Below are 112,112 nucleotides of genomic sequence, written 5' to 3'. Positions count from 1 at the left end.
GTCCGGAGCGAACGCTCCGGACCGCAATCGTAGCCCCGCGCACCCCAGGCCGCCGCCGCGCCGCGCGTCTAAAGAACCCGCAACGCAGCCCGAATCCCGCCAGTGCTCAAAAGCTCAAGAACTCAAATTCCCAAAACCCAAAAGCTCAAAAACCAAACCCCCAATAAACCATCACCCCTCGGCAGCAGAAGCCACCACCCACTTCTCCCACCCGATCTTCCTGAGCTTGCAAGCCGGACACTCCCCGCACCCATACCCCCAATCATGCCGAGCCCCCCGCTCGCCCAGATAGCAGGTATGGCTCTCTTCGACGATCGTCTCCACCAGCGCATCCCCGCCAAGCTCATAAGCCAGCGCCCACGTCTCGGATTTGTCGATCCACATCAGCGGCGTCTCGATCGTCACCCGCGACCCCAGCCCCAACCCCAGCGCCACCTGCTGCGCCTTGATCGTGTCGTCGCGGCAATCCGGATAGCCGGAAAAATCCGTCTCGCACATCCCGCCCACCAGCACATCCAGCTGGCGCCGGTACCCCAGCGCCGCCGCCAGCGTCAGGAACAGCAGATTGCGCCCCGGCACAAACGTATTCGGCAGCCCATTGGCCTGCATCTCGATCGCCCGGTCGCTGGTCATGGCGGTATCGCCCACCTGCCCCAGCACCTTCAGGTCCAGCAGATGGTCCTCGCCCAGGCGCGGCGCCCAGTCCGGGAAATTGGCGCGGATCTCGCGCAGCACATTCAGCCGCGCCGACAGTTCAATGTGATGGCGCTGACCGTAATCGAACGCCACCGTTTCCACATGGGCATAGCGGTCCAGCGCCCAGGCCAGGCAAGTGGTGGAATCCTGGCCGCCCGAAAACAGCACGAGCGCGCGACGTTGATGATTTTGCATAAAGGGGGCTTCTGGAATGACGAAGGGACAACTGGAACTTTAACCGAGCAAACGGGCTTGCCCGTAAGGAACGCTGCGTAAAATCGACCGGGTCATTTTCTAGGTTCACCCGCAACGCCCGCTTCGACTTCCCCCTTTCCTACAACCATCAGACGGATCCCCGCACGATGAATGCCAAGCGCACGCAGTCCGATTCCGCAGAACCCTTGCGTCACGATATCCGGCTCCTGGGCCGACTGTTAGGAGAGGTCATCGAAGAATGCGAAGGCAAGCGCGTCTTCGACACCATCGAGACCCTGCGCCGCACCGCCGTCAAATTCCGCCGCGAGGGCGACGACGCCGACAGCAAACTGCTGGAACAGCGCGTCAAGCGCCTGCAGGGCAGCGACCCCAACTCCGTCGCACGCGCCTTCAGCTACTTCCTGCACCTGGCCAACATCGCCGAAGACCGCGACCAGAACCGCCGCCAGCGCGCCCGCGCCCTGGCCGACAGCACGCCTGCCCGCGGCAGCCTGCGCGAAGCCATCCAGATCCTGGGCGGACAAGGCGTCGGCGTGGCCCGCATCCGCCGGCTGCTGGCCGAGGCCTGCGTCATGCCCGTGCTCACCGCCCACCCCACCGAAGTGCAGCGCAAGAGCACCCTGGACGTCCACCGCGAAATCTCCACCGCACTTGCCCAGCGCGAAGCCCAGCTCACCCCCGAAGAACTGGCCGAACTCGACACCGCCCTGCTCGGCCGCGTCGCCACGCTGTGGCAGACCCGCATGCTGCGCTACACCCGCCTCACGGTGGCCGACGAAATCGAAAACGCGCTCTCGTACTACCGCAGCACCTTCCTGCAGGTCATCCCGCGACTGTACGGCGACTTGTCCAAGCTGCTGAACCGAGAATCCGCCAAGCCCTTCGCCGCCCCGCCCCCGCCGCTCGAACCCTTCCTGCGCATGGGCAGCTGGATCGGCGGCGACCGCGACGGCAATCCCAACGTCGACGCCGCCACCCTCGAACGCGCCCTGCTGCGCCAGGCCACCGTCCTGTTCGAGCACTACCTGCAGGAAGTCCACGCGCTGGGCGCCGAACTGTCCATCACCACCCTGCTCATCGCCGCCGACCCGCAACTGCTGGCGCTGGCCGACAGCAGCGGCGACGACTCCCCGCACCGCCGCGACGAACCGTACCGCCGCGCCCTCGTCGGCGTCTATGCCCGCCTGGCCGCCACCGCGCTGCGCCTCACCGGCCAGGACCTCGCCCGCCGCAGCACCGTCGCCGCCCCTGCCTACGACGCGCCCGAAGAACTGTCCGCCGACCTCGCCGTCATCGCCGCGTCGCTCGCCGCCCACCACGGCGCGCCCGTCGCCAAACTGCGCCTGGCCGGGCTGCAGCAGGCCGTCGAAGTCTTCGGCTTCCACTTGGCCACCGTCGACCTGCGCCAAAGCTCCGACGTCCACGAAAGCGCCCTGGCCGAACTGTTCTCCCGCGCCGGCGCCACGCGCAACGGCAAGCCCCTGGACTACCTGGCGCTCAACGAAGAAGAACGCGTCGAACTGCTGCGCGCCGAAATGGCGCAGGCGCGTCCGCTCGCCTCGCCCTGGATCGCCTACAGCGAAGACACCACCCGCGAACTCGCCGTCCTGCGCGCCGCCGCCGCCGGCCGCGCCCGCTACGGCAAGCAGGCCGTGCGCCAGACCATCGTGTCCCACACCGAAACCCTGAGCGACCTGCTCGAAGTCATGGTGCTGCAGAAAGAGGCCGGCCTCATCGCCCCCGCCGGCCAGGACATCCCGCCCGAAGACGGCCTCATGGTCGTGCCCCTCTTCGAAACCATTCCCGACCTGCAACGCGGCGCCGACATCATGGCCGCCTGGCTCGACCTGCCCGAAATCCGCCAGCGCGTGAAACGGGCACAGAACGGCGCGCAGGAAGTCATGCTGGGCTACTCCGACAGCAACAAGGACGGCGGCTTCCTCACCTCCAACTGGTCGCTCTACCAGGCCGAACGCGCGCTCGTCGACGTCTTCTCCGCCCGCAACGTCCGCCTGCGCCTCTTCCATGGCCGCGGCGGCTCCGTCGGCCGCGGCGGCGGTTCCAGCTTCGACGCCATCCTCGCCCAGCCGCCCGGCACCGTCGCCGGGCAGATCCGCCTGACCGAACAGGGCGAAGTCATCCAGAGCAAATACAAGGACGCCGAAGTCGGCCGCTGGCACCTCGAACTGCTGGTCGCCGCCACCCTCGAATCCAGCCTCGCCCCGCGCGCCGAAGCCACCAGCGCCGAAGACGCGCACATGGCCCACCACGGCCCCGCCATGTCCTTCATGTCCGAAACCGCGCAGCGCACCTACCGCGGCCTGGTCTACGACACGCCCCATTTCGCCGAATACTTCTTCGCCGCCACCCCCATCAGCGAAATCGCCGGCCTGAACATCGGCTCGCGCCCCGCGTCCCGCAAAAAAGGCCAGCGCATCGAAGACCTGCGCGCCATCCCCTGGGGCTTCTCCTGGGCCCAATGCCGCCTCATGCTCACCGGCTGGTACGGCATGGGCTCCGCCATCGAGGCCTACCTGGAAACCGGCGCCCCCGACGCCCCCCGCTCGCGCCGCGGCCGCCTGGTCCAGCTGCGCGAAATGGCCCGCGACTGGCCCGCCTTCCGCACCTTGCTCTCCAACATGGAAATGGTGCTGGCCAAATCCGACCTGGCCATCGCCGCCCGCTACGCCCAGCTCGTCCCGCAGCGCGCCCTGCGCGAACGCATCTTCGGCGCCATCAGCGCCGAACACGGCCGCACGCTCGCCATGCTCAAGCTCCTGACCCAGCGCGAACTGCTGGCCGACAATCCCACCCTGCAAATCTCCCTGCGCGAGCGCTTCGCCTACATCGACCCGCTGAACTACCTGCAGATCGACCTGATCCGCCGCCACCGCGCCGCGCAAAAGCATCCCACCGCCGACGTCGACAAGCGCGTGCAGCGCGCGATCCACCTGACGATCAACGGGATTGCGGCGGGGCTGAGGAATTCGGGGTAAGCCGCCGCCACAGGAACGCCCACATGTTCTCGCACGTTTTTGTCAGCGTCAGCGACTTTGAACACGCGCTGCGCTTCTACAGCGCCGTGTTCGAGATCCTTGGGGTCGAATCGCGCTTCTGCGACAGAGACCGGCCGTGGGCAGGTTGGCAAAGCCATGGGCAGCAACGCCCGTATTTTGTTATTTGCAGGCCCTACAACGGCTTGCCCCATGCACCCGGCAACGGCCAGATGGTCGCGTTCATGGCCGAATCCAGAGAAGCCGTGCGCCGGGCGCATCGCACGGCACTGGAGAACGGCGGCGCCTGCGAGGGCCCTCCCGGCCTTCGGCCTGAATATCACGCGCACTATTACGGCGCCTACTTTCGAGATCCGGACGGGAACAAGCTTTGCGTGGCTTGTCATTCCGCAACCGACGCATAGGGTGTCAGACACCCGGCGAAGCAATCCGCAAACCGCGGCGGCGGCGCTTGAGGGTGTCTGACACCTGGCAGGCGTTCGAAGCGCCCTCCCGACGCAAGGCACCGCGTAAGCCTCATGCCAGCCGCCCGCGCGGCCGGCATGAGGCGGGCCCCGCAAGACGCTCCACCCACACCCGACGGCGACAAGAACCTCAAGAACCCCAACCGCCCCGCGCACCCGGCAAGATTCCATCACCAGAGCCCGGCGTGGCGGCGGCCTGGGGTGCGCGGGGCGTGTAGATGCGCCCGAGGGAAACCGTAGGGAGCCGAAGGCGGACGAGGTTGACGTCGGGGCAGTCCGGAGCGAAGGCTCCGGACCGCAATCGTAGCCCCGCGCACCCCAGGCCGCCGACGCGCCGGGCGTCCCAGGCACGCCGCCCTCGGCCAGCAACACCTCGGCAACGCGATCGGTGTCAGACACCCACGCAGACAATCCGCAGACCGTGGCGACAGCGCCTGGGGTGTCAGACACCTGGCCAGCACTTTCAACACCGGCCGGACACCTTGGTCAGCACTCCCCACCCCGTCCACTCCGCGAACACCCCCAATCCCCCAGTTGTCCACCCCCCGCGACTTTTAGTACTATCTTCAACAGAAATTCTATATACGCACAAATGTTCGCATATAGAACGCAAAGATTTTTCTGGCCAAGCATGCACAGAAAGGCGCCCTGGAAGAGACAGAGTTCACCCTGATCCCCCGCGTGCCCGCCTGCCAGCAGCAGCCGCAAGCACCAAGCGAGCCATCATGGATACTCCCCTCAAGAACGTCGCCATCATCGGCGCAGGCGCCATGGGCAGCGGCATCGCCGCACTGTTCGCCTCGAAGGGACTCAACGTCGTCCTGATCGACCCGATGGAAGGCGCCCTTGAGCGTGCCTTGAAGACCATCGACCGCCAGCTGAACGTCTACGCCCCCGGCCAGGTCCAGGAAGCCATCCAGCGCATCCGCCTGGAACCCGGCCTCGAAGCCGCCGCCACCAGCGACCTGGTCATCGAAGCCGTCCCGGAAAACCTGGATCTCAAGCGCGGCATCTTCGCCAAGCTCGACTCCCTGTGCCCCGCGCACACCGTCTTCGCCACCAACACCTCGGGCCTGTCCATCAACGCCATCGCCAGCGCCGTCCTGCGCCGCGATCGTTTCGTCGGCACCCACTTCTTCACCCCCGCCGACGTCATCCCGCTGGTCGAGGTCGTCCGCAACGACGCCACCTCCGAAGACACCGTCGCCAAAGTCATGGCCACCCTGCGCTTCGCCGGCAAGCGCCCCGTGCTCGTGCGCCAGGACATCCCCGGCTTCATCGCCAACCGCATCCAGCATGCCCTGGCCCGCGAAGCCATCTCGCTGCTGGAAAAAGGCGTCGCCAGCGCCGAAGACATCGACGAAGTCGTCAAGTGGAGCCTCGGCATCCGACTTGCCCTGTCCGGCCCGCTCGAACAGCGCGACATGAACGGCATCGACGTCCACTACGCCATCGCCAGCTACCTCTACAAAGACCTCGAAAACCGCACCGAACCGTCCGACCTGCTGAAAAGCAAAGTCGAAAGCGGCCAGATCGGCGCCAAAAGCGGCCAGGGCTTCTACACCTGGAGCCCCGAACGCCGCGAACGCGTGCTGCGCGAAAAAAGCGCCGCCCTCGGCGAACTGGCCGCCTGGCTGACCGGCAAGACAAGCGGCTCCTGAGCAGGTTCTCCAGAATCCACAAAACAAGGCGCGGCGGCCAAGACCGACCGCGCCATCGGGCCACGAGCCCAACCACACAAAGAAAAGCAATCGTCCCAACCTGGCGCATCGCCACCCGATGCGCGGCGGCGCGGGACATCAGAGAACCGCCTTACGGAGTTTGTTGGAGGCATCATGAATAAATTGGCTTCATTCTTTACCGAGCTGATGCGCAAGTATCTGCCCGATCCCTTCGTCTTTGCGATCGCGCTGACCTTACTCACCGTGCTGCTGGCCATGGGCATCGAAGGCCAGGGCATCGGCGACATCACCCGCGCCTGGGGCAAAGGCTTCTGGAGCCTGCTGGCCTTCACCACCCAGATGGCCGTCATCCTGGCCATGGGCTACGTGCTGGCCACCGCGCCGCTGACCGACCGCCTGCTCAACCGCATCGTCAGCCACGTGCACAAGCCGCACACCGCCATCATCGTCGCCACCCTGGTCGGCGGCGTGGGCAGCTACCTGAACTGGGGCTTTGGCCTCGTCATCGGCGGCATCGTCGCCAAGAAGCTGGCCCTGAAGGTCAAGGGCGTGCACTATCCGCTCATCATCGCGGCGGCCTATAGCGGCTTCACCATGTACGGCCTGGGCCTGTCGGCCAGCATCCCCGTCCTGGTCGCCACCCCCGGCCACCCCACCGCCAAGCAGATGGGCACCATCCCGCTGTCGGAAACCATCTTCTCCGTGCCCATGCTGATCACCAGCCTGGTCATCATCGTCACGCTGCCCCTGCTCAACGCCTGGCTGCACCCCAAGAAGGGCGAGAAGATCGTCGAGGTCAACCCCGACATCGACCGCGACGCCAACGCGTCCAACGCCGGCGAAGACATGCTGGAAAAGGGCACCATCGCCTCCAAGCTCAACAACAGCCGCATCCTCAGCCTGCTGATCGGCGCCCTGGGCGTGGCCTACGTGGTCTTCCACTTCATGGACGGCGGCTCGCTGGACCTGAACCTGATCAACTTCATCATCCTGTTCCTGGGCATCATCCTGCTGGGCACGCCGGCCGCTTACGTCGCCAAGCTGACCGAAGGCATCAAGACCATCTCCGGGATCATCCTGCAGTACCCGTTCTACGCCGGCATCATGGCCATCATGGCCGCCTCGGGCCTGGTCACCACGATCTCCGCCGTCTTCGTCGACGTCGCCACGCCCGAAACGCTGCCGTTCTGGGGCCTGATCAGCTCGTTCGTCATCAACTTCTTCGCACCGTCCGCCGGCGGCCACTGGGTCATCCAGGGTCCGTTCATGATCGACGCCGCCAAGGAAATCGGCAGCGCCCTGAACCAGACCACCATGGCCGTCATGCTGGGCAACGCCTGGAACGACCTCGTGCAGCCCTTCTGGATCCTGCCGGCGCTGGCGCTTTCCAAGCTGAAGCTGCGCGACGTGATGGGCTATACCGTCATCATGATGCTGTGGGTCGGCGTGATCCACATCACCGCCGTCCTCGCCTGGGGCTACCTGACGCATTGATAGGGCCCCCCCAGCGCGCTCCGCGCGCCCCCCCAGGGGCGACACCTGCAGACCGGCGGAGCCGGATCTGGCGGTGTCCCCGCTCGGGGGGGGGGGGGGGTGAGGATTATTGTCGTAGCTGTGTTTTTTTGAACCGAACGGAATCGATATGAGCAAACCCACCGCATATCTCGTCACCGGCGGCAGCGCCGGGATCGGCGCCGCCATCATCCGCATGCTGCTGGATGCCGGCCACACCGTGGTCAACATCGACTACAAGCTGCCCGAGAATCCGCCGGCGGGTCTGGTTTCGTATCAGGCCGATCTGACCGATGAAGCGCGCACCCAGGAAGTCGCCCGCGAAGTCACCAGCGCCTACAACATCGTCGGCCTGGTCAACAACGCGGGCGCCACCCGTCCCGGCACGGCCGACACGGCCACGCTGGCGGATCTGGACTATGTGGTGAACCTGCATCTGCGCACCGCGCTCATCCTGGTGCAGGCGGCGCTGCCCGCCATGCGCGAAGCGGGCTTTGGCCGCATCGTGAACATGTCGTCCCGCGCCGCGCTGGGCAAGCCGGACCGCGTCGTGTATTCGGCCACCAAGGCCGGCCTGGTGGGCCTGACCCGCACCCTGGCCATGGAACTGGGCGGCGACGGCATCACCGTCAACGCCATCGGCCCCGGCCCCATCGCCACCGACCTCTTCACCAAGAGCAATCCGGCCGGCGCGCCGCAGACCGAACGCATCATCAACAGCATCGTCGTCAAGCGCCTGGGCACGCCCGAAGACGTGGCGCGCGCCGCAATGTTCTTCCTGTCGCCCGACAACGGCTTCGTCACCGGCCAGATGCTGTACGTCTGCGGCGGCACGACGCTGGGCGTCGCCCCCATCTGAGCGTAGCCGCCATGTCCGTCCGGCCCACCCTCGCGCCTGCCTGCTGGCCTTGCCTAGCGGCGCAGCAGCGCGTGGTTGATCTGGTCGGCGGCGTGGCGCAGCGGCGGCAGGAACGCCGCCAGCATGGCCTCGCGCGAAAACCGGTTGGCGTGGCCGCTGACGTTCATCGCGGCAATCACGCGGCCGCTGCGGTCGACAATGGGCACGGCCACCGACTGCAGCCCCGGCTCCAGTTCCTGCGCCACGCACGCGTAGCCGTCGGCGCGCACGCCGGCCAGCACGCGCTTGAGCTCGGCGATGTCGGTGACGGTGTCCGCGGTATAGCCCTGGATCTGGCTCATCGCCAGCACCCGGTCCAGTTCCGCTTCCGGCAGGCCGGCCAGCAGCACGCGGCCCATCGACGTCACCCATGCCGGCAGGCGGCTGCCCACGGCCAGATTGATCGTCATCACCTTGTGGGTGGACAGGCGCAGGATGTAGACGATGTCCGCGCCTTCCAGCACCGACACGGAACAGGACTCGCGCGTCTGCTCGGCCACTTCTTCCATGTAGGGCAGCGCCAGGTTCCACAGCGGCGTGCCCGACAGATAGGCGTAGCCCAGTTCCAGGATGCGCGGCGTCAGCGAGAACTTGCGGTCGTCCACCGTGACGTAGCCCAGGTGCTCCAGCGTCAGCAGGATGCGGCGCGCGCCGGCGCGGGTCAGCCCCGTCACCGCCGCGACCTCGGACAGCGTCATCTGCGAACGGTCGGGGCCAAACGCCCGGATCACCGACAGGCCGCGCGCGAAGGATTGCACGTAGCTGTCGCTGGGTTGCTGGGGATCTTGCTCGGCCATCCGTCTGGTCCCAAGAGTAAAAGGCCCGCCGCTGGCGAGCCCTGCGTTGCCCCTGTTGGGCGACTCCGAACGATGGAGATTGCGGCGTCCGGGCATGCCTTGACGCCCCGCATTCCCCATGAAACGATGTTCTTCAGAAGAACGAAAGTTCTAATGAAGAACAAATTATGACACGCCACCTATGAGCGAACATCATGATCTCTAAGCTTGTTGCAAGCGCGGCGGCCGCCCTGGCGGACGTACCCGACGGCGCCACCGTCATGATCGGCGGCTTCGGCACCGCCGGCCAGCCCATGGAACTGATCGACGCCCTGCTGGAGCAGGGCGCCAAGGACCTGGTCATCATCAACAACAACGCCGGCAACGGCACCACCGGCCTGGCCGCGCTGCTGGGCGCCAACCGCGTGCGCAAGATCATCTGCTCGTTCCCGCGCCAGGCGGACTCGCAGATCTTCGACGGCCTGTACCGCAGCGGCAAGCTGGAACTGGAACTGGTGCCCCAGGGCAACCTGGCCGAGCGCATCCGCGCCGCCGGCGCCGGCATCGGCGCGTTCTTCACGCCCACCGGCTACGGCACCCCGCTGGCCGACGGCAAGGAAACCCGCGAAATCAACGGCCGCCAGTACGTGCTGGAATATCCGCTGCACGCCGACTACGCGCTCATCAAGGCCGAGCGCGGCGACCGCTGGGGCAACCTGGTCTACCGCAAGACCGCGCGCAACTTCGGCCCCATCATGGCCAGCGCCGCGCGCGTCGCCGTGGCGCAGGTCCGTGAAGTCGTCGAACTGGGCGAGCTGGACCCCGAAACCGTCGTCACCCCCGGCATCTTCGTCAAGCGCGTCGTGCAGATCGCAGCCCAGCCGGCCGCCAAGGAGCAGCAATGAGCACCAAACTGACCCGCGACCAGATCGCCGCCCGCGTCGCGCAGGACATCCCCGAAGGCGCCTACGTCAACCTGGGCATCGGCCTGCCCACGCTCGTGGCCAACCACCTGCCGGCCGGCCGCGAAGTCATCCTGCACACCGAGAACGGCATGCTGGGCATGGGCCCCGCGCCCGCCAAGGGCGAAGAGGACTATGACCTCATCAACGCCGGCAAGCAGCCCGTGACCGAACTGCCCGGCTGCTCGTTCTTCCATCACGCCGATTCGTTCGCCATGATGCGCGGCGGCCACCTGGACATCTGCGTGCTGGGCGCCTTCCAGGTGTCGCAGCACGGCGACCTGGCCAACTGGCACACCGGCGCGCCCGACGCCATCCCCGCCGTCGGCGGCGCGATGGACCTGGCCATCGGCGCGAAAGACGTCTTCGTGATGATGGAACTGCAGACCCGCGAAGGCCAGAGCAAGCTGGTCGAGACCTGCACCTACCCGCTGACCGGCGTGCGCTGCGTGTCGCGCGTGTACACGGACGTCGCGGTGTTCGACATCCGCGCCGACGGCGTGACGGTCACCGACATGTTCGGCGACGTCACGGCCGACGACCTGCTGCGCCTGACCGGCCTGCCGCTGAAGTTTTCCCGCTGAGTTTTTGCCGATACGCCGTCCCGGCTGGCCGGGACGGCATCATGGAGAGTCCATCATGTTGTTCATGGTTCAAATGCAAGTCAATCTGCCCGTCGACATGCCCGCCGACCGCGCGGACAAACTGAAGGCCGACGAAAAGGCCCTGGCGCAGCAACTGCAGCGCGACGGCAAATGGAAGAGCCTGTGGCGCGTCGTCGGCCGCTACGCCAACGTCAGCATCTTCGACGTCGAAAACAACGACGAGCTGCACACGCTGCTGTCGTCCCTGCCGCTGTTCCCGTACATGGATATCGAAGTCACCGCGCTTGCGCGCCACCCCTCGGCGATCTGACAGGAGCATCGCATGCCCTACATCATCGAAACCTTCGACAAACCCAACCACCAGGAAGTGCGCCAGCAGCATCGCGCCGCGCACCTGGAATACCTGGACGCCAACAAGCAGCTGCTGCTGGCCTGCGGCGCCAAGCTGCAGGACGACGGCAAGGACGCCGGCGGCGGCCTGTACATCGTCGACCTGGACACGCGCGAAGCCGCGCAGCAGTTCATCGACGCAGACCCGTTCGCCCAGGCCGATCTGTTCGACCGCGTGACCATCACGCGCTGGCGCAAGGCCTACGTCGACGGCGTCTGCCACCTGTAATGCCCCCGCGGCCGCCGATCGCGCGGCCGCTGCTTTCCCCAAGGAATCCCACATGTCTTATGCCGATCTCAGCCAGGCACGGCTGTTCTACGTCATCGATGGCCCCGCCGACGCGCCGGTGCTCGTGCTCTCCAATTCGCTGGGCACCTGCTCCGACATGTGGGCCCGCCAGATCCCCGAACTCACCAAGCACTTCCGCGTCCTGCGCTACGACACCCGCGGGCACGGCAAGTCCTCGATCCCCGAAGGCGAGTACAGCTTCGAGCAGCTGGGCAACGACGTCGCGGAACTGCTGGCGCACCTGGACATCAAGCGCGCGCACTTCTGCGGCCTGTCCATGGGCGGCCCCACCGGCCTGTGGCTGGCGCTGGCGCGCCCCGAACTCGTCGGCAAGCTGATCCTGTGCAACACCGCCGCACGCATCGGCTCGGCCGAAGGCTGGAGCGCCCGCATCGCCGCCGTGGCCGAGCAGACCCTGGAAAAGATGGCCCCCACGCTGGTCGAGCGCTGGCTCACCGACGGCTACCGCGCGGCCGAACCGGGCCTGACGCAGGTGCTGATCGACATGCTGCGCCGCACGCCGGACGCCGGCTACTCCGGCAACTGCGCCGCGCTGCGCGACGCCGACTTCCGCGAACAGGTCTCGTCCATCAAGGCCCCCACGCTGGTCATCGCCAGCACGCACGACCTGGCCGCCACGCCCGTGCAAGGCCAGGAACTGGCCGCCGCCATTCCCGGCGCGCGCTATGTAGAACTGAACACCTCCCACATCTCGAACTGGGAGCAACCGGAAGCCTTCACCCGCGCGGTCGTCGACTTCCTGACGGAGTAAGCCGCATGCAACGCTGGAAGCACCGGCCCGAAGGCTCCAACTGGGGCGACTTCGGGCCCGACGACCAACTCGGCCGCCTGAACCTCATCACCGAAGAACAGGTCCTGAAGGGCGCGCGCGAAATCCGCGCCGGCAAGACCTTCTGCCTGTCCCTGCCGCTGGACCTGCCCGGCGGCAATGTCCTGAATCCGCGCCGACATCCGCCGCAGTTGAGCCCCACCAAGCTCAAGGACACGCCCTACCTGAATTTCCCGCTGCGCAACGTCAACCCGGATGCGCTGGACGTGCTGAGCGACGACCAGGTGCTGCTGTCCATGCAGTATTCGACGCAGTGGGACGCGCTGGCGCACGTGGGCGCCCTGTTCGACGCCGACGGCGACGGCAAGCCCGAGCTGCGCTACTACAACGGCTTCCAGGCCGGCGTGGACGTCGTGGGCCCGGCCGATGGCGACCACACCGGCTGCGGCTGCAACAGCGGCGGCCCGTCGGCCGCGCTGAAGCTGGGCATCGAAAACCTGGCGCAGAAAGGCATGCAGGGCCGCGGCGTGCTGGTGGACCTGTTCCGCCACTACGGCCCGGGCCGCACGCTGATCGGCCACGCCGAACTGATGCACGTGCTGGCCACGGACCAGATCCAGGTCGAACCCGGCGACATGCTGGTGCTGCGCACCGGCTATGCCGAAGCCGTGGTCGCCATGAACGGCACGCCGGACCCCGAGGTGCTGCACACCTACGGCGCCGCGCTGGACGGCACCGACCAGGCTCTGCTGCAATGGATCACGGACAGCGGCATCGCCGCCATCTGCGCCGACAACTACGCCGTCGAAGCCTACCCCGCCCGCGAAAAATCCGGCGCGCGCGCCATGCTGCCGCTGCACCACCATTGCCTCTTCAAGCTGGGCCTGCCGCTGGCCGAACTCTGGTACCTGAAGGAGCTGGCCGAGTTCCTGCACGCCAACGGCCGCCACCACTTCATGCTGACAGCGCCGCCGCTGCGGCTGCCGCACGCGATCGGTTCGCCGGTCACGCCGATCGCGACCGCTTGAGCGCACGGACTTGCCGGTGTCCAGATATGGTTCAGGTGTCTGACACCCGCAAGAGACAGCCTTCATCCTGCCCCGGCGCATCATGGGTGTCAGACACCCCCGCACAAGCCACCCACCCCAAAGAAAAACGCCAGACAAACCGTCTGGCGTTTTTTCTCCCCGGGGCCAATCAGCCCTTCAGGCAAGTGCTCATGAACGTCTTGCGCGCGTCGCCGGCCAGCTTCTGTTCCGCGGCCTTGGCGTTGCAGTCCTTCATCTTCTGCTGCTGCGGCGTCAGCTGCTTGGCGGGTTCCTCGCCCTTCAGGCAACTGCTCATGTAGGCCTTGCGGTCGTCGCCCTTCTTGCCTTCCGCCGACTTGTTGCAGTCCGCCATGCGCTGCTGCTGCGCCGTGGGCGTCTTGGTGGTCGAGGGCGTGGCGGGGGTCTGCGCCTGGGCGCCGGCAAAACACGCGGACAACAGGATGGCCGAAGCCAACTGGCTGGTACGGGAAAGCATGAGTTCCTCCCTTGAGCGCCCGTGGGCGTGATGACACGCGCATGACGGACGGCACGGTCCGCCGGCCAAGGCGCCGGCCCGGTCATCATCGGACAATCCGCGCGGCCGCGCAACGGCAGGCGCAACCTGTTACCCATTCATCCGTCTGGCCCGTTGTATCGCGCCGCGGAATGGAGTGATATAAGCATGGCCCGCGTGCTGCGGGCAGAAGCAGGCCAGCCCCTTACGCGCCAGGCGCTGCCGGTTCCAGGAGACTCCGATGAAAGTATTTGTCCTTGCCGCGATCGCCGCGCTGGCCGCCCTGTCCGGGGCCGCGGGCGCACAAAGCCTGGCCTACGGCGTCACGCTGGGCAACGTCCAGGCCGTGCGCGACGTCAACCAGAACCTGTCCACCATCACCGGCTTCCTGGCCAACCAGTCCGCGCGCCCCGTCAACAGCATCCTGCTCACCTACGTCCTGTACGACGCGCAGAACCGCGAAGTCGGCCGGGTGAGCGAAGACGTCGTCGGCACCCTGCGCCCGGGCCAGATCAAGGTCGTCAAGGCCGTGACGCCGCTGGAATTCGCCCGCGTCGCCCCGCTGGATGTGTCCGCCCGGTAACGCCGCCCGCCTGCGCCCGCGCAAAAAAACCCTTTTCGAATCAGGGTCTAGACAGGGGGTTATCAGGCCAGTTATGGGAAAATCCAGGCTGCCGGCTCGATAAAAGGGGCTTCCACACGAAGCCCCTTCTTGCGTCTGCCGGCGCGCCAGCAAGCCTGGCCTCGATACTAGGAAGTGAAGATCATGTTTCCCAAAAGACTCTCCGAAGGCTACCAATCTTTCCTGGACGGGCGCTTCCAGACGGAAAGCAGCCGCTATCAAAAGCTGGCCGAAATCGGCCAAAGCCCGGAAATCCTGATCATCGGCTGTTGCGACTCGCGCGTGTCGCCCGAAGTCATCTTCGACGCCGGCCCCGGCGAAATGTTCGTGGTGCGCAACGTGGCCAACCTGGTGCCGCCCTGTGACCCCGACTCCGAATCGTCTTACCACGGCACCAGCGCCGCCATCGAATTCGCGGTCAACGGCCTGAACGTCAAGCACATCGTCGTGCTGGGCCACGCCTCCTGCGGCGGCATCCGCTTCTTCTTCGACGACGCCAAGCCGCTGGCCAAGGCCGACTTCATCGGCAAGTGGATGTCCCAGATCGAATCCGTGGCCGAGGGCCTGGACACCGGCACCGGCGATCGCCAGGCCAACCTGAAGCGCCTGGAACTGGCGACGGTCGAGCACAGCCTGAACAACCTGATGACCTTCCCGTCCATCCGCCGCCGCGTCGAAAGGGGCGAACTGGAACTGCACGGCACCTACTTCGGCGTCGCCACGGGCGTCCTGTTCCTGCGCGATCCCGAAACCGGCGAGTTCAAGCCCTGCCTGGAAACCGGCATCACCGAATAAGCCAGGCGGCGCCCGGCGCCGCCTGCGCGTTCTGCCCCGGCGCCAGGCTCCCGCACCACGCCGGCTGGACCTTCCCGCCGGGCCTCACCCGAAGCACCCGCTGCCCACACCGCCCCGCCGGCGCGAACGCTCCGGACCGCAATCGTTGACCCGCCTCCCCCGCGCCGCCTCCGCGCCACGCGGCTAAAGAACCAACGAATTCCCGGACAACAAAACCGCGCGGGAAAAGTCCATATGGACAGCCCCCACCCCATGCGCAACACTGTCGCCTCTCCCCCGACAGAGACCCCCATGAAAATCTTCTTCTCGCCCGCCTCGCCCTTCGTCCGCAAGTGCATGGTCATCGCGCATGAACTCGGCCTGGCCGACCGCATCGAAAAGCTGCCCAGCGCCGCCGGTCCCGTCGCGCGCGACCAGTCCATCATCCCCAGCAACCCGCTGGGCCAGGTGCCCACCTTCATCACCGACGATGGCCAGATCCTGTTCGACAGCCCGGTGGTCTGCGAGTACCTGAACGATCTGGGCGGCGGCGCGTTCTTTCCCACCGGCAAGACCCGCTGGCAGGTCCTGACGGAGCAGTCCATGGCCGACGGCATGCTGGGCGCCGCCCTGCTCGCGCGCTACGAAACCGCGCTGCGTCCCGAAGCGCTGCGCTGGGATGGCTGGGTCGAGGGCCAACTGGGCAAGGTTCGCGACGGCCTCGCGCTCATCGAAAAGAACGCCGCCGGGCTCGACGGCCGGCTCGATATCGGCACCATCACCATCGGTTGCGCGCTGGGCTACCTGGATTTCCGTTTTCCGGACCTGGACTGGCGCGCCTCGCACCCGGCCACCGCGGCCTGGTACGAAACCTTCAGCCAGCGCCCCTCGATGCAGGCCACCAAGCCCTGACGGAACCATCCGACCGAACCGGCCGTCCGAACCGGCCGTCCGGACCGGCCCTCCGCCGCTTCAGTGCGACGACACGTAGGCCGCATTCGCAAACGCCGGAATGGCGAAGCCCTCGCGCATGCGCCGGGCCTCCGCCGCCGGCGTCAGGCCGAACAGGCGCTTGAACTCCCGGCTGAACTGGGACGGACTGGTGTAGCCCACGGCCTGGCTCGCGGTCTCCGCGGTCAGGTCCTGGCGCACCATCAGCAGGCGCGCCTGGTGCAGACGGGTCGATTTCACGTACTGCATGGGAGAGACCTGCGTCACCGCCTTGAAATGGCTGTGGAAGCTGGGAACGCTCATGCCCGCTTCCTCCGCCAGTTGCGTCACATCCAGCGGCTGCGCGTATCCGGCATGGATGAGACGCAAGGACTTGCCGATCCGGCCAAACTGGCCTCGCAGCGACAGCGCTTCCCGCATCGCGCTTCCCTGCGGACCGGTCAGCACCCGGAAGTACAGCTCGCGCAACAGGCCCGGACCCAGCACCGCGGCCTCCAGCGGCCGGGTCAAGGCCTCGATGAAGCGCAGCACGGACGCGCGCATCGCGTCATCCATCGGCGTCGACAACATGCTTTGAGGCGCCTGGACGGGCGCTTCCAGGCCGGCGCTGTCGATCTGCGCCGCCAGTTCCGCCGCCAGCACGAAATCCAGGTGCAGGTACAGCGCCAGCAGCGGGCGCTGCGGCGAGGCGTCGGTCTCCATGCTGAACGGAACCGGCACGGACACGGCCAGGTAATGGTGCTCGTCGTACAGATACAGCCGGTCGCCGAAATAGCCGCGCTTGCGGCCTTGGCACACGATCACGATGCCGGGGTCGTACAGCACGGGCGTGCGGGCCAGCGGCCGGTTGGCGCGCAGCACGCGCACGCTGGGCAGGGCCGTCAGGTTGTAGCCCTCGTTGGGGGCCAGGCCGCGCAGCAGCGCGGCCATGGGGGATTCAGCGCTGGCGGGGCCATCCGCAACAGGAAGCGCAGCAGGCGTGGAGCTCATAGTTTTATGCAATAAAGACAGCCGAATTCGGCTTATCTGGCATGATCGTGAAGACTACCATGCACTCTCCCATCGACAATGGAGAGTCGCTTCATGACATCCCCCAAGACTTTGCTCATCACTGGCGTCAGCAGCGGCTTCGGCCGCGCGCTCGCCGAAGAAGCCCTGGCCGCCGGTCACCGCGTCGTCGGCACGGTGCGCGGCGACCCGGCCAGGATCGCATTCGAAGCCCTGTCGCCCGGCGCCGCCATTGGCCGCGTGCTGGACGTGACCGACTTCGACGCCATCGACGGCGTGGTGGCGGACATCGAGGCCAGCGTCGGCGCCATCGATGTCCTGGTCAACAACGCGGGCTACGGGCACGAAGGCGTCATGGAAGAATCGCCGCTGTCGGAGATGCGGCGCCAGTTCGACGTGAACGTGTTCGGCGCTGTGGCGATGATGAAGGCGGTCCTGCCCTACATGCGCCGGCGCCGGCGCGGCCACATCCTGAACATCACGTCCATGGGCGGCCACATCACCATGCCGGGCATCGCCTACTACTGCGGCAGCAAGTTCGCGCTGGAGGGCATTTCCGAAGCCTTGGGCAAAGAGGTGCGGCCCCTGGGCATTGCCGTGACAGCCGTGGCGCCGGGGTCGTTCCGAACCGACTGGGCCGGCCGGTCCATGACGCGCACGCCCCGCGCCATCGCGGACTATGACGCCATCTTCGATCCCATCCGCCAGGCCCGCGAAGAGAAAAGCGGCCGGCAACCGGGCGATCCTCGCAAGGCGGCGCGCGCCATGCTCGCGGCCATGGCTGCGGATCACCCGCCCGCGCACCTGCTGCTGGGCAGCGATGCGCTGGCGCTGGTCAGGGGCAAGCTATCCGCTCTGGACCAGGAAATGCGAGCGTGGGAGGCGATCACGGTCTCCACGGACGGCTGATCCCTCACGCGGGCGGCGCGCCGCTTCCTCTGTTACAGTGAACTTGTAACGCGAAGGACGGACCAACCTGTAGGTCAACCACGACAGGGAGCCCCGCATGAGCATTGCAGCGATCTCCGCCATTCCCCGCGTCGCGTCGCCCTACCCGGCGCGCGTGCCGATGCTGGATGACACCCGCCCCAACTGGGAAACTGAACGTGCGGCGCAGAACCAGGCCGCCCGGCAGGCTCAGCGCACCGCGCAGGCACAGGCCGCCAGATCGGCCAGGACCGATTACCAGGCATCGCGCGTCCCAGGCCAGGATGCGGCCTCCGCAGAGCCCCTGCTGATCGCCGCCCCGGCGGCCAACCTCGACGAACTGCGCGACCTGTACGCCGAATCCCGGATGCGGCGCGCGGTAGAGGAATTCTCCGCCCGCCCCGATCCGGTGGCGCAGCGCGCCGACGCCGCCAACGACTGGGGCACCATCGAAGGGCTGGCTCCGCTGCAGCCCTACCGCGTCGCGATGGGCAATCCCCAGGTGGAATTGCAGGCCGCCAACGTGCTGAAAGCCGCCGGCATCGGCATTCCCAAGGTCGCCAACATCGGGGCCACCGAAAACGTGACCGACAACGCGCGCTACCGGCCCGGCGCTGCGCCCTGACCTGGACGCGCCCGCGCCTTCGGCTTGCTGCCCCCCAAGGGGGCGTTTTCATCTTGAGACGGCTCGACGATGAAAAAGGCCGCCTGATTGCAGGCGGCCTTCTCGTCTGGCGCAGTCGGATCAGTGGAAGAATTCCGCGATCATTGTGGCGCCCAGGAAGGTGCCGGCGTTGGCGGCCAGCGACACCACCACGATCTTCCAGCCCAGCTTGCGGAAGGCGGGCAGGTCCTTGAGGATCGACAGGCCGGCCATGGCCAGGATCACGGTCGTGAACGGCAGGAAGTTCACCTTGCCGACCAGCGCGATGATCTGGTCCGAGTACGGCAGCACGCCGGGGCAGCCCGCCGTCATGGCGATCAGCGACAGCACGAACACGGCCGGCAGCTTGGGAATCACGCGCAGGATCAGATCGGTCAGGACGACCAGCAGGACGATGATGCCCATGCCGGGCAGCGCGTCCGCGAACGGCACGTTGTAGCCCAGGCGGTTGCCCACCAGCGCGAACAGGCCGCAGATCACGTAGGCGGTCAGGCGGTCGCCGAAGCCCATCTTGGCGTTGTGCGCGGGCACGTCTTCCGACACGCTGCTGTCCACGACGGCCTCGTCGGCCTTGCCGCGCGAGAAGCGGCCCAGCACGGGTTCCAGCTTGCCGTACAGGAAGATGGTCGTGGGCAGCGAGATGAACAGCGTGAAGTACACGCCCACCACGGTCGTCAGCAGATTGGCCGCAGCGGCCAGCGCGGCCACCTGATGCGCCATTTCCGGCGTCTGCTGCGAAGCGATCGCGCCCACGCCGGCGGCCATCATGCTGCCCGAGCCCACGCCGGCGCCCATGGCGAGCGAACGCGGATCGAAGATGTTCAGGCTGGTGATGAAGCCGGCCATCAGCGCGACGAACAGCGCGCCGATCACGGTGCCCGTGATGTACTCGGCCATCACGCCGCGGCCTTCCGGCGAATTCATGCCATAGCGCTCGCCGATGATCGCCAGGCTGGGCTCGCGGCCCACCGAGAACGTGGCGCCGATGGCCTCGCGCTTGATGCCCAGCAGCAGCGCCAGCGGCAGGCCGATGGCCATGGTGCCGAAGAAGTGGCCGAATTCCTGGAACACCAGCGCCCAGCCGGCCTCGCGCACCTGCGGCAAGGCGCCGCCCACCATCAGGCCCAGCTTGGCCAGGAACGGCAGCAGCGCGTATTGCAGATAGCCGCTGATGCGGGTCTGCATGGCCTTGTCGATCCCGACGCTCGCGGGCAGACGCTGGCCGAAGGCCGCGACGACGGCGCCAATGAAGATGGCCCAAAGCATCGGCTGCAGAATGATCTTGCCGGGGCCCACCGCGAAGGTGACGCTACCGATCGCTTCGGCAATGACCACCACCAGCAAAATGGCGGCAAGCATGCGGACGCGGTCCGATAGCGGCATGGTGGGCAGGGCCAGGCTGGCGCTGGCATGAGACATCGGATTCCCCTGAAACGTGAGTAGTAGTCGTGGCGGCGGACCGCAAGCCGGGGCGGCGATGGCGCCCCTCCTCCCGGGCAGGCCGGACAGGCGGCGCAGGGCGCGCCGGCCGCTCGGGCGGAACTGGGAATTTTCGCCCGTGGGCCTGGCGGGCAACCATGACACCACAGGGGCATTAACGTTGCGTAAAATGCAACGGAACGCCTATTCCTGGGAAAATTTTGCACGGAAACGACAGGAGCTAGGGTAAACCCTAGCCAAATTCCGTGGATATTCCGCCGCACTTGCGCCACGGAGCACGCGCCATGGATGAAAAACTCGATTCCCGCCGCACCCATTACTTCATGCAGGTCATGAGCCGGGGGTCGGTGCGCGGCGCGGCCGAAGCGCTGGACATGGACCCTTCCGCCGTCAGCCGGGCCATTGCGGCACTCGAACGCGACTGCGGCATGGCGCTGTTCGAACGCCGCGGGCGCGGCGTGGTGCCCACCGACGCCGGCCACATCCTGGCCCGCTACGTCACGCGTCAGCAGAACATCCAGGAAAGCTTCTTTTCCGAGATCGACAGCCTGCGCAAGGCAGAACGAGGCCACATCGACCTGGTGCTGGGCGAGGGCTTCGTCGAACTCATGTTCGACCGCGTCCTGCCCGGCTACTGGCGCAGCCATCCGGAAGTCACGCTGGACATCGATGTCGCCCGCACGTCCGAGATCGTCCAGCGCATCGTGGACGACCGCGCCTATATAGGATTGGTGTTCCAGCCGCCCACCGACGCCCGCCTGCGCACGCACTACTCGCGGCCCGAACCCATCCGCGCCATCGTGCGCCAGGACCATCCCCTGACGCGGCTGGGGCGTCCCCTGCTGCTGACCGACCTGGCCGACTACCCCGGCGCCTCCATGCAGGAAGGCTTCGGCGTGCGCCAGCATATCCAGGCCGCCGAAATCAGCGAGCAGGTGCGCCTGCACAACGTGCTGACCACCTCGTCCTTCAAGGCGCTGTGGCAGTTCGCCGCAGCCGGCATCGGCTACGCCCTCACCCCGCCGATCGCCGTCACGGCCGACATGGGCGCGCAGCGGCTGGCCAGCCTGCCGCTGGCCAATCCCATCCTGAACCAGGGCAGCCTGCACGTGCTCAGCCGCGCCGGCCGCCACATCTCTCCGGCCGCACGCGAACTGCTGGAACACATCGTGCGCGGCATCGGCGCCGCGCCGCCATCTGATACGGCCGTCTGAAGCGGATCTGCATCTGCCGGCCCGCGGCCGCCGCGTCTACAGTGGCCCTGTCCGCCCATCCAGGAGCCGAATATGCTTAGTATCCTGCGCACGGTCCGCTCCGTGCTCTGGGCCTTTTTCGGCGTGCGCCGCGGCCGCGGCTACGACGCCGACATCGCCCACAACAAACCCGGCCCGCTCATCGCCACCGGCCTGCTGCTGGCCGCCTGCCTGGTGACCATCCTGGTTTTGGTGGCGCGCTGGGCAGTCAACGCGGCGCTGTAGGCGACAAACGCAGCCTTGCGCAAGAACAATGTGACTGCCCATACAAGTAAGTAGGCTTCAACAGCCGCCTTGCGCTCGCACCGGCCTGGCTGGCCAATGCCACAAACTCGCTTTTTTGATCGTTCACGGTAACAGGACTCCAAGGCATGGAACTCTCCCGGGCACCTAACCGGAAAAGTGTCACCCATGTCCCTGTACACCTGTCACCTATCTCCTCAGTCCATACAGGCAGCCCCCTCGGGGGGCAGCAAGCGCGCAACGCGCGCGCGGCGTGGGGGCCTTATTTCCTTATTACCAGAATGACTTAGACGCTCGCGGCGGCTGGCTGTTACGGTTATGAACCCCCCCATGCCGGCGCCGTGCGCCTGCCGCCTCCAGGGGCTCAGACCGAGAAGACTTCAAGGGCAGTAGACATGTACGTGTATGACCCCGTCGACCAACAGCTAGTCGAACAGCGTGTCGCGCAATTCGCCGATCAGACGCGCCGCTTCCTCGACGGCCAGCTGACCGAAGATGATTTCCGCGTTCTGCGCCTGCAGAACGGCCTGTACATCCAGCGACACGCGCCCATGCTGCGCGTCGCCATCCCCTACGGCATGCTGGCGTCCCGCCAGCTGCGCACCCTGGCGCACATCGCGCGCAAGTGGGACCGCGGCTACGGACACTTCAGCACCCGCCAGAACATCCAGTTCAACTGGCCCAAGCTCGAAGACGTGCCGGACATCCTGGCCGAGCTGGCCACCGTGCAGATGCACGCCATCCAGACCAGCGGCAACTGCATCCGCAACACCACCACCGACCACTTCGCGGGCGTCGCGCCGGACGAACTCGTCGATCCGCTGGTCTGGTGCGAGATCATCCGCCAGTGGTCCACGCTGCATCCGGAATTCGCCTTCCTGCCGCGCAAGTTCAAGATCGCGGTCAGCGGCGCCGTACAGGATCGCGCCGCCGTCGGCGTGCACGACATCGGCCTGCAGGCGGTCGAGCGCGACGGCAAGCTGGGCTTCCGCGTGTGGATCGGCGGCGGCATGGGCCGCACGCCCATCGTCGGCAAGCTGATCAACCCCTTCGTGGAATGGCAGGACCTGCTGACCTACATGCAGGCCGCGCTGCGCGTCTACAACCTGCACGGCCGGCGCGACAACAAGTACAAGGCGCGCATCAAGATCCTGGTCAAGGACCTGACGCCCGAAGTCTATGCGCAGCAGGTCGATGAAGAGTGGCAGCGCATCAAGGGCGGCCCCGACACCATCACGCAGGAATTCGTCGACACCATCAAGGCCCGCTTCGTCTGGCCGCAGTACGACGCATCCGCCGCCGCCGACACCGACGACACCGCCGCGCTGGCCGCCGCCGACAAGCGCTACGCGCGCTGGCTGCGCACCAACGTGCATGCGCACAAGGTGGCCGGCTATGCCGCCGTCACCGTGTCGCTCAAGCCCACGGGCGTGCCGCCAGGCGACATCACGGCCGACCAGATGGACGCCGTGGCCGACCTGGCCGACGACTTCGGCTTTGGCGAACTGCGCGTGTCGCACGAACAGAACCTGATCCTGGCCGACGTGCGCCGCGCGCGCCTGCACGAACTCTGGCAAAAGCTGGAAGCGCTGAACCTGGCCACACCGAATGTCGGCCTGCTCACCAACATCATCGCCTGTCCGGGCGGAGACTTCTGCGCGCTGGCCAATGCCGTCTCCATTCCCGTGGCCGAAGCCATCCAGCGCCAGTTCGACGACCTGGACTACCTGTTCGAAATCGGCGAACTGGACCTGAACATCTCGGGCTGCATCAACTCCTGCGGCCACCATCACGTGGGGCACATCGGCATCCTCGGCGTCGACAAGGCCGGCGAGGAGTGGTACCAGGTCACGCTGGGCGGCCGCCAGAACGGCGCCGCCAAGCCGCTGCCGGATCTCGAATCCACGCGCGGCGGCGGCGCGGCCGTCGGCCGCATCATCGGACCGTCCTTCGCCCGCCATCAGGTGCCCGGCGTGGTCGACCGCCTGATCCGCACCTACCTGGGCCTGCGCGACAGCGAAGAAGAACGCTTCATCGACGTGGTCGACCGCGTCGGCATCGATCCCTTCAAGCAGGATGTCTACGCCGACCCTGCCTTCGCCAAACCCACCCAGATCGCGGAGGCCGCCCATGTCTGATGTTTACGCCCACGACGCCCCCGGCCCGCACCTGATCCGCAACGGCAAGCTGGAAGCCGACGCCTCGCGCCCCTTCGTGCCCGAACCCGAGGTGCCCGCGGAAGGCCAGGTGCCCGGCGACGAGCCCGGCTGGATCGTTCCGCTGTCCGTCTGGAAGACCTCGCGCGCCACGCTGCGCCGCCACAAGCATCCGGTTGCCGTGCTGCTGAACCCCGACGCCGACCTGGCCGAACTGGCCGATGCCGACGGCACGCTGAACCCCGCCGGCATCGACTTCATCGCCGTGGATTTCCCCGTCTACACCGACGGCCGCGGCTATTCGCTGGCGCAGTTGCTGCGCACCCGCTACCAGTGGCAGGGCGAACTGCGCGCGGTCGGCGACGTGATGATCGACACCATCCACTACCAGGCGCGCGTCGGCTTCGACAGCTTCCTGGTCAAGCCCGGACATGATCCCCACAAAGCGCTGGACGCCTTCAAGACGTTCACGGTGCACTACCAGAAGACGTACCGCGCGCCGACGCCGGCAGCCGCCTGAACGGCGAAAAAATGCGGCCCCCGGAAACGGGGGCCGCTTGCATTGGGCGCACGCCTACTCCGCCTTGATGCCGCCGCGCTGGATCACGGCCGTCCATTTCGCCACGTCGTCCCGGATGCGCTGCGCGAACTGCGCCGGCGTGCTGCCCACCGGCTGAAAACCCAGCCCGGCCAGCTTGTCGCGCAGTTCACCGTTGCGCACGGACTCCCCCAGCGTTGCCGACAGGCGTTCGATGATGGGATCGGGCACGCCGGCCGGCGCAACCAACCCGAACAGAGGCGAGATGTCCACGCCCGGCAGGCCGGCCTCCGTGAACGTGGGCACGTCGGGCAGCTGGCTTGCGCGCTGCGGGCTGGTGACCGCCAGCGCGCGCAGGCGTCCGCCCTTGATGTGCTCGAGCAGCGTGGGCACGGTGGCAAAGGCAAACTGCACCTGGCCGCCCAGGAGGTCGGTGATGACCGTGCCGCCGCCGCGATACGGCACGTGCAGCACATCCACGCCCGCCTGCTGGCGCAGTTGCTCGCCCGCCAGATGCGGCCCGCTGCCGACGCCCGCCGATCCGTACGACAGCGTGCCGGGCTGCGCCTTGGCCAGCGCCAGGAAGGACGCCAGATCGGTCGCCTTGACGGACGGGTGCACAACCATGACGAAGGGCGCCGTCGCCATGAGCGAGATCGGCGCGAAATCCTTGATCGCGTCGTACGGCTGGCGATCGCCCAGCAGCGCGGGATTGATGGTGAACGTGGAATCGACCATGCCGATCGTGTAGCCGTCCGGCGCCGACACGGCCAGCGCGCGCGTGCCGATGGTGGTGCCGCCCCCGCCGCGGTTCTCCACGACGAAGGGCTGGCCCAGGGCCTGCGCATACACCTGGCCCGCCATGCGTCCCAGGGTGTCGGTCGCCGCGCCCGGCGGATACGGGATGAACAGGCGGACCGCCTTGTCCGGGTACTGCGCGGCGCGCGCCGCGGGAGTCCAGGGCAGGACGGCCGCGCCCAGGGCCAGGGCCGTGCCGTTGATCAGGAACGATCTGCGCGATTGATGCATGGGTTTGTCTCCAGGTTTATGTTCTTTGCGGCCTCTTTGGACCTGTGCCGCCTTGGGGGTCAGGCGCTGTAGCGGCCCTCGGCAAGCGCCGTTTCCGGATCCGCGCCCAGCCCGGGGCCGTCCGGCACGTTGACCCAGCCGTCCGCGATCGGCACGCTGCGGCCGTAAGGCACGTGCGCGAGTTCGACGTAAAGGCGTTCCAGCGATACCTCGGCCTGCTGCGCCGCGATCAGATGCAGGCTGGCGAGATAGCCGGGGCCAAAGAACGCCACCTGCGGCGCGCAGACGACGCTCGTACCCGCGCACTTTTGCGCGATACGCCACGCGGCAGTCAGGCCCAGTTTGATGACGCTGGGCTGCACGTACTGCGCCGCTTCGGTATCCACCACGCGCTCCAGATCGGTGGCGCTGCCGGCGTTCTCGCCCACCGCCAAGGGAATGCCGCAGGCGCGCTTCAGGCGCGCCAGGGCGCGGTCGTCCTCGGGCGGCCACAGCGGCTCCTCGATCCAGAACGGATCATGCGGGCGCATGGCGTCGATGGCGGCCTCGGCCTCGCCAGGCAGCCAGGCGCAGTTCGTGTCCACCATGATGGGAACGCCCGGCCCCGTGCTGCGGCGCACGGCGGCCAGCGCATCGGCGGTGCGCTCGTGCAGCTTGATCTCGGTATAGCCCTCGTCCAGCGCCCGCGTGGTCACGGCGTCCAGGCGTTCGGCGTTGCCGTAGTACTGCAGCAGCGACGCATAGACGCGCACGCGTTCGCGGCGCCTGCCGCCCAGCAGTTCGTACAGGGGCACGCCCGCGCGCTTGGCGCGCAGGTCCCACAGCGCAATGTCCAGTCCCGCCAGCGCATGCACCACGGGCCCGGACCGCCCCAGATTGTGCAGCGTGCGCTGCATGCCGGGCAGCAGCGTGTCGTCGTCCGCCTCGCGGCCGCAGGCCAGCGGCGCGATCAGGGTTTCGAAGATGGCCTGCAGGGCGCGCGGCTCCACGCAGTACGACTCGCCCCACGCCACCGTGCCGTCCTCGGTCTGCAGGCGGACCAGCGCGCTGTCCAGCTTGTCGCGCGGACGGCCCGCAAAGAGCGGCGACGGGCTCCAGTGGTGGAACGGCAGGCGCAGGGGAATGCAGGCGACGGAGACGATGGTATTGGCGGGCATGTGGCGGCTGTGCGGCGTGATGATTCGGGATTCGATGCGGCTATTCTGGCGGGCTGCCGCTCATATGGTCAAATAGATGAATTGACTATTTCCATATGAATTTCATATGTTCAACCGTCGAGAACTCCTGCTGCTGCGCGCGATGTACCGGCACGACACCGTCACCGCCGCGGCCGCGTCGGTCAACATGACGCAGCCCGCCGCCAGCGCCCTGCTGCGCGACATGGAGACACGGCTGGGCTTTGCGCTGTTCAGCCGCGAGAACCGCCGCCTGCACCTCACCAGCCAGGGCCGGGCGCTGATACCCGAAGTGCTCAACGCGCTGGCCGGCATCGAGGCCGTGGACCGCCTGGCCGTCGACATCCGGCAAGGCGCGCTGGCGCGGCTGGATGTCGGCGCCGTCGCGATCGCGGCGTCCAGCCTGCTGCCCCCCGCCATGGCCGGCATGCGCCGGGCGCATCCGGCGGTGGCGGTGACCGTCCGCGCCGGCACCGCGCTGGAAATCATCGAAATGGCGGTGGACCACCGCATCGACCTGGGCATCATCATCGGCTCGCCGCCGGACATCGACCGTGTCTCCAGCCTGCGACTCGCGCCTTTGGGGCTGCATGCGGTCATGCCGCAGGACCATCCCTGGGCGAGGCAGCCCGCGTTGACGCTTGAAGAGGTGGCCGCCGCCGGGCCGATCGTGCTGGCGCCCGCCCTGCCCGCGGGCCGCGCGACGCGCCAGGCGCTGGAAGCGCGCGGACTGCCCTATCGCCCCATCATCGAGGCCGCGCAGTCGTCAGCCGCCTGCGCGCTGGCGGCGCAGGGCCTGGGCGTGGCCATCGTCGAAAGCCTGGGCGCGCATTATGCCGAGCGCCAGGGCCTGGCCACGCGCCACCTGCTGGCGCTGGAGGATCCGGTGCTGGCGGTGGTGTGGTCGCGCGACCGCGCCATGAGCGCGCCGGCGCAATTGCTGCAGGAAGGATTGGCGCAACAGGCGCGGATGTGGCTGTCCCGGACGGAGCCTGCGCCGGGCGCAAGCAAGCCCGCGCGCGTGCCGCGCAAGCAGCGTTAGGGCAGGACCGGAAAGCGCGTGGCGATATCGTCGCCCGTGAACTGCGCGACCCAGCCGGCAGGATCGTTGAACAGCCGGATGCAGGTGAAGGCCGGCGACGATCCCATGTCGAACCAATGCGCAATGCCCGCCGGCACCGAAATGAGGTCGTCCTTTTCGCACAGCGCCGCATAGACGCGGCCCTCGGCGTGCAGCACGAACAGGCCGCTACCCGCCACGAAGAAGCGCACTTCGTCGTCCGCGTGCGTGTGCTCGGCCAGGAACTTGCGGCGCAGGGCCTCGCGGTCCGGATGCGTGGCGTCCAGGCTGACGACATCCACGGCCTGGTAGCCGCGTTCCGCCATCAGGCGATCGATCTGCGGACGGTAGGCCGCCAGCACCGCTTCCTGCGGCGCGCCGGGATCCAGCGGCGCCTGCGCGGTCCAGCGCTCGAAACGCACGCCGATGGCGGCCAGTTCGCGCTGGACCTCGGCCGCGTCGTCCAGCACCCGCCCCGCTGCGGGCGCGTCCTCGGGATAGATCGTCAGCGTGGACATCGCGCCGTCGCCTTACCAGGACGTCGTGTAGGCGCCGGGGAACTGCTTGGCGACGAAGGCCTTCACCTCGTCGGATTGGTAGGCCTTGATGAAGCGGGCGATGCGCGGATCATTCTTGTTGTCTTCGCGCGCGGCGATCACCACGGCCGCGAACGGCGCTTCCTTGCTTTCCAGCGTCAGCGCGTCCTTGGCGGGCGACAGGCCGGCCGGGATGGCGTAGGCGGAATTCACCGCGGCCGCGTCCACGTCCTTAAGCGAATGCGGCAGCTGCGCGGCTTCGATCTCGACAAACTTCAGGTTCTTGGGATTCTCGACGATGTCGAACAGCGACGCCGTCACCGTCACGCCGTCCTTCAGCTTGATCAGCTTGGCGGCCTGCAGCACCAGCAGCGCGCGCGCGCCGTTGGTCGGATCGTTCGGAATGGCCACCTTGCCGCCTTGCGGCAGGTCGTCCAGCGACTTCACGCGCTTGGAATAGATGCCCATCTGCTGCACCACGGCGGTCGCCACCGGCACCAGCTTGTAGCCGCGCGCCTTGTTCTGCGATTCCAGGAAAGGCTTGTGCTGGTAGATGTTCAGGTCCAGTTCCTTTGCGTCCAGCGCGGCGTTCGGCTGGATGAAGTCGCTGAATTCGATCAGCTTGACCTTCAGGCCGTCCTTCGCGGCGACCTGCTGCACGACCTCGCCGATCTGCGCGTGCGGACCGACAGTCACGCCCACTTTGAGTTCGGCGTCCTGCGCCATCGCCTGCGTGCTGGCGAAACCGATCAAGGTGGCAAGGACAGCCAGGGAATGGCGAAGGCGCATGGGAAGTCTCTACAGGTAAGTAAGAATGACCCCGGATTCTAGTGACCGCGCTTCAAAACCGGAAGCGATGAATATTCATATTGATATGCGGATTTCCGTATTAAGCAGCGCGATGACAGCACAGCCGCATCCGGACACAATAGAGCCTGCCTTCAATCACACACCCCCTTGCACGCCATGTCCACCACCCCTGAACTGCATCCGCACGCGCGCGCGCTGCTGGCCGACCACTACGCCGCCGTGGACCCCGACCTGCCCGTCCTGCTGGACCTGCTGTTCGCGCGCAGCGCCGGCGAAGACTGGCACAAGGCCGGCACGTTCAAGCATCACCTTTTGGGCGTCTACCGCACGCTCGCGCTCTGGAACCAGCCGCGCGAAGTGCGCCTGCTGGGCCTGTTCCACAGCGTCTACGGCAATGAATACGTCGACCTCACCCTGTTCGACCGCGAACGCGAGCGCAGCACGCTGCGCGAAGCACTGGGCGAAGAAGCCGAGGAATGGGTCAGCCTGTTCTGCGCCATGCCGCGCACGAAGTTCGTACAGGCCATCCTGCAAGGCCAGGGCATGGGATCGGAAGGCCTGACGCTGGAAGGCGCCGACGGGCAGGCCTTCACCTTCACCCCGCGCCAGATCGCGGCGTTCACGGTCGTGTCCGCCGCCGACATCGGTGAACAATGGCACAACTGGCAGGACGAGATCTTCGCGGGCTACCCGCAGCAGCAGCGCCGCGACCTGAAGACGAACTGGGCGTCGTCGCTGTGGCCCGGCCCGCTCAAGCCGCCGTCCAACATCCTGTCGATGCTGTCGCACCTGCTGGCCCCGCTGTCGCGCATGCCGCAGGACACCGGCATCCCGATCCCGCCCGCGTTCGACGCCTGCCGCGCCACGCTCAGCCCGCGCGACGAGGCCGCCGCCAGCGCGCTGTACTGGCAGGTCATCACCCGCATGCATCCGCTGACCGAAATGGACAGCGCCCGCCACATGCTGGAAGCGGCGGTGGAACACAATCCTTGGGTGGGTGAACCGCGCCTGCTGCTGGCGCAGCTTGCGCTGACAGCAGGGGATTTCGAGGCCGCCGAACGGCACGCCGCCGCCGGCCTGGCCGCGCTGCAGGCCTGGGGCACGGCGTGGGACAAGCGCATCGAATGGGCCGGCTGGATGGCCTGGGCGCGCATCGAACTGCAGAACGCGCGCGCCCGCAAATGGCCGGAAAACCTGGCTGCGCTGAACGGCCTGGGCCTGGTGGAGTAAGGGCAGCCGCAGTCGGCAAAGTCCCGCACGCGGGGCCGCTTCCCGAGCTGCCAGCGCGGGCTTGTCCGAGCGCAACGTAACGCCCGCACCTGCCCGCACTTCTCCTACGTGCCTTCCCAGTGCGGGCCGGGCACGACGATGTCGAAAAGCTCCAGCACCCGCGCCACGGTATGGTCCACCATTTCTTCGATGGACGTCGGCCGGTGATAGAACGCAGGCAGCGGCGGAAAGACGATGCCGCCCATTTCCGTCACTGCCGTCATGTTGCGCAGGTGGGCCAGATTGAAGGGCGTCTCGCGCACCATCAGCACCAGGCGCCGGCGTTCCTTGAGCGTGACGTCGGCCGCGCGCGTGATGAGGTTATCGGACAGGCCGTGAGCCACCGCCGCCAGCGTGCGCATCGAGCACGGCACGATCACCATGCCCGCGGTCTGGAACGCGCCGCTGGCCAGCGTGGCGCCCACGTCGCGCACACTGTGGACGTGGTCCGCCAGCGCGTAGACGTCCTGGCGGCTGACATCAAGTTCGTGCTTGATGTTCAGCACGCCCGACGCGGACACCACCAGATGGGTTTCGACATCGTCCACGCCGCGCAGCGCCTGCAGCATGCGCACCGCGTAGAGGGCGCCCGTGGCGCCCGTGATGCCGATGACCAGCCGCCGCATGGAAGCGTTACGCCGTTGCGCCGGATTGCTCCAGCAGCGTTTTCAGTTCGCCGGACTCGTTCATTTCGTTCATGATGTCCGAACCGCCGATGAACTCGCCGGACACGTACAGCTGCGGAATGGTGGGCCAGTTGGAGAACTCTTTGATGCCCTGGCGGACTTCGTCGTCCTCCAGCACATTGACGGTAACCAGCTTCTTCACGCCACAGCCCTTCAGGATCTGGATGGCCTTGCCGGAAAAGCCGCATTGCGGAAACTGGGCGGTGCCCTTCATGAACAGCACGACGGGGTGCTGGGTCACGGTTTCGCGGATGAATTCTTGAACGTCGCTCATGGTGGTCTCTTGGACAGGCAAAACGGAATACGCCAATTATAGGTACAGCCGGGAAAACGCCCCCGATTACCCCGGCCCGGCGCCGGTATATCCAGGAAATTCAAGCGCTGTCGGCCTGTAACGGACACCGCCCCAAGCGAGATACCCCGCCCCTGCCCAAGTGTCTGACACCAAAGCGAGATGCGCTACCCCTTAAACAGGTGCATCGCGGGTGTCAGACACCCCTCGCCGGCAACCGTCCCCCCGAGACCCGCTCGATGCCCGCCAGATCCCGCCGGCTGTGCACATCCTCGAACCCGGCCTGGACCAGCATATCCCGCACCGCCTGAGCCTGATCCCAGCCATGCTCCATCCACAGCGCCCCCCCCGGCTTCAAATGGCCGCCGGCGCCCTGGACGATGCGCCGCAGGTCGTCCAGCCCGCCCGCGCCATCGGTCAGCGCGCCGCGCGGCTCGAATCGCAGATCGCCCTCATCCAGGTGCGGATCGTCGCTGGCCACATAGGGCGGATTGGACACGATCAGGTCGAAGCCTTCGCCCTTGGGCACGGCCTCGTACCAGCTGCCTTCCACGAAACGCACCGCCGCCGTCAGGTCCCAGGCATTGGCGGCCGCCACCGCCAGCGCGGCCGCGCTGACGTCGGACGCCATCACGCGCGCATCGCGGCGCGCCAGCGCGATCGATATCGCGATCGCCCCGCTGCCCGTCCCCAGGTCCAGCACGGCCGGCCCCGCCACCGCGGCCACGCATTCCAGCGCGGTCTCGACCAGCACCTCGGTGTCAGGGCGCGGAATCAGCACGTCGGGCGTCACCCGGAACATGTGCCCCATGAACTCGCGGCTGCCCAGCAGATACGCCATGGGCTCGCCGGCCAGGCGCCGCTGCGCCAGGGCTTCGTAGGCCGCCGCGACTTCGGGCGCCAGCGGATCGGTGTCGTGCGCCAGCAGCCACGCGCGCGGCTTGGCCAGCACATGCTCCAGCAGCATGCGCACTTCCAGGCGCGGCAGGCGGACGTCGAGCAGCAGGCTGCCGAGCTGGGGCGCGGTCATCGCCAACGCCTCAGATGTCGTCGCCCAGGGCCGCGAGCTGCTCGGCCTGGTGCTCGGCGATCAGCGCGCCGGTCAGTTCCTCGAGGTCGCCTTCCATGATCTGCTGCAGCTTGTACAGCGTCAGGTTGATGCGGTGGTCGGTCACGCGGCCCTGCGGATAGTTGTAGGTGCGGATGCGCTCGGAACGGTCGCCCGTGCCGATCAGGCTCTTGCGCTCGGCGGCTTCCTTGCTCTGGCGTTCGCGCTCTTCCTTGTCCTTCAGGCGCGCGGCCAGCACCTGCATGGCCTTGTCCTTGTTGCGATGCTGCGAGCGGTCGTCCTGGCACTCCACCACCAGTCCGGTCGGCAGGTGGGTGATGCGCACCGCCGAATCCGTCTTGTTGATGTGCTGGCCGCCCGCGCCGCTGGCGCGGAAGGTGTCGATGCGCAGGTCGCTGGGGTTGATCACGATCTCGGACATTGCATCGGCCTCGGCCATGATGGCCACGGTGCAGGCCGACGTGTGAATGCGGCCCTGCGCCTCGGTCGCGGGCACGCGCTGCACGCGGTGCGCCCCCGACTCGAACTTCAGGCGGCCATAGGCGCCGTCGCCGTCGATGCGCGCGATCACTTCCTTGTAGCCGCCCAGCTCCGACGCGCTCTCCGACATCAACTCCACGCGCCAGCCGCGCTGTTCCGCGTAGCGCGTGTACATGCGCAGCAAGTCGCCGGAAAACAGCGCGCTTTCGTCGCCGCCCGTGCCCGCGCGGATTTCCAGGAACACGCTGCGGCCGTCATTGGGGTCGCGCGGCAGCAGCAGGAGCTGCAGCGCGGATTCCAGCGATTCGAGCTTGCCGCGGCCCGCCTTGATCTCGTCCTCGGCCATGGCCTTCAATTCGGGATCGGACAGCATCTCCTGCGCGGCTGCCAGGTCTTCCTCGGTGCGAGCGAAGGCGGTAAACGCTTCGACCACCGGTTCCAGTTCGGCGCGTTCGCGGGAAAGCTTGCGGAAGCGGTCCATGTCGGACGCGGTTTCCGGTTCGGCGAGCAGCGCGTCAACCTCGATCAGGCGATGGCACAAATGCTCCAGCCGGCTGCGCATGGAAGATTTCATGAGGGGAGGACCAAAGAGAAGACAGGAACAGCGGGCGCCCAAAAAACGAACGCCCGCCAGGAGGCGGGACGTGGGGCAGAGCCGCTAACGGCGGGAATCGCGGCCGGGAAAGAGGCGCGGCATCCAGGCAAGCAGCTGCTTGCGGTCGTCGCCTTCGCTGCGGTTCAGCGCCGCCAGCGGGCCGTGCAGGTACTTCTGGGTCAGGCCGTGGGCCAGCTGTTCAAGCACGGCTTCGGGCGATTCGCCCCGCGCCAGGAGGCGGCGCGCGCGTTCCAGTTCGGCGGCGCGGACGTCTTCGGCGGCCTGGTGCAGGTCGCGGATGACGGGCACCACTTCGCGGGACTGCATCCAGTGCATGAAGCCCTGGACGCGGGTTTCGATGATGGCCTCGGCCTGCACCACCGCGGCGCGGCGGGCATCGGTGCCGGTCTGCACCAGGCGGCCCAGGTCATCCACCGAATACAGGTAGACGTCGTCCAGGCGGCCGACTTCGGGTTCGATGTCGCGCGGCACGGCCAGGTCGATCATGACCATCGGGCGGTGGCGACGCAGGCGCGTAGCCCGTTCCACCATCCCCAGGCCGAGGATGGGCAGGGAGCTTGCCGTACAGGAAACGATGACGTCGAACTCGGACAGGCGGTCGGTCAGGTCGGACAGCTTCATCGTGCTGGCCGAGAAGCGGTTGGCCAGGAGTTCGGCGCGTTCGGCCGTGCGGTTGGCCACCACCATACTGCGCGGACGCTGCGCGGCAAAGTGCGTGGCGCACAATTCGATCATTTCGCCCGCGCCGATGAACAGCGTGCGGGCCTGGTCCAGATTGCCGAACACGCGTTCGGCCAGGCGCACGGCCGCGGCAGCCATGGACACCGACTGCGCGCCGATGGCGGTCTGCGACCGCACCTCCTTGGCCACCGAGAAGGTGCGCTGGAACATCTGGTGCAGCAGCGTACCCAGCGAACCGGCTTCGCCGGCGGCGCGCACGGCGTCCTTCATCTGGCCCACGATCTGGGTTTCGCCCAGCACCATGGAATCCAGGCCGCTGGCCACGCGGAACGCGTGGCGGACGGCGTCGTCCTGGTGATGGCGATAAAGGTGCGGGCGCAGCGTGCCGGCATCCAGGCGGTTGTGTTCGGCCAGCCAGGCGGGCAACTGATCCGCCACGTGGCCGTCGGCCGCGCAGTAGATCTCGGTGCGATTACAGGTGGACAGGATGGCGGCTTCGCGGACCGAGCCGCCGAATGCCGAACGCAGGCCTTCCAGGGCGGGCTTGACCAGATCGACGGGCATGGACACGCGTTCGCGGACCGAAACCGGCGCGGACGTGTGATTCAGACCGAAGGCAAGGACAGCTACCGACATGTGAGAGAGATGGCCGACGCCACCCGCGGCTAAGCGTTAAGTACTGCCACTATAAGAACAATGCGTCACAGCCGGCTTGTCGCGCATCAAGCGCGCGCGGCCATCCACCTGTAACAACAAACCGCTAACGATTATACCCCTGCGGGTTATCCCCAGGCCATCCCCGTCCCCCAACCGCGACCTTAAGCCGCAGCTTTCGTGCCTTGCACCCAACACTCCGGTTTTCCGTCCGCCTGGAACACCCGCAATCCGGCCTGTCCGCAAAAAAAGTGGCCGCATCCCGCCCAACTGGCACAAGTCGGAAAAATTGTGTATAGTTGCGGACTTCGTTGGCCTGGTAGCTCAGTCGGTAGAGCAGAGGATTGAAAATCCTTGTGTCGGTGGTTCGATTCCGCCCCAGGCCACCAAAAGAATTATCGGGAGCTTCGGTTCCACAAAAAAACCCAGCCGCTGCGCTGGGTTTTTTTGTGTCCGCGTGGATTGCGGCGGGAAGCGCTGCCCAGGCGCCGATTGCCTGATTGCCTGTCCGCCCCGCCCCCACGACGCCGCCAATTTGTGTATAGTTGCGGGCTTCGTTGGCCTGGTAGCTCAGTCGGTAGAGCAGAGGATTGAAAATCCTTGTGTCGGTGGTTCGATTCCGCCCCAGGCCACCAGAATCTGGAAAGCCCAGCCCGCACCCAAATGCGGCTGGGCTTTCTGCTTTTGCGGCGCGCGCGCGCCCGCGCATGCCCTGTCTCCCCTTCTAGCGCACGGCATTTCGCGATATCGTGAGAGGCCGCCATTCCCGCATCAGATTCCCGCCTCAGATTCCCCCGTCGCGGCAAGTCCGTAGCCCGCAGTCCGTATCCGTAGCCCATAACGGAGTCGCGATATGCGCCCCCGCGCACGAATCCTTTTCTGCCTCTTTGGACTGGCCCTGGGATGGGCGCGCGCGGCGCCGGGCGCGGACGCGCCGGATGCTGCGGCGCAGGCGCCGGCCGTCATCCAGATGGCAGACATCCCCCTGCGGGCGGACACCGACCTGCGCTACGCCGAAGGCGTGCTGCAGCGCGCCGCCACGGCCGACCCCGTTGCCGCCTTCATGCCCGCGCTGGACGTGATCGCGCGGTCCGCCGACGAGAAACTCTTCGAATTCCAGCCCGCCCAACTTCGCGACTTTCCCATCATGCGGCTGGAGAGCCTGGAGCGGCATTGGCTGTTCGACGCCCGGCGGCTGTCGCGCTGGCGCGCCGACATGCGGCAGGCGATTGCCTGGTATGCCAGCGACGCGGCGGAGCTGCTGCGGCGGCGCACGGCGTGGCAGGCGATCAAGGACGGGCCCGGGGCCGCGAGCCTGCCGGCTGCGCTGGCTGACCGAGTCGACGCGGTGATCACGCAGCTGACCGCGGCAGGCGAGGCGCTCTCCGGCCCGCTGTCCCGACAGGTCGAACTTGAGCAGCGCGCCAGCGCCATCGAAGAGCAGATCAAGGCCGGGCAGCGCCAGGTGACTGATGCGATCGATTACGTCGACGCACGCCTGCTGCGCGTGGACTCGCCACCGCTGTGGGCGTTGGCGCGCACGACCGACCCCCACGAACACACGCTGGCGCTTCTGCGGGAAGGGCTGGACATCGAACTGCGCTTTGCCCGCGAGTACAACGCGGCCGGCACCGGCAATCAGCGCGCGCTGTATGCCCTGCAGCTGCTGCTGCTGCCCCTGCTGCTCTGGCTGGCCAGAAAGAGCCGCAGCGCGATCCGCACGGGTGTGATGAGCGAGACGGCAGCCGGCGTGCTGGGCCGGCCCTTGTCCACCTGGGTGCTGCTGTCCATGCTGGGCGTCCTGGCGCTGGAGCCGGACGCGCCACTGATGGTGCAGCAGATCGCGCTGGTGCTGGCGGCCCTGCCCGTGATGCGCCTGCTGCCGCCCTCCAGCCGCCGCCACCTGGATTACTGGCCGCGCGTCATCACCCTGCTTTTCCTGGCGGAACGGCTGGGCTTCCTGTTCCTGGCCAACACCCTGTTCTACCGCATCTCCACCGTCGTGATGGCGGCGCTGGCGCTGGCGGCCATCCTGTGGCTGCTGGCGCGCGGCAGGCGCCAGGCGTATCCGCCCGGCTCCGAACGCCTGGTGCGCGCCCTGCGCGCCGTGGCCTGGGGCGCCGCCGCCCTGCTGTGCGTGTCGCTGGGGGCCAACCTGATCGGCAACGTGTCGCTGTCGGAAATGCTGACCAGCGGCATCATCGGCAGCGGCTACTTCGGCCTGGTGCTCTACGCCGGCGTAACCGTCATCATCACGCTGCTGCAGCTGCTGCTGGCGCGACAGGGCATCTCGCGGTTCAGGCTGGCGCGCGACCATGCGCCGCCGCTGGTGCAATTGCTCATCCGCCTGCTGACGGCGGCCGCCGTCGTGGGCTGGGCGGTGTACACGATGGACCGCTTCCGCGTGCTGCGCGCGACCTACGCGGCCGTCACGCAGGTGCTGTCCTACACGGTGGCGTTCGGCCAGATCTCGATCAGCCTGGGCAACATCCTGATCTTCGTGATCTCGGTGCTGATCGCGTTCTGGGCCGCGCGCACGATACGGCTGGTCCTGCACGACGAGCTGCTGACCCGCATGTCGCTGCCGCGCGGCGTGGGCAACAGCATCGCCTCGCTTACGTACTACCTGGTGCTGCTGCTGGGCCTGGGCATCGCCCTGTCCGCGGCGGGCTTCCAGACCAGCCAGCTGACCATCGTGTTCGGCGCCCTGGGCGTGGGCATCGGCTTCGGGCTGCAAAGCGTGGTCAACAATTTCGTGTCGGGCCTGATCCTGATGTTCGAACGTCCCATCCAGCCGGGCGACGTGGTGGAAATCGGCGGCACGTCGGGCCAGGTGCGGGACATCGGCATGCGCGCCACGCGGATCAAGACGTTCGAAGGCGCCGACGTGATCGTGCCCAACGGCACCCTGCTCTCCGACAAACTCACCAACTGGACCATGCTGGACCGCAGCCGCCGCATCGAAGCCACCATCGGCCTGGCCTACGGCACGGACCCCAGGCAGGTGATCGCGCTGCTGGACGGCGTGGCGCGGCAGACGCAAGGCGTGGTGACCGACCCCGCGCCGGTGGTGCTGTTCATGGGATTTGGCGCCAGCACGCTGGATTTCAGCGTCCGCGCATGGACCTACGACTTCGACCGCTGGATCGACATTCGCAGCGACCTGCTGACGCGGATGTATGACGCGCTGCGAGAGGCCGGCATAGAGATTCCCTTTCCGCAACAGGTGCTGCATCTGCGCAGCGTTTCGGACGAGGCGGGCCAGGCCCTGGCCGCCAGGCCGCCCGCCGCGCCGCCTGCCGAATCCGGCTGAACCGCCTGCCGGCGGGCGCCTCAGGCGCCAGCCGCCACCGGCACCGTCAGCCCGTTCTTCACGCGGCTCATCACCACCAGCGTGGAAAACCGCTTCACGTTGGGATTGCCCCAGAAATGCCGCTGCGCGAAGACCTCGTACTCGGCCATGTCGCGCATGGTCAGGGTCAGGACGAAATCCACTTCACCCGTGACGGACAGGCACTGCATGATTTCCGGCGCGCCCTGCATCGCGCGTTTGAAGTGGTCCAGCTTGTCCGCCCGCTCGCTCTCCAGCGACACCAGCACGACCATGGTGATCCCGCGCCCGACGGCGGCGGGATCGACCACCGACACGTCCGCAGTCACCACTTTGGCCTCGCGCAGGCGCTTCATGCGGCGCAGGCAGGACACGGGGGACAGGTTCACGCGCTGCGCCACGTCCTGGCTGGTCCGCTGGTTGTCTTCCTGCATGCTTTGCAGGATCTGCAGGTCGAAGTCGTCGAGTTCCATGGCAATCCGGAGACGGTAGGTGCGGGGCGGAAAGGGGCTATCGGGCGGATTCTAATCCCGACCACGACGGAATCCGGCGCCAATAAGACGGGAAACTTCATTTCGAGCGCGCCGGACGCAGGAAATATTCAAGAGGCTTGCTTACACTGGGAACCCTCCGCCCGCCACGCGGGAATTTTCAGCCGCACCCCGCAATGCCCTCACTCCAGTTGTTCCTGCTCTTTCTCGCCGCCGATGCGGCGCTCAAGCTCACGCCCGGCCCGGACATGGCGCTGACGCTGTCGCGGGGGATGACGCAGGGGTTCCGGCCCGCCTTCCACAGTGTGCTGGGCAACGTGGCGGCCGGCTTCATCCAGGTGCCGGCCGTGGTGCTGGGCCTGGCGTCCGTGCTGCGCGCCTTCCCCACGCTGTTCGTCGGCATCAAGGCCGCGGGCGGGCTGTACCTGGGCTATCTGGGCATTAAGGCGATGGTGCGCTGCATGCGCGCCGCCGAGGTATCGCTGGCGGCGCGCCCGGGCGACGCGCGCGACGCCTTCTGGCAAGGCTTCATCACCAACCTGCTGAACCCGAAGGTGCTGCTGTTCATGATCGCCTTCCTGCCGCAGTTCACCAGCCCGGACAACGGCCCGGTCTGGGTGCAGATGCTGGTGCTGGGCGTCACGATGAAGGCGCTCAGCCTGCCCTATGGCAGCTTTTTCGCCTACGGCGCGTCGCGCATCCGCGGCTGGGTCGGGCGCAATCCGTGGTTCCTGCGGATGCAACAGGGACTGCTGGGCGCCATCATGCTGGCGCTGGCCCTGTATGTGCTCTACTCCACCGTCTTCAACCCGGCGCCCTGAACCGCCGGCTCGACACCGCCCCCACGCATTGCGCAAGACTTCATCATGACCGCCGCGACCTTGAACAACGGACACGACGCCTCCGCGTCCACCCTGCTTCCCACCCTGTCGCTGATCGGCGCGATGGCATCGCTGTGCGTCGGCACCTCGTTCGCGAAGTCGCTGTTTCCGGAAGTCGGCGCGCAGGGCACCACGGCCTATCGCATCGTGATCGGCGCAATCATCCTGCTGGCGTTCTGGCGGCCCTGGCGCTTTCCGCTGACGCGCCGCAACGCCGCCAAGATCGCGCTGTACGGCGTGACCCTGGCCTGCATGAACCTGCTGTTCTACATGGCCCTGCGCACGCTGCCCCTGGGCGTGGCCATCGCCATCGAATTCACCGGGCCGCTGACGCTGGCCGTGGTGCTGTCGCGGCGCGCGATCGACTTTGTCTGGATCGCCTGCGCGCTGGCCGGCCTGATCCTGCTGATTCCGACCGGGCAGTCCGTCCACGACCTCGATCCCGAAGGCATCGCCTACGCGCTGGGCGCCGCCGTCTGCTGGGCGCTGTACATCATTTTCGGCAAGATGGCCGGCAATGTGCACGGCGGCCAGGCAACATCGCTGGGGCTGCTGGCGGCCGCCATGGTCGCCCTGCCGGTGGGCGCGGCGCACGCAGGCATGGCGCTGCTCGATCCCAAGCTGGTGCTGGCCGGCATCGGCGTCGGCATCCTGTCGAGCGCGCTGCCCTATTCGCTGGAAATGGTGGCGCTGCGCCGCCTGCCGCAAAAGACCTTCGGCGTGCTGCTCAGCATGGAACCCGCCATGGGCGCGCTGGCCGGCGTGATCGTGCTGAACGAACACCTGTCCCGGACCCAGTGGCTGGCCATCTGCGGCATCATCGTCGCTTCCGCGGGCTGCGCGGCGACGGCGCAGCGCAGCCGCAAGAAGCGGCCGGCGCCCAAAGCCGCCGCCTGATCCCCGCGCGCTCAGCCGAAGCCCGGCTCACGCTGGGGCGTCGACAGCGGGTCGAAGTCTTCCCAATGGTTGTTGCGCCAGCGGCCATTGGCATGCTCCACGTCGGCGCCGCCGGCATCGCGCAGGATGCGGCAGGCCAGCATTTCGCGCTGCGGGCGCGTGCGCACGGCGACCATCACGCCGGCCTGGCGGATCTCGGCATGCGCGTCGGGATTGAAATGCCCGTGCTGGGTGGTGCCGTGCCCGGTCACCCACAGCGCGCCGAACAGCGACCCCAGATAGGCGCCCACCCCCGCAGCGGCCAGGATCGCCGCGATGGAGTCGCTGAGTTCCGACGCCACGAAGCCGCCGAACACCGCGAACACCGCGCCTACGCCCCCCGCGCCCAGATAGGCGCCCATGTCGGCGCGACCGGAATCCGGATCGGAACGCCGGTCGCCGCCCAGGGGAAAGCGGCCATGCTCGCCGGCCGGATTCACATAGAAGGTGTGGACGTCCCAGTCTGGAAAGCCGCTGGACGTCAGCCGGCTGGCGGCGGCTTTCGCCGCCTCGAAGCCCTCGAATCGGGCTGCTACGATCAGAGACATGGCAATCTCCTCGCCCGGATGCCGGGCAGGATGCTCATCGTTTCATCGTACGCCCGCGCCGGCCGCACCGGCTGCGGCGGTTACACCTTGCGGCGGCTGTTACGCGGCCCGCTCACTCGACCGAAATGGCCTTGCTGCGGATGACCGCACCCCAGCGCGCGTGCTCCGCGCGCGCATAGTCGGCAAATGCCTGCGGCGTGCTGCCGGCCGGTTCCATGCCTTGCCCGGAGAGCTGTTTCACGACGTCCGGCGACCGCAGCGCCAGCATGATCGCGTGGCTGAGCTTGTCCAGCACGGGCGCCGGCGTGCCGGCGGGCGCCACCACGCCCTGCCAGGCCGCGGCTTCGAACGCCGGGCCGCCCGCCTGGGCGAATGTCGGCACGTCGGGCAGCTGCGCGGCGCGTTGCGCGGCGGGAACGGCAATCGCGCGCAGCCTGCCCGCGTCGATCAGCGGCCGCGCGGCGGCCAGGTCCGCCATCATGACCGGCACCACGCCGGCGGCCACATCCTGCAAGGCGGGCGGCGACCCCTTGTAGGGCACCGCGGTCGCCCTGCCCTTGATGGTTTCCATGAACAGCTCCATCGCCAGATGGTGCGGGCTGCCGACGCCCAGGGACGCATAGCTTCCCGGCTGTTCGCGTCTCAGGTAGGCCGTCACGTCCGCCAGCGTGTGCAGGCCGGAATCCGGCGAGACCACCAGCACGATGGGCAGCGCCACCAGCGTCGACACCGGTGTCAGGTCCTTTTGCGGGTCGTAAGGCAGCCTGGCGTACAGCCAGGGATTGAGCGCCAGCGTGCTCATTCCCGCCGTCAGCACCGTGTAGCCGTCCGGCTCGGCGCGGGCGGCTTCCTGGGCCGCGACGATGGTGGCGGCTCCCGGCCGGTTCTCGACCACCACCGGCTGTCCCAGTGTTTCGCTGACATGCCTGGCGACGATGCGGGTGGCGATGTCGCTGCCGCCGCCCGCGCTGAACGGCACCAGCCAGCGGATGGGTTGGTCCGGATAGCCGGCGGCCAGCGACGCCGGCGCGGCCGCGGTCAGCGCCGCGGACAACAGCACGCGCAGCATGCCTTGGAACATGGGGGGACTCCTGTGATGCGGGTTAAGGCTGGGTGGGCGCCATTCAGGCCCGGGCGGCGCTCAGCCACCGCAAGCCGGCGGAGGTGGCCCCCACCGGCCGGTATTCGCAGCCGATCCAGCCGGCGTATTGCAATTCGCGCAGCACGCTGAAAATCCAGCCGTAATCGAGTTCGCCGCGGTCCGGCTCCTGGCGCAACGGGACGCCCGCGATCTGCAGGTGGCCCACCCTGCCGGTGGGCAGATACTGGCGCAGCTTCATGGTGACGTCGCCCTCGACGATCTGGCAGTGGTACAGATCCATCTGCACTTTCAGGTTGGGCGCGTTGACCGCCTGCACGACGGCATGCGCTTCGTCCTGGCGGTTCAGGAAATAGCCGGGGATGTCGCGCGTATTGATCGGTTCAATGAGCAGGGTGACCCCGGCCGAGCGGGCCTGGCGGGCCGCCCAGTCCAGGTTGTCGTGGTAGCAGTCCAGCATGGCCTGGCGCGGGGTATCGGGCGGCGCCACGCCCGCCATCACGTGCACGTTGGAGCACGACAGCGCCGTGGCGTAGGACAGCGCCTGCTCGATGCCCGCCTGGAACTCGGCCTGCCGGCCGGGCAAGGCGGCCAGGCCCCGGTCGCCCTGGGCGGTGATGCCGGGCGGCGCGTTGAAAAGCACCTGCGCGACGCCGGCCGCATCCATGCGTTCGCGCACGAAGGCGGCGGGCGCCTCGTAGGGAAACATGCATTCCACGCCCGCGTAGCCATCCGCCGCGGCGGCCGCATAGCGGTCCAGGAACGCATGTTCCGTGTACATCATCGACAGATTGGCGGCGAACTTCAGCATGGCGGGCTCCTGGCGCATTCTCAGCCGCCGCCGGCGGCGGCATCCGGGGAAAATATCACAGCCCGGCGCCGCCCCCAAACAGGATCAATACAGAGATCAATACGTCATGCGCACACCCAGCATCACGCTGCGCCCGGGCAGCGGCGCCACCGACGAGATGAACGACGCGTGGTTGTACGCCAGCTTGTTCAGCAGGTTGGTGCCGCGCAGGAAGACCTCGTAGCCGGTCGCGCCATATTGCCCGCGATAGGCCACCACGGCGTTGACCATGTTGTAGCCGGGCGTGGTGTCCTCATAGGCGGCGATGTCCTTCTGCGCGAACACGCGCGCGTACTCGATGCCGCCCGACCACTGCTGCCACTTCACATTGCCCCGCACGCCCGCGCGGGCGGCCGGAATGCGCGGCAGGTTGCCGTCGCCGCCGGTCAGCTTGCCGCGCACGTAGTCCCCGAACACCGCCGCCGAGAAAATCGGCGTGAACTGGTGGCGCAGTTCGCCTTCCACGCCGGTGAACTCCGCATCCTGCTGCGTGTACTCGATCAGGCGGAAATCCTCGTAGCGGTCCAGCGTATTGGCGTAGATGTAGTTCTTCACGCGGTTGTGGAACACGCTGGCCGAGAACGTGGTGTCGCCGGAGTGCTTGCGCAGCGTCAGGTCGATGTTGTGCGACGTTTCCCGGGTGAGGTCCGGGTTGCCCAGTTCATACGTGTTGGTGGCCAGGTGGATGCCGTCCGCGTACAGTTCCTGGGCGTTCGGCAGCCGCTGCGAACGCGACAGCGACAGCGCCACCGAATACTGGGGCGCGAAGTCCCAGATAGCCGCGGCCGACAGCGACGTGCCCGACAGGCTGTTGCGCGGCGCGCCGTCCGACGGCGAGATGCGCTGCCAGTCCTGGCGCGCGCCCAGCTCGAAGCGCCAGTCGTTCAGCTGGTATTCCTCCAGCACGAACAGCCCGTAAGAACGCGTTTTGCTGCGCGGCAGGAAGGCCTCTTCGCCATCGGCGCGGAAGTCGCTGTAGGCGTTCTGCATGCCGATCACGCCGCGCCAGCCCGCAATGGGCTTGTGCTGCAGTTCCAGCCGCAGGTCGTAGCCCTTGTTCTTGAATCGGGTGCCGACCTCGCCGCCTTCGATCTCGTCGTGCTGGTAGTCCGTCAGTCCGCCGCGCAGGCGGATCTTCTCGAATCCGGCGAACGGATCCTGGTATTCGGCGCGCAGGTCCATGCGATTGCTGCGCAGCTTCACGTAGGGCACGCCGCCATGCTCGTGGTCGTGGTCGTGGCCCTCTTCCTCGCCTTCGTGGTCATGGTCGTGGCCGCCGCAGTGCAGGTGGGTGCCGTGAGGATGGCACCCCTCGTATTCGTGGTTGTGCCCCGGCAGGCCGTATTCGCTTTGCAGGTGCGTGAAGGCCAGGCCGACGTAGCCCCGCGGCGTGATCCACGACATGCCGACCGACCCTTGCGTCGACTCGCTGTACGAGCCCTCCAGCTTACCGCCCGGCCAGTCCGGCACGTCGTAGTCGCTGGTGCGCCGCTTCATGCCTTCGACGCGCACCGCGAACTGGCCCTCGCCCGCGGTAATGCCCACTGCCCCGGCGCGCTCTTTCGTGCCCGTCGCGCCGCGCAGTTCCGCTTCCGCCGCAATGCCCTTTTCCGGCACCTCGGTCGGAATCTTCTTGTCCACCACGTTGACCACGCCGCCGATCGCGCCGCCGCCGTATAGCAGGGTGGCCGGTCCGCGCAGCACCTCGATGCGCTCGGCCAGCAGCGGCTCCACGGTCACCGCGTGGTCGGGGGAGATGTTCGACGCGTCCATCACTTCGGAGCCGTCCGACAGCACCTTCACGCGCGGCGCCGTCTGGCCCCGGATCACCGGCCGGCTGGCGCCGCCGCCGAAGGTGTCGCTGTTGACGCCGGGCAGGTTCTTGAGCGTGTCGCCCAGCGTGCCGTTGCGTTGCTCGATCAGCGCGTCGCCCTCCAGCACCGAAGCCGGCATCGTGGTGCTGTTCAGGTCCAGACCCAGGGGATTGGCGGACACCGTGATCGGCGCCACGGTCTTGACCTGCCTGCCATCGGCTTCGGTCTGGGCCTGGGCGACGGGCGCCATCAGCATCAGGGAGCACACCAGCGGTTTCAGGGGAGTCCGGCGACTTGCGCGACGGGGAATTGCCGTGCCGCCGGCGCTGTGGATCCCCTGCTTCTTACGTTTCATCTTTGCCCTCTCGGATGTTATATCATTACAAATAGCTTGCGGATGATATAACATTTCAGAAATGACGCAAGGGGCTGCCGGAATGCGATCGGGCCAAAACGGACCCGGACGGACCGGGTTGCGGCCCGCGCCATTTCAGCGGAACGAGCCCGCCAACAGACCGCCGCTGCCTCAACTCGTGATAAACAATCCGACCCCTCTGTCAGAGCAAGGCCGCACGGATCATGAGTTACGAATACCGATTGATGCTTTCTGGTTCCGGCTCGGCGCAACGCGTCCTGGAACGATTGAAAGCGAGCGAGGCTTGCAGCGAGGCTGGCCGCGATGAGGTCTGCCTGAAGGACCGGCGCCTTAATACCCTGGCCGCCTACGATATGCGGCTGATGAACGAGGACGGACGCTCGCTCTGGCTGGAGGTGAACTTCAGGTCCGCCGAATTGTTTCGCCTGGTGGAGGCGGCGTTGGACGGCCTGCCCTGCCGGTGCCTCGAGGACGGCGACCCCGATGACGAAGTGGCCCTCGTCACGGCGCTGGCATAAGCGCCCGCGCGGCGCGGCAGTCTGTTCAAGGGCAGTGGCGGCGCAAGGCGCTGGCGAGCCCCGACCGGGGCTCGCGCGCTGTCACCCGGCCGATCACCCCGCCTTGAATTCCTTGTTCCAGAACTCCAGCATTTCCGCCTTCTTCTCGGTCAACCCCTTCAGGTCATACGCATGCAGCAGCTTGACCTCGGCGTCCGAGAAGCCGACACGTTTCAAGGCCTCCGGCAGCGACGCATTGGTGACGGTGGGCGCATAGCCCATTTTCTCGGCGAAGCCGATCTGGCCTTGCGGGTCCAGCATGGCGTTCAGGTAGGCCCAGGCCGCGTCCTTGTTGCGGCTGTTCTTGGCCACGGCGGCTTCGAACGACACAGGCACGGAGCCTTCCTTGGGAATCACGAAGCCCAGCGGCAGGCCGCTGTCCTTCCATTGCAGCGCGCGCGCCTTCCACATGACTGCAATCGCGATCTCGCCCGACTTGAAGGCGGCGGCCACCGCTTCGTTGGACGGATAGATGCGCGGCGCGTTGGGCTTGAGCTTGGCCAGGAACCGCTTTCCGCCCTCGAAGTCCTTCGTGTTGCCGCCCGCGCCCAGGCCGACGAAGACGGAGTTGTAAAGATAAAGAATGTCCGAGAAGCCCACCTGTCCCTTCCACTTCGGATCCAGCAGCACTTGCAGCGAATCCGGCGGCGTGGGGAATTTCTCGGTGTTGTAGACCAGGGTCATGGCGCTGAAGATGTGCGGAATCGAGTACGGCGTCTTCAGCGTGTCGATGGCATGCGCCAGGTTGGGCAGCTTCTTGGCATCGACGGGTTCCAGCGTGCCGGAGCGCTCCGCGTCGTACATGTCGACCTCGCCCAGCAGCGCCACGTCCATGCTGCCGCGGCGCGAGTTCTTTTCCGCGCGCAGCTTGGTGACGCGGCCCACGGCATTGCCCGTGTCGTACACCACCTTCACGTCCTGCTTGGCGACGATGGGATTGATGATCTGCTGCAGCAGGTTCTGGTAATCGCCGCCCCAGGTGCCCACCACGATTTCCTTTTCGGCGGCATGCGCCATGCCGGGCACCCAGCCCAGGGCGGGCGCCAGGGCCAGGCCGGAGGCCGTCTTGATGAAGCCACGGCGAGTCAGGTTTTTCTCTTGCATAACAACCTCGTATCGAAGGGGACTAGCTACGATGCGCCGCGCGGCGGGCCATGCCCGGCCGAGCGGCCTTGGGTTCAACGACGTTCAGGCCAGCATCTCCACCGGCGCGTCCGGCGCCGACGCGCGGACTTCTTCCGCCTCGATGTCGCGGGCAATGACGATGATTGCGTCGCGCGCATCGGGCTGGCGGGTCAGGCGCTGCGGCGCGCTGAAGGTCGAGCCGACCGACTGGATCAGGATGGGTTCCTCGCAATCGCTGACGCGCACCACTGCCTTGACGCGCAACAGGCGTTCGCCGCAAAGGCCGGCCAGGTTGTCCAGCCATTCGGAAAATTCGGTCCAGCTGATGCCGGCGCGCGCGCGGGCGGCCATCACGCGGATGCGGGGATGCGCCGCGCCCTGCCCGCCCGCCGACAGCATCCGCGCCGCCAGGCCGGCCAGGTCCGCGACGCCCTGCGACGGAGCGAACGCCGCCTGCACCGCGCGCCGGCGGTCGGGGTCGGCGACGACGGCCGCCAGCGGATTCAAGGCTGCCGCCCGCCGGGCGCGCGCGTCCAGTTCCGATGGCGGCAGCAGGTCCGTCTTGGTCAGCACGATGCGATGCGCCGCGCCGAACTGCGCCATGGCCTCGTCCATTTCCGCCAGCGCATCGGGATCGCGCGCGCAGTCGTCGGTGCAGACCACGGTCAGGCGCAAGCCCCGGCCGGCCAGTTCCGGATCCGCCAGCGACGCGATGATCGGACCCGGGCGCGACAAACCGCTGCATTCCAGGACGACGCGGGCCAGCGGGCCGGCTCCCTCGGGCCGCGGCGCATCCAGCAGCGCGCTCAGCGTGTACACCAGGTCGCTGCGCAGCGAGCAGCACACGCAGCCGTTGGCCATCAGGGTCATGGGCACGTTGTCGCTGTCGTTGGCGACGATGGCGCCGTCCACGCCGACCTCGCCCGCCTCATTGACGATCACGCCCGTGTCCCTGGACTCCGGATCGCGCAGATAGTCCACCAGCAGCGTGGTCTTGCCGCTGCCGAGAAACCCGCAAAGCAGGAACAGGTCGACGGCCATCAGGACGCGTCCTCGCCGCTGTCGCAGGGCGATCCCGCCGGCGCTCCGCCCGTCGGCGGCCGTTCGCCGTCCGGGTCGTCCGCCCAGCTGTCCCTGACCATGGCGCGCACGTCCGCCAGCAGTTCGGCGGTGTCGTACACCACGCCCGACTTGATGGTGGTCTGCAGGCAGCGCTTCCACTCGACCTTGGCGGTGTCGTCGTTCAGGCGCATGGCGCCGGTGCCGAACAGCAGCTTGAAGTCGGTCAGGGGATTCTGGTCGTGGATCAGCAGGTCGGCGCGTTTCTGCACGTCGATGGAGCCGGTGTCCTCGTCGATACCCAGCAGCGCGGCGCTGTGGGAGGTTGCCGCACGTAGCACTTCGATGGGGTGGAAACCCGCCTCCTGCAGCAGTTCAAGCTCGCGGATGAAGCCGAAGCCGTAGATCTGGTAGATGAAGCCCGAATCGCTGCCCGCGCAGACGCGTCCGCCCAGGTTCTTGTATTCGTTGATGAACTGCATCCACAGCCGGTAGTTCTGCTTCCATTCGATCTCGTTGGTGGTGCTCCAGCGATACCAGTACGCCCCATGGCCGCCGCGCTGCGGCTGGAAGTAGCGCCACACGGCCTTCCAGGTGTATTCGTCGTGCCAGTCCGCGCGGCGCGCGCGCATCAGGTCGCGGTTGGCGTCGTAGATGTTGAAGGTGGGCACGAAGGTGTGGCCGATTTCCAGAAATTCGTCCATGACCTGGCGCCACTTGGCCGATCCCGGCTGCGCGGCCTGCATGAAGGTCTGGCCCGCGACCGCGAAGCGGTAGTACTCATCGCTGTAGTTGTAGTCGGTGGGAAACGACTGCACCACGCGGTCTTCGAACAGCGCCTCGGGCAGTCCGTAGTAGTGCTCCGAACTGGTAAGTCCCCAACGCGCGGACTTCAGCGCGTTCACGCGCGTCACCGCCATCTGCGCATGGTGGCAGCCCGAACGCAGGCCCTGTTTGGCCGCTTCGTCCAGCGCCGCTTCCATGATGGCGGGCGGGGCGCCAAAGAATTTGATGCCGTCCGCGCCGCGCGCGGCCAGCTTGCGCACCCATTCCCGGCCCTGTTCGGGCGTATGGATGGTCTTGACGCGATCATTCACCGCCGGGAACACCGAATGCACGATCATGCGCGGCGCCGCGATCTTGTTGGCGGCGGACAGCTCGCGCTGCTCCATTGTCCATCCCAGTCCGCCCATCGCGCCCATCTCGCGCACGGTGGTGACGCCATGCGCCAGCCACAGCTTGTAGATGTAGTCGGCGGGCGGCACGATGCCGCTCATCGCGTGATACGGCGTGCCGATGTGCGCGTGCGCGTCCACGAAGCCCGGCGTCACGAACTTGCCGTGGCAGTCGATCTCGTGGTCGCCCGGACCCGGCCGACGCTTGGGGTCGATGGCCTTGTGCGGTGTGCCCACGTTGACCAGCGCCGTGATGCGGTCGTTCTCGATCACGATGTCCACCGGCCCCCAGGGCGGCGCCCCGGTGCCGTCGATGATCGTGGCGCCGCGCAGGATCAGCCGCGGAAACGGCCCCAGCCCGCGGTCGCGGGCCGCGGGCGCGGAAGGCGGATGCCAGCCCTTGGCGGCGTTGACGTCGCGCGACTCTTCGCCGACTTCCGATTGCGAAAACGTGGGATCGCTCATGGCGCCTACACCCCCAGTCCGTTGTGTTCGATTTCGCCGCCCTTCATGATGAGGGCGATATGTTCGCCCTGCCCCAGCAGGCAGGAGAGGTCGCGGTACGGGTTGCCGTCCACCAGCAGCACATCCGCCAGCGCGCCCGGCTGGATGCGGCCAAGCTGGCCCACTTGGTTCAGCACTTCGGCGGCGGTGGTGGTGGCGCACTGGATGACCTCCTGCGCGGACAGCACCTCGCGACGGATGCGGAACTCGTCGCTTTGCAGGCGCTGCGACGGGCCCAGCAGATCGGAGCCGTAGCCGATCTTCACGCCGGCCTTCTTGTAGATTTCCAGCGAGTGCAGCCCGGCGGTGCGCACGGTGGCGATCTTTGCGACGGAATCCGGTGGCAGGCCGTAGTCGGCGCCTTCATTGGCCAGGGCCTCGTAGGTCACCAGCGTCGGCACGACGAAAGCGCCCTTCTCCGCCATGAAGCGCGCCACGCGCTCATCCACCAGGTTGCCGTGCTCGATGGTGCGCACGCCGTTGCGGATGGCGCGCTCGATCGCGTCCGCCGTGTAGGAATGCGCCATGACATAGGTCTGGCGGCTGGCGGCCTCGTCGACGATGACGCGGATCTCTTCTTCCGAGTAGCCATAGGAGGCGATGGGGTCGGTGGGCGACGCCACGCCGCCGGACGCCATCATCTTGATCTGGTCCGCGCCCATCTGCAGTTCCTGGCGCACCGCCTTGCGCACGTCGTCGATGCCGTCGGCCACCCGGCCGATGTCGCCGGCCCGGAAGCAGCAGCCGCAGAAGCTCATGGGACGCAGGTGATCCGAGCGCGGGCGCGGATCGCCATGGCCGCCCGTCTGGCTGATGGCGCGGCCCGAGATGAACAGGCGCGGCCCCTTGACCGTGCCCTCGTTGACCGCGCATTTCAGGCCCCAGCCCGCGCCGCCCGCGTCGCGCACGGTGGTGAAGCCGCGGCGCAGCATCGCCGCCATGATGGGCACCGCCCGCATCATGACCAGCGCATCCGGCAGCACGCCCTGCGTGCTGAGGTTCAATTGCGTGGCCAGCACGTGCACGTGCAGATCGATCAGGCCGGGCATCAGCGTGCGGCCCGCGGCGTCGATCACACGGGCGCTGGCCGCGCTGATCGGCTTGTCCGACACTTCCTTGATGACGCCGTCCTCCACCAGCACATGGTGTCCTTCCAGCAGATCCGCCTGCAGGGGATCAAGCAGGTTCGCGTTCTTGAACAGTACAGCAGCCATGAAGATTTCCTTGTGGTGGGATCGTGATCAGGACGCCATGGTCTTGATATAGCGGCGGTGGATCAGCCAGTTCGAGAGCAGGGCGATGATGAGCGTGCCGCAGACCAGGATGACGGCCAGCGCGGCGCCGAACGGCCAGTTGGAGGCCTTGGTGATCTGGTCGTACAGCGCGGGCGCCATCATGGTCAGGCCCGAACCGCCCAGCAGCACCGGCGTGGCGTATGCGTTCATGCAGAGAATGAACACCAGCATGGTGCCCGCCGCCACCCCCGGCGCGGCGATGGGCAGCACGATGCGGCGGAAGGTGGTGAAGAAGCTGGCGCCCACGTTGCGCGCGGCCTCTTCCACCGACAGGTCCATCCCTTCCAGCACGCTCTGCAGCGTCAGGATCAGATAGGGCATCACCACCGCGGTGGTGCCGATCACCACTGCCGTGGGCGTGTACATCAGGGTCAGCGGCTTGTCGATGATGCCCAGCCCCTGCAGCACGGCGTTGACGACGCCGGCGTTGCCCAGCGCCACCATCCACCCGGCCGCGCGCACCACGTTGCCGATCATCAGCGGAAACACCAGCAGGATCACGAAGAGGCTCTTGTACCGGCTCTGCGTGCGCGCCAGGAAATACGCCACCGGAAACCCCAGCACCAGCGCCAGCACCGTGCACAGGGCGGCAATTCCCAGCGTGGTGAAGAAGATGTCGCGGTAGTAGGGATCACCGAAGAACTTGGCGTAGTTCTCGAAGGTGAAGGCGGTCTGCATCATCTCGACCGGATCGAAATGATTGAAGCTGTAGCGCGCCAGCTGGAGGATGGGAATCATGATGATCACCAGCACCACCAGCGAGGCCGGAAAGGCCAGCCCCGGTCCCAGCCAGCGGCTGGGGCGTCCGTCCTGCGTTGCGGTCGTCATCGCGCCTCCTATTGCGTGAACGCAACGCAATCGTCGGGCTCGAAGCACGCATAGACGCGCGCGCCCGGCGCCGGCGGCGCGCCGCGCACGCCGCCGTTGACGATCTGGCTGATCATGCGGTCGCCGCCGTCGAGCTGCACCCGCACCTCCAGCACCGACCCCAGATACAGCGACGACTCGACCACGCCCGCCAGCGCATTGCCGCCCGACGGCTGGTCCTGCAGGCGGACCCGTTCGGGCCGCACGCCCACGTGCGTGGCGCCGCCGCCCCCGGGCGCCGCGATCTGCTGACCCGCCTTGGTCTGGAACAGGTTGTCGGCCTGGCCGCGGCCGGTGAAGACGTTCATCTTGCCCAGGAAGTCCGCCACGAAGAGATTGGCGGGTCGCTCGTACAGCGTATCGGGCGCGCCCACCTGCTGCACGATGCCGTCATGCATGATGGCCATCCGGTCCGCGATCGCCAGCGCCTCTTCCTGATCATGCGTGACGAAGACGGTGGTCAGGCCCAGGCGCTGCTGCAGGGCGCGGATTTCCTCGCGGACTTCCAGGCGCAGCTTCGCATCCAGGTTGGACAGCGGTTCGTCCAGCAGGAACACCTTGGGCTCGATCGCCAGCGCGCGGGCAATCGCCACCCGCTGCTGCTGCCCGCCGGACAGCTGGCGCGGATAGCGCTCGCGCAGTTCGGTCATGCGCACCATGTCCAGCACGCGCCGGATGCGCGATTCGCGGTCGGCCTTGGGAACCTTGTGCATCTCCAGCCCGAACGCCACGTTCTCGGCCACCGTCATGTGCGGAAACAGCGCATAGCGCTGGAACACCATGCCGGTGTCGCGCTTGTGCACCGGCAGGCGCGTGACGTCGGTTTCGCCGATGCGGATGCGCCCTGCCGTGGGCGTGATGAAGCCGGCGATCATCCGCAGCGTCGTGGTCTTGCCGCAGCCGCTGGGCCCCAGGAACGTGACCAGTTCGCCTTCCGCGATCTCCAGTGAGAAATCCGACACCGCCACCGCCGCGCCAAACTGCTTGCGGATGTTTTCGATCGAGACCTTCGCCATTTCTTACACCACCTGACTCAGTTTCACATAGCGGTCGGTCACAAGCATGATGATGCCCAACAGCAGGATTTGCACGGAAGCCACCGACGCGATGGTCGGGTCCAGATTGAATTCGAGGTACTGCATGATCGCGATGGGCAGCGTGGTCCGGCCCGGTCCCACCAGCGACAGTGACAGCTCCAGGTTTTCGAACGACACGACGAAGCTGAACAGCGCCGCGGCGACGATGGAAGGCCGCAACATGGGCAGCGTCACGCGCATGAACGCGACCGGGGCGCTGGCGCCGAGGTTGCGCGCGGCCTCCTCGATGGAGCCGTCCAGGCCCGCCATGCCCGCCGTGACCAGCCGCACGGTCCACGGAATCGTCAGGCACACGTGCGCGATGACCAGCCCGCCGAAGGTGCCGACCAGGTCCTGGTCCAGCACCTCTTCGGCGCGCAGGTAGAACAGGTAGATGCCGACGCCCGCGACAATGCCGGGGATCAGCAGCGGCGACAGCAGCAGCGTATTGATGCCCTTGCTGCCCTGGAAGCGGTAGCGCGCGATGGCGACCGCCGCGAGCACGCCCATGACCACGCCGATGAATGCGGCCACCAGCGAGACCTGCAGGCTGAACAGGAATCCATTGGCGAACGCGGGGTTCTCCCAGGCTTTCACGTACCAGGACAGCGTGTAGCCGGACGGCGGGAAATAGAGGATGGCGTCCTTGAAGAAGCTCAGCCAGACCACCAGCACGATGGGGCTGAGCATGAACGCATACATGAGGACAACGAAGACACGGTGCAGCCACGTGGCCCAGGGGATCACGCGCAATGGCTTTTCCCGCGAGGCCGCGACGGCTGAGTTCAAAGGAGGCGCGTTATGCAAATCCGGTTCCTTTCAGCAGCTTGCCGGCTCTGTTTGAAACTCCTCCGGAGACTCTATGGCTCCTCTGGTTAACCAAAGGATATAGAGGGGTTGCTGCGCGGCTCAACTAGGGATAACCCACGACATGCTGAAAGTCGCGGGTTATCCCTGCGAGTGCGCCACAAGCGGTGCAACCCGCCTAGGCGCGGGCGCGGCGCAGGTGCAACCGCCGGGTTCACGCAGACGGCTAGCGCTCGTTTTCCAGGCCGCAAAGCGCCTGCAGCACGGCGACGCGGCTCTGGCCCAGCACCATGCCGTGCCAGTCGTCCTGGCCGCAATAGAAGGCATCCAGCGTGGCCTGCAGGATGTCGCGGCGCAGCGCGTCGCCGGCCTCGGGATGCGCCCGCAGCCAGTTGCGGCCCCGCAGCGCCTGCACGACGTCGCTCCAGGGCTGGGTGCCAAACTCCAGGGCCATCGACGTCGACGTGGATGCCGGGCAGGCCTGGTAGACCAGGCCTGCCAGATGGCCGGTAATGTCCACCGACGCCGAGCTGCCCTGATACGGCACGGCGATGTCGCTGCCCCACCATAGCCGCGCGCGCGCCACTTCCGTGTCGTCGCGCCTGCCGGCGTAGATTTTCTCGCCGTGCCCGCGCGGACCCAGGCCGGTATGCACGTCGATCCAGCCGATGCGCGCATGGCGGCTGGCGTGATCCTGCAGGATGCGGCGCAGGTTCAAGAGGGATGCCGCATGGCGGTCGCCGCCATAGAACAGGCCATCGGCATGCGTGTACTGGCCGCGCGAAACAGCCTGCGTCGTCGCGGGCAAGCCATGCAGCTCCACGTGGCGGGCGATGGCCTGGCGATTCTGCTCGGTGGGCGGCCATTCAGGCGGCAACAGCAGGCCGTGCAGCTCGGCATATCCCGGATTGGCCGGCAACGGCCCGCCATCAAAGGGCTGCGCGTTGCGGTTCAGGTCCACGTTGCCTTCGTCGGTGCGCGAAATCCACGAGAACCCGTACGGATTCACCGCGTGCACCAGCAGCAGCGCCACGCCCGCGCGGCGTGCGCGTTCCAGCATGGGCGCGTCATCCAGCAGCGCAAGCTGGCAACCCGACCCGCAGAAGCCTTCGACGCCGTGCGTGGCCGACGTCATGATCAGCACCCGCGGCGCGTCGGCGTCGCCGATCAGCGCCACGTCGGTGGCCAGCGCCTCGCCCTGGCTGCCCGCTGCCTCGATAGGATAGGACTGGACGCGCGCCGCAAGCTTCCCGGCCGCGGCCAGGAAGCGCTCGCGCGCCTGCGCATAGCTGCTGGAGAAAAAACTGGTCGATGCTTGCATGTCAGGGCTCCTGGCTGTCGATGTCGTGGCCGGTGCGGTCGCGGATCCAGAACAGCACCACCGTGGAAAGCGTCACGGTCGCCATCAGGTACCAGGCAGGCGCCATCGGATTGCCTGTCACGTGCAGCAGCCAGGTGACGAAGAACTGCGCGAAACCGCCAAAGACCGAAATGCCCAGGCCGTACACCACCGACATGCCCGTCGTGCGCACGGCCTTGGGAAAGAGTTCGGGCAGCATGGTGATCACCGGCGCGGTCTGCATGGCCAGCAGCACCGCCAGCAGGGCGATCACCGCCATCAGCCGGCCCGTGCTGGGCGCGGAAACCAGCCAATGGAAGCACGGCAGCAAGGCGCACACGGTGGCCGCGCGCGACCAGAAAATCACCTTCTTGCGGCCGACCTTGTCGGCCAGCATGCCGACGAAGGGCGCGAGCACAAAGCCGATGGCCCCCAGCACCACGCTGGCGAACAGCGTGGACGTGGCGGGCAGCCCGAGTTCCTTGGTGGCGTAGGCCGGCATGTAGAAACCGATGATCTGCGCGCACACCATGCCGCCGATCACCAGCAGGATGCCCTTGACCACCAGGCTCTTGTGCTCGGCGAACACGCGGCGCAGCGGCTGGTGGCTGGACGCGGCCGCCCGCGCGGCGCCCGCCTGGGGCGCGGGCTCCAGCGTTTCCTCCAGATTGCGGCGGATGTAGGCGCCCACCGGCACCGTCAGGATGCCGATCACGAACGGCACGCGCCAGCCCCAGGCCTGCATCTGCGCTTTGGTCAGCGCCGCGGTCAGGATCGCCACCGTCAGCGCGCCCAGCATCACGCCCAGCGACTGGCTGCCGAACTGCCAGCTGGAATAGAAGCCGCGCTGGCCGGGCGGCGCATGCTCGACCAGCAGGGTGGTGGACGCACCCACCTCGCCGCCCGCCGCGAAGCCCTGGATCAGGCGCGCGATGACCATCAGCACCGGCCCCGCAACGCCCATCTGGGCATGCGTCGGCGCGGCGGCGATCAGCGCGCAGCCCAGTCCCATCAGCCACAGGGTCAGCGTCATGGCCGCGCGCCGGCCGTGGCGGTCCGCGTACGAACCGATCAGCATGCCGCCCACGGGGCGCATCAGGAAGCCAACGCCGAAGGTAGCCGTGGTGAGCAGCAGCTGGCCGTAGCCGGAGGCGGCGGGAAAGAACAGCGGTCCGATCACCAGCATCAAAAAGGTGAAAACGGTGAAGTCGAAGAATTCCAGCGCGTTGCCGATGGTGGTGCCCGCGATGACGCGGCGGCGCATGGACGGCGTGTACAACCCTGAGCCGCCTGGCGCGGCGGCGATGGCGATAGACATGTTTTCCCCTTGATGTCCGATCCGGGGGCAGCCGGCCCGTGATTCCGGACGCTGTGCCTGCCCCATCGCCGTGAATATACGGATGGCGCACGATAAGGAAAAGACAGTATTTTCGTTCTTGTGAACACTTTTCCTTATATGCCTGTCGTTCCCCGCCGCCATGCTCGGGGACAACCGGACGGACCCATTCCATGAATCTGCGCCAACTACGCGCCTTTGTACTGATCGCCGAACACCGCAGCATCCGCGCCGCCGCCCGCGCCCTGTTTGTCACGCAGCCGGCCGCCACGCGCAGCCTTCGCGAACTGGAACAAAGCGTGGGCGCCGAACTGGTGCGACGCAGCGCCAAGGGCGTGGAACTCACGGCCTATGGCGAGGCGCTGTACAAGCGGGCCGTGCTGATCCTGCAGGAAGCCCGCAAGGCCCAGGAGGAAATCGGGCAGATGCGCGACGGCGAAGGGGGCACCCTGAACCTGGCCATCAGTTCCGCGGCGCTGACCGTGCTGCCGGCCGCGCTGGCGGCGTTCCGCGCGCGCATGCCCCGGGTCGCCGTGGCCTTCAATGAGGTCGCGCCGCCCTACAGCCACGAGCAGCTGGATTCCGGCCACTACGATTTCCTGGTGCAGACGGAGTACGACGGCGACATCGACGACGGCTACGCCCGCATCCCCCTGTTCACCCTGCCCCTGGCGGTGGGCGCCCGCGCGGGCCATCCGTTGCGCGCCGCGCGCACCCTGGCCGACCTGCACGAGGCGCTCTGGCTGCTGCCCGGCAATGTGCAGGCGCCCGCCAACCTGCTGCGCCTGGCGTTCGCGGCGCACGCGCTGCCGCCGCCGCGCGACGTCATCCCCTGCCAGTCCATCGCGGTGGCGCTGGCGATCATCGCGGACAGCGACGCGCTGGGCATTTTCGTGCGCAATCTGTTCGACCACCAGCTGCTGCCGCGCAGCCTGCGCATGGTGCCGCTGGCCCACGCGCTTCCCGCGGCGCGCGTGTCCATCCTGACCCGGGCGGACTCGCCGCCCACGCCCGCGGCGCAGTGCTTCATCGATTGCCTGCTTCAGGCCCAGGCGGCGCCGGCGATATCGCCGCGCACCGGGCAAGGCTGATTGCCCACGGAGCGCGGGCTTGCGCGGACGCGCCCGGCGCGGTCGGCTAGGCCCGCGCGTCGCCGACCGCGCCGGACGGCGCGGCGGCCTTCATCCAGGCGGTAAGGGACGCCGCCATCAGAACCAGGAGCGAGGGATACAGCATGCTGAGATTGCGCGCTTCGCCCTCGGCCGCGAACAGCAGGAACAGCGGCACATTGACGGCAAGGGCCGCCAGCACGTGCAGGCGGAATGCCGCGGGCAGTCGGCTCCAGCCCGTGACGGCGACGCCCGCGATCATCAGCACCATCACCGCGCTCAGGCCCTTGGGCAGCGTGATGCCGTAGGTGCTTTCCGTGCGGAACCAATTGCCCGGGTCCAGGAAGTAAAACAGATTGGCGCCCGGCTGAAAGCTCACCGAACCGCCCGGGTTGCCCGCGTACCGCATGCGCAGCGCCAGATAGACGCATCCGCAGATAAACACCAGCGCAGCCACGACGCCTGCCGCCTTGATTCGTGTCAGGCTCAGCCGCAGGAACGGGTACAGCGTCGCCACGAAAAAGAAGAACGCCTCTTTGTTCCAGGTGGCGACGGCGGCCACCACGGCCAGCAGCCCCAGGCGTGTCGCCGCGCGAGCCGGCGCGTGAACGGGAATGCGGCAGGCCAGCAGGATGGCGCAGGCCATGAACAGCACTTCAAAGAAGTCGTAGAAGAAGCCGCCCTCGGTCAGGAAAAACGGCAGCAGCAGGGCGACGACCAGGGGCGCCACCGTTGCCGCCGGCGCGCTCGCCCCCGCCTTCAGGCATAGCGACCGCATCGCGAAGAGCGACCCGAGCAGGGCCAGGAAGGTCAGGTAGTAAACGATGTGATAGCGCAACGTGACCGGCGCCAGCATGGCCTCGGAGGCCGGATAGCGCATCGCCAGCCCGGACCGGCTGTTCACGCGCCGCGGGTCCGCCAGGCGCTCGGAGATGCGCTCGACCGTGGCCGCGGGCAGCAAGTCCTGGATGCCATTGGCGATGGCCGGCGCAAACTGCCGGTACACGTAGGGCCGATAGGCCGTGCCGTCCACCATCGACGCCAGCGAATGCGGGCCGTGGCCGTCGTTCAGTCGCCATTTCGTATAGAAGCCATTGAACGCCGCGGCGGCCACCATCACGTAGAGCAGGGCCATCAGGAAGCGGCGGTAGCCCGCGCAATTGAAAAAACGGGTCATCGGACTTCCAGGGTAACGGCGGGATTCGCGTCGGCCTGCGGGGCCATCCATTTCGCCAGCGAGAGCGTCAGGAGGCACAACAGCGCCGGATACAGCATGCTCAGGTTGCGCATTTCACCCGGCGAGCAGAACAGCACGAACAAGGGCAGATTGATGGCCAGCGCCAGCTGCGCGTGCCGCCGCAAGGCCGGCGGCAGACGCGCCCAGCCGTTCACGGCGATACCGACAAACGCCAGTGCGCCAACCAGGCCAAATCCGCGCGGCAACAGGATGCCGTACGTGCTTTCCGTGCGCAGCCAATTGCCGGGATCGACGTAGAAACGCAGGTTGTCCCACAGCTGGTAATCCACCGTCGAGCCCGGGTTGCCCGCAAAGCGCATGCGCAGCGCCAGATACACGCAGCCGCAGACGAACAGCAGCAGCGCCACCAGCCCGGCCGCCTGCACGCGCGGCAGATTGCGCCGCAGCAAGGGATACAGGGCCGGCGTGAAAAAGAAGAACGCTTCCTTGTTCCAGGTGGCCAGGCCCGCCAGCGCCAGCAGGGCCGCCACCCGCAGCGGCGTTTCGCGCGATGCGCCCATCGCCAGCAGGACCGCGCCCATCATGAACAGCAATTCGACGAAATCGTAGAAGTAGCCGCCCTCCGTCAGGAAAAAGGGCAGCATCAGCGCGAGCGCGGCAGGCGCCACCGCCGAGGCCGCCGCGTCCGCGCCCGCTTGCCGGCACACGCGCCGCATGACGAACAGCGCCGCCAGCAAGGCCAGGAACGTCAGGTAATAGACTAGGTGATAGCGCAGCGTGACGGCAGGCGACAGCGCTTCGGATGCGGGGTAGCGCATCGCCAGCCCCGACCGGCTGTTCACGCGCCGCGGCTCGGACAGGCGTTCGGACAGCCGCTGCACGGTCGCCTGCGGCAGCAGCGCCTGGATGCCGTTGGCCAGCGCCGGCACGAACTGTCGATAGACATAGGGCCGATGGGCTGTGCCGTCGACCATCTGCGCCAGCCCGAGCGCGGGATGGCCGTCATTGAGCCGCCATTTCGTGTAGAAGCCATTCATGACGGCAGCCGCGACCACGATATAGGCGCAGAGCAACAAAAACCAGCGATAGCCGGCGCTGCTGAAGAAACGTTTCATGGATTGCCCCTGCGCCTACCTGGACATCAGGAAAACGCCGACCGCGATGAAGGCCGCCCCCGCCATGCGCATGGCGGAGATGGATTCCGCGCCGGACACCAGGCCATAAATAAAGACGCCCGCGATCGCGCACGCAACCATGAGCGGATAGGCCAGGGTCAGGTCAAGCTGGCGCAGCGCAAGCGCGTAAAAGCCGAAGCCCAGCCCATACGCGCCGACCGCGGCCAGGTAGGGCAGCGCCTGCGCCGTCAGCGTCGCCTGCGCCGGGCCGGTCCCCGCGGCCTTGAGCGCCACGCTGGCCGCGACGCTGCAGGCCCCGCTGAGTATCAGCCACAGATATGCCATGTTCACGTCCTTACAAGTAATACGACCACCGCCACCCACGCCAGCACCGCGATGCGGATCTGGTTGTCGCCGAGCAGATCCCGGCCAGGCTCTTCGCCCGACCCGCCTCGGTAGAGCAGATAGATGTAGCGAAAGACGCCGAACGTCACGATGGGCAAGGTGATGATCAGGTGCTGCGTGCCGTGCAGGGCGGCCGTCTCGGCATCCACCGTGTACAGGCCGTAGGCAAGCAGCGTCGCGCTGGCGGTGATGGCCACCAGGATGTCCAGCAATTGCGGTGAATAGTGGCGCAGCACCATGCGCGTGCTGCCCTGCTCGGACGCAGCCCCGCCGGGCGCCGCGACGATCTCGGCTCGCCGCTTCGCAAAGCCCAGGAACAGCGTCAGCATGAAGCTGCACAGCAGCATCCAGCGCGAGGGAATGATGCCGACGGCATAGGTGCCGCAGGCCAGCCGGATCATGAAGCCGGTTGCGATGCAGAACACGTCCACAAGCACCTTGTGCTTGAGGCGCAGCGTGTAGGCGATATTCAGGACAAGATAGCCGGCCACGGCCAGCGCCACCGGCCATAAGCCGCACGCGAGCGGCAGGCCCAGCGCCGACACGAACAGGACGGCAATGAGCGCGCGGGCCGCCGGCAGGCCGATCCGGCCGCTGGCGATGGCGCGATGCCGCTTCTTGGGATGGATCGCGTCGGCGGCGCGGTCGTGGTAATCGTTCAGCACATAGACCGCGCTGGACGCCAGGCAGAACGCCACGAAGCCCACGCCCACGGCGAACACCAGCTGTGGGTCGGACCATCCGTGGCTGAATATCAGGCCGATCAGCACGAAGCCGTTCTTGAGCCATTGCTGCGGACGCAGCAGCGAAAACAGCGCGTTCATGGCTTGACCACCTGGCCGCGATACCACGCGTGCTGGGCCGCGTCGATCAGCCATTGATCGCCCCGGCTGTCGCCATAGGCATGAAGCTCGTATTGGTCCCGCGGACCGAAGCGTTCGACCAGCCGGCGGATTTTTTCGGGGCCCCAGCAATTGGAACCGTCGAAGTCGCCGGTCAGCCTGCCCTGCCCGTCGACCGCCATGCGTGTACAGATCAGGTCGTCAAAGCCCAGGTAGCGCGCCACCTCTTCCAGGTAGATGTCCGGCGAAGCGCTCACCAGCACGCAGCGGTCGCCGCGCTGCTGGTGCCACCGCAGCCGCTTGACGAGCGCGGGGCGCAGGGGAATCGTGTGGACCCACGCGCGCGCCACGTGCGCCAGGTCGGTGCGCGAGCGGCCCCGCAGCGCACCCCGGCAAAGCGCCATCTTGGCGTATTCGTTGCTGCGCATGCGCAGGGCAAAGGCGGCCAGGGCGGGCGCCGCCTTGAACAGCGCGCCAAACAGCCCGATCCATGAAAGATGGGCCAGGAAGGGGACAAATGTGTCGCGCTGGGTCAGCGTGCCGTCGAAATCGAAGGCCGCGATCACGCGAGTAGGATCGGGAAACTGCGGTTGTGTAGCCATGCTGCTTTCGCGACTGAACCCGACCGGACCGGGCCGCCGCAAACTATGCCGGAAAAAAAGCCAGCGCCGTGGACGCGTATGCGTTTCTCAGACGCTGGCCTGTCTGGACGATGGGGCAAAGCCGCTCACCCATCGCGCGATGTCAATTGTTTGTATTTGTAACACACCTGACAACCCTTGATGTTACTTCAGACGCGTGCGCCCCAGTCCGTGGAAGTGGCACAGTCGTTGCCGCGTCATTGACGGATCTCAGTTTGCTTCAAGCGCGGTTCCGCGTCGGCACGCGCGGCGCGGTTGGAATGCCTCGGCCGCCCTCGCGGCTACAGCGAATACTTGTAGTCGCAGTTCAGCGTCGCCTGCAGCGGCGTGGTGTAGCCGCTGGCTTGCTTGCCGCCGGGGCGCGGCGCCAGCAGCCTGGCCTGGAAGGCGCCAGCCATATCGCCGTCCGCATTCTTTTTCACCGCCACCGTGGACGGCAGCGCGTACAGGGTCAGCGCCTGGCCGTCGGTCGGCGCGATCAGCGTGAAGACAGACTGCGGAAAGTTCGCCACCACGTACCCCGGCGAGTCGTCGGAGTTGAACTTCAGGGTGGACGTGACATAGGTCAGCGTCAGGGCCAGCTCATCCGACGACGGCGAGGGAATGACGCCCTGCAGCGCCACCTTGCCGCTTTCCGAGACGCAGGACAGCGAGGCCGGCGCGGAGCCGGCATGGACAGCGCCGGCCACGAGCAACAGGGAAAGGAGGCAGGCAGCGCGAGCGGTCATTGTTGTTTCCATGATGGTTGAACGGGCCGGGGGACAAGTGTAGGCGCAAAGGCGCCCGTCCAGGCCCCGTGGCGGCTGGATCAATCCGCCGCTTGCGCGCCAGCCTGCTTGAGCTCGATCGCTTCCTTGAGCAGTTCGCCCGCGCTGTGGCGAATGGCGGCAACGCAGCGCGCGATGATGCCGCGCAGCAGGTCTTCGGCGGGCAGCTGGTCCGCTGCGGCGACGAAGCCCTCTATCGCCGCGGACACCCGACCGGCCGCGCCGTCACGTCCCTGCTGGATGACCAGCTTGACCGCCTTGCAGCGGTGATTGACGGCATTGAGGACGGCCAGCAGCACGTCCTGGCTCATCCCGAGATCTTCGGCGGAGACGAAGTTCGGATAGAGCAGGCGCAAGAACTCCGGATCGTTCTCGGTCAGGCTGAAGAACATCGTGCCCAGGTCGGGATGGCGAAACAGCACGTCGCCGTCGTCATCGACCTTCGCAACCAGGCCCAGTTCCTCCTGGACGACGCGTTGATAAAGGGCAGCGAGCGGGGTGGTCGTGGACATGTGTTGATTCTCCGTGAGGTTGGGAGGCGACGGGAAAATCCGCGCCTTTGCCTATCGCTACGTTCAGGCCTGAAAAAGGTTCGAAAAAAATTCGCGAGAAATATATCAAACCTTTTTCGGCGCCACGCGTAGCCCTTCATGCAGGCACTTGTCTTCCCAACCCGAAAAGGAATCACCATGCAAGGAAAAGAATTGCGCGACGCACTGACGCTGGCAGGATCCCACGGCGGCCGCTGGGCCCGCGCCGCCGCCGCCCGCGTCAATCGCGGCGACGCCCTGGCCGCACTGCTGTTTCTGCTGGCCACCACGGTGTTCTCGGTCATCACCGTGCGCATGATGGGCTCGCAGGCCGGCCTCAGCTTCTACGACCTGCTGCGTTTGCTGAACGGCGGCAACATGCAGGGCGCGCTGGCCGGCCAGGGCTCGGGCGCGGGCTTCTACGCGCCGCTGTGGCTGCTGGCGGTGGCCGGCCCGCTGCTGCCCTCGCTGCTGCCGCAGCGCGCGGCCAGGCTGGGCTACTTCGCGCCCCTGGCGCTGTGGGGCATCGCGCTGGCCGGCGTCATTTCCGAGGTGCGCGAATTCATGGGCGCCAGCCAGCAACTGGCCGGCTTCATGGGCAGCTCGCGCGCCGGCCGCAACGTGGCGCAAGACATGGCCTCGACCCTCTGGAACAGCCTGAGCTTCGGCTTCGGCTTCTATCTGTCGCTGGCGATCGCCCTGGGATTCACTGTCCGCGGCATTGCCGTCCTGCGCCGCCGCGCTTGATTTTCGGCGGATGCACGGCTAAGGTGCCGCTGCGCTCGCCCCCGAGCGCGGCGGCGCCTGTCCGTCGAAGGGCCGACGTGCCGCGTCCGGCCCGGCAACAAGAATCCGAATCATGAACACGCTCGAACCCAAGCGCTACGTCATCAACAACGTCGACGCGCTCCTGCGCATCATGCATGCCGATCCCCGCTATGCCCTGGAGTTCCGCAACAAGGCCGAGCAGCACATCACGCTCAAGCTGCGCAAGAAGTTCTTCACCACGTCGCCCGACGGCGTCATCGACGCCTTCAACAACGCGCTGATGAAGTTCCTGCAGACCCGCTCGTTCCGTGACGAAGGCTTTCTGCATGGACAGCCTGCCGGCGGCTGGGCGGCGCACGAATTGGCGCTGAGCAAGCTGGGGGGCTACCTGTATCGCGGTTCCCTGCACGAGCTGATCCAGGCGCACCGCCGCACCCGCCACGAAGTGCAGTGGAAGCATCCCGACAAAGACGACGAGCAGGCGGAGAACGCCTTCGGCGACGCCGAGGATCCTGGCGACCCCTCGCCATTCGCCGATCCGGCGCGTGCCTATGAACACCTGTCCGTCGTCAAGCGCATGCGCGATTGCCTCAACAGGCTCAGCGACACCCTGCGCGCGACCATGTTCCTGTATCTGGACGAGACCCCGATGGAGCAGATCGCCCGGTTGCAGGACCTGCACGTGCCGACCGTCAAAAGCCGCCTGCATGCCGCGCGCAAGCTCGTGGCCGACTGCACGCGCAAAGGAATGGAATGACCATGCCTGAAGACCGCATCCTTTCCTACCTGTCCGGAGAACTGGACGACGCCGCCCGCCGCGCCTTCGAGGCCGACATGGCGAACGACCCCGCGCTGCGGACCGAGGTGGCCGAATGGCTCGCGCTGGCCCAGGCGCGCCAACTGGCCCACAACGAAACCGGACAGGCCGACCGCGACAGCGCGTTCCTGCGTGCGCTGGCCCAGTCCACGCAATCCGCGGCCGCCGGGCAGGCCGCCCGCCGCCGCCCCTGGCAATGGACGTGGCCAAGCGTTTCCAGCCTGCTGATGCCCATGGGCTGGGCGCTGGCCATCATGTTGTCCGTCGCGCTGGTGCTGCAGGCGCCTCCCGAAGAACTGGCCGCCGACGGCACGCTCACGCGCGGCGGCGGCGCCTGCGCGACCCTGACGGTGGACCTGCCCGATGGCGTCACCGCCCGGCAATTGCGCAACACGCTTTCCCAGTACGCCGTTTCCATCGTCGCCGGCCCCGATGAGGACGGCCGCTTCGTGCTGGCCGCGACGCGCGAATCGTCGCTGCGCGATGCGGCCGCGGCGCTGGGCGCGCTGTCGGCGACGCCCGGCCCGGCCGGCGGATGCCCCCGGCCATGAACGCGATCATGGACTCCAAGCAAGCCCGCGCGAAGTTCGCGGCGCGCCGGCGCCTGCTGACCGCGTCCCTGGCCGCCGCCCTGGGGGCCGGGGCGTTGGGCCCGCGCGCGGCTTGCGCCTTGACGCCCGAGCCCCTGCCGGCAAAGCGCAGGTTCGCGCTGGTCATCGGCAACGCGCGCTATGCCGTCGCGGCCAACGTGCTGGCCAACCCCGTCAACGACGCCCGCCTCATCGCGGAGTCCTTGCGCAAGCGCGGCTTCGACGTCGCCATGCTGACCGACATCACCACCGCGCAGATGGAAGCCGCGGTGGACGAATTCGCCGAACGCGCCACGGGCGCGGACCTGGCCTTGCTCTACTTCGCCGGCCACGCCGTCGCGCTGGACGATGTGAACTATCTGTTCGGCGTCGATCTTCCCTTGCCGCTGGCCGAGGTGCGCATCCGCACCGCACAGCAGAACTCCCTGAGCATGCGCCGCGTGTCGCAGGCCTTGCGCCGCGCCGACGTGCGCGCGCGTCTGCTGGTGCTGGACGCCTGCCGCACCAATCTCACGCGTGGCGCTCCGGCCGCCGGCCTGGTGCACACCGTGCCGGCAGGCGGCGAACTGATCGCGTTTTCGACGCAGCCCGGCGCAACGGCCGAGGACGGCTTCGGCCGCGATGGTCCCCGCCACAGTCCCTATGCGTTCTATTTTGCGCAGGGGCTGGACGCGCTGCCGGCGTCGACGCCCGTCGAGAGCTTCTTCAAGCAGCTGACGGGCGACGTGCAGGTGGCCACCGCCTACCGGCAGGTCCCGCATTACGCCAGCAGCCTCGTCGGCACGATCACCTTCGCCAGCCTGGCCGACGGCCAGACGCCGGCGGTGCCCGGCGGCCAGCCCGCGCAACCAGGCCGCGGGCCCTCGCCCGCCTTGGGACGCGACCTGATCAAGGCCCGCCTGAGCGCGTGGGAATACGAGATCGAACGCGGCGCGCAATACCTGGACGAGCCGCGGCTCGAGGCGCTGGTTGCGCGCGCCAGGGCGGGCGACGTCGTGGCCATGACCACCTTGGGGCTGGTCGCCGAGAACGGCCAGCATGTGGCGCAAAGCTACCAGACCGCCGCCCTCTGGTACCAGCGCGCGGCCGACCAGGGCTTCGCGCCCGCGCAGACGTACCTGGGCGAGCTTGCCGGCATGGGCCGGGGCGTTCCCAAGAACTACAACGTGGCCGAACGCCTGTTCCGCGCCGCCGCCGAGGCCGGCCATCGCCGCGCCGCGCTGGACCTGCTGGACCTGAAGGTGCGCATGGGCGAGCCCGTGGACCCGCGCGAATGGACAGCGGTGCTGCAGGACGCGGCGCGCAATCCGCCGGGGTTTCCCCAGCCCGGCATGCCGCCCATCCAGGGGCTGCCGGACACGCCGTGGATGCGGGCGCTGGGCATCCGGCCGTCGGGACAGCCCTGATTCGCAAGGCGGCGCAACGTCGCCCCGGACCGCGCAACCGGTGAACCGCCTTAAACCGATTTGCCCCACGTTCGTCTAGTAATAGGACACGGATCGCCATGCAGGCGCTGGCGATCCGCTATGCCGCAAGGCCCCTACTACTCGACAGAACCATGAAGACTCCCGACGTATTGCCGCGCACGCACGCGCTTCGTGCGCTGCGCTATCCCATGCTCTTCGGCATTGCGCTGGCCGCACCGGCGCTGGCGCAGCAGGCCGCTCCGGATGCCGCCGCCGTGTCCACGCTGCCCGCGATCAACGTCCGTGGCGACACGCTGGACAACGCGGCCACCGGTCCCGTCCAGGGCTTGGTGGCGCGCGAGACCACCACGGGCAGCAAGACCGCGACGCCGCTCCTGGAGATACCGCAATCGGTGTCTGTCGTCGGCGCGCAGGAAATGCGTGACCGCGGCGTGCAGACCGTTACGCAGGCCATCCAGTATGTGCCCGGCGTGCAGATCACGAATTTCGGCGGCGCCGAGGTCCGCAACGACTGGATCGTCCTGCGCGGCTTTGACGCCAAGCTGACGGGCGATTTCCGCGACGGGCTCAGCCAGCTTCCGTACGACCAGATCCGCGCGCGCACCGACCCTTACGCGCTCGAGCGCGTTGAGGTCATCCGCGGGCCGTCCTCCGTGCTGTACGGTCAGGTGGCGCCCGGCGGCCTGGTGAACCGCATCACGAAGCGGCCCACCGCTGAAGCATTCGGCGAAATCGTCCTGCAGGCCGGCAACTTCGACCGCCGCCAGGCCGCATTCGACGTCGGCGGCCCGATGGATGAGGAAGGCAAGTATCTGTACCGCATGACCGGCATCCTGCGCGACGCCGGCACCCAGGTCGAGTACGACTCCAGCCACCGCTATCCCGACGACCTGGGCTACATCGCCCCCGCCTTCACCTGGCGCCCGAACGCGGACACGTCGTTCACGCTGCTGACGAGCTTCCAGCGCGACCGCACCGACGGAGAATCGCGGCCCGTGTATCCCACCCATGTCCCGGTGGGCGACTATGACTTCAACCGGTACGACCGCAGGCAGTACGCCATCGGCTACCTGCTCGAGCATCGCTACAACAATGCCCTGACACTGCGCCAGAACGCCCGCTATCAATACGGAAAGCTGGACCAGCGCGACCTCTACAACCTGCGCCTGCGGCCCGACGGCCACACCATCCAGCGCTATGCGCTGGTCTCCAAGGAAAACGCCGACGGTGTCGTGGTCGACAACCAGGCGGAATACCGGTTCAACCTGGGCCGCGTGTCGCACACGCTGCTGGCCGGCCTGGACTACAAGTTCCAGGATGGCCAGCAGTGGTACCGCCAGGGCATGGCGCCCGACCTGGACCTGAACAACCCGGTCTACGGTCAGAACATCCCCTATCCCTCCGCCGCCAACACCATCATCGACCAGAAGGACGTGAACCGGCAGCTGGGCGTGTATGTGCAGGACCAGATCCGGGTCGACAAGGTCGTCGTGACGCTGGGCGGCCGGCAGGACTGGGCGCGCGGATCCAGCCGCAACCGCCTGACCGACACCACCGTCGAACAGCGCGACACCGCCTTCACTGGCCGGCTCGGCCTGGCCTATCTGTTCGACTCCGGCATCACCCCGTATGTCAGCTATTCGACGTCGTTCCTGCCGCAAAGCGGCGTAAGCATGGACAGCACGCCCTTCAAGCCGACACGGGGCGAGCAGTACGAATTCGGCGTGAAGTACCAGCCGCCCGGATCCGACAGCCTGGTGGCCTTGTCGGTCTTCGATCTGACGCAGCGCAATGCGCTGACGCCGGATCCGCGCAACACGAACTTCAGCGTGCAGACCGGCGAAATCGGCTCGCGCGGGATCGAGCTGGAGGGCAAGGCCAGCCTGATGCGCGGCCTGGAAATGATCGCTTCCTACACCTTGAACGACGTCAAGGTGAACAAGAGCAACAACCCGGCGGAAGTGGGCAACACCCCCATCGTCACGCCGCGCCACATGGCCTCCGCCTGGATGAACTACACCCTGCCCGACACCGTCTTCAAGGGACTGGGGATGGGCGCGGGCGTGCGTTATGTCGGCAAGACGTACGTCAACGTCGCCAACACCATCGAGAACGGATCATCGTTCATGGTCGATGCCAGCGTGCATTACCAGATCGACGGATGGCGCTTCGCGGTCGATGCGACGAACCTCTTCAACAAAGAGACGATCGTGTGTCGCAACAACACGCTGAACTGCCGCTACGGCCTGGAGCGGACCGTCATCGCATCGGTGGCCTATCGCTGGTAGCCGGCGATGCCTTGGGGCCGCGCACGCGGCGGCCCCAAGGCATGAAGCCCCCTAGCCGGGCAGCAGATATTCCCTGCAAGGGGTCAACGCGGCGTCGGCATCGCGGATCATGAAGTTGACCAGCGTGGCCGACACGCCCAGCTCGCGCGCAACGTCACGCTGCGTGCAGCCTTCGAAACGGTGCAGTTCAAAGGCCCGGCGCGTGCGCGCGGACATCCTGGCCAGGGCGTCGGCCGCCAGCGCCAGCGCCTGGTGGCTGACTGCCGCATCCTCCGCCACGTCGTCGGACACCGCATGCTGCCCGTCCTCGTGTCCGGCGAACAGGCGCGCCTCGAGCGCGCGCCGCCGGTGATAGTCGATGGAAAGATGGCGCACGGTCTGGAACAGATACGCCACGGGCTCGCGCAGGTCCTGCGGCGCGGGACGTTCCAGCAGCTTCAGATACGTATCCTGCACCACGTCGTCGGCCAGGTCGCGCGAGCCGAGTATCCGCGTGGCCGTATGCAGCAACTGGCGACGGTGCGTCTGATACAGCGCGGCCAGGACATCCCTGGCGGTTGCCGGATGCGGCATGATGCAACTCCTTTCTTGCGCTCCCGCGGCCGGGCCGGCTGCGGCGATCCCTTCGGAATGCGGAATGTGCCCTGCGGCAGGCTCAATAGCGGTACGCCACGGCGGCAAGCACCGTTCGTTCGACGCCATAGCGGCAGTTGAAGCGGTCGTTGCGGCAGACCACGGCTTCTTGATTGAAGAGGTTCATGGCGTCGACGGAGAAGCGCCAAGGACCGGTGTCGTACGCGAGCGAAGCATCGAACACCGTGGCCGGCCGGTTCTTGAACCGGTTCGCCACATCCACGTAAGTGGTGCCGATGTATCGCGCGCCCAGGCCCGCCTGCCAGCCCGACAGCGCGCCGTGCGAAAACCGGCGGCCCACCCATAGCGCGGCCATGTGGCGCGGCGTGACGATGGGTGTCTTGCCCTGTCCGCCGTCGTTGCTGGACACATTGGTGACCAAGTTGTACGTATAGGCCGCGACCAGGTCCCAGCCGCCAGCGCCGCTGATCTTGGCTTCCAGTTCGATGCCCCGTGACCGCAGGCGCCCCGACTGCACGCTGAAGCCCGGGTGCGCCGGGTCGGGGTCCGAGGTCAGGGCATTGCGCTGGTCCAGATCGAAGGCGGCAAGCGTGTACAGGTCCTGCGAATCCGCGGGCTGATACTTGATGCCGGCCTCGACCTGATCCGCCTTGGCCGGCGAGAACGGCGTCCCGCCGAAATCCATGCCGGGCTGCGGCGTGAAGGACGTGGCATAACTGGCGTAGGGCGCGACGCCCGAAGGAAACTCATAGGACAGGCCGGCGCGCCACGTCACGGCGTTGTCGCGCGCGCGCGAACGTTCCGCCGCCAGGCGGTCGTCCGTTTCATCGGCGTATCGGTCATGGCGCAGGCCGAGCGTCACCGTCCAGGCGCCGGCCTGGATCTGGTCTTGCAGGTACAGGCCCCATTGCGTGCTGACCTGGCGCACGTCCAGCACCGCCTGGCCGGCGCCGAGCGGCGCTATCGGCCGGCCGTAGACGGGATTCCGGATATCCAGCGAAGGCGCCATGGCCTGCCGGTAATCCTGTTCACCCGCCAGCCGGCGGAAATCCAGTCCCGCCAGCACGGTATGCCGCATCCCCCCAGCTTCGATCACGCCTTCGGCCTGCGTGTCCACCGCCACGCCCGTCGCGTTTTCGCGCGCCTCGAGCTGCGCGCGGGAGAGCGTGCGTCCATCGGCCGCCAGCGCCAGCGGATACAGGTTGCGCAGCGTCATGTCGCCGGCCTGGTAGCGCGCGTTCTGCCGCAGTGTCCAGGCGCCGTCCAGGCGATGCTCGAACAGATACCCCACGCTGTAGAAGTCGCGTTCATTCAGGTCATAGGCGTAATCGCCCACCAGCGTACGGGTCGGAAAATACGCGCGCGACTCCCCGTCATTGCGGTCGCGCTGGTAATGCGCCAACAGCGTTATCGACGTATCGGCGTCGCGCCACCGCCAGGCGGGCGCGACGTACGCGAGGTCGTCGCGATAGCGATGGCTGTCGTCATACTTGTCCTGCGTGCCCGCGTCGCGCGCCACGGCGGTCAACCGGTAGCTGGCGCTCGCGCGCTCGCCAACGGCCCCGCCCAGGTCCAGAAAGGCCTGCCGGGTGTCGAAGGACCCGGCCTGCACGATGAATTCCCGCAGCTCCCCAACCGGGGGACGCTTGGTCACGCGATTGACGATGCCGCCGGGCGCCACCTGTCCGTAGAGCGACGAAGACGGGCCGCGCACGGCCTCGACCCGCTCAAGCGCATAGGCGGGCATGCGCGCGCGGATCTGGTCGTAGGGCATCTGGCTCAGGCCGTCGCGGTAATCGCCCGTCAGCTTCGCATCGAATCCGCGCAGCACCAGCCAGTCGTTGCGCACCTCGTTGCTGCCGTAGTTGTTGATCTGCACGCCGGGCGTGTACTGCAGGGCCTGCGTGACGGTGCGCGCGGCCCGCGCCTGCATCTCGGCCTGTGTCACCACGGACACGGACTGGGGAATGCGATTGAGCGGCGTGGCGGTCTTGGTGGCGGCCATGGCGGTGCGCGCAACGAATCCGTCGTCGCCGACGGCCGCCCCCTCCACCCGGGTCAGGGGCAACAGGGCGGCTGCGGGCGTCCATGCGGGCAGAACCTGATAGCTGCCCGGCACGTCCTGGCGCGCCTCGAGGCCATGCCGGGTCAGCACCTGCGCGAAGGCCTGTTCGACGGTATAGCGGCCTTGCAGGCCATCGCTGTCCAGGTCGCGAGCCAGCGCGGGATCGAAGTACACCAGCACGCCCGATTCGCTGGCGATCCGCTGCAGCACCGTCACCAGGGGGCCGGCCGGCACCTCATAGCGCAGGCTGACGCCGGCCCGCGCCGCGGGTCCGTCCAGCGATGCGGCGGCCTGGCCTGCCTGGACGGCAAGCGCCAGCATGATCGCGGCGACGCAGGCGCGTGCGCCCTTCCCCCTGCGGGAAAGGGCGGCGTGCACGCCGTCGCCTGTCATTCTGGCCATGATGTCCGATGTCGATACGTTGGATTTCGGTCCTGTTCAACTAGGAGGACACGCGAAATTCCAAAACCGGAAAGGCGCGGGAAATTTTTTTTTATGGTGGGCAGGCGACGGCCTCGTGCCGCTCAGGCCGGCGCCGACACCACGACCCAGTAGGACGTCCGGCGCGTGATGGTCACCTTGAGCAGGCGGCCCACGGCGTCCAGCACCCTGTCCGTGTCGGCCAGGGGGAACAGGCCGGAAATCCTGAGCTGGCCCGCCCGTTCGTCGCACGAGATGACGCCGCGGCGGTAGCGGCTCAGTGCTTCCAGGAACTGCGCCAGCGGCATGTTGTCGGCAGCCAGTTCGCCGCGCAGCCAGGCCATGTCGCCGGCCCCGATCGGGCCCGCCAGATCGGCCCGCTGCGGCGAACAGCGCGCGGTCTGTCCCGGCGCCAGCACGAGACTGCTTGCCCCCTGCCCGGCTGGCTTGATTTCCACCGCGCCCTCAAGCAACGCCACATGCGCGGAATCGGACTCCAGGCGCACCGCGAAACGCGTGCCCAGCGCCTTGATGCGGCCATAGGCGGTATCGACGCTGAAAGGCATGGCGGCGTAGCCGCCGGCATGGCCGGTGGCCACCAGGATCTCGCCTTGCCGCAGGCGCAGGATCCGCTCGCCGGCCTCGAACCGCACATCGATGCGCGTGTCGGTGTTGAGCGTGACCCGGGTTTCGTCAGCCAGTTCCACGTCGCGCCGGTCGCCTACGCCTGTGGCGTAGTCCGGAGAAATGCGCAGCCACCGATTCCTGTCCGCGGCCCAGAGCGCCGGCCCCATGCAGGTGGCGAAGAACGCGGCGGCAAGCAGCACTTTGCGCCTGCCCTTCTGATGGCGCCCGGCTGACAAGGCTTCGTACGCCGCCTTGGCCGGCAGGTCGCGGAGCCGCGCATCGGCAAGCGCCAGATGGGTCCACGCCCGCTCGTGGTCGGGGTCCGCGGCCCGCCAGTCGCGCCATGCGCGCTCCTCATCCTGGGTCTGCGCGCCGGACAGGAACAGCACGTACCAGCGCGACGCCTCCTCGGCGACGCGGGGAGACAGCGGCAGGCCGCCCGCATACATCGTGGCGGACTGGCGGCTCACGCCGAATGCTCCTGCGCGAAAAAGCACGCCTGGACCGCGCGCACCATGTAGTTGCCCACGGTGCGGGGCGTAACACCCAGCCGGACGGCGATGTCTTCGTATTTCATGCCCTCGAGCTGCGCCAGCAGGAACGCCTCGCGCGCCTTTTGGGGCAACGCGTCCAGCGCCCGGTCGATCGCGCACAGCGTTTCCAGGATCAGCTTGCGGTCCTCCGGCCCGGGCGATTGCGCCTCGGGCAAACCCGCCAGGGTGTCCAGGTAGGCCCGCTCGATGGCTTCCCGCCGGTAATGATTGGCCAACAGCCGCCGCGCGATCGTTGCCAGGAACGCCTTGGGTTCCAGAAGCGCCGGCGCCTCGCGGGCCGTCAGCACGCGCAGGAAGGTGTCCTGCGCCAGGTCGGCCGCCGCTTCCTCTCCACCCATGCGGCGGCGCAGCCATCCCGCCAGCCAGGAGTGATGTTCCGCGTAGAGCGTCTCCGCCCGGCGGTGCAGGCTTGCATCGCTGCTGGACATGGAATGGATCCCCAAGGTTTCTACGGCCAGGCGCAGCCGTCCAAAATGGCAATGATAACCATTATCTATTGGGAGCAACACCTCCCGCCCCGCCTCCCCGGGGAGGTCAAGCGCGGGCGCGACATCGGCTAGGATGGGAGGGCCTATCAGAAGGAGTCCTCCATGCCCACATTGAGACATGCTGCCTGGACGGCGATGGTTGCCGTCATCCTGCCCTTCGCCGCCCATGCCGAGACGGTTGCCCTGAAGGTCGAGCAGGCCACGGCAGGCGCCGACCCGCACACCAACGCCCGCATTGTCGACATCAAGCTCGCACCCGACAGCGGCAAAGCGCTGGCGGACTTCACCCGCGATCGCGTCGGCAAGCGCATCCAGCTGCGCTCGAACGGCATCCTGTTGTCCTCGGCCACCTTGATGAGTCCGCTCGAAGGAGACAGCCTGCGCATCACCGCCGGCGAACACGGCTTTGCCGGCAAGTCGGCCGAAGAGATCGCGCAAGGCATCATGAAGGAAGGCGGACTGACCATGGACGACGAGAACAGGTAGCCGCGCATCCCGATGCGCGCCGCCTCGCAGACAGGGCTGACGCCGCGCACGCGGCCTCAGCCCTTTGTTTTTGACATCGCCACGGCAAGCCACAGAGTTTCAGTCATCTGTCATTAACCTTTCACTTCGGACTTCTAGTATTGCTCGTCCCCATCAGGCACAGACCAACGCCAGGAGTCCAAATGAGCAAGTCCATCTCCGACAAGACCGTCCGCAATCCCAGCCAGAGCACGCCCTTCAGCGAGATCATGGAAAAGAACATGTCCCGCCGCATGGTCATGCGCGGCGGCCTCGCCGCCGCCTTCGCCACGGTGACCAGCCTGGGCCTCGCCGGCTGTAACAGCAGCGACGACGATGACGACGCCGTGGATGGCGGCAACCCGAACCCTACCCCGGAAGTGCCCGGCGGCGAACAGCCCCCGGCCCCGGTCAAGCTGGGCTTCGAATCCCTGTCCACCTCGATGACCGACGCCTGTGTCGTCCCGGCCGGCTACGTCGCCCACGTGTTCGCGCCGTGGGGCACGCCGTTCAACGACAACGCCAGCCCCTGGGACCGCAACGGCAACAACACCTCGGCCGACCTGCTCAATTCCACCGGCATGCACCACGACGGCATGCACTTCTTCCCGATCAACGGCAGCTCCACGGAAGGCCTGCTGGCGGTCAACCACGAATACATAGACCAGAAGGCCCTGCACCCCAGCGGTGCAACCCTGGTCGCTGGCAAGCGCCCCGTCGAGGAAATCCGCAAGGAAGTCAACGCGCATGGCGTGGCGATCCTGCACGTGCGCCGCGAGAACGGCCGCTGGAACATCGTCCACAACTCCCGCTACAACCGCCGCTTCACGTCGGCCACGCCGATGAAGCTGGCCGGCCCGGTGGGCGGCACGGACTGGGTCAAGACCCCGTACTCCCCCAACGGCACGACGGTGCGCGGCACCAACAACAACTGCGGCAACGGCTATACCCCCTGGGGCACCTACATCACGGCCGAGGAAAACTGGGCCGCATGCTTCGTGAACACCGGGACGCAGCCGGCGCACCAGCTCCGCGTGGGCGTGGCCGCCGACAAGGGTCGCTACCAATGGGAAACGGCCGCCACCGACCCGCTGGAAGTCCAGGGCGAGTTCGCGCGCTTCAATGTCACCGAAACCGGCGCCGACTTCACGCAGGACTGGCGCAATGAGGTCAACGGCTTCGGCTACCTGGTCGAAATCGATCCGTTCGACGAGAACAGCATCGCCACCAAGCGCACCGCGATGGGCCGCTTCGCCCACGAAGGCTGCGCCTATGGCACGCCGGAAGCCGGCAAGCCCCTGGCCTTCTACAGCGGCGACGATTCGCGCTTCGAGTACATCTACCGCTTCGTGTCCGAAGCCGTGTGGGATCCGAAGGACGCCGAGCGCACCGACCGCCTCGCCGTCGGCGCCAAGTACCTCGACAAGGGCACGCTGTACGTCGCGCGCTTCGACGCCGACGGCACGGGTCAATGGATCGCGCTGACCGGTTCCACCGTGGGCGCGGGCGGCCGCACGCTGGCCGATGAATTCGGCAGCCTCGAGAACATCATCATCAACACGCGCGGCGCGGCCGACTTCGTGGGCGCCACGCCCATGGACCGCCCGGAATGGACGGCCACGCACCCGACCAACGGCGACATCTACCTGACGCTGACGAACAACACCAGCCGCAACGCCAGCAAGGGCACCAACGCCCCCAACCCGCGCCTTAACAACGTCAACGGACACATCGTGCGCTGGCACGACGAGCCGGGCTCGACCAAGTTCAAGTGGGACATCTTCGTGTTCGGCTCCGATGCCGGCGCCGACGCCGACACCAACCGTTCCGGCCTGACCACGCTGAACCAGCTGGCCAGCCCCGACGGCCTGGGCTTCGACCCGCGCGGCATCCTGTGGATCCAGACCGACAATGGCATCGATGGCGGCCGCAACAACAACGTGGCCAAGGCGACCAACGACCAGATGCTGGCCGTGATTCCCGGCGCGCTGGCCGACAGCACCGGCACGGGCCCCGCGATCAACGCGTCCAACCAGGCCGACCTGCGCCGCTTCTTCATCGGCCCGAACGAAGCCGAAGTCACCGGCTTCGCCTTCACGCCGGACTACACCAGCATCTTCCTGAACATCCAGCACCCGGTGAACTGGCCGGCCTACGATACGGACGATGCGACGACCGCGACGACGGGCACCGTGCGCCCGCGCTCGTCGACGGTCGTGATCCAGCGCGCCGACGGCGGACCGCTCGGGGTCTGACGCCCGGACGGTGCGGCGCGGCCTTCCCGCCCCGCCGCACAGCGCAACGAAAGCCACCTTCGTCGGGTGGCTTTTTTTGGCGCTCACCGGCAAGCGCGCACCGCGCGGCGCGCTCAGGTTCCCGTGAACACGGGCGCGCGCTTTTCCAGGAAAGCCCGGCGCGCTTCCTGCGCGTCGTTGGTCTTGGCGACCTGGGCCGTCATGTCCTGCTCGTAGCGGTAGCCGTCGCGCAGGCTCATGTCCTCGATCGCGTTGGCGGTCTGGATCATCAGCCGCACCGAGGCCGGGCTCTTGCCGGCAATCTGGCGGGCGATCGCGCGGGCCTCTTCCAGCAGCTTGTCCGCGGGCACGCACGCCTCCACGACGCCCAGCCGGTAGAGTTCCTCGGCCGTCACGCGCATGCCGGTCAGCATCATGCGGCGCAGGCGCGAATGGCCGAACAGGCGCTGCGCATGCTTGACGCCGCCAAGCAGGCCGACGTCGACTTCCGGCAGCGCCAGGCATGCGCCTTCCGCAGCGATCAGGATGTCGCAGGAGGCCGCGATGCCCAGGCCCGCGCCCAGCGCCGGGCCGTTCAGCGCCGCGATGACGGGCTTGGGGCACTCGCGGATGGCGTGGAACAGTTCCCGCGTGCGGCGCGAATGCTGGGGCAGCCCGCCGGGCTGTTCCAGCATCTGCGCGCGGCTCTTCAGGTCGGCTCCGGCGCAGAAGACGCGGCCTTCGCCCGTCAGCACCACGCAGCGCACGTCGGGATCGTCACCGAAGGCGTCCATGGCCAGCGTCAGGTCCAGCAGCAGCTGGGTGTTGACGGCGTTGACGGGCGGATGCGCCAGCCACACGGTGGCGACGTGATCCTGCAGTTCAACGCGGAGAGTCTCAAAGCGGTAATCGGGCATGATGTTCCTGGGGTTTCAGAGGGTTTGTTCGGCGCGCAGTCCGGCGATCTCGTCCGCGGTCAGGCCCAGTTCGGCCAGCACTTCGTCCGTATGCTGGCCCAGCGTCGGCGGACCGTCGCCCAGGCGCAGCGACGCGTTGCGGAATCGAAAGGGGCTGCGAATCTGCGGCATGTCCATGCCTGCGGGATGCGGCGTGGAAAAGAGCATTTCGCGGTGCACGACCTGCGGCTCCTTCAAGGCCTCGCCGATGTTGTTGATGGGCGCGCACGGCACGCCTTCGCGGTCAAGCGCCGCCAGCAGCGCCGCCTTGTCGTGTTTGACGACCTGCTCGTCCAGCCAGGGATCCAGGATGGACAGGTTGACGACCCGCGCGGCGTTCGTGCGGAAGCGCTCGTCCTGCGCCATCTCCGGGTGGCCCAGCACACGGCACAGCTTGGCGAACTGCGCATCGGACCCGACCGCCATGATGATGTGGCCGTCGCGGCACGGATAGACGCGCTGCGGCTGGATGTTGGGATGGCGGTTGCCGCGGCGCGGCGGCACGGCGTCGGTCAGCAGGTAGTTCATGGCCTGGTTGGCCAGCAGGGTCACGCCGACATCCAGCATCGCCATGTCGATATGATCGCCCTTCCCGGTCACTTCGCGCCGCGCCAGCGCGGCCAGGATGGCGTTGCTGGCGTACAGCCCGGTGATCAGGTCCACCATGGGGACGCCGATCTTCATCGGGCCTCCGCCGGGACGGTCGTCCGACTCCCCGGTGATGCTCATCAGCCCGCTCATGGCCTGGATCATGAAGTCATAGGCCGGCTGTTGCGCGCGCGGCCCGGATTGCCCGAAGCCGGTGATGGAGCAATACACCAGGCGCGGATTCTCCTTGCTGAGTTGCTCGTAGCCCAGGCCCAGGCGGTCCAGCGTGCCGACCTTGAAGTTCTCCAGCACCACGTCGGCCTCGCGCGCCATCTTGCGGATCAGCGCCTGCCCGCGCGGCGATTTCAGGTTGACCGTGACGGACCGCTTTCCCCGATTGCAGATCAGGTAATAGCCCGATTCGTTGGAGCGGGATCCGTCTTCATGCTCCAGAAAGGGTGGACCCCAGGCGCGGGTGTCGTCGCCCGCCCCCGGCTGCTCGATCTTGATGACCGAGGCGCCCAGGTCGGCCAGCGTCTGGCTGGCCCAGGGGCCGGCCAGGACGCGGCTCAGGTCCAGCACGCGGATATGGGAAAGGGGATGAGACTGCTGCGATGACATGATGCTGATGACTCCAACCGGCTATTTCTCGGCAATGCCCGCTTTGTTGATGACGTCGCGCCAACGGGCCTGTTCTTTCTTGAGCAGCTGCGCCATCTCGTCGGGCGTGTTCGAGATGGCCAGAATGCCTTGCTCAAGCATCTTTTCCTTGACGGCCGGCTCCGCGATCGTCTCGCGCAGGGCCTCGGCCAATTGCTGCACGATGGCTTCGGGCGTGGCCTTGGGCACGGAGATGTAGTTCACCGGCGACGCGTCATAGCCGGGCAGCGTCTTGGAGATCGGCGGCACGCCGGGCAGCAGCGGCACTTCGAACGGCGTCGTCACGCCCAGCGGAACGAGGCGCTTGTCCTTGATGAAGGACGTGTAGATGCCCACCGTGTCGATCGCGATGTCGCCATTGCCGCCCACCAGGTCCTTGACCGCCTCGCCCGTGCCCTTGTACGGGACGTGCTGCAGGCGCACCCCGGCCAGGATCTGCAGCAGCTCGCCGTTCAGGTGGCTGCTGGCCCCGATCCCGGCGCTCACGTAATTGAGCTCGCCGGGCCGCTTCTTGGCCAGCGCGATAAGCTCTTCCAGCGAATTGACGCCCAGCTGCTTGTTGACGACCAGCACGCTGGGCGCCAGCGACACCTGCGACACGGGACGCAGATCGGCCGGGTCGTACGGCATGTTCTTCATCAGGAACGGCAGCGTCATCTGCTGGCCCGGGGTCGTGTACAGCAAGGTGTAGCCGTCCGGATCGGCGCGCGCGACGGCCGCCGCCCCGATGACGCCGCCCGCGCCCGCCTTGTTCTCGACGACGACCGACTGCTTGAGCTTTTTCGACAGGGTCTCGGCGACGACCCGGGCGGTAAGGTCGGCGCCGCCTCCCGGCGCGAACGGCACCACCAGTTTGATGGGTTTGTCGGGATAGGCGGCCAGCGCGGAACTGGACACCAGCGCAAGTGCGCAAACGCGTGTGATGAAGCGGATCAAGGTCTGTCTCCTGTTGGCCTGGCCATCGCGGCCGGCTCGTTGTTATCAGTCCGCGCCCGGTTGCCGGGCGTCGAGCTGGGTCAATGATTCACTGACGATTTCCCGCAGCAGCGCGGTCACCACCTTCACGGCCTGGGTCGGCCGGTCCGTGAGCATGAGCGACACGATCCGCAGGACGGAAGGCTGGACGATCTCGGACGCCTGCAGCTCGCCCCGCTCGACCTCGGCGGCCACGAAATGCCAGGGCAGCAAGGTGTAGCCGGCGCGCCGCACCACCATCTGCTTCTGGATGAAGCCCGAGTCGGCCTCCACCGACACGCTGATGTTGACGTTGTGGCGTCGCCCCATTTCGTCGAGCATCATGCGCACCGAGGACGGCTTGCGCGACAGCACCAGCGGCAGGCCGTCGAGCCTGGCGAACGGCACCTGGCGCTCGGCCGTGATGCGGTCGCCAGGCGGGCCGATGAGATACGACGGCAGGCGCAGCAGCACGTCTTCGTCGCTGCCCAGCGCATCGTGGCTGCGGTACGGAAGGCCGATGTCGATTTCGTGGTGCTGCAGCCAGCTTTCGATCTGGCCGGCCGCGCTTTCCACGATCTGCACATGGATGGCGGGATACTCGCGCTGCAGCCGCAGCAGCAGGGGAATGATCAGCGCATTGCTCAGCGACGGCAGGGTCCCGATGCGCACCGTGCCGGACACCTGGCCATGGGCCGCGGCAACCACGTCGTTCAGACCGCTGGCGCTGGCCAGCACCTGCTCGATCGCGGGCTGCACCTGCTTGCCCAGTTCCGTCAGGCCGACGCCGCGGCCGTTGCGCGTGAACAGGTAGCCGCCGCACTGCTTTTCCAGCATCGACAGATAGCGGCTGACGGCGGGCTGGCTGACGCCCAGGTCGATGGCCACCTTGGTGATGCTGCCGCTGCGCGCCACCATCGAAAAGATTCTCAGGGCGCGCAGGTCCCAGCCCGCGGATTCGGTCGGTTTTGCCATGGATTTACTGTGCGGAGAGCTTCTCTGCCGCGATGATGTCGCTCCAGCGCGCCACCTCGCCGTCAAAGAACTGCTGGAACGCCGCCTGGTCGCGGAAGATCGCGACGGCGCCCATTTCGCGCGCCCGCTGCTGCACGACCGGATCATCGATGACCTTGCGCAGGCGCGCCTGCAGGCTGTCGATCTGCGCCTTGGGCGTCTTGGCGGGCACGAAGATGCCCCACCAGCTCGATGCGTACACATCTTTGACGCCCAGTTCGTCCAGCGTCGGCAGGTCCGGCGCCTGGTCCAGGCGCTCCGGCGCCGCGACGGCAAGGGCGCGTATGCGGCCTGACTTCACGTGCGTCATCGCCTGCAGCGTGTCGAAATAGGCGTCGACCTGGCCGCCGAGCAGATCGTTGATGGCGGCGGACGTGCCGCGGTAGCTGACGTGGGTCACTTCCAGGCCCACCTGGCGCGCGAAAAGCGCCGCCGCCAGATTCGGGCTGGAACCGACCCCGGAATTGGCGAATGACAGGCCTCCCGGCTTCTTGCGCGCATTGGCCAGCAGCGATTGCATGTCCGCCGCCAGATCCGCCCGCACGTACAGCACCAGCGGGCTGATGGCGACCTGGGCCACCGGCGCGATGTCGCGCGGGTCGTAGGGCATGCTCTTGATCATTGCTGGATTGGTGGCGGTGCCGACGCTGCCCAGCAGCAGCGTACGGCCATCCGCCACGCTTTTCGCGACGTACGCGGTGCCGATCGCCGCGCCGCCGCCCGGCCGGTTGTCCACCAGGATGGGGCTCGCCTGATCCGCCTGCAGGCGCTCCGCAAGCACGCGTCCGTACAGGTCCGTCACGCCGCCGACCGCATAGGGCACGACGATGCGCTCGACCGCGGCGCCCGCCGCATGCGCCGCCGGCGCCATGCCCGCCATGGACACGCATACCGCCATCCCCGCCAACAATGCTCGCATCTTCCTGTCTCCTCGCCGTTGCGGCTTGTCTTGATTTAGGGGCAATTCTAGGAAGGATCCCGCCATCGCACCCCAGCAGTTTTGTAATAGCAGCTCTCAACAAAGCGTTATGAACCGGCCGCGGACCCACCCCTAGAATCTGGAGCTCCTATTCCAAGCTATGCCGTCACTGAAGGACCACGATGAACGCACTCGATACTTTTTCGATTTTCGGCCCCCTGCCCCGGCACGCCGAGTTCATGGAGGCGGCGACGGGCATCCTGGCCCAGGTGTCGCCGTTGGCCAGGCTGCGCGAACTGCGCGGCGCCAATCCGGGGTGGGATGGCGCCACCTGGAAGGCGCTGGCCGAGGCCGGCTGGACCTCGGTCACGGCGCCGGAAGACCTGGGCGGGCTGGGCCTGGACATCGACGTGCTGGGCGCCATCGCCACCGCGGTCGGCGAATCGCCCTTGCCCGAGCCCTACCTGGGCGCGGGCGCCATGGCCGCGCTGGTGCTGCCGGCCTTCGCGGACAATGCGCTGGCGCGCGAGTTGCTGGACGACGTGATCAGCGGTTCGGCGGTGCTGGGCCTGGCCTGGCAGGAAAACCCCGGCGAAGTCATTCCGACGTCGGTGTCGACCTCGGCCAGCATCGAGGGGGACCGCCTTCGCCTGGTGGGCTGCAAGCGGTGGGTGTCGCCGGTGGGCGCCACCGGCTGGCTGGTGCATGCGCGCCGCGGCGAACTGCCGACGCTGGTCTGGCTGCGGCCGGACGACGCGGGCGTGACGGTCGAGACCGAACTGCGCGCGGATGGCAGCCTGCTGTGCACGCTGCAGATGGACGTGTTCCTGCCCGGCTCGCGCATCGTCGCGCAGGGCGAGGCCGTGGACCGCGTCTGCCAGCAGGCGCTGGAAACGACGCGCCTTTTGCAGTGCAGCGAACTCTACGGCATCGCCCGGCGCGTCTTCTGCATGACGCTCGATTACCTCAAGACCCGCGTGCAGTTCGGCCGGCCGATCGGCGCCAACCAGGCGCTGCAGCATCGCATGGTGGACGCCTATGTCGGCGTCATGGCCTGCGGCGCGTTGATAGCCGACAGCTACCGCGAAGTGCGCGAGGATCCCGCGTCGCTGGCGCGCGTGGCGGCGCTGGCCAAGTCGCGCATCGCGGAACGCGTGATCGCGCTGTGCCGCGAAGCCGTTCAGCTGCATGGCGCCATCGGCTACACCGACGAGTACGACATCGGCCTCTACCTCAAGCGCGCCTTGCACCTTGCAAGCTGGCTGGGCAGCCCGCGCACGCTGCAGGCGCGCTACCTGGCCCTGCGCCAGCAGGGCGGCGGCAACACCCAGGCCGACGGCGTCGCGGCATCCGGCGACGATTACGCCGCCATGAGCGACGAGGGCTTTCGCCTGATGGTGCGCGGCTTCCTGCGTTCGAACTACCCGCAGCACCTGCGGCATGTGCCGCGCCGGCTGCGCCTGCACGAAGTGCGCGACTGGTACCTGACCCTGTCGCGCAGCGGCTGGCTGGCGCCGGCCTGGCCGCGCGAACACGGCGGCATGGCCCTGTCGCCCGCCAAGCTGCTGATCTTCTTCGAGGAAATGGAAGGCTGGGGCGCGGCGCGCCTGCCCGACCAGGGCATCATCAACCTGGGCCCCGTCCTGATCCAGCACGGCACGCCGGAGCAGAAGGCGCGCTACCTCCCGCGCATCCTGTCGGGCGAGGACATCTGGTGCCAGGGCTATTCCGAACCCAACGCCGGCTCGGACCTGGCGTCGCTGCGCACCGAGGCGCTGCGCGACGGCGAACACTTCATCGTCAACGGTCAGAAGATCTGGACGACGCTCGCCCACGACGCCACGCACATCTTCGCCCTGGTCCGCACCGACAAGACGGTCAAGCCGCAGGCCGGCATCAGCTTCCTGCTGATTGACCTGAAGTCGCCGGGCGTCACCATCCGACCCATCACCAACATCATCGACGAACAGGAATTCTGCGAGGTCTTCTTCGAGGACGTGAAGGTGCCCGCCACGAACCTGGTGGGCGAGCTGAACATGGGATGGACCATCGCCAAGGACCTGCTCGGCTATGAGCGCATCTTCGCGGGCAGCCCGCAGCAGTCGCGCCAGGCCCTGCACCACCTGGAACAGCTGGCCGACAGCCAGTCCCTGTTCGAATTGCCCGAGTTCTGCCAGACTTATGCCCAGTTGCTGGGCGACGTGCGCGAACTGGAGGCGCTGTATGGCCGCTTCGCCGACATCGTGCGGCGCGGGGATCTGCTCCCGCCGTCGGTGTCGGGCCTGAAGGTTTTGGCCACCGAAACCTATGTCCGCATCGCCCGCGAGATCGTGCGCTGGGCCGACGAAGCCGGCGGCACCTGGAGCGGCGTGGCGATGAACGACGGCACCGCGCTCATCCCTGCCGCGCCGTTCCTGCAGTCGCTGGTCACCACCATCTACGGCGGCTCCAACGAGATCCAGCGCAACATCGTGGCCAAGGCGGTGCTGGGCATGCCAAATCGATAAGGAGCCCACTTGAGAGCAGCCTTCTACGAAACACCCGGCGCCGCGCGCGACGTGCTGCGGGTCGGGGACGTGCCGCCGGATGCGCCCGGCCCCGGCATGGTGCAGGTCCGCGTCGCCGTCTCGGGGGTCAACCCCTCCGACGTCAAGACGCGCCGGGGCGCCGGGGCGCGCGCCAACCCCTGGCCCCGCACCATTCCGCACCAGGACGGCGCCGGCGTGATCGAACAGGTGGGCGCGGGTGTCGACGCAAGCCGGATCGGCCAGCGGGTCTGGCTTTACGAATGCCAGCTCGGGCGGCCCAATGGCACCGCCGCGGAAATGGTGACCGTGCCCGAGCGCCTGGCCGTCCCCCTGCCCGACGGCGTGCCCATGGAAGTGGGCGCGTCGCTCGGCGTGCCAGCCCTGACGGCCTGGTACTGCAACGAACAGATCGATGCGCAGCCCGGCCGCTGTGTGCTCGTGCATGGCGCGGTAGGCGCCGTGGGGTTCTATGCGGCGCAAATGGCGCGCCTGCGCGGCGCCGAGGTGCTGGCCAGCGTATCGAACGCCGAACAGGCGCGCACGGCACTGGCGGCCGGCATCGAGACCGCACCACGCGGCGCCGACCTTCCCGGCGCGGCCAGGCAATGGCTGGCCCGGCGGCAGCGCGAAGGCTTCGACGCCTTCATCGACCTGGATTTCGCGGGCAACCTGCCATGCAATCTGGCGTTGGCCGAAAACGGCGCGCAGGTCGCGGCCTATGCATCCGACACCGACCTGAATCCGGCATTGCCGGTGCGCGAGCTGATGCGGCGCAACCTGCGGCTGTCGTTCCTGCTGGTGTACACCATGCCGCCGGTGCTCAAGCAAAGGGCCATCGCGCAGCTCACGCAATGGCTGGCGGATGACAGCCTGCATCACGCCCAGGTGCATGCCTATGCGCTCGAAGACATCGCCGACGCGCACGAAGCCGTCGAAACACGCCGGCATGTGGGCAAGGTTTTGGTCTCCCCCGCCTAGGAAGCACGCTGCACGACCCATACCAAACTTCGTATGGGCAATAAGATAATTTCATTTGAAGCGGTATGAAAGCGGCTCGGATAATGGGTGCACAACCAATACCTATATATCGGAGACAACATCATGCCCCTGGCCTGGCTATCGCGGCGGCTGCCGCAAGCCCTGATCCTGAGCGCGGCGGCCGGCCTCGGCCCCGCCCACGCCGCCGGCGCCTATCCCGCCCGTCCCATCACGCTGATCGTACCGTTTGCCGCGGGCGGCGGCGCCGACGTGGTGGCCCGGCTCATTGCCTCCAAGCTTCCGGCCCACCTCGACGGCCAGACGATCATCGTCGACAACAAACCCGGCGCATCCGGAAACATCGGCGCGGCGCAGGTAGCCCGATCGCCGGCGGACGGCTACACGTTCCTGCTGACCAACAGCACATTGACGATCAACGCCAGCCTGGACATGCGCGGCACGCCCGACGTGCGCAAGGCGCTGGCCCCGGTATCGCTGCTGGTGACGGCGCCCGTCGCCCTTGGCGTCAACGCCGCCGTGCCCGCCAAGACCGTGCAGGATCTGGTGGACTACACCAGGAAGAACGCGGACAAGCTCAGCTACTCTTCCTGCGGCAACGGCACGCCGCAGCATTTCTCCGGCGAATCATTCAAGCAGGCCGGCAAGCTGACGATGGTGCATGTCCCCTACAAGGGTTGCGCTCCCGCCGTGAACGACGGACTGGGCAACCAGGTCCCCATCCTGTTCAGCACGATCCCGAACCTGGCGCCGCACGCGGAAGCGGGCAAGCTGCGGCTGCTGGGCGTGGCGTCCGCCAAGCGCGTGTCGTTCATGCCGGACCTGCCGGCCATCGCTGAAACGCCGCCTTTCGGCGATCTCGACATCTCGGTCTGGTTCGGCATCTTTTCCCCGCCCAATCTGCCCGACGCCGAACGATCCAGATTCGAGTCCGCGGTGGTCGCCACCATGGCCGATCCCGCCGTGCAAAAGGAATTCCGCGACCGGTATTACGAAATCGAGAAAACAGGCGCCAGCGCGATGACGCAGCAGGTCTCCAAGGACCTGGACGTGTACGGCAAGCTCGCCAGGCAGTCCGGCATCACGCTCGAATAGCCGCCCTTTCTCCCCAGTTAACAAGGATCACGCATGAGCAACACCCTCGATCTGAAATCCTGCGTCGACGACCTCGTCGTGGCCAATCGCATCCTGGCGCGCTTCGGCGTGCTGGACGGCTTCGGCCACGTCAGCGTGCGGCACCCGCAACACCCCCAGCGCTTCCTGCTGTCCCGTTCGCTCGCCCCGGAACTGGTGACGGCCGACGACATCATGACCTTCGACCAGGACTCGGAAGCGGTCGGCGACGACGACCGCAAGCCCTACCTGGAACGCTATATCCACGGCGAAATCTATCGCGCCCGGCCCGATGTGCATGCCGTGGTGCATAGCCACTCGCCCTCCGTCATTCCCTATGCCGGCTCATCGGTCCGGCTGCGCCCGATCTATCACATGGCGGGATTCCTGGGCGCTGGCGCCCCGGTCTTCGATATCCGGTGCTGCTTCGGCGACACGGACATGCTGGTGCGCAACCGCGACCACGGCAAGGCGCTGGCGGCGACGCTCGGACAGGGAACCATTTCGCTGATGCGGGGCCACGGGTTCGTCGCGGCCGGCCGCGACATCCAGGTCGCGGTCTATCGCGCGGTGTACACCGAAATGAACGCGGCGCTTCAGCAAAAGGCCATCGGCCTGGGCGGCGACATCACATACCTGAATGACGCGGAGGCCGCGCTGGCCGACGAGATGATGGGCGGCGTGATGAACCGGCCCTGGGAACTCTGGAAGAAGAAGGCCTTCGAATAGGCCTACCCCGGACAACCCGCGCCGGTGCGCGATTCAGGCAACGGCGTATTCCCGGACGTATTGCCCGCGAACTTCCGGATTTTCTCCGCCAGGTCCTGGGTCGGCTTTTCGTAGCCGTAGCAGTAGGGCGGCGTCGGCGCCGACTCGGGACGGTAGTCCTGCAGCACCGGCTTCGCGTCGCCCAGATACAGGTTGTCCTTGAGCCGCAGAAAGGCCTTGTAGTCGCGGGTGTAGCCGTGCTGATCCTTGCGCTTCTCGTAGGCGCCGCGATCGGAATCGCCGTTGTCCAGCGCGCTGCGCTTGGGCGCCATGGGGATATAGCGGCAGTAGTTCACATTGATGCCTTCCACCGTCGGGAAGAACTCCGGCTCCACGCACTTGCGCTGGGCATCGTTGTTGAAGATGTTTCCCTCGACCAGGGCCTTGGCTTCCAGGCTGAAGCTCATGCCATAGAAATCCCAGTTCTCCACCAAGTTGTTGAACAGGTGGAAGGTGCCGAACTGCGCTCGCGGATTGCGCTGCACGGTATTGAAGAAATAGTTGTGGTGCAGCGTCACGCGCGCGATCGAATCGCGGTCGTAGTTCTGAAAGAGGTTCTTCGAGGTGATGTTGTTGAGCAGCATGACCTTGTTCGAGTTGTGGAACTTGGTCCACGAAATCGTCACGTCAGTCGATCCGTTCTTTACATTGAGCAGGCGGTCTGACATCCGCGACAGGTCCATGTGGTCCACCCACACGTCGCGGCTGTTGTTGGCCACGTTCACCGCTTGCGTAAGCCGGTTCAGGCGTCCGTCGATGGTCAGGTGCGTCAGGATGACGTTCTGGACGCCATAAACGCCCAGGCCGTCGTCGATCAGGGCCACCCGCTTGCCGCGTCCGTCCAGGGTCGTGTTGGACGGCACGCGCAACTGGGATTCCAGGACGATGGTCATGTCGGACGCGAAGCGTATCCACGTCGGTCCCTTGCGGGCCTGCTTCAGGGCGGCGCGCAGCGTGCCCGGTCCCGAGTCCTTGTCCGAGGTCACTTCGATGAATTTTCCGCCCAGTCCGCCCGTGGCCTTGGCGCCATAGCCTTCGCGTTGCTGCAGCAGCGCGGAAACGAACGGGCACTGTTCATCCGGCGCCGCGCAGCGCTCGTCGGCTGCCGCCGCTCCGCCATACAGGGCGGCCAGCGCCAGCAAGCAGGCCGCTACATTCTTTCGTGCAAGCATCCTGGGTTGCTCCTATTTTTGCGCGGAGCGATCCGCGGCCGTCACGTGGCGCCAGATGCCGCCGCTCAGGCGCAGGTTCTCCGGAGGCCCTGCCAGATGCTCCCGAAGATGTTCGAAATACGCCTTCTGCCAGCGCTGCGAATAAGCCTCCGCATCCTCTCCCGGATTGGCCGCCGGCAGCATCTCCAGCGTGTAGGCCACCTGGCCGTTCTCCCAGCGGGGCGCATAGAACACCGACGGCACGCCCAGGCGATGCGCCAGATGGGATGCAAAACTGGAATAGGTGACGTCCTGCCCTTCGAAGGTCGTGCGCGGCGCCGCGGGGTTCGCCGCGCCGTCGATGGCCAGGCACAGCACAAAGCCGGCGTTGATTGCCCGCATGCAGGCCTTGGCGACCTGCGCCTCGGTCTGGTCGGCGGTGGAGATCAGCGCCGCGGAATAGCTGCTCTGCGCGATGCTGGGCGCCGTCGCCAGCCACCGCGACGGAATGCCCACCAGCTCCAGGGCCATCAGCCCCGCATACATGGGACCGACGTGCGCCGTGGCCACAACGACGCCGCGCCCGGCGGCCAGCAGGGGCGCAAAGAAGCGCTCGCCCGTATCCAGTTCGCCCAGCAGATGCATTGCCTCTTCGACATCGTCCTCGCGGCATTCGAGCCAATCGAACAGAAGATGATCGATCATGTGGCCCCAGCGCGCGCGGCGCTCCCAGGTTGCGCGGTCGATGGAGGTATCGCCGCGCATCGACCAGGCCCAATCCAGGCGCGCCTGCGGGATGGGCGCGGTGTCCAGCCTTTCCTCCATGCGGGCCAGGGCTTCCTGGAACGTGTCCGGCAGCCGCGCGCCGCGCTTGGCGACGTACTGCGTGAACAGCGCCTCGGCCTCTTCCCTGCGGCCTGCCTGCGTCAGCGCCCCGATGGCCGACCGCTGCCAGAGCAGATTGTCGGGGGTCTTCTCGAGCAGCATCATCATCTGGCTGGCCGCTTCGTCGTACTGCAAGGTGTAGCGCAGCGCGCGCGCATACAGCGCCCGCGTCTGCTCCAGTTCCGGCGCCAGTTCGAGGGCGCGAGCCAGCGGTGCCACGGCTTCCTTGTAGCGGCCCGCGCGCAGCAGGGTTTCGCCGTAAAGCGTCAGCAGCCTCACATCCTCCGGCGTCGCCTGCAGGCCCGCCTCGAAATGCGCCAGCGCATGCACTTTGCGGTCTTCCTCGGTGCCGCGACGCAGGTGCGACAGTCCCAGCGACGAGCGCAGCGCCGGGCAATCGTGGCCCGCGCGCAGGGAGGCATCGCCGAACTGGATCGCCGCCACGTTGCGGCCGTCCGCCATCAGCGCACGCACCGCCATCGTCGCCACGCGTTCGTTGGGCAGTTGCGCCGGGTCCAGCCCTGCCGCAATGCCCGCGGCCTCGGCCGCATCGCCGTTGCGCACGAAGGCCGTCATCCAGGAATGCGCTTCGCCGGGTTCGCTCTTGGCCAGGCCGAGCGTCGCGCGGGCGACGTCCGCCGCCTCGGGCACCCTGCCCGCCTGAACGCGCAGTTGAATTCGCACGGCGTGCAGCGCGGCATTGCCGGGCTCGATGCCCGCCGCGGCGTCGGCCTCGGCAATCGCCTTGTCCCACTGTTCCATGCGCCCGTACAGGCTGGCGAGCAGGCGGCGTTCCTCGACCCGCGCGGGATAGACGGCGATCAGCACGACCAGCGCGGCGATCGCGGGCCCGAACCGGCCCTCGCGCACATAGGGCGAGACCAGCAGCCGCCTGGCATCTTTCCAGCCGTCCGTCGCCTGGCGCAGCGCCGGTTCGAGCGCGGCCATGTCGTGCTCGGGGTCGGCCGCGCCGCGGATCTGCCCGATGACTTCGCGCAGGCGCGCGGTGGCGTCCTTCGCGTCGTCGCCGGCCGCCGGCCGGCGATTTTCGATAACCGTGTCAACCATGACGCAGCCCCCTCAACAAAGCCATCGCCACCCGAGCGATGAACATGAGCACAAAACCCAGCGCCAATGCCTGCAACAGCAGGATGCCAAGGCGCGGACTGCTGGGGCGGTCCGTCGGCACCGGTTGCGCAATGATCGACAGATAACGCTGCAGGCGCAACGCGTCCGTCATTGCCTGCTGGTAAGACTGCTGAGCCAGCGTAAGGTTCGAATCCGCGAACACCTGGGCATTGCGCAGGGACTCGTATTCCTTCAGCTGCTTCGCCTCGGTGTTGCCGTCCCCGCTCAGGCGCTGGCGCACGGACGCCAGCCGCTTCTTCAGGGCCACCACCTGCATCTGAGCCGGCTTGAGCATGAAGTGGTCCTTGTTGTCCAAGGCGCGGATCTTGTCCAGGTTGATCTGCGCGTTGCTCAGTTCGCCTTCCAGCTGGCTGGACAGGTTCAGCAGCATCGACACCGTCGCGCTGGGGTCGATGTTTCCATGCTTCGTGCGCCATGTCGTCAGCGCGTCTCGCGACGACAGCGCCTTCTCCTCGGCCAGCTTGACGGATTCTTCGCTCACCTTGAGCTTGTCGGCGACGCCCTTCATGTTCATCGAACTGACGAACTCCTCGGCCAGGCCGATGAGCTCCTTGGACAGCATGGCCGCATCTTCCGACGAGAACGCGCTGACGCGCAGCACGTCGATCTGCTCCAGCGCGTTGAACGAGACATGCACCGACGCCTGGTAGGCGCGATACAGGTCGTCTTCACTGGAATCCTCCGACAGGCGATTGAGCGGGTCCAGGCCGTCGTTCGTCAGGTAGCGGCGCAGGCCGACCTTCTTGTCCAGCTGCTGCATGCTGTCGCGCGACTTCAGGAAGTCCGCAACCGCCCATCCATCCACGAACCCGCCCAGCATGCCGCCCGAATTGCCGGTGGTGAGCAGGCTGGCCGCCGCGCCCGCGCCGCCTTGCTGGCCGGACGCCGATTGCACGAAGAACCGCGATTCCGCCTCATAGCGCGGCGTGGCGACGAAAGACGCGTAAAGCAGGGCCAGCACCACCGGCGCGATGACGATCAGCGCGTTGATCCAGCGATGGCGGCGGCGTTCGCGCAGCGCGGACTGCCGATCGCGGCGACGGCGTTCGATCTCGGAGCCGCCCTCAGAACCCGAGCTGGCCCTCGTCGAAGCCGCCTCCGAGGACGTCGTCGCCTGTGCCGGAGTCGCTCCGTGATCGTCGCGGGGGATACCTGCGGAGGCACTGGTCGAGGTCGTCTTCGATGCTGAGCGCACTTCGTTCATAGATCAAGCCTTTGAAGCAGTAGTCCGCCAACTGATTCTGGCGGTAACTGGAAAAAATGAGTGTCCGGCCCACCAGCCGCTCTTCGAACAGGGCGAGCCAGAGACGGGTGAAGCGGCAGGGCTCGAAGGGAATGCTCCCTTCGATCACGTAGACGTCGAACGCCGGCGCCAGCGCCAGCGCGAACGAAAACTCCTGCCGCGCGTAGAGCGGCCAATGCTCCATGGGCTTGGCCAGGCACTTGGGGTCGCTGACCAGGTCCGCGACCAGTTCGTGCGTGGCATCGGCGTCGATCTCGTACATCTCGCTGACGAAATCGATCATGCTCAGGCCGTTCGCTTTGCCGCGGATGAAGCCCTGCCGCCCGATCGCCCAGGACACATTGCCGTCGTGCTTGACGAAGCCCTGGCGCGGCGGCCGCAGGCAGCACAGCACGTCCACGAGCTGGCGATGCATTTCCGGCGCGGGCGAGAGCAAGGCGTAGCGCCCGGGCGGGATATCGAGATTGGCGTTGGCCAGCAACGGCTGCCTGCTGCCAAAGGCATAGGGCTCGTCGGTGACGCCATTCAAATGGATCATGCTCCTCCTCCCTTACATCGGCTGGACGTTGGGGCGGGCCAGACGCTCGGCGATCAGCGCGACCACCATCAGGAACACCAGCGAGGTCAGGAAGTAACTCAGGCTGGCGTCGTGCGACTCGTACGCCTGGAAATAGGCCGAACGCAGCAGCTGCATGCCATGCGCGAACGGCGACCAGAGCATCCACGGACGCAATTGCTCCGGGAATTGCTCCGATACGAAAAAGACGGCCGCGAAAATCTGCAGGAACCGCTCGATGATCGGCGCAAGCCGGAGAAAGAAGTGCCAGTAGGTCGCGATCGATCCGAACAGCACCCCCATCGCCGTGCCGCAGCACCCCATCAGCACAACGAACAGAAAGAAGCCGGCCCAGCTTATCGGCAATGTGATGAGGCCGATCGCATGGCCCGCGGTGATCAGCACCACGAATACCACCAGGTACACCGACACATAGATAAGCGCCTGCACCAGCGCGCACATCAATGGCGTGACGCCCTGGAAGTTCAGCAATCCCCGGGCCGACACATAGGCCGTGCTGCTCCGGAAGGCGATCTGCCGGAACATGATCCAGGTCGTCGCGCCCAACAGCGAGAACGTCTGCACATCCATGCCCAGGATGTAATGCGTGCCCATCAGGATGTACAGCGACGAAATCAGCGTCAGCAGCACCACCGGGCCGACCAGCGCCCACACCAGCGCGATGCGGCTCTCGCCATGCATGACGCGCAGCTGATAGATGAACATCGCCATCAGCGTGCGCCCGACCGGCCGGACCTTGGCGGCCGCGTCCGGCGCGTGGCCTTCGTGCAGGCCGCGCAGACGGTCTCGCAGGATCGCCAGGTCGCCCGCTTCGTCCCGCGCCACCTCGATTTCCAGCGCGATGTCGTTGCGCGACGCATGGCGCCGCGCTTCGCGGGCCTCGTCCTGCTTGCGCCGTTCCGCGCGACGCGCATGCGCCGCGGCCAGGCGCTCGTCCTCGGCCACCAGCTTGGCCGGCATGTAGCCGGACTCGAATACCGCCACGCCCGCGCGGTAGTCCTGTTCCAGGAGGCGCACGATGATGCGCAGGCGCCGCCGCGAAAAGTCGGCCAGGTTCTCGTCGACCGCGCTGCGCGCGATCTCCGCTTCCAGCTCCGCCTGCACGGCCTCGTACACCGTCCGACGCGCCGCCACGGAATCGTGCGGCTCTCCCTGCAAGCGGGCGAGCAGCGGCTTGAGCAGGACGGCCGGCGTGGCCTTGGCTTCGAACAGCGCGGCCGGATCCAGCCGCCAGTCGGCGACGCCGGATCCTACCGTGTAGTTACTGTCTTTCCGGCGCGACCGCCAGCCTTTGATCCGATCCTCGTTACTCATCGACACGCTATTGGGCTACGCCCGACGAACTGGAGCCGGAATCGCTGTCGATGGCCCGCGTGGCGCTGAAGCCCGCGCTCATCGTGACGCGGAAGGCCGACAGGACCTTCTGCACCTGCGTGAACGGCGCATCCGAAATGTAGATCGCCTGGCCTTCGTGCACCGTGAATTCGCGCGCCAGCGCCACCTGCTCCGGACGAGTGAGGTCGAATTGGTAGACCACGGGCAGCAGGTCCGGCTTGCCTTCGGCGCCGGCCTGCGCGGGCGTGAACAGGAACACGGAACGCGGATCCGCCAGCTTGTCGTCCAGGCCCCGGGAATCGGCCAGCGCATCCAGCACGCTGTAATTGCGTTTGCTGATGGCCACGCGCCCCTGCTGGCCCGCCGCGCCCAGCACGGTCAGGAATTCCTTGGAATCATAGGCGGTGATGACATCGCCCGCGCGCAGCAGGATGTCGTTGTTCTGGTTCCGGTAGATATCCGACAGGCGCACCGACGCCACCTGGTTGTCGCGGCGCAGGCTGATGACCAGCTGTTCAGGATTCTCCTGCACGGGCGCGGCTTGCGCCAACGCGCTGCTCAGGCGCTGGGACGTCTGCGTGATGGGATACATGCCGGGCTTGGTCAGGTTTCCCTGCACCGTCACCATCTGCCCGCGCGCGTCGGCGGCGCGCGTCACGCTGACGTCGGCGCCGGCCACGAGCTTGCTCATGCGCGCCACGATGGCGTCATGCAACTGTCCCAGGGTCAGGCCCTGGGCACGGAATTTTCCGATGATGGGAAACGAGACATAGCCCGAACGGTTGATTTCCTGGTTGCCCAGGTCGCTCACGCCAGACGGGTCCGCCGCGAACACGCCCAGGCCGCCACGCTCCCACACCTTCACGTTGATGCCGTCGCCCGGCACCAGGCTGTCGAATCCCGCTTCAGACAGGTCGCGGTAACGCACGGGAAAATCGGCCACTTCGGGCACCCTGCTTTTCTGCGCGAGTTCGCGCGACACGGGCACCACGATGACGTCCTTGTCATCGTGGGCCCCTGTCATTTCACTGAGCATCGGGCCGGACCGCGGCAACTGGCAACCCGTGAGGGTCAACGCGGCAAGCAGCAGCATGGCCAGGGTTGCGTGGCGCCGCAGGCCCATGGCCGGGACGTTCATTTGCATAAGATCCTTCAGCTTCGGCAGCTTAAAAAAGAGCAACTACCAGGTAACCGCAAACAGCGCCGATCACGCCTGCATCAGGCGCCGCGGCGCATAATCGATGCGGTCGTCGTTCTCGGATTCGGTCATGGCGGGCATGCAGATGCTCATGAACTTGGTGAGCATCGCATCCAGCGAGAACAGCTTCTGGGCCCGATGGCGGCTATTGGCCCTCAGGCCCTCATTGCTGCGCACCAGATCCACCATGGACGCCACCTTCCCGCACGCCTCGTGCATGTCCGGATGGTCCACGTCGCTGAGCAGATGGCCTGTCTCGTTTTCCACGAAGCACTCTTCCGCGCCGCCCGCCGGTGTGGAAATCACCGGAACGCCCAGCAACTGCGCCTCGATCAGAACGTTCGGCAGGCCTTCGTAGCGCGACAGCAGCACGCTGGCGTCCATCTGCGAATACCAATAGCCCACGTGGTTCGACAGGCCCACCAGCAGCAATCGCCCCGTCACGTTGAGTTCCTGCGCCAGCGCCTCGATGTTTTCACGCAGGCGTCCATCGCCCACAATGAAAAAGCGCGCCTGCGGGCGGTCCTTCAGGTATAGCGCCGCCATCTTGATCCAGAGCTGCGGACGCTTGTCCGGTTCCAGGCGGAACACGCCGCCGATGGTTTCCGTCGCGTCCTTCGTGCTTTCCTGGAAGGCCTTCCACTTCTCCTTGTCGGCCTCCGACGCGTCCGTCGCCAGATCGGGCACGCCGTTGTACAGGATGTGGAAGCGGTCGATCGAGATGTCGAGCCACTCCGAATAGGCTTCCGCGGCCTTGCGGCTATTGCTGACGAACAGCACGCCCGGCACCTGGGCCAGGGCCTGGTACAGCTCCGGGTACTCTTCGCGGAAACGGTCCTTGCGGATGTTCGGCGGCAGGCCGCGGAACACCAGGTGGATGGTCGGCGCGCCCGCCAGCAGCGCCGCCAGCGCGCCGAACAGGCACGTGCCGTCCTGCCACAGGCTCACCACGTCGAACGTGTTGGCCCGCAGCACCGGCGCCAGCCGCGTCACGCCATAGTGGACGGGCGGGGGAAGCTGCTCCAGCAGGCGGCCCAGGCTCCCTTCGGGAACGGACTGGTGCGACACGGAGATGGCCGGCAACCGGTTGATCTCGGTGACCGGGATCTGCGCCTTGATCAGCACGGGCAGGAAAAAGTCGTCCTGCTTCTTCGGCGAACCCGACGGCTCGGTGTGCTGCTTGACCAGCACTTCGACCTTCTTGGGCCGCATGAGGATGTCCGGCAGCTGCTGTTCGGGAGACGCCGCCAGCCGGGTCAGTTCGCCGGCCAGGCGCGTCAATTGCCGTTCGGCGCCGCCCGGCCCGAGGCTGCCCGTGACCAGCGCCACCGATACGGGCTTGTCCGGGGTATGTTCGGCGATCTTGCGGTCGCGGAAGTGCAGGATCGCATGTTTCATCGACACGATCCGCACGTCCTTGCCCGCCAGCGCCTCTTCGGATTCGAAGCGCTGGTAGAACGCGTAGTCGCTGGCCAGCCCCTCGGCCAGTTCCGCCGCCTTGCTGCCGGGCGCCAGGTGCTTGACCACCGGCGCGATCGCCTCGAACGCGTCGGCCAGCAGGCCGCGCTTGCGCAGGCGCTTGGCGAACTCGACACGCATGTTGCGGTCCGTGTACTGCATGATCAATCGACGGAACAGCGCGTCGGACTGCTCGTGCGCGCGGATGTCGCTCAGCAGCTTCGCCCGCGCGAAGAGGCGATCCGGATTCGTCGCCGCCGAATCGGGCAGATGGCGATCAACCAGCGCCATGGCGTCTTCGAGGTGCCGCTCCTTCACCAGGCGCGTGGCGCAATAGCGCACGATCTGCAGATCGTCCGGGCATTCCTGCAGCAGGGTCGCCCACTGCTCGGCCATGCCCTCGTTCAGGCCCGCCGACTCCTGCAATCGAAGCAGGAGGAAGCGGACCTTCGAGTCCTCCATGTGATCCCGGGCAAGCACCTTCGCCCGAGCCAGGTTTTCCTGCGCAACTTGAACCCGGCCCGACGCCGCGACGATTTCCTCCAACTGCGATTGAACCTGCTGAAGATCGGACGTGACGTCCACTCGCTCGGTAATCAGTGGTGGATTCATGCCGCCTTTCTCCGGTTGATCTTCTCGATCCATACCTGGCAGCGTTCGATGTAGTGGTCGAACTGCGCCGGGTTCTCGGAACGTTCCTGCAGCTTTTTCCAGTACGGCAAGGCTTGCTCGAAGCGGTGCAGGCGCATGGCGCCCACGGCGGCCAGGCGCAGGCCGATGGGATCATCGGGCACGAGGTTCACGATGCGTTCGCCCAGGGCCAGGCGCTCGGTCGTGCTCGACGATTCCAGCGCGCGTGCCTCGGCATACAGATAGGCCAGGATGCGGCGCTTTTCGTGATCCACTTCCGGCATCCCGGGCCACGACTGGGCCACGCGGTCCAGCAGGTTCCAGGCGGCCTGGTGATCCCCTTGGGACAGGATCTGGCGGGCGCCGCGGATCGCACGCGGAACCAGTCGGCCGAGCTGGCGTTCCGCTTCGTCGCGGGCGCTCTGGTCGGCGGAGGAATGGGCCTGCACGCCCTTGTACGCATCGATGGCTTCGCCGAACCAGCCGCCGTTGAAGGCAACCCGCGCGAAGTGCAGCTTGGCGCTGAACGGCGCGGATTCGCCGGCCGCAGCCTGCTCAAGGTGCCGCATGGCGGTCTTCTTGTCCCCCAGCGCATCGGCGGCGCGGCCGCGCATGGCGTGCAGTTCGGGGAAGTCCACGTTGGTGTCGATGGCCAGGTTGGTCAGGTCGATCACTTCCTTGTGATTGCCGGCGACCAGCGCGGCGCGGACACCCAGGCGCATTGCACGTTCGAATGCCCGTTGCGCCCGCGCGCCGGCCAGCGCGTCGGGATTGAGCAGGCGGTGCGCGCAGATGCGCTCGGCCGCATCGCGCAGGCGTCCTTCCTCCAGCGCGCGATTGCCTTCCTCGGCCCAGGTCGCCGACTGCGACTGCAGCCACGCGGCGATGTCTTCCTGCTCGCTCTTGGCCAGGCCGCAAGACGCCGCCAGCGTTGCCGCGGTCATGATGCAGCCGCGCCACGAGGCTTCCTTGACCAGTTCCAGGGCGTCGCCAGCCTCCAGCGAGGGGTGCTCGCCGGCCAGTTCGCGCAGCGCGTCGCGGTCGCCGGCCAGCAGCCGGTCGCGCCACAGCACCGCAAAGCCGCGGCCGTAGTCGGGAATCGCGGCGCGCACCTCATGGACCCAGCGGATGGCCGCTTCCATGTCGCCGCCAGCCTGCAGCAGCGAAAGCACCGTGTCGGCGGCTTCCACCGCCGTCGCGTCCTGGGGCGAGGAAATGCGGAACAGCTGCTTCCAGTTGCCCAGGCTTTCGTCCACATAGCCCAAGTGGCCCGCGGACACCGCCGCGATGCGGACGATTTCCGGCGTTTCGATCTCATCGCCCAGCAGGCTGGCGGCAAGCGAATACGCCGCTTCGTAACGGCCCAGCTTGAACTCGTTGCGCATCAGGATCAGTTCGGCCTTGCTGCCCGAAGCCAGGGCGCCGTCCGTGCCGCCCAGCAGCGCCAGCGAGCCTTCGTAATCGCCCAGTTCTTCCTGGAAACGCGCGAACAGCAGTACGTGGTCGGCCAGTCCCGGGTAGCGGCGCAGGACGTCGCGCACGCGGCGCGAGGCTTCGCGCAGGTCGCCCGAATCCCAGAGCTTTTCGATGCGCTCGACGCTTTCGTCCGCGCCAAGCTTGGGCACGGAGGGCTGCGGCGTGGACGCGCTCATGCGCGGACGCATGAAATTCTTGTACCAGTCGGTGTACAGGCGCTCGGCGAATACGGGCGTGTAGTGCGTCAGGTCGAGCCCGCCGTCCTCCATCGCGTCCGCCTGGCCGATCTTGTTCATCAGCGGCGTCGGATCGTAGCAAGGCACGCCGATGCGCTGAGCAGCGGCGGCAACGGTGGCGATCAGCTGCGCGCGCTGCTCGATGGTCACGTTGTCCGGCGTCGTGGCGTTCACATGCGTGACGAACACCACCTTGTCCCGGCCCAGCAGCTCGACGAGCTGGCGCATTTCCTGCTCGATCTCCTCGTCCGTCTGATCGCGCTTGACGATGCGGGCGAGCAAGTCACGGTCGTCCGCGTTCAGGCTCTTGAAGACCGGATCCTGGTCCAGCTGCGCGCGGCGTTCGGCAAGCCGTTCGGCGTTGGCCATGGACCAGAACGCACGGGTACGCGTACGGTCGGCGAAGAACTCGCTGAAGTAGCGACCCAGGTAGTTGGACTGGATGGGATGGCCGTCGATGGTCAGGAGCTTGCGCGAAGACAGCTCCACCATGTAAAGATCGGCCGGTTTGTGCGTGCCGCGGCGGGCCTGCTCGCCATTCGAGGGCCGGAACACCAGGCGCTGGACGTCGGCGGGAATGTCGGCCTGGCCGAACATGAATCGCGCCTGCTGAAGCGCTTCGGCGGCCGTATGCACGAAACCGTAGTTGCGGCCGAGTTGCAGTTTGATCGGGTAGCGTCCCACGGCATCGCGCAGCGGCGTATGGATGCGGCAGGTTCCTATCGGAGCGATGGTAAAAGCAGTCATTCAGGGTCTCTCCTGCAGTGATCGGTGGCGAGCCTGGACTTAAAGGGTCCAGTACAAGAGGTCGGCCGGAAGCCGTTTGGTATCCAGGACGGACTTCAGGTCGCACACCATGCCGCCGTTCTTGACCAGTTGCGGCAGGTCTTCCCAGATGGAGTCCATGGTTTCGCGGTGCGGAACCGCCAGGATCAGCACGTCCATGTCGCGGAACTGGTCGCGCTCGACGAGCTTGATCCCGTACTCGTGCTCCATCTGGGCCGGATCGACCATCGGATCGCACGCGACGGGGGTGATGCCGTACTGGCCAAGCGCGTTGTACAGATCGACGATCTTCGAATTGCGGATGTCGGGGACGTTCTCCTTGAACGTCATGCCCAGGATGCCGACGCGGGTGGAGGCGTTCAGACGGCCATTGCGCGCAAGCTGCTGCACCAGTCGCGAGGCGACGTGCGCGGCCATGCCGTCGTTGATGCGGCGGCCCGACAGGATGACTTCAGGGTGATAGCCCAGTTCCTGGGCCTTGGACGTCAGGTAGTACGGGTCCACGCCGATGCAGTGGCCGCCCACCAGGCCGGGCGTGAATTTCAGGAAGTTCCACTTGGTGCCGGCGGCCGCCAGGACTTCGGACGTGCGGATGCCGACCAGATCGCAGATCTTCGACATTTCGTTCATCAGGGCGATGTTGATATCGCGCTGCGTGTTCTCCAGCACCTTGGCCGCTTCGGCCACCTTGATGGAGGAGGCGCGGTGCACGCCCGCGTCGATGATCTGTTCGTAGACGCCGGCGATGACTTCCAGGGATGCCTCGTCCTGGCCGGAAACGATCTTGACGATTTTCTCCAGCGGATGCTCGCGGTCGCCCGGATTGATCCGTTCGGGGCTGTAGCCCAGTTTGAAATCGATGCCGCAGCGCAGGCCCGACGCCTTTTCCAGCTCGGGGCCGCAAATTTCCTCGGTGGCGCCCGGGTGGACGGTCGATTCGAACACCACGATGCAGCCCGGACGCAACACGGGGCCTATCGACTGGCAAGCGCGGACCAGCAGGGAAAAATCGGGATTGTTCTTCTCGTCGACGGGCGTCGGAACGGCCACCACGAAAAAGTCGCAACCTTCCAGTTCGGACAACTGGTCGGTGAACTGCATGGGCGATGCAAGCAATACGTCGCGTTCGATCTCGCCGGTCCAGTCATCACCCTCTTTCAGCCGTGCGATTCTCCGCTTGTCTACATCAAAGCCGATGACATCAAAGCGCCTGGAAAATGCCACTGCCACGGGCAGGCCGACATATCCAAGGCCACACACTGCGATTCTCTTTACCACGGGGGACCTCACTGTTTTCGTCGTGTCGCAGACACTAGAAATCGACACCCACACGCAAGTAAATCGACATGAAATCGAAATACCTATACCGTATTGGGCGGACGTATAGCTAAAAATGAATTCGGCTCGGTATCCGGTTAACTATTCCGGGTAGCGAGCCTGGGCATCGTAGAGGGGTCGAACAGCAAACTTTTTTCTAAAGATTTTTATTGCTGTGGAAATAAATCAGGACAACCCGTAATAAACCCGGGAAATCCCTAGAAAAATTACATTCATTACACAAACCGCAACACAACGGGCCGCTTGAATGTAATCAAATATTAAAAGACGTTTTTCTTGGTCCGATTTAACCAAACTGAAAACTCATTATTCCATTTCGTCAGCTTATTTAGTAATTGCGTAAAGCAATATGAAAATTCGCCATGAAATGAAATGAATTCGGGCTAGGCCATTAACACATTAAGCGCACAGCAAGTGCCGTGCCGCCGCCCTTAATCGCTGAATGAATCGCTGAATGAATCGCCGAAGGGTTCGCTGAATCGGGCATGACCCTGGAAAGGCCTGCCAGCAGTTTTTACAGAGTTGGCAGCTTTGACTGCTCGGCCGGTTCAGCCGGAGCCAAACGCAAAAAAGCCGGTACGCTTGCGCGATACCGGCTTTAAGCCAAAGGTGTCGGGAAACACCTTCATGAATTCGACCACAACGAAGTGGTCGGGGCGAGAGGATTCGAACCTCCGACTCCTGCGTCCCGAACGCAGTACTCTACCAGGCTGAGCTACGCCCCGATCTTTACTACTCATATTCAGCGATGCTCAGTGCCGCCAAACGTGTACTGCTAAACATCTGTACTGCTAAACATCCGTACTGCAACCACTGCTTTTCGCTTCAACCAGACCTGATTGCCCAGACCCGGGTTAGTGAATTCCGCGGGTTTTCTGCGAATCGTTCGCCGCCGTTTTTTGCTAGCGATCTCTATTCACCGCGAAAGCGCAGAATTCTAACAGAGAATTTTGAAAAGGGGAAATGGGGTAGATCGAAAGTGCTTCGCGGGCCAGTTCGGCCTCGGCCACGGCGGCCTGGCGGGCATGTTCCAGCGCGTCGGTGGCCTGGATGGCGGCGGCCACGGCGGCAAAGTCGGCGTCGCCCGTCTTGATGGCGTCGCGGATCAGCTGCTGCTGTTCAGGCGTGCCCACTTCCATGACGCGGATCAGCGGCAGGGTCGGCTTGCCCTCGCGCAGGTCGTCGCCCACGTTCTTGCCCAGGGCGGCGGCGTCGCCGCTGTAGTCCAGCACGTCGTCGACCAGTTGGAACGCGGTGCCCACATGGCGGCCATAGGCGGCCGCGGCGGCTTCCTGTTCAGGGGTGGCGCCGGCCAGCACCGCGCCCACCTGGGCGGCGGCCTCGAACAGCTTGGCGGTCTTGTAGCGCACCACCTGCAGGTAGCGCTCTTGGGAAACGTCCGGATCGTGCACGTTCAGGAGCTGCAGGACCTCGCCTTCGGCGATCACCGTGGTGGCTTCGGACAGGATGCTCATGATGCGCATCGAGTCGGCCTCGACCATCATCTCGAACGAGCGGGAATACAGGTAATCGCCCACCAGCACGCTGGCCGCGTTGCCGAACACCGCGTTGGCGGTCTCGCGGCCTCGGCGCAGGTCGGATTCGTCGACCACGTCGTCATGCAGCAGCGTGGCCGTGTGGATGAATTCCACCACGGCGGCCAGCAACTGGTGATGCGTGCCTTCGTAGCCCAGGGCGCGCGCCACCATCAGCACCATGGCCGGGCGCATGCGCTTGCCGCCCGCCCCAATGATGTAGTCGCCGATCGTGCGGATCAGGACGACATCGGAATTCAGCCGCTCGCGGATAACCGCATCGACGGCTTTCATATCGTCAGCAATGGGGGCAATGAGCGCGGGGAGATTCAAGACGTATCCGACAAGTGTGAAGCGAGCCGCGTGACGGCTCTTACCGCTGGGCCCGCCAGCGGCGGCGGGGGATTCGACCACGGATTATACGGGGAGTGCGGGGGAATTCCGGACGCGGCCGCCGCAAGCGGCAAGGCCCGGTCCCGCGCGCCCCGCCCGGGTCGCGTCCGCCTGCCGGATCAGCGCCCGTGAGGCAGCAGGCCGCGGGCCGCCAGGCTGGCGTACAGCGCGCGCACGCCGAACGTCCAGGACGGAATTTCCGTGGACAGCTGGACCTCGTTGACGAGCGCGCCAAGGCGCTCGGAGGCGATGACGACGCGATCGCCCAATAGATGGGTAAAGCCGGTGCCCGGACCCTTGCGGTCCTTGCTGGGCGAGAACATGGTGCCCAGGAACAGCATGAAGCCGTCGGGATACTGGTGGTGCGCGCCATGGGTCTGGCGCACCAGGTCAAGGGGATCCCGGCTGATTTCCCGCATGTGACTCACGCCGTCCAGTTCGAACCCGTCGGCGCCCTCGATGCGCAGCGACACGTCCGCCTGGCGCACGCTGTCGATCGAGAAATCGCCATCGAAGAGCCGGATGAAGGGGCCGATGGCGCAAGACCCGTTGTTGTCCTTGGCCTTGGTCAGCAGCAAGGCGCTGCGGCCTTCGATGTCGCGCAGGTTCACGTCGTTGCCCAACGTGGCGCCCGCCACCTCGCCCCGGCTGTTGACGGCAAGCACGATCTCGGGCTCGGGGTTGTTCCATTGGGACTCGGGCAGCACGCCGATGCGCGCGCCAAAGCCCACCGACGCCATCGGCGGCGTCTTGGAGAAGACCTCGGCGTCGGGGCCGATGCCCACCTCAAGGTATTGGGACCACTGGCCGCGCTCGACCAGCTCCGCCTTCAGCCTGACGGCCTCGGGCGATCCCGGGCGCAGCCGGGACAGGTCGGAGCCGATCAGCGCGCGCATCCGCACGCGTATCGCTTCCGCGCGGCTGGCGTCGCCGCCGGCGTCCTCCTCGATCAGGCGCTCCAGCAGGCTGATGGCGAAGGTGACACCCGCCGCCTTCACCGGCTGCAGGTCGCAAGGGGCCAGCAGGCGCGGCCCGTCCGCGCCCTGCAGGGTGGCGGCCATCAAGGCCCGCGCGTCGCCCAGGGAGTCTCCCCGGGCCTCGCGCGCCAGCGCCACGCGGTCGGGGCGGTCGAGCAGGTCGGACACGGTGGGAACCGTGGCGGTGATGTCCACCACCTCGCCGCCGCGTACCACGACCACGCTGGGGCCGTCGACCGGCGCCGGGCGCCAGACGCGGCCCACCAGCAACGCCTGCGGCAGATCGGCAGGCAACAGGCTGTCTTGATTCATGGGGTCTCCTCGATTCATGCCTTGCATGCGGCATTTGTATGGGTGCAAGGGAGTCTAGGGGACTTCATTTATCATGTCCAATATAATGATCTTCAGTCCAATATGTTGGAATAAATAGAGCAATGGCCGCCGACTACGACGTTCCCGCCATCCGGCGCACCCATGACATCCTGCGGGTGCTTTCCGCCCGCCCCACTCCGGTCAAGGCCGCCGAGCTGGCCCAGGCCTGCCAGCTGCCCAAGAGCACCCTGTATCTCCTGCTGGACTGCCTTGAGCAGCGCCGCTGGATCGAACGCCAGGACGGCGGCTACATCATCGGACTGGAACTGATGGCGCTGGGGTCTGCCTACCTGCGCCACGATGGCCTGCAGGCGGCGTTCCGCCAGGCGGCCGGCGCGTTCGTGGCCCGCAGCAACGAGGTCGTGCAACTGGCGGCGCTGGACGGCTTCGACGTGGTCTACCTGGCGCGCGAAGACGCGCGCCGCCCCGTCAGGCTGGTGTCGGACCTGGGCTTGCGGCTGCCCGCCCACGCCTGCGCGCTGGGCAAGGCCCTGCTGGCCAGCCTGCCGCGCGACGAGCTTGCAGCCTGCCTGCCCGGCATCCTGCCCCCCGTCACCGACCGCACGATCGCCGATGCCGCCGCCCTGCACCGCGAGCTGGACGACGTGCGCCAGACCGGGCTCGCCCAGGACCAGGAAGAAGTCGCCACCGGCCTGGTCTGCTACGCGGCCTACGTGGGCGTGACGCCGCTGGGCAAACGGGTGGCGGTCAGCACGTCCATTCCCACCGACCGCCTGGACGACGCCCACCGCCTCCAGGCAATGGAAGGCATCCGCCGGGTGGCGCGCGACATCGCGCTGCGGGTGATACCGGGCGCGTGAAGCCTGCGCGCCACACCTAAGCCCTTAGCCTGCAACAGCTTTTTGACTTTCTGAAAGTCCCGGGCTAATATCCCGGATTCGGTCAGCAATGCCCGAATTACGTCGGTTGTTCACGCAAAGCCTCGTGCAAACCCCTTTGGCACTCCGAAGTCCCCTGGATGTAACGGGAAACGGGCGGCGGGACGAGTCTGAATTTTTTCGGGCCCGATTCCAAAGTGGTGACAAAGCAGCAACAAGGCGGCAGCCTTGCCCAGCAGGGCAGGCAGCGTGAATGAACCCATTTACCTATTTAAGGAACACCCCATGTACGCGGTCGTAAAAACCGGTGGCAAGCAGTATCGCGTTGCCGCTGGCGAAAAACTCAAGATAGAACAGATACCGGCTGACATTGGGCAAGAAATCACCCTGGACCAAGTGTTGTCCGTGGGCGAAGGCGACCAACTGAAAGTTGGCACGCCCCTCGTCTCCGGCGCCGTGGTCAAGGCAACGGTTCTTGCGCAAGGCCGCCACGACAAGGTCAAGATCTTCAAGATGCGCCGTCGCAAGCACTATCAGAAGCGTCAGGGCCACCGTCAGAACTACACCGAAATCCGCATCGAAGCCATCACGGCTTAAGAAGCGACTCGGTACCACTTAGCAGGAGCTAAACATGGCACAGAAAAAGGGCGGCGGCTCTACGCGGAACGGACGCGACTCAGAATCGAAGCGTCTGGGCGTCAAGGCATTCGGCGGCGAACTGATTCCCGCTGGTTCGATCATCGTGCGTCAGCGCGGCACTCGCTTCCACGCTGGCGTGAACGTCGGCATGGGCAAGGACCACACCCTGTTCGCGCTGATCGACGGCAAGGTTCAATTCGGCTTCAAGGGCGCATTGAACAAGCAGACCGTTTCGATCGTCGCCGCCGAGTAATCGGCTGGCAAGGCCGCGGACTACACGTCCGCGGACAAATACGGTCAGGAACGCGGCTCGCCGCGTTTCCGAACGGCAAAAGCCCTGTCGCGTGCGGCAGGGCTTTTTTTGTTTCAGGGCAATAGGCGAGTAAGCTCTCCCTTGCCTCCCGGCGGCTCCCCATTCCGGGCATCCGTCCTCACTCACTACACGCGCATACACCATGAAATTCGTAGACGAAGCCACCATTGAAGTGGTCGCCGGCAAAGGCGGCAATGGCGTGGCGAGCTTTCGCCGCGAAAAATTCATCCCCCGAGGCGGACCCGACGGCGGCGACGGCGGACGCGGCGGCAGCATCTATGCGGTGGCCGATCGCAACATCAACACGCTGATCGACTTCCGCTACGCGCGCCTGCACCGCGCCAAGGGCGGCGAAAACGGCCGCGGCTCCGATCAATACGGCGCAGCCGCTCCGGACATCACCCTGCGCGTGCCCGTGGGCACGGTGATCCATGACGCTGAAACCGGCGAAGTCCTGTTCGACCTGAACAAGCACGAACAGAAAGTCGTGCTGGCGGCTGGCGGCCAGGGCGGCATGGGCAACATCCATTTCAAATCCAGCGTGAACCGCGCGCCCAAGCAGTGGACGCCCGGCAAGGAAGGCGAACACCGCTACCTGCGCATGGAGCTGAAGGTGCTGGCCGACGTGGGCCTGCTTGGCCTGCCCAATGCCGGCAAATCCACGCTGATCACCCGCATCTCCAACGCCAAGCCGAAGATCGCCGATTACCCCTTCACCACGCTGCATCCCAACCTGGGCGTGGTGCGCACGTCGCCGTCGCGCAGCTTCGTCGTGGCCGACATCCCCGGCCTGATCGAAGGCGCTTCCGAGGGCGCCGGCCTGGGCCACCTGTTCCTGCGCCACCTGGCTCGCACCCGCGTGCTGCTGCACCTGGTCGACGTGTCCACGCCGGATCCTGACGCCGACCCGGTCGAGCAGGCCGTCGCGGACGCGCGCGCCATCGTCGAGGAACTGCGCCGCTATGATCCGGAACTGGCCGCCAAGCCGCGCTGGCTGATCCTCAACAAGCTGGACATGGTGCCCGACCCCGAGGACACCAAGCGCCGCTTCATCGAACTCTACGACTGGAAGGGTCCTGTGTTCGGCATTTCCGGCCTGTCCGGCGAAGGCACGCAAGACCTGATCTACGCGCTGCAGGACTACCTGGACGCCGAGCGCGAAAAGGAACAGCTGGCGCAGGACCAGGCCGATGGCACCTACGTGGCGCCGGACCCCCGCTTCGACGACACGCGCACCGATGCGGACAAGCCCGCCGCGGCGCGCGGCGGCAACGAATAAGCCATAATCGCAGTCCTTACGATTACGTCTTTACTCGCGCCGCAGCCGGCCCCCATCATGTCTGCTGAATCACCCGCCGTTTCCGTCGTCACCAACGCCCAGCGCCTCGTCGCCAAAGTCGGCTCATCGCTGGTCACCAACGAAGGCCGAGGCCTGGACCGCGCGGCCGTCGCGCACTGGGCCGCGCAGATCGCCGCCCTGCACAAGCAGGGCAAGCAGATCGTGCTGGTGTCCAGCGGCGCCATTGCCGAAGGCATGGCCCGGCTGGGCTGGCGCAAGCGCCCCTCCGTCATGCATGAACTGCAGGCCGCGGCGGCCGTGGGCCAGATGGGCCTGTGCCAGGCCTACGAGGCGGCGTTTGCCGAATACGGCTTGCGCACCGCGCAGATCCTGCTGACGCACGAAGACCTGGCCGACCGCCACCGCTACCTGAACGCCCGCAGCACCCTGTTTGCGCTGCTGCGCCTGGGCGTGGTGCCGATCGTGAACGAAAACGACACGGTCGTCACCGACGAGATCCGCCTCGGCGACAACGACACGCTCGGCGCGCTGGTCACCAACCTGATCGAAGCCGACACGCTGATCATCCTGACGGATCAGCGCGGGCTATACGACTCCGATCCGCGCAAGAATCCGCAGGCCACGTTCATGTCGCACGCCCAGGCGGGCGATCCCGCCCTGGAAGCCATGGCGGGCGGCGCGGGCAGCGGCATCGGCACCGGCGGCATGCTGACCAAGGTGCTGGCCGCCAAGCGCGCGGCGCACAGCGGCGCGCACACGGTCATTGCGTCGGGCCGCGAACGCAACGTGCTGACGCGCCTGGCGCAGGGCGAATGCATCGGCAGCGAACTGCGCGCCGTCCTGCCGGTCTGGTCCGCGCGCAAGCAATGGCTGGCTGATCATCTGCGGCTGCGCGGCCGCGTGGTGCTGGATGACGGCGCCGTGCAGGCGCTGATGCGCGAAGGCAAGAGTCTCTTGCCGATCGGCGTGACGGATGTGGAAGGCGAGTTCGGACGGGGCGACGTCGTCGCCTGCGTGGACAGCGAGGGCCGCGAATGCGCCCGCGGCCTGATCAACTATTCGTCCGCCGACACGCGAAAGATCTTGCGCCAGCCTTCGTCGCAGATCGCGCGCATCCTGGGCAGCATGACCGAGCCCGAGCTCATGCACCGGGACAATCTGGTGGTGCTTTAAGAGGCATCCCCGCGGGACGGCGCCGGCACGCCGTGGGGCAGCAGAATGTACCCCCATCCGCGCACCGCCAGCACCGGCAATTCGATATTGAAGCGGCGCGCCTTGGTGCGCAGCCGCGACACCACGACATCGACCCGCCGGGCGCCTGCCTTCGGATCGGGCGCGGCGTTGGGAAAGAACCGCTCCCGATGCAGGCAATGGCCCGGCGCATCGAAGAGGCGCACGAAAAAGGCGCGTTCACGCAAGGTCAGCGGCAGGCGTTCGCCGGCGGGCCCCGCCAGCGTGCGTTCCTGCGCGATGACGCGCCATGAGCGCGCGCCCCGATATCCCCGCCGGTACAGGCTGCGCAGCAAGGCATCCCATTCAAGCGTTTCCATGCCGGCCGGCGCGCAGGCATCGACCCCGGCATCCAGCGCGGCCGCACGCTCAGCCCCGCTGGCGTTCCATGCCTGCCAGACCACGGCAAGGCCTGGCACGGACCGGCGCAGCATGGCGACAAGCTCGGGGAGCCCGGCGCACGGGCCGCGCAACACCACCGCATCCGCCCCATCGCTCTGCAGGTGCTTGCGCAACGGCGGCAAGGCGTCGAAGGCACGGACTTTCCATTGGTATTGACGCAGCGCGGCGGCGAAATTCTTACCGGCCATTTCATCAGATTGCACGACGAATACGCTGCCACGCTCCTGCATGGATCTGCCTTTGCAAGTTATCACCTAAGTAATATTTATAGCCACCAAAGTGACAGACCCGCAAGCTTCAATCGCCTTGTGAAAACATTCTCAGACCGACTGAAGCACGCCCGCCTTTTGCGTGGTCACACGCAGAAGACGCTCGCCCGCTTGGTGCGCATCTCGCAAAGTGCTATCGGCAGCTACGAAAGTGGTTTGCGGCACTCCAGCCGTTCTGCGCGCAAGCTGGCACAGGTCCTGAAGGTCGAGGTCGAATGGCTCGAAACCGGCAAGGGCCCCATGGAACTTCCCATGGACGGCTACGACCTGAGCAATACGATGCCGGTGTCCGGCGTCGCCGAATCCACTCCACGTCCCGGCGGACGGGCGCGCCCGATGGCGCCGTGGCCCTTTCCCAATATTTCGCCCTCGCAGTTCGATTCGCTGACGTCCGAAGATCGCGTGATGCTCGAAGCGCTGACGCAGACCTTCATCGAAACGACGCTGCTTCGCCGCGGCATCAAGCCGCGCGGACGCAAGATCGGCTGAGGATGGGCGCCTGAGCAAAGGGCGCTGATTCACCAGGAAACCTTACCGCCAAAAAAAACCGGCTCACATGAGCCGGCTTTTTTGCGTCGCCCCCGATCAGGGCTTGGCGGCGGGCGCCGGCGCGGGGGCCGTGCCGCCTGCGGCCGGGGCCGCGGCGTCGCCACGGATCTTGGCGGCGATTTCGGAAGCGGCCTGGGCCGAGGGCACGCCGAATGCCAGCACGCCGCGGTTCAGCGGTTCGCCGATGAGCGGCGCGGCAACGAGTTCCTGGTCAATGACCAGGGCCAGCACGCTGCCGACGTTGCTGGTGCTGACCGAGGTCAGCTTGCGCGTGCCCGCTTCGGAGAAGCGCAGGCCCACGAAATTCTGGCCTTGGCGGTCGACCAGCGCCGCCGCGTCGGTCAGGTCGGCGCGCGTCAGGACGGGTGTTTCCTGCAGATAAAGTTTGCCGTCGGGCAGGCTGACTTCACGCAGGCCCGGGCCGGGTTCGCGCTTGGCCAGGTAGAAATCCACCCGCGATGCGGCGGCGGGCGTTCCGGCTTGCTGGCTGGCCTGGGGAGTGGAGGCGGTGTCGGACGTCTTAGTCGGGGCGGTCTTGCAACCCGCTAGCGCCAATGTCACGACAACCAAGGCGGGCGCCAATGTGCGTAGGTTCAGTTGCATGCTCGATTCCTTCTTAAGTGGGCTGATGCCGGACGGTAAGACACTAAGACTGTACACGCGGCTTGTGGAAAAAAGTGTACCGAACCTGCATGACGGTGTCTGCCTAGTCTGAATCCAAATGTAATGCAGTAATACCAGCCCTGCCTCCGCGGCCTTGCGCCAAGCCGTTTCCAGCATGTCGCGGCCCGGCATCAACGATCAAGGCACACGGCTGCGCCGAGGCTCTATACTTCGCTTTCGCGCAGGGGTACTCGTCCCGCCTTCACGGCGGCAACGGGTTGAGAGAGTCCCTTCGTACCAGTACGGATAATGCCGATGCTGGGAGCCGTATTCCCGCCACGCGTCCGTGCACGCCTGGCGGGAGTCCATTCCCGATCGGCTCCAACCACTCGCTTGGAGCTTTCCATGAACGCCAATCCCAAATTCCTGGCCGCTACCGCCGAAGTCGACGCGGCGGCCGTCGCACCGCTGCCCAAATCCCGCCGCGTGTATGAGGTGGGCTCGCGCCCCGACATCCGCGTGCCGTTCCGGGAGATCGAGCAGGACGACACGCCGACGATGTTCGGCGGGGAGAAGAATCCGCCCCTGACCGTCTATGACTGCAGCGGCCCCTACACGGACCCCGAAGCCAGGATCGACATCCGCCGCGGCCTGCCCGAACTGCGCCGCGCCTGGATCGAAGAGCGCGGCGACACGGAAGTACTCGCCGGCCCGACCAGCGACTACGGCAAGGAACGCCTGACCGATCCCAAGCTGACGGCCATGCGCTTCGATCTGCAGCGTCCCCCGCGCCGCGCCCGCGCGGGCGCCAATGTCTCGCAGATGCACTACGCGCGCCGCGGCATCATCACGCCCGAAATGGAATACGTGGCGATCCGCGAAAGCCTGCGCCGCGAGCACTACCTGCAGACGCTGCGCGACAGCGGCCCCGACGGCGAAAAGATGGTCAAGCGCCTCTTGCGCCAGCATCCGGGACAATCCTTCGGCGCGGCCATTCCCGCCGCCATCACACCGGAATTCGTGCGCGACGAGATCGCGCGCGGACGCGCCATCATCCCCGCCAACATCAATCACCCCGAAGTGGAGCCGATGGCCATCGGCCGCAACTTCCTGGTGAAGATCAACGCCAACATCGGCAATTCCGCGGTCAGCTCGGGCATCGGCGAGGAAGTGGAAAAGATGACGTGGGCGATCCGCTGGGGCGGCGACACGGTGATGGACCTGTCCACCGGCAAGCACATCCACGAAACCCGCGAATGGATCATCCGCAATTCGCCGGTGCCGATCGGCACGGTGCCGATCTACCAGGCGCTGGAGAAGGTCGACGGCAAGGCCGAGGACCTGACCTGGGAGATCTTCCGCGACACGCTGATCGAACAGGCCGAGCAAGGCGTGGACTATTTCACGATCCACGCAGGCGTGCGCCTGCCGTTCATCCCCATGACGGCCGACCGCATGACGGGCATCGTTTCGCGCGGCGGTTCGATCATGGCGAAGTGGTGCCTGGCGCATCACAAGGAGAGCTTCCTGTACGAGCGCTTCGAGGAAATCTGCGAAATCATGAAGGCCTACGACGTCAGCTTCTCGCTGGGCGACGGCCTGCGGCCCGGTTCGGGCTACGACGCCAACGACGAGGCGCAGTTCGCCGAATTGAAGACGCTGGGCGAGCTGACGCAGGTGGCGTGGAAGCATGACGTGCAGGTGATGATCGAAGGCCCGGGGCATGTGCCGATGCAGATGATCAAGGAAAACATGGACCTGCAGCTGGAACACTGCCACGAGGCGCCGTTCTACACGCTGGGCCCGCTGACCACCGACATCGCGCCGGGCTACGACCACATCACGTCCGGCATCGGCGCCGCGCTGATCGGCTGGTACGGCACGGCGATGCTCTGTTATGTGACGCCCAAGGAACACCTGGGACTGCCGAACAAGAAGGACGTGAAGGACGGCATCATCACGTACAAGATCGCGGCGCACGCGGCCGACCTGGCCAAGGGCCATCCGGGCGCGGCAATCCGCGACAACGCGCTGTCCAAGGCGCGCTTCGAGTTCCGCTGGGACGACCAGTTCAACCTGGGGCTGGATCCGGACACCGCCAAGGAATTCCACGACGAGACCTTGCCGAAGGACTCGATGAAGGTGGCGCACTTCTGCTCGATGTGCGGGCCGCATTTCTGCAGCATGAAGATCACGCAGGATGTGCGGGATTATGCGGCGGCCCAGGGCGTCAGCGAGAAGGATGCGCTGCAGAAAGGGATGCAGGAGAAGTCGGTGGAGTTCGTGCGCAAGGGGAGCGAGGTTTATCACCGGCAGTAGGTGTGATTGGGCTTATGCGTCGGGGTGGGTTAGGTTGGGTTCTTGAGACGCCCGGCGTGGCGTGGGCCTGGGGCGGGCGGGGCTACGATTGCGGTCCGGAGCGTTCGCTCCGGACTGCCCCTTCCTCATCCTCGTTGCCGCCTGCGGCGGCTGCCTTCGGATTCCGTCGGGCGCATCTACACGCCCCGCCCGCCCC

Annotated in this window: 102 protein-coding genes and 3 tRNA genes; 47 read left to right on the top strand and 58 right to left on the bottom strand. The window is 66.8% G+C overall.

Annotation, left to right across the window (positions count from 1 at the left end; translation table 11 throughout):
- Positions 1-171: 171 nt before the first annotated feature.
- Positions 172-891: a 7-cyano-7-deazaguanine synthase QueC gene (gene queC / locus ABE485_RS15665; protein ID WP_346516185.1), complete on the bottom strand. Its 720-nt coding sequence runs from the start codon at positions 889-891 to the stop codon at positions 172-174.
- Between the two features lie 167 nt (positions 892-1,058).
- Between queC and ppc the strand changes: the two genes are divergently transcribed.
- The 5 genes from ppc to ABE485_RS15640 all read left to right on the top strand — a co-directional run bounded on the left by ppc (position 1,059) and on the right by ABE485_RS15640 (position 8,443).
- On the top strand, positions 1,059-3,908 hold the full coding sequence (gene ppc, locus ABE485_RS15660; RefSeq protein WP_346516184.1) for a phosphoenolpyruvate carboxylase: 2,850 nt from the start codon (positions 1,059-1,061) through the stop codon (positions 3,906-3,908).
- Between the two features lie 23 nt (positions 3,909-3,931).
- Entirely contained in the window at positions 3,932-4,330 is a 399-nt protein-coding gene (locus tag ABE485_RS15655; protein WP_346516183.1) for a VOC family protein, read from the top strand.
- A 785-nt stretch (positions 4,331-5,115) separates the two neighbouring features.
- Positions 5,116-6,051, top strand: coding sequence for a 3-hydroxyacyl-CoA dehydrogenase family protein (locus ABE485_RS15650; RefSeq protein ID WP_346516182.1), 936 nt, complete (start codon positions 5,116-5,118; stop codon positions 6,049-6,051).
- A 174-nt stretch (positions 6,052-6,225) separates the two neighbouring features.
- The gene (locus tag ABE485_RS15645; protein WP_346516181.1) at positions 6,226-7,566 is read left to right on the top strand and encodes a short-chain fatty acid transporter; all 1,341 of its coding nucleotides are present in this window, start codon (positions 6,226-6,228) and stop codon (positions 7,564-7,566) included.
- 148 nt (positions 7,567-7,714) lie between these two features.
- Complete coding sequence (locus ABE485_RS15640; RefSeq protein WP_346516180.1) at positions 7,715-8,443, top strand: SDR family NAD(P)-dependent oxidoreductase; 729 nt, start codon at positions 7,715-7,717, stop codon at positions 8,441-8,443.
- Between the two features lie 53 nt (positions 8,444-8,496).
- Here ABE485_RS15640 and ABE485_RS15635 read toward each other — a convergent pair whose 3' ends face one another.
- Positions 8,497-9,279 carry an IclR family transcriptional regulator gene (locus tag ABE485_RS15635; protein WP_346516179.1) on the bottom strand — a complete coding sequence of 261 codons (783 nt, stop codon included), beginning with the start codon at positions 9,277-9,279 and terminating at the stop codon, positions 8,497-8,499.
- A 194-nt stretch (positions 9,280-9,473) separates the two neighbouring features.
- On the opposite strand from ABE485_RS15635, the gene ABE485_RS15630 reads away from it, so the two are divergent.
- The 6 genes from ABE485_RS15630 to ABE485_RS15605 are packed head-to-tail and all read left to right on the top strand — an operon-like array spanning position 9,474 to position 13,322.
- Positions 9,474-10,163: a 3-oxoacid CoA-transferase subunit A gene (locus ABE485_RS15630; protein WP_346516178.1), complete on the top strand. Its 690-nt coding sequence runs from the start codon at positions 9,474-9,476 to the stop codon at positions 10,161-10,163.
- The gene (locus ABE485_RS15625) at positions 10,160-10,804 is read left to right on the top strand and encodes a 3-oxoacid CoA-transferase subunit B (protein WP_346516177.1); all 645 of its coding nucleotides are present in this window, start codon (positions 10,160-10,162) and stop codon (positions 10,802-10,804) included. The genes ABE485_RS15630 and ABE485_RS15625 overlap by 4 nt, the downstream gene beginning before the upstream one ends.
- A 55-nt stretch (positions 10,805-10,859) precedes the next feature.
- Entirely contained in the window at positions 10,860-11,135 is a 276-nt protein-coding gene (gene catC / locus ABE485_RS15620; RefSeq protein WP_008167141.1) for a muconolactone Delta-isomerase, read from the top strand.
- A 12-nt stretch (positions 11,136-11,147) separates the two neighbouring features.
- Positions 11,148-11,444: a YciI family protein gene (locus ABE485_RS15615; protein WP_346516176.1), complete on the top strand. Its 297-nt coding sequence runs from the start codon at positions 11,148-11,150 to the stop codon at positions 11,442-11,444.
- Positions 11,445-11,496: 52 nt separating this feature from the next.
- Complete coding sequence (pcaD, locus tag ABE485_RS15610) at positions 11,497-12,276, top strand: 3-oxoadipate enol-lactonase (protein WP_346516175.1); 780 nt, start codon at positions 11,497-11,499, stop codon at positions 12,274-12,276.
- A gap of 5 nt (positions 12,277-12,281) precedes the next feature.
- Complete coding sequence (locus ABE485_RS15605; protein WP_346516174.1) at positions 12,282-13,322, top strand: cyclase family protein; 1,041 nt, start codon at positions 12,282-12,284, stop codon at positions 13,320-13,322.
- 169 nt (positions 13,323-13,491) lie between these two features.
- On the opposite strand, the gene ABE485_RS15600 is transcribed toward ABE485_RS15605, so the two are convergent.
- A complete protein-coding gene (locus ABE485_RS15600; RefSeq protein ID WP_346516173.1) occupies positions 13,492-13,818 on the bottom strand; it encodes a PsiF family protein in 327 nt (108 codons plus the stop codon).
- A gap of 259 nt (positions 13,819-14,077) precedes the next feature.
- Between ABE485_RS15600 and ABE485_RS15595 the strand changes: the two genes are divergently transcribed.
- The 3 genes from ABE485_RS15595 to ABE485_RS15585 all read left to right on the top strand — a co-directional run bounded on the left by ABE485_RS15595 (position 14,078) and on the right by ABE485_RS15585 (position 16,144).
- Entirely contained in the window at positions 14,078-14,419 is a 342-nt protein-coding gene (locus ABE485_RS15595; RefSeq protein ID WP_346516172.1) for an FxLYD domain-containing protein, read from the top strand.
- A gap of 183 nt (positions 14,420-14,602) precedes the next feature.
- Positions 14,603-15,253, top strand: coding sequence for a carbonic anhydrase (locus ABE485_RS15590; RefSeq protein WP_346516171.1), 651 nt, complete (start codon positions 14,603-14,605; stop codon positions 15,251-15,253).
- Between the two features lie 291 nt (positions 15,254-15,544).
- Entirely contained in the window at positions 15,545-16,144 is a 600-nt protein-coding gene (locus ABE485_RS15585; RefSeq protein WP_346516170.1) for a glutathione S-transferase, read from the top strand.
- Positions 16,145-16,204: 60 nt separating this feature from the next.
- Here ABE485_RS15585 and ABE485_RS15580 read toward each other — a convergent pair whose 3' ends face one another.
- Positions 16,205-17,113: an AraC family transcriptional regulator gene (locus ABE485_RS15580; protein ID WP_346516169.1), complete on the bottom strand. Its 909-nt coding sequence runs from the start codon at positions 17,111-17,113 to the stop codon at positions 16,205-16,207.
- 153 nt (positions 17,114-17,266) lie between these two features.
- Between ABE485_RS15580 and ABE485_RS15575 the strand changes: the two genes are divergently transcribed.
- Together ABE485_RS15575 and ABE485_RS15570 are read left to right on the top strand one after the other, a co-directional pair.
- The gene (locus ABE485_RS15575) at positions 17,267-18,100 is read left to right on the top strand and encodes an oxidoreductase (RefSeq protein WP_346516168.1); all 834 of its coding nucleotides are present in this window, start codon (positions 17,267-17,269) and stop codon (positions 18,098-18,100) included.
- A 97-nt stretch (positions 18,101-18,197) separates the two neighbouring features.
- On the top strand, positions 18,198-18,743 hold the full coding sequence (locus ABE485_RS15570; RefSeq protein ID WP_346516167.1) for a hypothetical protein: 546 nt from the start codon (positions 18,198-18,200) through the stop codon (positions 18,741-18,743).
- Between the two features lie 120 nt (positions 18,744-18,863).
- On the opposite strand, the gene ABE485_RS15565 is transcribed toward ABE485_RS15570, so the two are convergent.
- Positions 18,864-20,201, bottom strand: coding sequence for a DUF3100 domain-containing protein (locus tag ABE485_RS15565; RefSeq protein WP_346516166.1), 1,338 nt, complete (start codon positions 20,199-20,201; stop codon positions 18,864-18,866).
- A 305-nt stretch (positions 20,202-20,506) separates the two neighbouring features.
- Here ABE485_RS15565 and ABE485_RS15560 point away from each other — a divergent pair, with 305 nt between their 5' ends.
- The 4 genes from ABE485_RS15560 (at position 20,507) to ABE485_RS15545 (ending at position 24,394) form a co-directional block, all read left to right on the top strand.
- Positions 20,507-21,436, top strand: coding sequence for a LysR family transcriptional regulator (locus ABE485_RS15560; RefSeq protein ID WP_346516165.1), 930 nt, complete (start codon positions 20,507-20,509; stop codon positions 21,434-21,436).
- A 72-nt stretch (positions 21,437-21,508) separates the two neighbouring features.
- Positions 21,509-21,700 carry a DUF2970 domain-containing protein gene (locus ABE485_RS15555; protein WP_346516164.1) on the top strand — a complete coding sequence of 64 codons (192 nt, stop codon included), beginning with the start codon at positions 21,509-21,511 and terminating at the stop codon, positions 21,698-21,700.
- Positions 21,701-22,113: 413 nt separating this feature from the next.
- A complete protein-coding gene (locus ABE485_RS15550) occupies positions 22,114-23,856 on the top strand; it encodes a nitrite/sulfite reductase (protein ID WP_346516163.1) in 1,743 nt (580 codons plus the stop codon).
- Positions 23,849-24,394: a DUF934 domain-containing protein gene (locus ABE485_RS15545; RefSeq protein WP_346516162.1), complete on the top strand. Its 546-nt coding sequence runs from the start codon at positions 23,849-23,851 to the stop codon at positions 24,392-24,394. Before ABE485_RS15550 ends, ABE485_RS15545 begins: the two co-directional genes overlap by 8 nt.
- Positions 24,395-24,448: 54 nt before the next feature.
- Here the strand turns inward: ABE485_RS15545 and ABE485_RS15540 are convergent, their stop codons facing one another.
- Together ABE485_RS15540 and ABE485_RS15535 are read right to left on the bottom strand one after the other, a co-directional pair.
- Positions 24,449-25,441, bottom strand: a complete 993-nt coding sequence (locus ABE485_RS15540) for a Bug family tripartite tricarboxylate transporter substrate binding protein (protein ID WP_346516161.1) — start codon at positions 25,439-25,441, stop codon at positions 24,449-24,451.
- A 59-nt stretch (positions 25,442-25,500) separates the two neighbouring features.
- On the bottom strand, positions 25,501-26,598 hold the full coding sequence (locus ABE485_RS15535; protein WP_346516160.1) for a mandelate racemase/muconate lactonizing enzyme family protein: 1,098 nt from the start codon (positions 26,596-26,598) through the stop codon (positions 25,501-25,503).
- A 106-nt stretch (positions 26,599-26,704) separates the two neighbouring features.
- Here ABE485_RS15535 and ABE485_RS15530 point away from each other — a divergent pair, with 106 nt between their 5' ends.
- Positions 26,705-27,658 carry a LysR family transcriptional regulator gene (locus ABE485_RS15530; RefSeq protein WP_346516159.1) on the top strand — a complete coding sequence of 318 codons (954 nt, stop codon included), beginning with the start codon at positions 26,705-26,707 and terminating at the stop codon, positions 27,656-27,658.
- Here ABE485_RS15530 and ABE485_RS15525 read toward each other — a convergent pair.
- Both ABE485_RS15525 and ABE485_RS15520 read right to left on the bottom strand, forming a co-directional pair.
- A complete protein-coding gene (locus tag ABE485_RS15525; RefSeq protein WP_346516158.1) occupies positions 27,655-28,194 on the bottom strand; it encodes a 1,2-dihydroxy-3-keto-5-methylthiopentene dioxygenase in 540 nt (179 codons plus the stop codon). The two genes, ABE485_RS15530 and ABE485_RS15525, sit on opposite strands and share 4 nt — an antisense overlap.
- A 12-nt stretch (positions 28,195-28,206) precedes the next feature.
- Positions 28,207-29,001 (bottom strand): MetQ/NlpA family ABC transporter substrate-binding protein, encoded by a 795-nt coding sequence (locus tag ABE485_RS15520; RefSeq protein WP_346516157.1) that lies wholly within the window; start codon positions 28,999-29,001, stop codon positions 28,207-28,209.
- Between the two features lie 177 nt (positions 29,002-29,178).
- Here ABE485_RS15520 and ABE485_RS15515 point away from each other — a divergent pair, with 177 nt between their 5' ends.
- A complete protein-coding gene (locus ABE485_RS15515; RefSeq protein WP_346516156.1) occupies positions 29,179-30,252 on the top strand; it encodes a DUF6817 domain-containing protein in 1,074 nt (357 codons plus the stop codon).
- A gap of 104 nt (positions 30,253-30,356) precedes the next feature.
- On the opposite strand, the gene ABE485_RS15510 is transcribed toward ABE485_RS15515, so the two are convergent.
- The 5 genes from ABE485_RS15510 to hemA form a co-directional block, all read right to left on the bottom strand.
- A complete protein-coding gene (locus tag ABE485_RS15510; RefSeq protein WP_346516155.1) occupies positions 30,357-30,917 on the bottom strand; it encodes a UbiX family flavin prenyltransferase in 561 nt (186 codons plus the stop codon).
- A 7-nt stretch (positions 30,918-30,924) separates the two neighbouring features.
- Positions 30,925-31,251, bottom strand: a complete 327-nt coding sequence (gene grxD / locus ABE485_RS15505) for a Grx4 family monothiol glutaredoxin (protein WP_076517441.1) — start codon at positions 31,249-31,251, stop codon at positions 30,925-30,927.
- Between the two features lie 214 nt (positions 31,252-31,465).
- Entirely contained in the window at positions 31,466-32,299 is an 834-nt protein-coding gene (gene prmC / locus ABE485_RS15500) for a peptide chain release factor N(5)-glutamine methyltransferase (RefSeq protein ID WP_346516154.1), read from the bottom strand.
- Positions 32,300-32,309: 10 nt separating this feature from the next.
- A complete protein-coding gene (gene prfA / locus ABE485_RS15495) occupies positions 32,310-33,392 on the bottom strand; it encodes a peptide chain release factor 1 (protein ID WP_346516153.1) in 1,083 nt (360 codons plus the stop codon).
- Positions 33,393-33,476: 84 nt separating this feature from the next.
- Entirely contained in the window at positions 33,477-34,751 is a 1,275-nt protein-coding gene (gene hemA / locus ABE485_RS15490; RefSeq protein WP_313625026.1) for a glutamyl-tRNA reductase, read from the bottom strand.
- A 331-nt stretch (positions 34,752-35,082) separates the two neighbouring features.
- Between hemA and ABE485_RS15485 the strand changes: the two genes are divergently transcribed.
- The 3 genes from ABE485_RS15485 to ABE485_RS15475 all read left to right on the top strand — a co-directional run bounded on the left by ABE485_RS15485 (position 35,083) and on the right by ABE485_RS15475 (position 38,082).
- Positions 35,083-35,158 (top strand) — tRNA-Phe (locus tag ABE485_RS15485).
- 170 nt (positions 35,159-35,328) lie between these two features.
- Positions 35,329-35,404: transfer RNA gene (locus tag ABE485_RS15480), tRNA-Phe, on the top strand.
- Between the two features lie 218 nt (positions 35,405-35,622).
- Positions 35,623-38,082 carry a mechanosensitive ion channel family protein gene (locus ABE485_RS15475; RefSeq protein WP_346516152.1) on the top strand — a complete coding sequence of 820 codons (2,460 nt, stop codon included), beginning with the start codon at positions 35,623-35,625 and terminating at the stop codon, positions 38,080-38,082.
- A 20-nt stretch (positions 38,083-38,102) separates the two neighbouring features.
- Here the strand turns inward: ABE485_RS15475 and ABE485_RS15470 are convergent, their stop codons facing one another.
- Positions 38,103-38,573, bottom strand: coding sequence for an Lrp/AsnC family transcriptional regulator (locus tag ABE485_RS15470; protein WP_346516151.1), 471 nt, complete (start codon positions 38,571-38,573; stop codon positions 38,103-38,105).
- Between the two features lie 194 nt (positions 38,574-38,767).
- Here ABE485_RS15470 and ABE485_RS15465 point away from each other — a divergent pair, with 194 nt between their 5' ends.
- Together ABE485_RS15465 and ABE485_RS15460 are read left to right on the top strand one after the other, a co-directional pair.
- The gene (locus tag ABE485_RS15465) at positions 38,768-39,412 is read left to right on the top strand and encodes a LysE family translocator (RefSeq protein ID WP_346516150.1); all 645 of its coding nucleotides are present in this window, start codon (positions 38,768-38,770) and stop codon (positions 39,410-39,412) included.
- A gap of 45 nt (positions 39,413-39,457) precedes the next feature.
- Positions 39,458-40,369 carry an EamA family transporter gene (locus tag ABE485_RS15460; protein ID WP_346516149.1) on the top strand — a complete coding sequence of 304 codons (912 nt, stop codon included), beginning with the start codon at positions 39,458-39,460 and terminating at the stop codon, positions 40,367-40,369.
- A gap of 11 nt (positions 40,370-40,380) precedes the next feature.
- Here ABE485_RS15460 and ABE485_RS15455 read toward each other — a convergent pair whose 3' ends face one another.
- The 4 genes from ABE485_RS15455 to ABE485_RS15440 all read right to left on the bottom strand — a co-directional run bounded on the left by ABE485_RS15455 (position 40,381) and on the right by ABE485_RS15440 (position 45,074).
- Positions 40,381-40,956: a hypothetical protein gene (locus ABE485_RS15455; RefSeq protein WP_346516148.1), complete on the bottom strand. Its 576-nt coding sequence runs from the start codon at positions 40,954-40,956 to the stop codon at positions 40,381-40,383.
- A 112-nt stretch (positions 40,957-41,068) separates the two neighbouring features.
- A complete protein-coding gene (locus ABE485_RS15450) occupies positions 41,069-42,037 on the bottom strand; it encodes a Bug family tripartite tricarboxylate transporter substrate binding protein (protein WP_346516147.1) in 969 nt (322 codons plus the stop codon).
- A gap of 43 nt (positions 42,038-42,080) precedes the next feature.
- On the bottom strand, positions 42,081-42,866 hold the full coding sequence (gene otnI, locus ABE485_RS15445; RefSeq protein ID WP_346516146.1) for a 2-oxo-tetronate isomerase: 786 nt from the start codon (positions 42,864-42,866) through the stop codon (positions 42,081-42,083).
- Between the two features lie 96 nt (positions 42,867-42,962).
- Positions 42,963-45,074 (bottom strand): TonB-dependent receptor domain-containing protein, encoded by a 2,112-nt coding sequence (locus tag ABE485_RS15440; protein ID WP_430795429.1) that lies wholly within the window; start codon positions 45,072-45,074, stop codon positions 42,963-42,965.
- A gap of 224 nt (positions 45,075-45,298) precedes the next feature.
- Here ABE485_RS15440 and ABE485_RS15435 point away from each other — a divergent pair, with 224 nt between their 5' ends.
- Positions 45,299-45,613, top strand: a complete 315-nt coding sequence (locus tag ABE485_RS15435) for a hypothetical protein (protein WP_346516145.1) — start codon at positions 45,299-45,301, stop codon at positions 45,611-45,613.
- 93 nt (positions 45,614-45,706) lie between these two features.
- Here the strand turns inward: ABE485_RS15435 and ABE485_RS15430 are convergent, their stop codons facing one another.
- The 9 genes from ABE485_RS15430 to ABE485_RS15390 all read right to left on the bottom strand — a co-directional run bounded on the left by ABE485_RS15430 (position 45,707) and on the right by ABE485_RS15390 (position 56,217).
- Entirely contained in the window at positions 45,707-46,756 is a 1,050-nt protein-coding gene (locus ABE485_RS15430) for an ABC transporter substrate-binding protein (RefSeq protein ID WP_346516144.1), read from the bottom strand.
- Between the two features lie 84 nt (positions 46,757-46,840).
- The gene (locus ABE485_RS15425; RefSeq protein WP_346516143.1) at positions 46,841-47,818 is read right to left on the bottom strand and encodes a CobW family GTP-binding protein; all 978 of its coding nucleotides are present in this window, start codon (positions 47,816-47,818) and stop codon (positions 46,841-46,843) included.
- Positions 47,818-49,476 carry an amidohydrolase family protein gene (locus tag ABE485_RS15420; protein ID WP_346516142.1) on the bottom strand — a complete coding sequence of 553 codons (1,659 nt, stop codon included), beginning with the start codon at positions 49,474-49,476 and terminating at the stop codon, positions 47,818-47,820. Before ABE485_RS15420 ends, ABE485_RS15425 begins: the two co-directional genes overlap by 1 nt.
- A 5-nt stretch (positions 49,477-49,481) precedes the next feature.
- Complete coding sequence (locus ABE485_RS15415) at positions 49,482-50,729, bottom strand: metal-dependent hydrolase family protein (RefSeq protein WP_346516141.1); 1,248 nt, start codon at positions 50,727-50,729, stop codon at positions 49,482-49,484.
- Positions 50,730-50,756: 27 nt separating this feature from the next.
- Positions 50,757-51,638, bottom strand: coding sequence for an ABC transporter permease (locus tag ABE485_RS15410; RefSeq protein ID WP_346516140.1), 882 nt, complete (start codon positions 51,636-51,638; stop codon positions 50,757-50,759).
- Between the two features lie 8 nt (positions 51,639-51,646).
- Complete coding sequence (locus ABE485_RS15405) at positions 51,647-52,693, bottom strand: ABC transporter ATP-binding protein (protein ID WP_346516139.1); 1,047 nt, start codon at positions 52,691-52,693, stop codon at positions 51,647-51,649.
- A 3-nt stretch (positions 52,694-52,696) separates the two neighbouring features.
- Complete coding sequence (locus ABE485_RS15400; RefSeq protein ID WP_346516138.1) at positions 52,697-53,542, bottom strand: ABC transporter permease; 846 nt, start codon at positions 53,540-53,542, stop codon at positions 52,697-52,699.
- 244 nt (positions 53,543-53,786) lie between these two features.
- Positions 53,787-54,881, bottom strand: coding sequence for a M14 family metallopeptidase (locus ABE485_RS15395; RefSeq protein WP_346516137.1), 1,095 nt, complete (start codon positions 54,879-54,881; stop codon positions 53,787-53,789).
- Position 54,882: 1 nt separating this feature from the next.
- Positions 54,883-56,217, bottom strand: a complete 1,335-nt coding sequence (locus ABE485_RS15390; protein ID WP_346516136.1) for an MFS transporter — start codon at positions 56,215-56,217, stop codon at positions 54,883-54,885.
- A 191-nt stretch (positions 56,218-56,408) separates the two neighbouring features.
- Between ABE485_RS15390 and ABE485_RS15385 the strand changes: the two genes are divergently transcribed.
- Positions 56,409-57,326 carry a LysR substrate-binding domain-containing protein gene (locus tag ABE485_RS15385; protein WP_346516135.1) on the top strand — a complete coding sequence of 306 codons (918 nt, stop codon included), beginning with the start codon at positions 56,409-56,411 and terminating at the stop codon, positions 57,324-57,326.
- 46 nt (positions 57,327-57,372) lie between these two features.
- Here the strand turns inward: ABE485_RS15385 and ABE485_RS15380 are convergent, their stop codons facing one another.
- From ABE485_RS15380 to ABE485_RS15350, 7 genes are all read right to left on the bottom strand, one after another.
- The gene (locus tag ABE485_RS15380; RefSeq protein ID WP_346516134.1) at positions 57,373-58,521 is read right to left on the bottom strand and encodes a hypothetical protein; all 1,149 of its coding nucleotides are present in this window, start codon (positions 58,519-58,521) and stop codon (positions 57,373-57,375) included.
- The gene (locus tag ABE485_RS15375) at positions 58,518-59,657 is read right to left on the bottom strand and encodes a hypothetical protein (protein ID WP_346516133.1); all 1,140 of its coding nucleotides are present in this window, start codon (positions 59,655-59,657) and stop codon (positions 58,518-58,520) included. The genes ABE485_RS15380 and ABE485_RS15375 overlap by 4 nt, the downstream gene beginning before the upstream one ends.
- Before the next feature lie 15 nt (positions 59,658-59,672).
- On the bottom strand, positions 59,673-60,002 hold the full coding sequence (locus tag ABE485_RS15370; protein WP_346516132.1) for a DMT family transporter: 330 nt from the start codon (positions 60,000-60,002) through the stop codon (positions 59,673-59,675).
- 2 nt (positions 60,003-60,004) lie between these two features.
- Entirely contained in the window at positions 60,005-60,886 is an 882-nt protein-coding gene (locus ABE485_RS15365; protein WP_346516131.1) for a decaprenyl-phosphate phosphoribosyltransferase, read from the bottom strand.
- Positions 60,883-61,506, bottom strand: a complete 624-nt coding sequence (locus ABE485_RS15360; protein ID WP_346516130.1) for an HAD-IB family hydrolase — start codon at positions 61,504-61,506, stop codon at positions 60,883-60,885. The genes ABE485_RS15365 and ABE485_RS15360 overlap by 4 nt, the downstream gene beginning before the upstream one ends.
- Positions 61,507-61,826: 320 nt before the next feature.
- A complete protein-coding gene (locus tag ABE485_RS15355; protein ID WP_346516129.1) occupies positions 61,827-62,273 on the bottom strand; it encodes a hypothetical protein in 447 nt (148 codons plus the stop codon).
- Between the two features lie 80 nt (positions 62,274-62,353).
- Entirely contained in the window at positions 62,354-62,824 is a 471-nt protein-coding gene (locus ABE485_RS15350) for a hypothetical protein (RefSeq protein ID WP_346516128.1), read from the bottom strand.
- Between the two features lie 177 nt (positions 62,825-63,001).
- On the opposite strand from ABE485_RS15350, the gene ABE485_RS15345 reads away from it, so the two are divergent.
- From ABE485_RS15345 to ABE485_RS15325, 5 genes are all read left to right on the top strand, one after another.
- Positions 63,002-63,589, top strand: a complete 588-nt coding sequence (locus tag ABE485_RS15345) for a hypothetical protein (RefSeq protein ID WP_346516127.1) — start codon at positions 63,002-63,004, stop codon at positions 63,587-63,589.
- A 112-nt stretch (positions 63,590-63,701) separates the two neighbouring features.
- On the top strand, positions 63,702-64,367 hold the full coding sequence (locus ABE485_RS15340; RefSeq protein WP_346516126.1) for an RNA polymerase sigma factor: 666 nt from the start codon (positions 63,702-63,704) through the stop codon (positions 64,365-64,367).
- On the top strand, positions 64,364-64,978 hold the full coding sequence (locus tag ABE485_RS15335; RefSeq protein WP_346516125.1) for an anti-sigma factor: 615 nt from the start codon (positions 64,364-64,366) through the stop codon (positions 64,976-64,978). The genes ABE485_RS15340 and ABE485_RS15335 overlap by 4 nt, the downstream gene beginning before the upstream one ends.
- Positions 64,979-64,986: 8 nt before the next feature.
- Entirely contained in the window at positions 64,987-66,423 is a 1,437-nt protein-coding gene (locus tag ABE485_RS15330) for a caspase family protein (RefSeq protein ID WP_346516124.1), read from the top strand.
- Between the two features lie 152 nt (positions 66,424-66,575).
- The gene (locus tag ABE485_RS15325) at positions 66,576-68,732 is read left to right on the top strand and encodes a TonB-dependent siderophore receptor (protein ID WP_346516123.1); all 2,157 of its coding nucleotides are present in this window, start codon (positions 66,576-66,578) and stop codon (positions 68,730-68,732) included.
- A gap of 51 nt (positions 68,733-68,783) precedes the next feature.
- Here the strand turns inward: ABE485_RS15325 and ABE485_RS15320 are convergent, their stop codons facing one another.
- The 4 genes from ABE485_RS15320 to ABE485_RS15305 form a co-directional block, all read right to left on the bottom strand.
- Positions 68,784-69,305, bottom strand: a complete 522-nt coding sequence (locus ABE485_RS15320) for a sigma-70 family RNA polymerase sigma factor (protein ID WP_346516122.1) — start codon at positions 69,303-69,305, stop codon at positions 68,784-68,786.
- Positions 69,306-69,387: 82 nt separating this feature from the next.
- Complete coding sequence (locus ABE485_RS15315; RefSeq protein ID WP_346516121.1) at positions 69,388-71,793, bottom strand: TonB-dependent siderophore receptor; 2,406 nt, start codon at positions 71,791-71,793, stop codon at positions 69,388-69,390.
- Between the two features lie 122 nt (positions 71,794-71,915).
- Positions 71,916-72,908 (bottom strand): FecR family protein, encoded by a 993-nt coding sequence (locus ABE485_RS15310; protein WP_346516120.1) that lies wholly within the window; start codon positions 72,906-72,908, stop codon positions 71,916-71,918.
- Positions 72,905-73,420: a sigma-70 family RNA polymerase sigma factor gene (locus ABE485_RS15305; RefSeq protein ID WP_346516119.1), complete on the bottom strand. Its 516-nt coding sequence runs from the start codon at positions 73,418-73,420 to the stop codon at positions 72,905-72,907. Before ABE485_RS15305 ends, ABE485_RS15310 begins: the two co-directional genes overlap by 4 nt.
- A gap of 162 nt (positions 73,421-73,582) precedes the next feature.
- Between ABE485_RS15305 and ABE485_RS15300 the strand changes: the two genes are divergently transcribed.
- Positions 73,583-73,966: a SecDF P1 head subdomain-containing protein gene (locus ABE485_RS15300; RefSeq protein ID WP_346516118.1), complete on the top strand. Its 384-nt coding sequence runs from the start codon at positions 73,583-73,585 to the stop codon at positions 73,964-73,966.
- Positions 73,967-74,148: 182 nt separating this feature from the next.
- Positions 74,149-76,239, top strand: coding sequence for a PhoX family protein (locus ABE485_RS15295; protein ID WP_346516117.1), 2,091 nt, complete (start codon positions 74,149-74,151; stop codon positions 76,237-76,239).
- 113 nt (positions 76,240-76,352) lie between these two features.
- Here the strand turns inward: ABE485_RS15295 and ABE485_RS15290 are convergent, their stop codons facing one another.
- The 5 genes from ABE485_RS15290 to ABE485_RS15270 are packed head-to-tail and all read right to left on the bottom strand — an operon-like array spanning position 76,353 to position 81,309.
- Entirely contained in the window at positions 76,353-77,135 is a 783-nt protein-coding gene (locus ABE485_RS15290) for an enoyl-CoA hydratase/isomerase family protein (protein WP_346516116.1), read from the bottom strand.
- A 15-nt stretch (positions 77,136-77,150) separates the two neighbouring features.
- Entirely contained in the window at positions 77,151-78,383 is a 1,233-nt protein-coding gene (locus tag ABE485_RS15285) for a CaiB/BaiF CoA transferase family protein (protein ID WP_346516115.1), read from the bottom strand.
- Positions 78,384-78,404: 21 nt separating this feature from the next.
- The gene (locus ABE485_RS15280; RefSeq protein WP_346516114.1) at positions 78,405-79,358 is read right to left on the bottom strand and encodes a Bug family tripartite tricarboxylate transporter substrate binding protein; all 954 of its coding nucleotides are present in this window, start codon (positions 79,356-79,358) and stop codon (positions 78,405-78,407) included.
- 45 nt (positions 79,359-79,403) lie between these two features.
- On the bottom strand, positions 79,404-80,351 hold the full coding sequence (locus ABE485_RS15275; RefSeq protein WP_346516113.1) for a LysR family transcriptional regulator: 948 nt from the start codon (positions 80,349-80,351) through the stop codon (positions 79,404-79,406).
- 4 nt (positions 80,352-80,355) lie between these two features.
- The gene (locus ABE485_RS15270; RefSeq protein WP_346516112.1) at positions 80,356-81,309 is read right to left on the bottom strand and encodes a Bug family tripartite tricarboxylate transporter substrate binding protein; all 954 of its coding nucleotides are present in this window, start codon (positions 81,307-81,309) and stop codon (positions 80,356-80,358) included.
- A gap of 182 nt (positions 81,310-81,491) precedes the next feature.
- Here ABE485_RS15270 and ABE485_RS15265 point away from each other — a divergent pair, with 182 nt between their 5' ends.
- The 4 genes from ABE485_RS15265 (at position 81,492) to ABE485_RS15250 (ending at position 86,675) form a co-directional block, all read left to right on the top strand.
- Positions 81,492-83,816 (top strand): acyl-CoA dehydrogenase, encoded by a 2,325-nt coding sequence (locus tag ABE485_RS15265; RefSeq protein WP_346516111.1) that lies wholly within the window; start codon positions 81,492-81,494, stop codon positions 83,814-83,816.
- Between the two features lie 9 nt (positions 83,817-83,825).
- On the top strand, positions 83,826-84,815 hold the full coding sequence (locus ABE485_RS15260; protein ID WP_346516110.1) for an NADPH:quinone reductase: 990 nt from the start codon (positions 83,826-83,828) through the stop codon (positions 84,813-84,815).
- A gap of 87 nt (positions 84,816-84,902) precedes the next feature.
- Positions 84,903-85,928, top strand: coding sequence for a tripartite tricarboxylate transporter substrate binding protein (locus ABE485_RS15255; protein WP_346516109.1), 1,026 nt, complete (start codon positions 84,903-84,905; stop codon positions 85,926-85,928).
- A gap of 33 nt (positions 85,929-85,961) precedes the next feature.
- Positions 85,962-86,675 carry a class II aldolase/adducin family protein gene (locus ABE485_RS15250; protein ID WP_346516108.1) on the top strand — a complete coding sequence of 238 codons (714 nt, stop codon included), beginning with the start codon at positions 85,962-85,964 and terminating at the stop codon, positions 86,673-86,675.
- Between the two features lie 2 nt (positions 86,676-86,677).
- On the opposite strand, the gene ABE485_RS15245 is transcribed toward ABE485_RS15250, so the two are convergent.
- The 12 genes from ABE485_RS15245 to ABE485_RS15190 form a co-directional block, all read right to left on the bottom strand.
- A complete protein-coding gene (locus ABE485_RS15245) occupies positions 86,678-87,886 on the bottom strand; it encodes a pectate lyase family protein (protein ID WP_346516107.1) in 1,209 nt (402 codons plus the stop codon).
- A 12-nt stretch (positions 87,887-87,898) separates the two neighbouring features.
- Positions 87,899-89,818 carry a tetratricopeptide repeat protein gene (locus ABE485_RS15240; RefSeq protein ID WP_346516106.1) on the bottom strand — a complete coding sequence of 640 codons (1,920 nt, stop codon included), beginning with the start codon at positions 89,816-89,818 and terminating at the stop codon, positions 87,899-87,901.
- Positions 89,811-90,851 carry a sugar ABC transporter gene (locus ABE485_RS15235; protein ID WP_430795430.1) on the bottom strand — a complete coding sequence of 347 codons (1,041 nt, stop codon included), beginning with the start codon at positions 90,849-90,851 and terminating at the stop codon, positions 89,811-89,813. The genes ABE485_RS15240 and ABE485_RS15235 overlap by 8 nt, the downstream gene beginning before the upstream one ends.
- A 112-nt stretch (positions 90,852-90,963) precedes the next feature.
- Entirely contained in the window at positions 90,964-91,680 is a 717-nt protein-coding gene (locus ABE485_RS15230) for an ATPase (protein WP_346516105.1), read from the bottom strand.
- A gap of 12 nt (positions 91,681-91,692) precedes the next feature.
- Positions 91,693-93,033: an ABC transporter permease gene (locus ABE485_RS15225; RefSeq protein WP_346516104.1), complete on the bottom strand. Its 1,341-nt coding sequence runs from the start codon at positions 93,031-93,033 to the stop codon at positions 91,693-91,695.
- A 7-nt stretch (positions 93,034-93,040) separates the two neighbouring features.
- Positions 93,041-94,198, bottom strand: coding sequence for a polysaccharide biosynthesis/export family protein (locus ABE485_RS15220; protein ID WP_346516103.1), 1,158 nt, complete (start codon positions 94,196-94,198; stop codon positions 93,041-93,043).
- Positions 94,199-94,261: 63 nt separating this feature from the next.
- Complete coding sequence (locus tag ABE485_RS15215) at positions 94,262-96,322, bottom strand: glycosyltransferase (protein ID WP_346516102.1); 2,061 nt, start codon at positions 96,320-96,322, stop codon at positions 94,262-94,264.
- Complete coding sequence (locus ABE485_RS15210) at positions 96,319-98,799, bottom strand: hypothetical protein (protein WP_346516101.1); 2,481 nt, start codon at positions 98,797-98,799, stop codon at positions 96,319-96,321. The genes ABE485_RS15215 and ABE485_RS15210 overlap by 4 nt, the downstream gene beginning before the upstream one ends.
- A gap of 39 nt (positions 98,800-98,838) precedes the next feature.
- The gene (locus tag ABE485_RS15205; RefSeq protein WP_346516100.1) at positions 98,839-100,098 is read right to left on the bottom strand and encodes a nucleotide sugar dehydrogenase; all 1,260 of its coding nucleotides are present in this window, start codon (positions 100,096-100,098) and stop codon (positions 98,839-98,841) included.
- A gap of 726 nt (positions 100,099-100,824) precedes the next feature.
- Positions 100,825-100,901 (bottom strand) — tRNA-Pro (locus ABE485_RS15200).
- Positions 100,902-101,078: 177 nt separating this feature from the next.
- On the bottom strand, positions 101,079-102,044 hold the full coding sequence (ispB, locus tag ABE485_RS15195) for an octaprenyl diphosphate synthase (protein ID WP_346516099.1): 966 nt from the start codon (positions 102,042-102,044) through the stop codon (positions 101,079-101,081).
- Between the two features lie 179 nt (positions 102,045-102,223).
- Positions 102,224-103,393, bottom strand: a complete 1,170-nt coding sequence (locus ABE485_RS15190; protein ID WP_346516098.1) for a fumarylacetoacetate hydrolase family protein — start codon at positions 103,391-103,393, stop codon at positions 102,224-102,226.
- Between the two features lie 122 nt (positions 103,394-103,515).
- On the opposite strand from ABE485_RS15190, the gene ABE485_RS15185 reads away from it, so the two are divergent.
- From ABE485_RS15185 to proB, 5 genes are all read left to right on the top strand, one after another.
- Positions 103,516-104,274 carry an IclR family transcriptional regulator gene (locus tag ABE485_RS15185; protein WP_346516097.1) on the top strand — a complete coding sequence of 253 codons (759 nt, stop codon included), beginning with the start codon at positions 103,516-103,518 and terminating at the stop codon, positions 104,272-104,274.
- A 303-nt stretch (positions 104,275-104,577) separates the two neighbouring features.
- The gene (rplU, locus tag ABE485_RS15180) at positions 104,578-104,889 is read left to right on the top strand and encodes a 50S ribosomal protein L21 (protein WP_006216228.1); all 312 of its coding nucleotides are present in this window, start codon (positions 104,578-104,580) and stop codon (positions 104,887-104,889) included.
- A gap of 34 nt (positions 104,890-104,923) precedes the next feature.
- Positions 104,924-105,184, top strand: coding sequence for a 50S ribosomal protein L27 (gene rpmA / locus ABE485_RS15175; protein WP_006216229.1), 261 nt, complete (start codon positions 104,924-104,926; stop codon positions 105,182-105,184).
- Between the two features lie 202 nt (positions 105,185-105,386).
- Positions 105,387-106,523, top strand: coding sequence for a GTPase ObgE (gene obgE / locus ABE485_RS15170; RefSeq protein ID WP_346516096.1), 1,137 nt, complete (start codon positions 105,387-105,389; stop codon positions 106,521-106,523).
- Positions 106,524-106,580: 57 nt separating this feature from the next.
- Positions 106,581-107,717 (top strand): glutamate 5-kinase, encoded by a 1,137-nt coding sequence (proB, locus tag ABE485_RS15165; protein WP_346516095.1) that lies wholly within the window; start codon positions 106,581-106,583, stop codon positions 107,715-107,717.
- On the opposite strand, the gene ABE485_RS15160 is transcribed toward proB, so the two are convergent.
- A complete protein-coding gene (locus ABE485_RS15160) occupies positions 107,714-108,364 on the bottom strand; it encodes a transcriptional regulator (RefSeq protein ID WP_346516094.1) in 651 nt (216 codons plus the stop codon). The two genes, proB and ABE485_RS15160, sit on opposite strands and share 4 nt — an antisense overlap.
- Before the next feature lie 120 nt (positions 108,365-108,484).
- Between ABE485_RS15160 and ABE485_RS15155 the strand changes: the two genes are divergently transcribed.
- Positions 108,485-108,934, top strand: a complete 450-nt coding sequence (locus tag ABE485_RS15155) for a helix-turn-helix transcriptional regulator (protein ID WP_346516186.1) — start codon at positions 108,485-108,487, stop codon at positions 108,932-108,934.
- Between the two features lie 96 nt (positions 108,935-109,030).
- Here ABE485_RS15155 and ABE485_RS15150 read toward each other — a convergent pair whose 3' ends face one another.
- Positions 109,031-109,597: a SecDF P1 head subdomain-containing protein gene (locus ABE485_RS15150; protein WP_346516093.1), complete on the bottom strand. Its 567-nt coding sequence runs from the start codon at positions 109,595-109,597 to the stop codon at positions 109,031-109,033.
- 405 nt (positions 109,598-110,002) lie between these two features.
- On the opposite strand from ABE485_RS15150, the gene thiC reads away from it, so the two are divergent.
- A complete protein-coding gene (thiC, locus tag ABE485_RS15145; protein ID WP_346516092.1) occupies positions 110,003-111,916 on the top strand; it encodes a phosphomethylpyrimidine synthase ThiC in 1,914 nt (637 codons plus the stop codon).
- Positions 111,917-112,112: the final 196 nt, after the last annotated feature.

This window comes from Achromobacter spanius (assembly GCF_039673305.1).
GTDB classification, from domain to species: Bacteria; Pseudomonadota; Gammaproteobacteria; order Burkholderiales; family Burkholderiaceae_B; genus Achromobacter; species Achromobacter spanius_F.
The sequence above is the reverse complement of the archived record's forward strand: the minus strand, read 5'-3'. Positions and strand labels throughout refer to the sequence as shown.

Bases quoted from the DNA above. Each gene is read 5' to 3' on its own strand.
- queC (WP_346516185.1), bottom strand. From the start codon at position 891: ATGCAAAATCATCAACGTCGCGCGCTCGTGCTGTTTTCGGGCGGCCAG.
- ppc (WP_346516184.1), top strand. From the start codon at position 1,059: ATGAATGCCAAGCGCACGCAGTCCGATTCCGCAGAACCCTTGCGTCAC.
- ABE485_RS15655 (WP_346516183.1), top strand. From the start codon at position 3,932: ATGTTCTCGCACGTTTTTGTCAGCGTCAGCGACTTTGAACACGCGCTG.
- ABE485_RS15650 (WP_346516182.1), top strand. From the start codon at position 5,116: ATGGATACTCCCCTCAAGAACGTCGCCATCATCGGCGCAGGCGCCATG.
- ABE485_RS15645 (WP_346516181.1), top strand. From the start codon at position 6,226: ATGAATAAATTGGCTTCATTCTTTACCGAGCTGATGCGCAAGTATCTG.
- ABE485_RS15640 (WP_346516180.1), top strand. From the start codon at position 7,715: ATGAGCAAACCCACCGCATATCTCGTCACCGGCGGCAGCGCCGGGATC.
- ABE485_RS15635 (WP_346516179.1), bottom strand. From the start codon at position 9,279: ATGGCCGAGCAAGATCCCCAGCAACCCAGCGACAGCTACGTGCAATCC.
- ABE485_RS15630 (WP_346516178.1), top strand. From the start codon at position 9,474: ATGATCTCTAAGCTTGTTGCAAGCGCGGCGGCCGCCCTGGCGGACGTA.
- ABE485_RS15625 (WP_346516177.1), top strand. From the start codon at position 10,160: ATGAGCACCAAACTGACCCGCGACCAGATCGCCGCCCGCGTCGCGCAG.
- catC (WP_008167141.1), top strand. From the start codon at position 10,860: ATGTTGTTCATGGTTCAAATGCAAGTCAATCTGCCCGTCGACATGCCC.
- ABE485_RS15615 (WP_346516176.1), top strand. From the start codon at position 11,148: ATGCCCTACATCATCGAAACCTTCGACAAACCCAACCACCAGGAAGTG.
- pcaD (WP_346516175.1), top strand. From the start codon at position 11,497: ATGTCTTATGCCGATCTCAGCCAGGCACGGCTGTTCTACGTCATCGAT.
- ABE485_RS15605 (WP_346516174.1), top strand. From the start codon at position 12,282: ATGCAACGCTGGAAGCACCGGCCCGAAGGCTCCAACTGGGGCGACTTC.
- ABE485_RS15600 (WP_346516173.1), bottom strand. From the start codon at position 13,818: ATGCTTTCCCGTACCAGCCAGTTGGCTTCGGCCATCCTGTTGTCCGCG.
- ABE485_RS15595 (WP_346516172.1), top strand. From the start codon at position 14,078: ATGAAAGTATTTGTCCTTGCCGCGATCGCCGCGCTGGCCGCCCTGTCC.
- ABE485_RS15590 (WP_346516171.1), top strand. From the start codon at position 14,603: ATGTTTCCCAAAAGACTCTCCGAAGGCTACCAATCTTTCCTGGACGGG.
- ABE485_RS15585 (WP_346516170.1), top strand. From the start codon at position 15,545: ATGAAAATCTTCTTCTCGCCCGCCTCGCCCTTCGTCCGCAAGTGCATG.
- ABE485_RS15580 (WP_346516169.1), bottom strand. From the start codon at position 17,113: ATGGCCGCGCTGCTGCGCGGCCTGGCCCCCAACGAGGGCTACAACCTG.
- ABE485_RS15575 (WP_346516168.1), top strand. From the start codon at position 17,267: ATGACATCCCCCAAGACTTTGCTCATCACTGGCGTCAGCAGCGGCTTC.
- ABE485_RS15570 (WP_346516167.1), top strand. From the start codon at position 18,198: ATGAGCATTGCAGCGATCTCCGCCATTCCCCGCGTCGCGTCGCCCTAC.
- ABE485_RS15565 (WP_346516166.1), bottom strand. From the start codon at position 20,201: ATGTCTCATGCCAGCGCCAGCCTGGCCCTGCCCACCATGCCGCTATCG.
- ABE485_RS15560 (WP_346516165.1), top strand. From the start codon at position 20,507: ATGGATGAAAAACTCGATTCCCGCCGCACCCATTACTTCATGCAGGTC.
- ABE485_RS15555 (WP_346516164.1), top strand. From the start codon at position 21,509: ATGCTTAGTATCCTGCGCACGGTCCGCTCCGTGCTCTGGGCCTTTTTC.
- ABE485_RS15550 (WP_346516163.1), top strand. From the start codon at position 22,114: ATGTACGTGTATGACCCCGTCGACCAACAGCTAGTCGAACAGCGTGTC.
- ABE485_RS15545 (WP_346516162.1), top strand. From the start codon at position 23,849: ATGTCTGATGTTTACGCCCACGACGCCCCCGGCCCGCACCTGATCCGC.
- ABE485_RS15540 (WP_346516161.1), bottom strand. From the start codon at position 25,441: ATGCATCAATCGCGCAGATCGTTCCTGATCAACGGCACGGCCCTGGCC.
- ABE485_RS15535 (WP_346516160.1), bottom strand. From the start codon at position 26,598: ATGCCCGCCAATACCATCGTCTCCGTCGCCTGCATTCCCCTGCGCCTG.
- ABE485_RS15530 (WP_346516159.1), top strand. From the start codon at position 26,705: ATGTTCAACCGTCGAGAACTCCTGCTGCTGCGCGCGATGTACCGGCAC.
- ABE485_RS15525 (WP_346516158.1), bottom strand. From the start codon at position 28,194: ATGTCCACGCTGACGATCTATCCCGAGGACGCGCCCGCAGCGGGGCGG.
- ABE485_RS15520 (WP_346516157.1), bottom strand. From the start codon at position 29,001: ATGCGCCTTCGCCATTCCCTGGCTGTCCTTGCCACCTTGATCGGTTTC.
- ABE485_RS15515 (WP_346516156.1), top strand. From the start codon at position 29,179: ATGTCCACCACCCCTGAACTGCATCCGCACGCGCGCGCGCTGCTGGCC.
- ABE485_RS15510 (WP_346516155.1), bottom strand. From the start codon at position 30,917: ATGCGGCGGCTGGTCATCGGCATCACGGGCGCCACGGGCGCCCTCTAC.
- grxD (WP_076517441.1), bottom strand. From the start codon at position 31,251: ATGAGCGACGTTCAAGAATTCATCCGCGAAACCGTGACCCAGCACCCC.
- prmC (WP_346516154.1), bottom strand. From the start codon at position 32,299: ATGACCGCGCCCCAGCTCGGCAGCCTGCTGCTCGACGTCCGCCTGCCG.
- prfA (WP_346516153.1), bottom strand. From the start codon at position 33,392: ATGAAATCTTCCATGCGCAGCCGGCTGGAGCATTTGTGCCATCGCCTG.
- hemA (WP_313625026.1), bottom strand. From the start codon at position 34,751: ATGTCGGTAGCTGTCCTTGCCTTCGGTCTGAATCACACGTCCGCGCCG.
- ABE485_RS15475 (WP_346516152.1), top strand. From the start codon at position 35,623: ATGCGCCCCCGCGCACGAATCCTTTTCTGCCTCTTTGGACTGGCCCTG.
- ABE485_RS15470 (WP_346516151.1), bottom strand. From the start codon at position 38,573: ATGGAACTCGACGACTTCGACCTGCAGATCCTGCAAAGCATGCAGGAA.
- ABE485_RS15465 (WP_346516150.1), top strand. From the start codon at position 38,768: ATGCCCTCACTCCAGTTGTTCCTGCTCTTTCTCGCCGCCGATGCGGCG.
- ABE485_RS15460 (WP_346516149.1), top strand. From the start codon at position 39,458: ATGACCGCCGCGACCTTGAACAACGGACACGACGCCTCCGCGTCCACC.
- ABE485_RS15455 (WP_346516148.1), bottom strand. From the start codon at position 40,956: ATGTCTCTGATCGTAGCAGCCCGATTCGAGGGCTTCGAGGCGGCGAAA.
- ABE485_RS15450 (WP_346516147.1), bottom strand. From the start codon at position 42,037: ATGTTCCAAGGCATGCTGCGCGTGCTGTTGTCCGCGGCGCTGACCGCG.
- otnI (WP_346516146.1), bottom strand. From the start codon at position 42,866: ATGCTGAAGTTCGCCGCCAATCTGTCGATGATGTACACGGAACATGCG.
- ABE485_RS15440 (WP_430795429.1), bottom strand. From the start codon at position 45,074: ATGAAACGTAAGAAGCAGGGGATCCACAGCGCCGGCGGCACGGCAATT.
- ABE485_RS15435 (WP_346516145.1), top strand. From the start codon at position 45,299: ATGAGTTACGAATACCGATTGATGCTTTCTGGTTCCGGCTCGGCGCAA.
- ABE485_RS15430 (WP_346516144.1), bottom strand. From the start codon at position 46,756: ATGCAAGAGAAAAACCTGACTCGCCGTGGCTTCATCAAGACGGCCTCC.
- ABE485_RS15425 (WP_346516143.1), bottom strand. From the start codon at position 47,818: ATGGCCGTCGACCTGTTCCTGCTTTGCGGGTTTCTCGGCAGCGGCAAG.
- ABE485_RS15420 (WP_346516142.1), bottom strand. From the start codon at position 49,476: ATGAGCGATCCCACGTTTTCGCAATCGGAAGTCGGCGAAGAGTCGCGC.
- ABE485_RS15415 (WP_346516141.1), bottom strand. From the start codon at position 50,729: ATGGCTGCTGTACTGTTCAAGAACGCGAACCTGCTTGATCCCCTGCAG.
- ABE485_RS15410 (WP_346516140.1), bottom strand. From the start codon at position 51,638: ATGACGACCGCAACGCAGGACGGACGCCCCAGCCGCTGGCTGGGACCG.
- ABE485_RS15405 (WP_346516139.1), bottom strand. From the start codon at position 52,693: ATGGCGAAGGTCTCGATCGAAAACATCCGCAAGCAGTTTGGCGCGGCG.
- ABE485_RS15395 (WP_346516137.1), bottom strand. From the start codon at position 54,881: ATGCAAGCATCGACCAGTTTTTTCTCCAGCAGCTATGCGCAGGCGCGC.
- ABE485_RS15390 (WP_346516136.1), bottom strand. From the start codon at position 56,217: ATGTCTATCGCCATCGCCGCCGCGCCAGGCGGCTCAGGGTTGTACACG.
- ABE485_RS15385 (WP_346516135.1), top strand. From the start codon at position 56,409: ATGAATCTGCGCCAACTACGCGCCTTTGTACTGATCGCCGAACACCGC.
- ABE485_RS15380 (WP_346516134.1), bottom strand. From the start codon at position 58,521: ATGACCCGTTTTTTCAATTGCGCGGGCTACCGCCGCTTCCTGATGGCC.
- ABE485_RS15375 (WP_346516133.1), bottom strand. From the start codon at position 59,657: ATGAAACGTTTCTTCAGCAGCGCCGGCTATCGCTGGTTTTTGTTGCTC.
- ABE485_RS15370 (WP_346516132.1), bottom strand. From the start codon at position 60,002: ATGGCATATCTGTGGCTGATACTCAGCGGGGCCTGCAGCGTCGCGGCC.
- ABE485_RS15365 (WP_346516131.1), bottom strand. From the start codon at position 60,886: ATGAACGCGCTGTTTTCGCTGCTGCGTCCGCAGCAATGGCTCAAGAAC.
- ABE485_RS15360 (WP_346516130.1), bottom strand. From the start codon at position 61,506: ATGGCTACACAACCGCAGTTTCCCGATCCTACTCGCGTGATCGCGGCC.
- ABE485_RS15355 (WP_346516129.1), bottom strand. From the start codon at position 62,273: ATGACCGCTCGCGCTGCCTGCCTCCTTTCCCTGTTGCTCGTGGCCGGC.
- ABE485_RS15350 (WP_346516128.1), bottom strand. From the start codon at position 62,824: ATGTCCACGACCACCCCGCTCGCTGCCCTTTATCAACGCGTCGTCCAG.
- ABE485_RS15345 (WP_346516127.1), top strand. From the start codon at position 63,002: ATGCAAGGAAAAGAATTGCGCGACGCACTGACGCTGGCAGGATCCCAC.
- ABE485_RS15340 (WP_346516126.1), top strand. From the start codon at position 63,702: ATGAACACGCTCGAACCCAAGCGCTACGTCATCAACAACGTCGACGCG.
- ABE485_RS15335 (WP_346516125.1), top strand. From the start codon at position 64,364: ATGACCATGCCTGAAGACCGCATCCTTTCCTACCTGTCCGGAGAACTG.
- ABE485_RS15330 (WP_346516124.1), top strand. From the start codon at position 64,987: ATGGACTCCAAGCAAGCCCGCGCGAAGTTCGCGGCGCGCCGGCGCCTG.
- ABE485_RS15325 (WP_346516123.1), top strand. From the start codon at position 66,576: ATGAAGACTCCCGACGTATTGCCGCGCACGCACGCGCTTCGTGCGCTG.
- ABE485_RS15320 (WP_346516122.1), bottom strand. From the start codon at position 69,305: ATGCCGCATCCGGCAACCGCCAGGGATGTCCTGGCCGCGCTGTATCAG.
- ABE485_RS15315 (WP_346516121.1), bottom strand. From the start codon at position 71,793: ATGGCCAGAATGACAGGCGACGGCGTGCACGCCGCCCTTTCCCGCAGG.
- ABE485_RS15305 (WP_346516119.1), bottom strand. From the start codon at position 73,420: ATGTCCAGCAGCGATGCAAGCCTGCACCGCCGGGCGGAGACGCTCTAC.
- ABE485_RS15300 (WP_346516118.1), top strand. From the start codon at position 73,583: ATGCCCACATTGAGACATGCTGCCTGGACGGCGATGGTTGCCGTCATC.
- ABE485_RS15295 (WP_346516117.1), top strand. From the start codon at position 74,149: ATGAGCAAGTCCATCTCCGACAAGACCGTCCGCAATCCCAGCCAGAGC.
- ABE485_RS15290 (WP_346516116.1), bottom strand. From the start codon at position 77,135: ATGCCCGATTACCGCTTTGAGACTCTCCGCGTTGAACTGCAGGATCAC.
- ABE485_RS15285 (WP_346516115.1), bottom strand. From the start codon at position 78,383: ATGTCATCGCAGCAGTCTCATCCCCTTTCCCATATCCGCGTGCTGGAC.
- ABE485_RS15275 (WP_346516113.1), bottom strand. From the start codon at position 80,351: ATGGCAAAACCGACCGAATCCGCGGGCTGGGACCTGCGCGCCCTGAGA.
- ABE485_RS15270 (WP_346516112.1), bottom strand. From the start codon at position 81,309: ATGCGAGCATTGTTGGCGGGGATGGCGGTATGCGTGTCCATGGCGGGC.
- ABE485_RS15265 (WP_346516111.1), top strand. From the start codon at position 81,492: ATGAACGCACTCGATACTTTTTCGATTTTCGGCCCCCTGCCCCGGCAC.
- ABE485_RS15250 (WP_346516108.1), top strand. From the start codon at position 85,962: ATGAGCAACACCCTCGATCTGAAATCCTGCGTCGACGACCTCGTCGTG.
- ABE485_RS15245 (WP_346516107.1), bottom strand. From the start codon at position 87,886: ATGCTTGCACGAAAGAATGTAGCGGCCTGCTTGCTGGCGCTGGCCGCC.
- ABE485_RS15240 (WP_346516106.1), bottom strand. From the start codon at position 89,818: ATGGTTGACACGGTTATCGAAAATCGCCGGCCGGCGGCCGGCGACGAC.
- ABE485_RS15230 (WP_346516105.1), bottom strand. From the start codon at position 91,680: ATGATCCATTTGAATGGCGTCACCGACGAGCCCTATGCCTTTGGCAGC.
- ABE485_RS15225 (WP_346516104.1), bottom strand. From the start codon at position 93,033: ATGAGTAACGAGGATCGGATCAAAGGCTGGCGGTCGCGCCGGAAAGAC.
- ABE485_RS15220 (WP_346516103.1), bottom strand. From the start codon at position 94,198: ATGCAAATGAACGTCCCGGCCATGGGCCTGCGGCGCCACGCAACCCTG.
- ABE485_RS15215 (WP_346516102.1), bottom strand. From the start codon at position 96,322: ATGAATCCACCACTGATTACCGAGCGAGTGGACGTCACGTCCGATCTT.
- ABE485_RS15210 (WP_346516101.1), bottom strand. From the start codon at position 98,799: ATGACTGCTTTTACCATCGCTCCGATAGGAACCTGCCGCATCCATACG.
- ABE485_RS15190 (WP_346516098.1), bottom strand. From the start codon at position 103,393: ATGAATCAAGACAGCCTGTTGCCTGCCGATCTGCCGCAGGCGTTGCTG.
- ABE485_RS15185 (WP_346516097.1), top strand. From the start codon at position 103,516: ATGGCCGCCGACTACGACGTTCCCGCCATCCGGCGCACCCATGACATC.
- rplU (WP_006216228.1), top strand. From the start codon at position 104,578: ATGTACGCGGTCGTAAAAACCGGTGGCAAGCAGTATCGCGTTGCCGCT.
- rpmA (WP_006216229.1), top strand. From the start codon at position 104,924: ATGGCACAGAAAAAGGGCGGCGGCTCTACGCGGAACGGACGCGACTCA.
- obgE (WP_346516096.1), top strand. From the start codon at position 105,387: ATGAAATTCGTAGACGAAGCCACCATTGAAGTGGTCGCCGGCAAAGGC.
- proB (WP_346516095.1), top strand. From the start codon at position 106,581: ATGTCTGCTGAATCACCCGCCGTTTCCGTCGTCACCAACGCCCAGCGC.
- ABE485_RS15160 (WP_346516094.1), bottom strand. From the start codon at position 108,364: ATGGCCGGTAAGAATTTCGCCGCCGCGCTGCGTCAATACCAATGGAAA.
- ABE485_RS15150 (WP_346516093.1), bottom strand. From the start codon at position 109,597: ATGCAACTGAACCTACGCACATTGGCGCCCGCCTTGGTTGTCGTGACA.
- thiC (WP_346516092.1), top strand. From the start codon at position 110,003: ATGAACGCCAATCCCAAATTCCTGGCCGCTACCGCCGAAGTCGACGCG.